Source organism: Pseudomonas sp. R2-37-08W (genome assembly GCF_003851705.1).
Classification (GTDB): Bacteria; Pseudomonadota; Gammaproteobacteria; order Pseudomonadales; family Pseudomonadaceae; genus Aquipseudomonas.
On record NZ_CP027728.1, the window covers coordinates 4,421,354 to 4,535,624 of the forward strand.

At 60.3% G+C, this 114,271-nt stretch carries 110 protein-coding genes, 1 tRNA gene and 3 pseudogenes (2 of these 114 cut by a window edge); 51 read left to right on the top strand and 63 right to left on the bottom strand.

The window, feature by feature from the left end; all coding sequences use genetic code 11:
- Positions 1–279: the 5' portion of a multidrug/biocide efflux PACE transporter gene (locus tag C4J93_RS20365; RefSeq protein WP_124410613.1), read on the bottom strand. Its footprint begins 159 nt before the window's first position; only the first 279 of its 438 coding nucleotides appear in the window; its start codon is at positions 277–279; its stop codon lies off the left edge, out of view.
- An 88-nt stretch (positions 280–367) separates the two neighbouring features.
- Between C4J93_RS20365 and C4J93_RS20370 the strand changes: the two genes are divergently transcribed.
- Positions 368–1,222, top strand: a complete 855-nt coding sequence (locus tag C4J93_RS20370; RefSeq protein ID WP_124430326.1) for a LysR family transcriptional regulator — start codon at positions 368–370, stop codon at positions 1,220–1,222.
- A 1-nt stretch (position 1,223) separates the two neighbouring features.
- Here the strand turns inward: C4J93_RS20370 and C4J93_RS20375 are convergent, their stop codons facing one another.
- Genes C4J93_RS20375 through C4J93_RS20385 form a run of 3 tightly spaced genes read right to left on the bottom strand, consistent with a single transcriptional unit; the run spans position 1,224 to position 3,262 of the window.
- Positions 1,224–2,453, bottom strand: a complete 1,230-nt coding sequence (locus C4J93_RS20375) for an RNA polymerase sigma factor (protein ID WP_124430327.1) — start codon at positions 2,451–2,453, stop codon at positions 1,224–1,226.
- Positions 2,450–2,800, bottom strand: coding sequence for a YciI family protein (locus C4J93_RS20380; protein WP_124430328.1), 351 nt, complete (start codon positions 2,798–2,800; stop codon positions 2,450–2,452). Before C4J93_RS20380 ends, C4J93_RS20375 begins: the two co-directional genes overlap by 4 nt.
- A gap of 42 nt (positions 2,801–2,842) precedes the next feature.
- Positions 2,843–3,262: a nuclear transport factor 2 family protein gene (locus C4J93_RS20385; RefSeq protein WP_124430329.1), complete on the bottom strand. Its 420-nt coding sequence runs from the start codon at positions 3,260–3,262 to the stop codon at positions 2,843–2,845.
- Between the two features lie 147 nt (positions 3,263–3,409).
- On the opposite strand from C4J93_RS20385, the gene C4J93_RS20390 reads away from it, so the two are divergent.
- From C4J93_RS20390 to C4J93_RS20400, 3 genes are read left to right on the top strand one after another with little or no spacing between them, the layout of a single operon-like run.
- Positions 3,410–3,928 (top strand): N-acetyltransferase, encoded by a 519-nt coding sequence (locus C4J93_RS20390; RefSeq protein ID WP_124430330.1) that lies wholly within the window; start codon positions 3,410–3,412, stop codon positions 3,926–3,928.
- Positions 3,929–3,970: 42 nt separating this feature from the next.
- Entirely contained in the window at positions 3,971–4,225 is a 255-nt protein-coding gene (locus C4J93_RS20395; protein ID WP_124430331.1) for a helix-turn-helix domain-containing protein, read from the top strand.
- The gene (locus C4J93_RS20400; protein ID WP_124430332.1) at positions 4,218–5,426 is read left to right on the top strand and encodes a type II toxin-antitoxin system HipA family toxin; all 1,209 of its coding nucleotides are present in this window, start codon (positions 4,218–4,220) and stop codon (positions 5,424–5,426) included. Before C4J93_RS20395 ends, C4J93_RS20400 begins: the two co-directional genes overlap by 8 nt.
- A gap of 20 nt (positions 5,427–5,446) precedes the next feature.
- On the opposite strand, the gene C4J93_RS20405 is transcribed toward C4J93_RS20400, so the two are convergent.
- Complete coding sequence (locus C4J93_RS20405; protein ID WP_124364090.1) at positions 5,447–5,929, bottom strand: GyrI-like domain-containing protein; 483 nt, start codon at positions 5,927–5,929, stop codon at positions 5,447–5,449.
- A gap of 194 nt (positions 5,930–6,123) precedes the next feature.
- Between C4J93_RS20405 and alaC the strand changes: the two genes are divergently transcribed.
- Positions 6,124–7,341, top strand: coding sequence for an alanine transaminase (gene alaC / locus C4J93_RS20410; RefSeq protein ID WP_124364091.1), 1,218 nt, complete (start codon positions 6,124–6,126; stop codon positions 7,339–7,341).
- A 114-nt stretch (positions 7,342–7,455) separates the two neighbouring features.
- Complete coding sequence (locus C4J93_RS20415; protein WP_124429758.1) at positions 7,456–8,604, top strand: DDE-type integrase/transposase/recombinase; 1,149 nt, start codon at positions 7,456–7,458, stop codon at positions 8,602–8,604.
- Positions 8,605–8,758: 154 nt separating this feature from the next.
- Here the strand turns inward: C4J93_RS20415 and C4J93_RS20420 are convergent, their stop codons facing one another.
- Complete coding sequence (locus tag C4J93_RS20420; protein WP_124430333.1) at positions 8,759–10,111, bottom strand: GntP family permease; 1,353 nt, start codon at positions 10,109–10,111, stop codon at positions 8,759–8,761.
- An 83-nt stretch (positions 10,112–10,194) separates the two neighbouring features.
- Positions 10,195–10,728, bottom strand: a complete 534-nt coding sequence (locus C4J93_RS20425; RefSeq protein WP_124371640.1) for a gluconokinase — start codon at positions 10,726–10,728, stop codon at positions 10,195–10,197.
- Between the two features lie 212 nt (positions 10,729–10,940).
- On the opposite strand from C4J93_RS20425, the gene C4J93_RS20430 reads away from it, so the two are divergent.
- The 6 genes from C4J93_RS20430 (at position 10,941) to C4J93_RS20450 (ending at position 16,132) form a co-directional block, all read left to right on the top strand.
- The gene (locus tag C4J93_RS20430; RefSeq protein ID WP_164485296.1) at positions 10,941–11,972 is read left to right on the top strand and encodes a LacI family DNA-binding transcriptional regulator; all 1,032 of its coding nucleotides are present in this window, start codon (positions 10,941–10,943) and stop codon (positions 11,970–11,972) included.
- Positions 11,973–12,212: 240 nt separating this feature from the next.
- A complete protein-coding gene (locus tag C4J93_RS27790) occupies positions 12,213–12,578 on the top strand; it encodes a DUF6252 family protein (RefSeq protein WP_372238185.1) in 366 nt (121 codons plus the stop codon).
- 141 nt (positions 12,579–12,719) lie between these two features.
- The gene (locus tag C4J93_RS20435; RefSeq protein ID WP_124430335.1) at positions 12,720–13,355 is read left to right on the top strand and encodes a glutathione S-transferase family protein; all 636 of its coding nucleotides are present in this window, start codon (positions 12,720–12,722) and stop codon (positions 13,353–13,355) included.
- 13 nt (positions 13,356–13,368) lie between these two features.
- A complete protein-coding gene (locus tag C4J93_RS20440) occupies positions 13,369–14,106 on the top strand; it encodes an NAD(P)-dependent oxidoreductase (protein WP_124371644.1) in 738 nt (245 codons plus the stop codon).
- Between the two features lie 12 nt (positions 14,107–14,118).
- Positions 14,119–15,528 carry an MFS transporter gene (locus C4J93_RS20445; RefSeq protein WP_124405085.1) on the top strand — a complete coding sequence of 470 codons (1,410 nt, stop codon included), beginning with the start codon at positions 14,119–14,121 and terminating at the stop codon, positions 15,526–15,528.
- A gap of 133 nt (positions 15,529–15,661) precedes the next feature.
- A complete protein-coding gene (locus tag C4J93_RS20450; protein ID WP_124405086.1) occupies positions 15,662–16,132 on the top strand; it encodes a hypothetical protein in 471 nt (156 codons plus the stop codon).
- A gap of 649 nt (positions 16,133–16,781) precedes the next feature.
- Here C4J93_RS20450 and C4J93_RS20455 read toward each other — a convergent pair.
- Entirely contained in the window at positions 16,782–17,645 is an 864-nt protein-coding gene (locus C4J93_RS20455; RefSeq protein ID WP_124430336.1) for a LysR family transcriptional regulator, read from the bottom strand.
- Between the two features lie 96 nt (positions 17,646–17,741).
- Between C4J93_RS20455 and gstA the strand changes: the two genes are divergently transcribed.
- Positions 17,742–18,344, top strand: coding sequence for a glutathione transferase GstA (gstA, locus tag C4J93_RS20460; RefSeq protein WP_124405088.1), 603 nt, complete (start codon positions 17,742–17,744; stop codon positions 18,342–18,344).
- Positions 18,345–18,395: 51 nt separating this feature from the next.
- On the opposite strand, the gene C4J93_RS20465 is transcribed toward gstA, so the two are convergent.
- Positions 18,396–19,322, bottom strand: a complete 927-nt coding sequence (locus C4J93_RS20465; RefSeq protein ID WP_124430337.1) for an aliphatic sulfonate ABC transporter substrate-binding protein — start codon at positions 19,320–19,322, stop codon at positions 18,396–18,398.
- 205 nt (positions 19,323–19,527) lie between these two features.
- Between C4J93_RS20465 and C4J93_RS20470 the strand changes: the two genes are divergently transcribed.
- The gene (locus C4J93_RS20470; protein ID WP_124430338.1) at positions 19,528–19,926 is read left to right on the top strand and encodes a GNAT family N-acetyltransferase; all 399 of its coding nucleotides are present in this window, start codon (positions 19,528–19,530) and stop codon (positions 19,924–19,926) included.
- Positions 19,927–20,001: 75 nt separating this feature from the next.
- Here the strand turns inward: C4J93_RS20470 and def are convergent, their stop codons facing one another.
- The 3 genes and pseudogenes from def to C4J93_RS20485 form a co-directional block, all read right to left on the bottom strand.
- A complete protein-coding gene (gene def / locus C4J93_RS20475) occupies positions 20,002–20,541 on the bottom strand; it encodes a peptide deformylase (RefSeq protein ID WP_124371649.1) in 540 nt (179 codons plus the stop codon).
- Positions 20,538–21,494: a YihY/virulence factor BrkB family protein gene (locus tag C4J93_RS20480; protein ID WP_124430339.1), complete on the bottom strand. Its 957-nt coding sequence runs from the start codon at positions 21,492–21,494 to the stop codon at positions 20,538–20,540. Before C4J93_RS20480 ends, def begins: the two co-directional genes overlap by 4 nt.
- Positions 21,495–21,685: 191 nt before the next feature.
- A pseudogene (locus C4J93_RS20485) lies at positions 21,686–21,859 on the bottom strand (CsbD family protein); the annotation flags it as partial.
- Between the two features lie 201 nt (positions 21,860–22,060).
- Here C4J93_RS20485 and C4J93_RS20490 point away from each other — a divergent pair.
- Positions 22,061–22,438 (top strand): hypothetical protein, encoded by a 378-nt coding sequence (locus C4J93_RS20490; protein ID WP_124368109.1) that lies wholly within the window; start codon positions 22,061–22,063, stop codon positions 22,436–22,438.
- Between the two features lie 115 nt (positions 22,439–22,553).
- On the opposite strand, the gene fadD1 is transcribed toward C4J93_RS20490, so the two are convergent.
- Positions 22,554–24,245 (bottom strand): long-chain-fatty-acid--CoA ligase FadD1, encoded by a 1,692-nt coding sequence (gene fadD1 / locus C4J93_RS20495; protein WP_124371653.1) that lies wholly within the window; start codon positions 24,243–24,245, stop codon positions 22,554–22,556.
- A 380-nt stretch (positions 24,246–24,625) separates the two neighbouring features.
- Entirely contained in the window at positions 24,626–26,314 is a 1,689-nt protein-coding gene (gene fadD2 / locus C4J93_RS20500) for a long-chain-fatty-acid--CoA ligase FadD2 (RefSeq protein WP_124430340.1), read from the bottom strand.
- A 212-nt stretch (positions 26,315–26,526) separates the two neighbouring features.
- Here fadD2 and C4J93_RS20505 point away from each other — a divergent pair, with 212 nt between their 5' ends.
- Both C4J93_RS20505 and C4J93_RS20510 read left to right on the top strand, forming a co-directional pair.
- A complete protein-coding gene (locus tag C4J93_RS20505) occupies positions 26,527–27,471 on the top strand; it encodes an alpha/beta hydrolase (protein WP_124430341.1) in 945 nt (314 codons plus the stop codon).
- A gap of 57 nt (positions 27,472–27,528) precedes the next feature.
- The gene (locus C4J93_RS20510) at positions 27,529–27,999 is read left to right on the top strand and encodes a MaoC family dehydratase (RefSeq protein WP_034115694.1); all 471 of its coding nucleotides are present in this window, start codon (positions 27,529–27,531) and stop codon (positions 27,997–27,999) included.
- A 134-nt stretch (positions 28,000–28,133) separates the two neighbouring features.
- Here the strand turns inward: C4J93_RS20510 and C4J93_RS20515 are convergent, their stop codons facing one another.
- Complete coding sequence (locus C4J93_RS20515; protein WP_124371656.1) at positions 28,134–28,601, bottom strand: PA2169 family four-helix-bundle protein; 468 nt, start codon at positions 28,599–28,601, stop codon at positions 28,134–28,136.
- 204 nt (positions 28,602–28,805) lie between these two features.
- On the opposite strand from C4J93_RS20515, the gene C4J93_RS20520 reads away from it, so the two are divergent.
- Together C4J93_RS20520 and C4J93_RS20525 are read left to right on the top strand one after the other, a co-directional pair.
- The gene (locus tag C4J93_RS20520) at positions 28,806–29,042 is read left to right on the top strand and encodes a DUF3820 family protein (protein ID WP_104505342.1); all 237 of its coding nucleotides are present in this window, start codon (positions 28,806–28,808) and stop codon (positions 29,040–29,042) included.
- A gap of 14 nt (positions 29,043–29,056) precedes the next feature.
- Positions 29,057–30,232, top strand: coding sequence for an aminotransferase class V-fold PLP-dependent enzyme (locus C4J93_RS20525; RefSeq protein WP_124430342.1), 1,176 nt, complete (start codon positions 29,057–29,059; stop codon positions 30,230–30,232).
- Positions 30,233–30,435: 203 nt separating this feature from the next.
- Here the strand turns inward: C4J93_RS20525 and C4J93_RS20530 are convergent, their stop codons facing one another.
- From C4J93_RS20530 to zwf, 3 genes and pseudogenes are all read right to left on the bottom strand, one after another.
- Positions 30,436–31,101 carry a bifunctional 4-hydroxy-2-oxoglutarate aldolase/2-dehydro-3-deoxy-phosphogluconate aldolase gene (locus C4J93_RS20530; protein WP_069076884.1) on the bottom strand — a complete coding sequence of 222 codons (666 nt, stop codon included), beginning with the start codon at positions 31,099–31,101 and terminating at the stop codon, positions 30,436–30,438.
- Positions 31,102–31,118: 17 nt separating this feature from the next.
- Entirely contained in the window at positions 31,119–31,832 is a 714-nt protein-coding gene (gene pgl, locus C4J93_RS20535; RefSeq protein WP_124368115.1) for a 6-phosphogluconolactonase, read from the bottom strand.
- Positions 31,819–33,284: pseudogene (gene zwf / locus C4J93_RS20540) on the bottom strand (glucose-6-phosphate dehydrogenase). The gene pgl and the pseudogene zwf overlap by 14 nt, the downstream one beginning before the upstream one ends.
- A gap of 220 nt (positions 33,285–33,504) precedes the next feature.
- Here zwf and C4J93_RS20545 point away from each other — a divergent pair.
- The gene (locus C4J93_RS20545; RefSeq protein WP_170039859.1) at positions 33,505–34,365 is read left to right on the top strand and encodes a MurR/RpiR family transcriptional regulator; all 861 of its coding nucleotides are present in this window, start codon (positions 33,505–33,507) and stop codon (positions 34,363–34,365) included.
- Between the two features lie 142 nt (positions 34,366–34,507).
- Here the strand turns inward: C4J93_RS20545 and C4J93_RS20550 are convergent, their stop codons facing one another.
- The 10 genes from C4J93_RS20550 to C4J93_RS20595 form a co-directional block, all read right to left on the bottom strand.
- Complete coding sequence (locus tag C4J93_RS20550; protein ID WP_124430343.1) at positions 34,508–35,353, bottom strand: D-hexose-6-phosphate mutarotase; 846 nt, start codon at positions 35,351–35,353, stop codon at positions 34,508–34,510.
- Positions 35,354–35,453: 100 nt separating this feature from the next.
- A complete protein-coding gene (locus C4J93_RS20555; protein WP_124368117.1) occupies positions 35,454–36,800 on the bottom strand; it encodes a carbohydrate porin in 1,347 nt (448 codons plus the stop codon).
- A gap of 85 nt (positions 36,801–36,885) precedes the next feature.
- Positions 36,886–38,046, bottom strand: coding sequence for an ABC transporter ATP-binding protein (locus C4J93_RS20560; RefSeq protein ID WP_124371660.1), 1,161 nt, complete (start codon positions 38,044–38,046; stop codon positions 36,886–36,888).
- A 2-nt stretch (positions 38,047–38,048) separates the two neighbouring features.
- Positions 38,049–38,894: a carbohydrate ABC transporter permease gene (locus tag C4J93_RS20565; RefSeq protein WP_034115702.1), complete on the bottom strand. Its 846-nt coding sequence runs from the start codon at positions 38,892–38,894 to the stop codon at positions 38,049–38,051.
- Positions 38,887–39,795, bottom strand: coding sequence for a carbohydrate ABC transporter permease (locus C4J93_RS20570; protein WP_124364123.1), 909 nt, complete (start codon positions 39,793–39,795; stop codon positions 38,887–38,889). The genes C4J93_RS20565 and C4J93_RS20570 overlap by 8 nt, the downstream gene beginning before the upstream one ends.
- 174 nt (positions 39,796–39,969) lie before the next feature.
- The gene (locus C4J93_RS20575) at positions 39,970–41,256 is read right to left on the bottom strand and encodes an ABC transporter substrate-binding protein (protein WP_124368119.1); all 1,287 of its coding nucleotides are present in this window, start codon (positions 41,254–41,256) and stop codon (positions 39,970–39,972) included.
- 104 nt (positions 41,257–41,360) lie between these two features.
- Positions 41,361–42,620 (bottom strand): AGE family epimerase/isomerase, encoded by a 1,260-nt coding sequence (locus C4J93_RS20580; protein ID WP_124430344.1) that lies wholly within the window; start codon positions 42,618–42,620, stop codon positions 41,361–41,363.
- Between the two features lie 263 nt (positions 42,621–42,883).
- Positions 42,884–43,708: an ATPase gene (locus C4J93_RS20585; RefSeq protein WP_124430345.1), complete on the bottom strand. Its 825-nt coding sequence runs from the start codon at positions 43,706–43,708 to the stop codon at positions 42,884–42,886.
- A gap of 123 nt (positions 43,709–43,831) precedes the next feature.
- The gene (locus C4J93_RS20590; protein WP_124368122.1) at positions 43,832–44,830 is read right to left on the bottom strand and encodes an NAD(P)-dependent oxidoreductase; all 999 of its coding nucleotides are present in this window, start codon (positions 44,828–44,830) and stop codon (positions 43,832–43,834) included.
- Positions 44,831–44,928: 98 nt separating this feature from the next.
- Complete coding sequence (locus C4J93_RS20595; protein ID WP_124430346.1) at positions 44,929–45,825, bottom strand: LysR family transcriptional regulator ArgP; 897 nt, start codon at positions 45,823–45,825, stop codon at positions 44,929–44,931.
- A 97-nt stretch (positions 45,826–45,922) separates the two neighbouring features.
- Here C4J93_RS20595 and C4J93_RS20600 point away from each other — a divergent pair, with 97 nt between their 5' ends.
- The 7 genes from C4J93_RS20600 to C4J93_RS20630 all read left to right on the top strand — a co-directional run bounded on the left by C4J93_RS20600 (position 45,923) and on the right by C4J93_RS20630 (position 53,470).
- Positions 45,923–46,324 carry an ACT domain-containing protein gene (locus tag C4J93_RS20600; RefSeq protein ID WP_124430347.1) on the top strand — a complete coding sequence of 134 codons (402 nt, stop codon included), beginning with the start codon at positions 45,923–45,925 and terminating at the stop codon, positions 46,322–46,324.
- Between the two features lie 4 nt (positions 46,325–46,328).
- Positions 46,329–46,931, top strand: a complete 603-nt coding sequence (locus tag C4J93_RS20605; protein ID WP_124430348.1) for a LysE/ArgO family amino acid transporter — start codon at positions 46,329–46,331, stop codon at positions 46,929–46,931.
- 177 nt (positions 46,932–47,108) lie between these two features.
- Positions 47,109–47,705, top strand: coding sequence for a superoxide dismutase (locus tag C4J93_RS20610; RefSeq protein ID WP_065949384.1), 597 nt, complete (start codon positions 47,109–47,111; stop codon positions 47,703–47,705).
- Positions 47,706–47,860: 155 nt separating this feature from the next.
- Positions 47,861–48,040 carry a hypothetical protein gene (locus C4J93_RS20615; protein ID WP_104504514.1) on the top strand — a complete coding sequence of 60 codons (180 nt, stop codon included), beginning with the start codon at positions 47,861–47,863 and terminating at the stop codon, positions 48,038–48,040.
- A gap of 210 nt (positions 48,041–48,250) precedes the next feature.
- On the top strand, positions 48,251–50,302 hold the full coding sequence (locus tag C4J93_RS20620) for a bifunctional diguanylate cyclase/phosphodiesterase (protein ID WP_124364131.1): 2,052 nt from the start codon (positions 48,251–48,253) through the stop codon (positions 50,300–50,302).
- A gap of 125 nt (positions 50,303–50,427) precedes the next feature.
- Positions 50,428–51,768 carry an imelysin family protein gene (locus C4J93_RS20625; protein WP_124364132.1) on the top strand — a complete coding sequence of 447 codons (1,341 nt, stop codon included), beginning with the start codon at positions 50,428–50,430 and terminating at the stop codon, positions 51,766–51,768.
- Between the two features lie 247 nt (positions 51,769–52,015).
- Entirely contained in the window at positions 52,016–53,470 is a 1,455-nt protein-coding gene (locus tag C4J93_RS20630) for a TrkH family potassium uptake protein (RefSeq protein WP_124364134.1), read from the top strand.
- On the opposite strand, the gene C4J93_RS20635 is transcribed toward C4J93_RS20630, so the two are convergent.
- On the bottom strand, positions 53,427–54,485 hold the full coding sequence (locus C4J93_RS20635) for an AraC family transcriptional regulator (RefSeq protein ID WP_124364135.1): 1,059 nt from the start codon (positions 54,483–54,485) through the stop codon (positions 53,427–53,429). The two genes, C4J93_RS20630 and C4J93_RS20635, sit on opposite strands and share 44 nt — an antisense overlap.
- A gap of 162 nt (positions 54,486–54,647) precedes the next feature.
- On the opposite strand from C4J93_RS20635, the gene C4J93_RS20640 reads away from it, so the two are divergent.
- From C4J93_RS20640 to C4J93_RS20650, 3 genes are all read left to right on the top strand, one after another.
- Entirely contained in the window at positions 54,648–54,959 is a 312-nt protein-coding gene (locus C4J93_RS20640) for a DUF962 domain-containing protein (RefSeq protein WP_124430349.1), read from the top strand.
- 312 nt (positions 54,960–55,271) lie between these two features.
- On the top strand, positions 55,272–55,454 hold the full coding sequence (locus tag C4J93_RS20645; protein ID WP_124371666.1) for a hypothetical protein: 183 nt from the start codon (positions 55,272–55,274) through the stop codon (positions 55,452–55,454).
- A gap of 104 nt (positions 55,455–55,558) precedes the next feature.
- A complete protein-coding gene (locus C4J93_RS20650; protein WP_124430350.1) occupies positions 55,559–56,755 on the top strand; it encodes an MFS transporter in 1,197 nt (398 codons plus the stop codon).
- Here the strand turns inward: C4J93_RS20650 and arfB are convergent.
- On the bottom strand, positions 56,752–57,165 hold the full coding sequence (gene arfB / locus C4J93_RS20655) for an alternative ribosome rescue aminoacyl-tRNA hydrolase ArfB (RefSeq protein WP_016975416.1): 414 nt from the start codon (positions 57,163–57,165) through the stop codon (positions 56,752–56,754). The two genes, C4J93_RS20650 and arfB, sit on opposite strands and share 4 nt — an antisense overlap.
- Before the next feature lie 102 nt (positions 57,166–57,267).
- A complete protein-coding gene (locus tag C4J93_RS20660) occupies positions 57,268–58,689 on the bottom strand; it encodes an amino acid permease (protein WP_124430351.1) in 1,422 nt (473 codons plus the stop codon).
- A gap of 646 nt (positions 58,690–59,335) precedes the next feature.
- Between C4J93_RS20660 and C4J93_RS27185 the strand changes: the two genes are divergently transcribed.
- Both C4J93_RS27185 and C4J93_RS20665 read left to right on the top strand, forming a co-directional pair.
- The gene (locus tag C4J93_RS27185) at positions 59,336–59,473 is read left to right on the top strand and encodes a hypothetical protein (protein WP_003237751.1); all 138 of its coding nucleotides are present in this window, start codon (positions 59,336–59,338) and stop codon (positions 59,471–59,473) included.
- Between the two features lie 73 nt (positions 59,474–59,546).
- Positions 59,547–60,506, top strand: a complete 960-nt coding sequence (locus C4J93_RS20665) for a leucyl aminopeptidase (RefSeq protein WP_124430352.1) — start codon at positions 59,547–59,549, stop codon at positions 60,504–60,506.
- Positions 60,507–60,702: 196 nt separating this feature from the next.
- On the opposite strand, the gene rluB is transcribed toward C4J93_RS20665, so the two are convergent.
- From rluB to C4J93_RS20695, 6 genes are all read right to left on the bottom strand, one after another.
- Positions 60,703–61,914, bottom strand: a complete 1,212-nt coding sequence (rluB, locus tag C4J93_RS20670; RefSeq protein ID WP_124368135.1) for a 23S rRNA pseudouridine(2605) synthase RluB — start codon at positions 61,912–61,914, stop codon at positions 60,703–60,705.
- Positions 61,915–62,058: 144 nt separating this feature from the next.
- Positions 62,059–62,250, bottom strand: a complete 192-nt coding sequence (locus C4J93_RS20675; protein ID WP_057723807.1) for a DUF1289 domain-containing protein — start codon at positions 62,248–62,250, stop codon at positions 62,059–62,061.
- Positions 62,251–62,369: 119 nt separating this feature from the next.
- Positions 62,370–63,284 carry an SMC-Scp complex subunit ScpB gene (scpB, locus tag C4J93_RS20680; protein ID WP_124430353.1) on the bottom strand — a complete coding sequence of 305 codons (915 nt, stop codon included), beginning with the start codon at positions 63,282–63,284 and terminating at the stop codon, positions 62,370–62,372.
- Positions 63,285–63,296: 12 nt separating this feature from the next.
- A complete protein-coding gene (locus tag C4J93_RS20685) occupies positions 63,297–63,995 on the bottom strand; it encodes a ScpA family protein (RefSeq protein ID WP_177412781.1) in 699 nt (232 codons plus the stop codon).
- Between the two features lie 120 nt (positions 63,996–64,115).
- Positions 64,116–64,745, bottom strand: a complete 630-nt coding sequence (locus C4J93_RS20690) for an L-threonylcarbamoyladenylate synthase (RefSeq protein ID WP_124364147.1) — start codon at positions 64,743–64,745, stop codon at positions 64,116–64,118.
- Positions 64,746–64,758: 13 nt separating this feature from the next.
- Complete coding sequence (locus C4J93_RS20695) at positions 64,759–65,622, bottom strand: PHP domain-containing protein (protein ID WP_124371672.1); 864 nt, start codon at positions 65,620–65,622, stop codon at positions 64,759–64,761.
- 87 nt (positions 65,623–65,709) lie between these two features.
- Between C4J93_RS20695 and C4J93_RS20700 the strand changes: the two genes are divergently transcribed.
- The 7 genes from C4J93_RS20700 to C4J93_RS20730 all read left to right on the top strand — a co-directional run bounded on the left by C4J93_RS20700 (position 65,710) and on the right by C4J93_RS20730 (position 71,175).
- Positions 65,710–66,306 (top strand): septation protein A, encoded by a 597-nt coding sequence (locus C4J93_RS20700; RefSeq protein ID WP_124405113.1) that lies wholly within the window; start codon positions 65,710–65,712, stop codon positions 66,304–66,306.
- Between the two features lies 1 nt (position 66,307).
- Positions 66,308–66,607 (top strand): YciI family protein, encoded by a 300-nt coding sequence (locus tag C4J93_RS20705; protein ID WP_124364150.1) that lies wholly within the window; start codon positions 66,308–66,310, stop codon positions 66,605–66,607.
- A gap of 106 nt (positions 66,608–66,713) precedes the next feature.
- Entirely contained in the window at positions 66,714–67,121 is a 408-nt protein-coding gene (locus C4J93_RS20710) for a translation initiation factor 2 (protein ID WP_124368139.1), read from the top strand.
- Between the two features lie 7 nt (positions 67,122–67,128).
- Positions 67,129–67,806, top strand: coding sequence for a response regulator transcription factor (locus C4J93_RS20715; protein ID WP_124405115.1), 678 nt, complete (start codon positions 67,129–67,131; stop codon positions 67,804–67,806).
- Positions 67,807–67,912: 106 nt separating this feature from the next.
- Positions 67,913–68,374: an LTXXQ domain protein gene (locus C4J93_RS20720; RefSeq protein WP_124371674.1), complete on the top strand. Its 462-nt coding sequence runs from the start codon at positions 67,913–67,915 to the stop codon at positions 68,372–68,374.
- 67 nt (positions 68,375–68,441) lie between these two features.
- Entirely contained in the window at positions 68,442–69,785 is a 1,344-nt protein-coding gene (locus tag C4J93_RS20725) for a HAMP domain-containing sensor histidine kinase (RefSeq protein WP_124415457.1), read from the top strand.
- Positions 69,786–69,825: 40 nt separating this feature from the next.
- Entirely contained in the window at positions 69,826–71,175 is a 1,350-nt protein-coding gene (locus C4J93_RS20730) for a CoA transferase (RefSeq protein ID WP_124430354.1), read from the top strand.
- Positions 71,176–71,280: 105 nt separating this feature from the next.
- Here C4J93_RS20730 and arcD (C4J93_RS20735) read toward each other — a convergent pair.
- Positions 71,281–72,707, bottom strand: a pseudogene (arcD, locus tag C4J93_RS20735) (arginine-ornithine antiporter).
- A 401-nt stretch (positions 72,708–73,108) separates the two neighbouring features.
- Between arcD (C4J93_RS20735) and arcD (C4J93_RS20740) the strand changes: the two are divergent.
- The 12 genes from arcD (C4J93_RS20740) (at position 73,109) to C4J93_RS20795 (ending at position 87,528) form a co-directional block, all read left to right on the top strand.
- Entirely contained in the window at positions 73,109–74,536 is a 1,428-nt protein-coding gene (gene arcD, locus C4J93_RS20740; RefSeq protein ID WP_124408018.1) for an arginine-ornithine antiporter, read from the top strand.
- A gap of 25 nt (positions 74,537–74,561) precedes the next feature.
- Positions 74,562–75,818: an arginine deiminase gene (gene arcA / locus C4J93_RS20745; protein WP_124430355.1), complete on the top strand. Its 1,257-nt coding sequence runs from the start codon at positions 74,562–74,564 to the stop codon at positions 75,816–75,818.
- A 12-nt stretch (positions 75,819–75,830) separates the two neighbouring features.
- Positions 75,831–76,841, top strand: coding sequence for an ornithine carbamoyltransferase (locus tag C4J93_RS20750; RefSeq protein WP_124371680.1), 1,011 nt, complete (start codon positions 75,831–75,833; stop codon positions 76,839–76,841).
- Positions 76,842–76,991: 150 nt separating this feature from the next.
- On the top strand, positions 76,992–77,921 hold the full coding sequence (arcC, locus tag C4J93_RS20755; protein ID WP_124371681.1) for a carbamate kinase: 930 nt from the start codon (positions 76,992–76,994) through the stop codon (positions 77,919–77,921).
- A gap of 18 nt (positions 77,922–77,939) precedes the next feature.
- On the top strand, positions 77,940–78,302 hold the full coding sequence (locus tag C4J93_RS20760; RefSeq protein WP_124364161.1) for a DUF5064 family protein: 363 nt from the start codon (positions 77,940–77,942) through the stop codon (positions 78,300–78,302).
- 186 nt (positions 78,303–78,488) lie between these two features.
- Positions 78,489–79,997 carry a sigma-54-dependent transcriptional regulator gene (locus tag C4J93_RS20765; protein ID WP_124430356.1) on the top strand — a complete coding sequence of 503 codons (1,509 nt, stop codon included), beginning with the start codon at positions 78,489–78,491 and terminating at the stop codon, positions 79,995–79,997.
- A 412-nt stretch (positions 79,998–80,409) separates the two neighbouring features.
- Positions 80,410–80,793, top strand: coding sequence for a glycine cleavage system protein GcvH (gcvH, locus tag C4J93_RS20770; RefSeq protein WP_124430357.1), 384 nt, complete (start codon positions 80,410–80,412; stop codon positions 80,791–80,793).
- Positions 80,794–80,803: 10 nt separating this feature from the next.
- Positions 80,804–83,641, top strand: a complete 2,838-nt coding sequence (gene gcvP / locus C4J93_RS20775; protein WP_124430358.1) for an aminomethyl-transferring glycine dehydrogenase — start codon at positions 80,804–80,806, stop codon at positions 83,639–83,641.
- Between the two features lie 159 nt (positions 83,642–83,800).
- A complete protein-coding gene (locus tag C4J93_RS20780; RefSeq protein ID WP_124430359.1) occupies positions 83,801–85,177 on the top strand; it encodes an L-serine ammonia-lyase in 1,377 nt (458 codons plus the stop codon).
- A 37-nt stretch (positions 85,178–85,214) separates the two neighbouring features.
- Entirely contained in the window at positions 85,215–86,339 is a 1,125-nt protein-coding gene (gene gcvT / locus C4J93_RS20785; RefSeq protein WP_124430360.1) for a glycine cleavage system aminomethyltransferase GcvT, read from the top strand.
- A gap of 394 nt (positions 86,340–86,733) precedes the next feature.
- Positions 86,734–86,946 (top strand): cold-shock protein, encoded by a 213-nt coding sequence (locus tag C4J93_RS20790; RefSeq protein ID WP_007253000.1) that lies wholly within the window; start codon positions 86,734–86,736, stop codon positions 86,944–86,946.
- A 93-nt stretch (positions 86,947–87,039) separates the two neighbouring features.
- Positions 87,040–87,528, top strand: coding sequence for an RDD family protein (locus tag C4J93_RS20795; protein WP_124405129.1), 489 nt, complete (start codon positions 87,040–87,042; stop codon positions 87,526–87,528).
- 135 nt (positions 87,529–87,663) lie between these two features.
- On the opposite strand, the gene nadA is transcribed toward C4J93_RS20795, so the two are convergent.
- From nadA to aspS, 25 genes are all read right to left on the bottom strand, one after another.
- Complete coding sequence (gene nadA, locus C4J93_RS20800; protein ID WP_124430361.1) at positions 87,664–88,722, bottom strand: quinolinate synthase NadA; 1,059 nt, start codon at positions 88,720–88,722, stop codon at positions 87,664–87,666.
- Positions 88,723–88,967: 245 nt separating this feature from the next.
- Positions 88,968–89,435 (bottom strand): SRPBCC family protein, encoded by a 468-nt coding sequence (locus tag C4J93_RS20805; RefSeq protein WP_124430362.1) that lies wholly within the window; start codon positions 89,433–89,435, stop codon positions 88,968–88,970.
- Between the two features lie 22 nt (positions 89,436–89,457).
- Entirely contained in the window at positions 89,458–92,934 is a 3,477-nt protein-coding gene (locus tag C4J93_RS20810) for an amino acid adenylation domain-containing protein (RefSeq protein ID WP_124430363.1), read from the bottom strand.
- A gap of 10 nt (positions 92,935–92,944) precedes the next feature.
- Positions 92,945–93,874, bottom strand: coding sequence for a diiron oxygenase (locus C4J93_RS20815; RefSeq protein ID WP_124364171.1), 930 nt, complete (start codon positions 93,872–93,874; stop codon positions 92,945–92,947).
- Between the two features lie 25 nt (positions 93,875–93,899).
- The gene (locus C4J93_RS20820) at positions 93,900–94,247 is read right to left on the bottom strand and encodes a DUF4437 domain-containing protein (protein ID WP_124405133.1); all 348 of its coding nucleotides are present in this window, start codon (positions 94,245–94,247) and stop codon (positions 93,900–93,902) included.
- The gene (locus C4J93_RS20825) at positions 94,244–95,020 is read right to left on the bottom strand and encodes a DUF3050 domain-containing protein (protein WP_124415469.1); all 777 of its coding nucleotides are present in this window, start codon (positions 95,018–95,020) and stop codon (positions 94,244–94,246) included. Before C4J93_RS20825 ends, C4J93_RS20820 begins: the two co-directional genes overlap by 4 nt.
- Before the next feature lie 459 nt (positions 95,021–95,479).
- Positions 95,480–97,024 carry a DHA2 family efflux MFS transporter permease subunit gene (locus tag C4J93_RS20830; protein ID WP_124371694.1) on the bottom strand — a complete coding sequence of 515 codons (1,545 nt, stop codon included), beginning with the start codon at positions 97,022–97,024 and terminating at the stop codon, positions 95,480–95,482.
- Positions 97,017–98,189 (bottom strand): HlyD family secretion protein, encoded by a 1,173-nt coding sequence (locus C4J93_RS20835; RefSeq protein ID WP_124405135.1) that lies wholly within the window; start codon positions 98,187–98,189, stop codon positions 97,017–97,019. The genes C4J93_RS20830 and C4J93_RS20835 overlap by 8 nt, the downstream gene beginning before the upstream one ends.
- Positions 98,186–99,688, bottom strand: a complete 1,503-nt coding sequence (locus C4J93_RS20840) for a TolC family protein (RefSeq protein ID WP_124430364.1) — start codon at positions 99,686–99,688, stop codon at positions 98,186–98,188. Before C4J93_RS20840 ends, C4J93_RS20835 begins: the two co-directional genes overlap by 4 nt.
- A gap of 203 nt (positions 99,689–99,891) precedes the next feature.
- Entirely contained in the window at positions 99,892–100,632 is a 741-nt protein-coding gene (locus C4J93_RS20845) for a helix-turn-helix domain-containing protein (RefSeq protein ID WP_124364177.1), read from the bottom strand.
- A gap of 1 nt (position 100,633) precedes the next feature.
- Positions 100,634–102,328 (bottom strand): 2-isopropylmalate synthase, encoded by a 1,695-nt coding sequence (leuA, locus tag C4J93_RS20850; protein WP_124430365.1) that lies wholly within the window; start codon positions 102,326–102,328, stop codon positions 100,634–100,636.
- 431 nt (positions 102,329–102,759) lie between these two features.
- Positions 102,760–102,835: transfer RNA gene (locus C4J93_RS20855), tRNA-Lys, on the bottom strand.
- A gap of 132 nt (positions 102,836–102,967) precedes the next feature.
- Positions 102,968–103,615: a 7-carboxy-7-deazaguanine synthase QueE gene (gene queE, locus C4J93_RS20860; RefSeq protein ID WP_124430366.1), complete on the bottom strand. Its 648-nt coding sequence runs from the start codon at positions 103,613–103,615 to the stop codon at positions 102,968–102,970.
- 164 nt (positions 103,616–103,779) lie between these two features.
- Complete coding sequence (gene ybgF, locus C4J93_RS20865) at positions 103,780–104,616, bottom strand: tol-pal system protein YbgF (RefSeq protein ID WP_124410655.1); 837 nt, start codon at positions 104,614–104,616, stop codon at positions 103,780–103,782.
- A 6-nt stretch (positions 104,617–104,622) separates the two neighbouring features.
- On the bottom strand, positions 104,623–105,123 hold the full coding sequence (pal, locus tag C4J93_RS20870) for a peptidoglycan-associated lipoprotein Pal (protein WP_003193861.1): 501 nt from the start codon (positions 105,121–105,123) through the stop codon (positions 104,623–104,625).
- A gap of 55 nt (positions 105,124–105,178) precedes the next feature.
- On the bottom strand, positions 105,179–106,459 hold the full coding sequence (gene tolB / locus C4J93_RS20875) for a Tol-Pal system beta propeller repeat protein TolB (RefSeq protein WP_177413539.1): 1,281 nt from the start codon (positions 106,457–106,459) through the stop codon (positions 105,179–105,181).
- A 17-nt stretch (positions 106,460–106,476) separates the two neighbouring features.
- Positions 106,477–107,550: a cell envelope integrity protein TolA gene (gene tolA, locus C4J93_RS20880; protein WP_124364182.1), complete on the bottom strand. Its 1,074-nt coding sequence runs from the start codon at positions 107,548–107,550 to the stop codon at positions 106,477–106,479.
- A complete protein-coding gene (tolR, locus tag C4J93_RS20885; RefSeq protein WP_161793227.1) occupies positions 107,550–108,002 on the bottom strand; it encodes a protein TolR in 453 nt (150 codons plus the stop codon). Before tolR ends, tolA begins: the two co-directional genes overlap by 1 nt.
- A 23-nt stretch (positions 108,003–108,025) precedes the next feature.
- Entirely contained in the window at positions 108,026–108,721 is a 696-nt protein-coding gene (gene tolQ, locus C4J93_RS20890) for a protein TolQ (RefSeq protein WP_053135845.1), read from the bottom strand.
- 1 nt (position 108,722) lies between these two features.
- The gene (gene ybgC / locus C4J93_RS20895) at positions 108,723–109,178 is read right to left on the bottom strand and encodes a tol-pal system-associated acyl-CoA thioesterase (protein ID WP_124364183.1); all 456 of its coding nucleotides are present in this window, start codon (positions 109,176–109,178) and stop codon (positions 108,723–108,725) included.
- A gap of 249 nt (positions 109,179–109,427) precedes the next feature.
- Complete coding sequence (ruvB, locus tag C4J93_RS20905; RefSeq protein ID WP_003175801.1) at positions 109,428–110,486, bottom strand: Holliday junction branch migration DNA helicase RuvB; 1,059 nt, start codon at positions 110,484–110,486, stop codon at positions 109,428–109,430.
- Positions 110,487–111,098 carry a Holliday junction branch migration protein RuvA gene (gene ruvA / locus C4J93_RS20910; RefSeq protein WP_124364184.1) on the bottom strand — a complete coding sequence of 204 codons (612 nt, stop codon included), beginning with the start codon at positions 111,096–111,098 and terminating at the stop codon, positions 110,487–110,489.
- A 66-nt stretch (positions 111,099–111,164) separates the two neighbouring features.
- A complete protein-coding gene (gene ruvC / locus C4J93_RS20915) occupies positions 111,165–111,689 on the bottom strand; it encodes a crossover junction endodeoxyribonuclease RuvC (RefSeq protein ID WP_057723842.1) in 525 nt (174 codons plus the stop codon).
- 674 nt (positions 111,690–112,363) lie between these two features.
- A complete protein-coding gene (locus tag C4J93_RS20925; RefSeq protein ID WP_124364185.1) occupies positions 112,364–113,110 on the bottom strand; it encodes a YebC/PmpR family DNA-binding transcriptional regulator in 747 nt (248 codons plus the stop codon).
- Positions 113,111–113,258: 148 nt separating this feature from the next.
- Positions 113,259–114,271 carry the 3' portion of an aspartate--tRNA ligase gene (aspS, locus tag C4J93_RS20930; protein WP_057013724.1) on the bottom strand. The gene runs 763 nt beyond the window's last position, so only the last 1,013 of its 1,776 coding nucleotides appear in the window; the start codon falls outside the window, past its right edge — the gene reads right to left on this strand; the stop codon is at positions 113,259–113,261.

Here is a 114,271-nt window from a genome sequence, read left to right on the forward strand (position 1 = left end):
CGCCAGCAGGATCAGGCCACCTTCGAACAGCAGCGCGTGCAGCACCCGCGTCCAGCCGCCGCCGGGCAGTTGCAGGCGCACTTTAAGGCGGTCGAAGACGCTGTTGAAAATGACGTTCCAGCTCAGCGCCAGCAAGCTGATGCCCAGGGTCACCGCGCCCATTTCCAGGGCCGGCCGGCCGGTCACCCAGACCAGCAAGGGCGTACAGATCAACAAAGCCAAACCCTCAAAACCCAGGGCTTGCAGAACGCGTTCAGTCATCGATTTGGTAGGGTTCATGACCCGGCTCCGTGAAGGACGATGGTTGCCATGATTACCCCTTGAGCCGATACTTCATAACTAATAACCATCGATCAAGGCGATACTCATGGCGTCCCATGAAGTGCTCCAGGCGTTTGTCCAGGCGGCGACCCAAGGCTCGTTTTCTGCGGCGGCACGCAAGCTGGGCAAGAGCCAGTCCACCATCAGCGCGGCGGTGGCCAGCCTGGAGATTGACCTGGACGTGATGCTGTTCGATCGCAGCAGCCGCAAACCGACGCTGACCCCGGCCGGCCAGGTGTTGTTGCAGCGCGCGGAGCAGGTGCTGGAGGCCAGCAGCCGGCTGGAGCTGGCGGCGAGCCAATTGGCCCAGGGCTTGGAGCCGAAGCTGAGTATCGCCATGTCCGATACTTACCAGTCCGACCACTTCGAGGTGGCACTCAGCGCCTTTGAACAACGCTACCCGGACCTTGAGTTGGAATGCCTGATCGCTGAATGCGAAGACTTGATCGCCTTGGTGCAAAGTGGCCGCACACACATCGCGTTTATCGAACAGCAGGAGGTTTACCCGCCGGACCTGACGTTTGCCCCCGTTGAAGAACGTACCGAAATCGCGCTGTTCGTCTCGCGTAAACACCCGTTGGCAAGCCTGGCCAAGGTTCACCCGCAGACGCTGCAGCTGCACCGGGAGTTGCGCCTGGCGAGCATCATCAATCCCAATGAAAATCGCGGCACCCAGCGCGTATGGTCGGCCCCCAGTTACCTGATGTTGATGGAGATGGCGCAACTGGGCTTCGGCTGGGCTCCGATCCCGCGCTGGCTGGTGGAGCGTTTTGGCGGTGGGCAATTGGTTGAACTCAAGGTGCGCAGCTGGCCCCGCTCGGTGGCGGTGGATGCGGTGTGGTCGCGACAGAACCCACCGGGGCCGGCGGGCAGTTGGTTGCTGGGCAAGATGCTCGAGTGAGTCACTGTTGATGGGCCTGGAGTTCGGCCAGGCGTTGCTCGAGGAAGCGCTGCTCAGGGGTTTGCCGGGTCAACGTCAGCGCCCGCGCATAGGCGGCGCGCGCTTCATCAACCCGCCCCAACTGTCGGCAGAATTCACCCCGCGCCGAATGCGCCAAGTGGTAATCCTGTAACTCACCGCGCTGCAGAATGCCGTCTACCAGCGCCAGGCCCGCTAACGGCCCCTGCCCCATCGCCACTGCCACCGCCCGGTTCAGCTCGATCACCGGCGACGGCACGGCCCGAAGCAAGACATCGTAGAGCCCGACTATCTGCGGCCAGTCGGTTGCCTTTGCATTCGGCGCCTCAGCATGTACGGCGGCAATCGCCGCCTGCAGGCAATACGGCCCGAAGCGCGGTGTCGTCAGCGCCTGTTCCACCAGTGCGCAGCCTTCAACAATCAAGGACGCGTCCCACAGCGAGCGGTCCTGTTCATTCAGCAACACCAGTTCACCGCTCGCCGAAGTGCGCGCCGGCCGACGCGATTCATGCAGCAGCATCAGCGCCAACAAGCCCATGACTTCGGGCTCCGGCAACAGCTCCATCAGCAAACGGCCGAGGCGAATGGCTTCGCGGGTCAAGTCTTCGCGCGTGAGGTCGGCGCCGGTGGAGGCCGAATAGCCCTCGTTGAACACCAGGTAAATCACGCGCAGCACGCTGTCGAGGCGCTCTGGCAACTCGGCCAGGGACGGCACTTGATAGGGAATTTTCGCGTCACGGATCTTGTGCTTTGCCCGCACGATGCGTTGCGCGATGGTGACCGGCGTGGCGAGAAACGCGCGGGCGATTTCTTCGGTGCTCAGGTCGCAGATTTCGCGCAAGGTCAGCGCCGCCTGGGCGTCGGCCGCCAGGGCCGGGTGGCAACAGGTGAAGATCAGGCGCAAGCGGTCGTCTTCCACGTCTTCAGCACTCCAGTCAGCCGCCTCCAGCGCATCCGCCTGCTCCTGCAACAACGGGGTAAACCGCGCCTGGCGACGCAAGCGGTCAATGGCCTTGAAGCGTCCGGTCGACACCAGCCAGGCCCGTGGATTATCCGGTATGCCGTCGTGGGGCCAGCGTTGCACGGCGACGAAAAATGCCTCGTGCAAGGCCTCCTCGGCCAGGTCGAAATCACCGAGCAGGCGAATCAGCGTCGCGAGTACGCGGCGTGATTCGCTGCGGTAAATACGCTCGACCTGCAGGTTATGCGTCATCGCGCCAGGTTCAACTCACGCACGGGACGCACTTCCACACTGCCGACCCGCGCTGCCGGAATGCCACCCGCCACCTGGATGGCTTCATTCAAATCCTTGGCCTCGATCAGGTAGAACCCGGCGAGCTGTTCCTTGGTTTCGGCGAAGGGTCCGTCGGTGATCGAAAGCTTGCCATTGCGCATGCGCACGGTGGTGGCGGTGCTGACCGACTCCAGCGGCTCGGCGGCGAGCATGCGGCCGCTTTTTTGTATCGCCTCGGCGTAAGCGAAACACTCGGTGTCAGCCGGGCTGTCGGGCGAGGTGTGCAACACCTGTTCGTTGCTGTAGATCAGGCACAGGTATTTCATGGCGTTCTCCGTGTTCGGATGACTGACTATAGTCCGCAACGCTCAAGGCTTGAGGTCGAACAGCGCAGTGCCGCTTTGCATATCGAAAGGCGCCGACCAGTGTTCATGCACCACTTTCCACTGACCATCGATACGCTGATAGCCGGCAGTGACGCGCATCCAGCATGCCTTCACCTCGCCATCCGGCCCGGCGCCGCCGCAGTGGGCGAGCCAATGGGCAAACGCGCTGTCTTGCGCCTCCACGATGTGCAACTCATGAAACTCGAAAATACCCGGGCCGGGGCAATGCTCCATGCACGCCTCCCAGTGCGCGCGATAGGCCGCCTTGCCCTTGAATTGCAGGGCGGTGACGGCGTCGAACGAGACGATATCGTCGGCGTAAAAGCTGACAATCTTATCGATATCACGGCTGACGACGGCGTGCTTCCATTGCTCGATCAGACTGTTGATTGCAGTGCTCATGGCGATGACTCCTTGGGTTGGAAAATCACGAAAGACACCCTTAGTCGAACGCACTGCAGGCAAATCGACAGTCCGCACAAAAATAATGTCGCCTCCGGCAAAAACGCTAGAATCCGCCCTCTTTGTAGGATTTCGGATATGCCGCACATGGAAACCCGCCTCGTCCCCTATCAGGCGCTGAATGCTGTACAAAAACAGCAGCTCGACGGCCTGGAAGTCAATCCAGAACAACTGGCATATTCGGGTGATATCTATTGCGCGCTGAACAGCCTACTGGTCAACCCCAACCCCGACGCTATCAAAGGCTTCGCCCTGCTCGCCGACGAGCGGCCGGTAGCCTTCCTGCTCCTCAAACGCCCACCTTGCCTGCCCCATTGGGCCGACGAACACAGCGCGACGCTGCATGCGTTGCAGGTCGATCGGCATCAGCAGGGTCGTGGGTTTGGCAAGGCGTGTTTGCAGGCACTGCCGGAGGTGGCGCTACAGGCGTGGCCGCAGATCAGGGCACTGGAATTGTCGGTGGATGCGGACAATGAAGCGGCGATGGGGTTGTATCTGGCAGCCGGTTGGGTGGATAGCGGTGAGGCTTACAGGGGAAGGATTGGGTATGAGCGCAGGTTGAGATGGGTGTTTAGTCAGTGTGGAATTGACAATGCCAAAATGTAACGTATATATAACTTAACGACAGCAAAGTAACGCATATGCGACATGGACACTTCTGTAATTACTCAACGACTCGGCGTCCAGCTGCGCACCATGCGCTTGAATCGCGGATATAAGCAGGTGGATCTGGCGAAGTTGGCCGGAATTACCCGGCAAAAACTGATCGAAATCGAAAAAGGCAGCCTCTCGGTCTCGATGAATGCCTATGCTCGGGTGGTTGCCTCCTTGGGCAGCGAATTCAAATTGGTGCCTGTGACCTTGCCGACCCTGGAGGAACTGGAGGACTTGTTCAATGAATAGCCCCACGCTACGCGTCCATACGCCTCAAGGGGACAGCGGCAGCGTGCTGGTCGGTGCTCAAGACTATTTGTTCCGGTATAGCGATAACGCAAAAGCCGACAGCGCAATCAGCCTGTCGATGCCCGTCCGCGCGGAAGAATACCGTCGCCGGGACCTGCACCCTATCTTTCAGATGAATTTGCCCGAAGGCTACGTGCTGGAGCAACTGCGCAATCGCCTTGCCAAAACGATGAAGGTCGACCCGATGTTGCTGTTGGCGCTCTCGGGAAGCAGCGCGCCAATCGGTCGGGTTTTCGTATCTTCTGAACAGGTGAACGAGCTGATCCATCGCAACAGCCCCCACACAACCGGAGAAAATCTCGACGAAATTCTTGCGTGGGACGGCGCGGAAGATCTGTTCGTCGAGCTGGTGGATCGCTACATCCTGCGAGCAGGTATATCCGGTGTGCAACCCAAAGTATTGGTGCCGGAAAAACCACAAACGCCCGAACAGAAATTCACCTCGAAAACCGACGATCTGATCATTAAAAGCGGGCGCGACGAGTTTCCGGGGTTGGCCATCAATGAATACCTGTGCATGTCCATTGCCCGAGACGCGGGCCTGCCCGTACCGCCGTTTTATCTGTCCCGCAACCATAAGCTGTTCATCATGCGGCGCTTCGATCGGGACGCACAGCTCAACCCACTGGGCTTCGAAGACATGACCGCGCTGATGGGCCTGTCCGCCGAGCAAAAGTACACCAAGAGTTACGCCGCCATAGCCAAGGCTGTACGCGTGTTCTGCGCCCCGGCGCATCAACGCAGTTCGCTGGACCAATTGTTCGATAGCGTAGCGCTGAGTTGCATCGTGGGTAATGGCGATGCCCATCTGAAGAATTTCGGCGTGCTCTATAGCAATCCGGTGAAATCAGATACGCGGTTGGCACCGGCCTACGACATCGTAAACACCACCGCTTACATCCCGGAAGACTCACTGGCATTGGACCTGAGCGGAAATAAATCGTTATTCGCCTCGCGCCTGGGCATCCTCGAATTTGCCAGAACCTGCGAAGTCGAACATCCCGAGGAGCGTATCCAGGCGCTGTTGCAGACCCTTGAAATAGTGCTCAAGCGCGAAGATGACTACTGCCGGTTGGCACCTGAGGTGGCGAGCGCCATACGTCAATCCGCTCAAGGTTATCAAAATAGCTTCGGGGGCTGAGTCGCCCCCGGTTCTGGCTCTCAGGCTTTCTGTCCAACCGGCAGCCAGATTTCCACCGTCCCGGTGCCCTTTTTCCCGTCAAAGTCCGCACTGTAGCGCTCGAAATCCGCGCCCATCACCTTGTAGCCCGAATGCGGCAGCCATTCGAACATGATGCGCTCGTACGTCTGTTCCAGCGCCCGCACAGGCCCGTAATGCGTGAACACGGCGTAATTGAGCGGCGCAATTTCGATGAACTGGAAATTGCTCGGCACATCGCCCTTGGTCGGGACTTCAACACCGGCCATGTAGTCGAATTCGCCGTGCTTGGGGTTATGGCAAACACCATACGTCACGCCGCCGACGCGCTTTTTGATGTCCTTGATGCACGTGTCGAACAACTCCCACAGATTGGGGATATCGCCCACGGTAGCCTTCGAATAGCGCCCCTGGACGCCGGCGATCACCATGGCCTTGCCGGCTTCCATGCGTGGTTCCAACGGTTGTTTTGTCTGCTGATCCATACGAACAGTCTCCTTCTTATGAGGGAACAAACCCGCATCGAGTATAGGGGCATATCCGCGTCGCGCTCCATGTGGAAATTTTTCCTACGCATCTGGACAACTGGCCATCATCGACCGTATTGTCTGCCCGCAGGCCACCGCAGTGGCCGACGTCGCTCGGACGGTTCCGGGCGCTTACGTACCTCGAGGCAACAATGGCAGACCAAGGTTCGCCGCGCCGCTTTGCGCGCATAGATCGACTCCCCCCCTACGTGTTCAATATCACTGCCGAGCTGAAGATGGCTGCGCGTCGGCGCGGCGAAGACATCATCGACTTGAGCATGGGTAACCCCGACGGCGCCACGCCCCCGCACATCGTGGAGAAAATGGTCACCGTCGCCCAGCGTGAAGACACCCACGGCTACTCCACGTCCAAAGGCATTCCGCGCCTGCGCCGGGCGATTTCGCGTTGGTACAAAGATCGTTATGAGGTGGACATCGACCCCGAGTCGGAAGCCATCGTCACCATCGGTTCCAAAGAAGGCCTGGCGCACTTGATGCTGGCCACCCTGGACCAGGGCGATACCGTGCTGGTGCCCAACCCCAGCTACCCGATTCACATTTACGGTGCGGTGATTGCCGGCGCCCAGGTGCGCTCGGTGCCGCTGGTGCCCGGCGTGGATTTCTTCGCCGAGCTTGAGCGGGCGATTCGCGGCTCGATCCCCAAGCCGAAAATGATGATCCTCGGCTTCCCGTCCAACCCCACCGCGCAGTGCGTGGAGCTGGATTTCTTCGAGCGCGTGATCGCCCTGGCCAAGCAGTACGACGTGCTGGTGGTGCATGATTTGGCCTACGCCGACATCGTCTACGACGGCTGGAAAGCCCCGTCGATCATGCAAGTGCCCGGCGCCAAGGACATTGCGGTGGAGTTTTTCACCCTGTCCAAGAGCTACAACATGGCCGGCTGGCGTATCGGCTTCATGGTGGGCAACCCGGAACTGGTCAACGCCCTGGCGCGGATCAAGAGCTACCACGACTACGGCACCTTCACTCCGCTGCAAGTGGCGGCGATTGCGGCGCTGGAAGGCGATCAGCAGTGTGTGAAAGACATTGCCGAGCAGTATCGTCAGCGCCGTAACGTGCTGGTAAAGGGTCTGCATGAGCTGGGCTGGATGGTGGAAAATCCGAAGGCGTCGATGTATGTCTGGGCCAAGATTCCCGAGCAGTATGCCGCCATGGGCTCGCTGGAGTTTGCCAAGAAACTGCTGCTGGAGGCGAAGGTGTGTGTATCGCCGGGGATTGGCTTTGGTGAGTATGGTGACGATCACGTGCGCTTCGCGCTGATCGAGAACCAGGACCGGATTCGCCAGGCGGTGCGGGGAATTCGCGGGATGTTCCGGGCGGATGGGCTGGTAGCAAAACCCGGCGTCTGACTCGGTCAAAAAGTGGGAGGGGGCTTGCCCCGGTACAAACCGGGGACATCGTTTACATTTCTAACCGGGGACATGGTTTACAGGTTAATACGCATGATCAGGAGGTAACTGATCATGCCCTGGAACCAAGAGTCTCCGATGAATCAACGAATCAGACTGGTCGCTGACTGGCTTTCTGGTAATTACACCAAAAGCCAGCTGGCGCGCCGCTTTAACGTAAGTCGGCCTACCGTCGACAAATGGATCGGCCGGCACAATGGCGATTTAAAGTCTTTAGCCGAACTGTCCCGACGCCCTCACAACAGCCCCAATAAAACCGACGATGAAATCCTGGCCCGTGTGGTGGCGATGAAGGAGGCGCACGATAAATGGGGTCCGAAGAAGCTTCTCGAGCTATTGCGACTTGAAGATCCCTCCATCGCCTGGCCTTCCCCAAGTACAGCAGGCCAATGGCTTGATCGACTTGGGCTCGTCCAAAAGCGGCGCTTCAAGCGCAGACACGGTACTTCCCCTGTAGCAATGCGCGAGGCCAACGAACCTAACCAGACATGGTGCGCCGACTACAAAGGGCAATTCAAAATGCATAACGCGCAGATGTGCTTCCCTTTGACCATCACAGACCACGCGTCCCGGATGATTTTGGCGTGCAGGGCTCATTCAAAGATCAAGACTGAACCTGTTAAACACGCCTTTGAGAGACTGTTTGAAGAGTACGGCATGCCCGAAGTTATTCGGTCGGACAACGGTGTTCCGTTTGCCTCTCCTGGCCTGGCAAGAATGTCCACGCTGGCAGTTTGGTGGATACGTCTGGGCATCTATCCGGAGCGCACCATGCCAGGAAGACCGGCCCAAAATGGTCGCCATGAGCGGATGCACCGTAGCTTGAAACTGGAGCTGCCCTTAGGAGAAAACTTAATCGAGCAGCAGCTTTTGCTGGAGCATTTCAGGCATGAGTTCAATTACGTGCGCCCTCATGAAGCGCTCGGCATGAAGCGTCCAGGGGACGTGTATGTGCCGTCTACCCGGATTTACCCAGGATGCTTGCCGGATGTGGAGTATCCGTCCGAAATGAAGGTTCGAAGCGTCAGACAGGACGGGTCGATCAAGTGGAACGGCAAGTTGGTATTTATCAGCGAGGCATTGTCTGGGGAACGGATAGGACTCAGAGAAGCTGAAGATGATGTTTGGGATCTGTACCTATGTGATTATCCCTTGGGGAGATTTGGACGCGGTATGACCCGCGTCCAGGCCTCAAATGTGTAAACGATGTCCCCGGTTTCAGTTGTAAACGATGTCTACGGTTCTACACCCCGATGGCGGTGGATCAGTCACCACATGCAGTGGCTGACACCCTGCTATCGGGGGCAAGCCCCCTCCCACACTTGATTGGGTTTCCAGCTTTGTTGGGTGGTGTGGCTTACACCACCAACGACAGCAGCATGATGAAGATCAGCGCCACCACGGACAGAATGGTTTCCATCGCCGTCCAGGTCTTGAATGTCTCGGCCACGGTCATGTTGAAGTACTGCTTCACCAACCAGAACCCCGCGTCGTTAACGTGCGACAGGATCAACGACCCCGCCCCCGTCGCCAACACCAGCAGCTCGCGGTTAACCCCTGGGATCATGCCCACCACCGGCACCACGATGCCCGCGCCGGTAATGGTTGCCACGGTTGCGGAGCCTGTGGCCACACGAATCACCGCCGCCACCAGCCACGCCAGCAGGATCGGGTTGATCTGCGCATTCACCGCCATGTGGCCGATCACGTCGCCCACGCCGCTGGTCACTAGCATCTGCTTGAAGCCGCCACCGGCACCGATGATCAGGATGATCGCGGCGGTCGGCGCAAGGCTGGCGTCGAGCAGTTTGAGGATCTGCTTGGAATGGATGCCCTGGCGATGGCCGAAGGTGTACAGCGACAGCAGCAACGCCAGCAACAGCGCGGTGATCGGGTGACCGATCATGTCCATCCAGTTGCGCACCACGTTGCCTTCGGCGAACGCGATATCGGCGAAGGTTTTGAGCAGCATCAAAAACACCGGCAGCAGCACGGTGACCAGGGTGATGCCGAAGCTTGGCAGCGATTTGTTATCGGTCTTGCGGGCCAGTTGATCCACCAGTTCCTGGGACGGATTGCCCGGAATGTACTTGGCGATGAACGTACCGAAGATCGGGCCGGCGATAATGGCGGTGGGCAGTGCGACGATCAGGCCATACAGGATGGTCTTGCCGATATCCGCGCCAAACACGCCGATGGCCAGCAGCGGGCCCGGGTGCGGCGGCACCAGGCCGTGCACTGCCGAGAGGCCGGCGAGCAGCGGAATACCGATCTTGATCAGCGACACACCGGTGCGGCGCGCAACGATAAACACCAGCGGGATCAGCAGCACAAAGCCGATCTCGAAGAACAGCGGGATGCCCACCAGGAACGCGGCGAACATCATGGCCCACTGGACCTTGTCCTTGCCGAAGGCGCGGATCAACGTCTGGGCGATCTGATCGGCGCCGCCGGACTCGGCCATCATCTTGCCGAGCATGGTACCCAGCGCGAGGATGATGCCGACAAAGCCGAGCACACCGCCGAAGCCGTCCTGGAACGCCTTGATGATCTTGTCCACGGGCATGCCCGAGGTCAGGCCGAGGAAACCGGCCGCGATGATCAGTGCAATGAACGGGTGCACCTTGAACTTGGTGATCAGAACGATCAACCCGATGATAGTGACTACTGCGTCTAGCAGCAGGTATGACTCGTGGGACATGCCAAACATGGGGGGTCTCTCCTGTTTGTTGTTGTTATTAAAGCGGGTGTTGAACTTCCTGCCGGGGATAGCGCTATCTTTCCGGCAAAAAATTAGTGATTAGGTTCAAAGCCGTGCTTGAGCCACCAAGTGTTGGTCTGCTCGGCCAGCTCCTCGACGCTGTCTTCGCTGGCGTTGAGAGCCAGGGTCAGCGGCTCGCCCTTGGGTGATTCAAGAGTGGCGAACTGGCTGTCGATCAGGCTGGCCGGCATGAAATGGCCCGGGCGATGGGACACGCGGTCGGCGGCCACTTCACGGGTCAGCTCCAGGAACACAAAGCCCAGGCCCGGCGCGGCTTCGCGCAGGTGATCGCGGTACTTCTTTTTCAGGGCCGAACAGGTGAGCACCGGATGCTCCCCGGCCTTGAGCGAACGGCGCAGTTCATCGCAGAGGATGTCGAGCCAGCCGGCGCGGTCGTCGTCGTTGAGGGGGTGGCCGGCGCTCATCTTTTCGATGTTCGCGGCGGGGTGAAAGCTGTCGCCTTCAATGGCGGTGGCGCCGTTCAGACGGCACAGGGCCTCGCTGACGCTGGTTTTGCCACAGCCGGCAACACCCATGATGACCAGGGCAGTAACAGGTTGACTCATAAACACCTCAGGACGCAGATAGCGCTACCTTTGCACAGCGTAAGGCTAGTGCAAAAACAGGCTTTTCCCGCGCCGTCTTGTCTTTTTTTATGGAGTGACGCGTGCATCCGCTCCAATCATTTGAACGGGATCAGGCAACCCAACGTTCAAGCATTTGCAGCCGTTTGGAGACAGCGCTACCTTAGTGCCTCGATTTTTGTTTGGCAAGCCGCCTGATGACCTCTAAGAACGATAAAAATACCCGTACCACCGGTCGCCCCACATTGAATGAAGTTGCCCGTCTGGCCGGCGTCAGCCCGATCACCGCCTCCCGCGCCCTGCGCGGTATCAGCACCGTCGCCGCCGAACTGGTGGAAAAAGTCCAGCAAGCCGCCGCCGCACTCAACTACGTGGTCAACCCCGCTGCCCGTGCGCTGGCGTCGGCCCAGAGCCATTCGGTAGTGGTGCTGGTGCCGTCTTTGTCCAACCTGCTGTTTATCGAAACATTGGAAGCCATTCATCAGGTGCTGCGGCCCAAGGGCTTTGAAGTGCTGATCGGCAATTTCCATTATTCGCGCGATGAAGAAGAAAACCTGCTGCGCAACTACATGGCCTACCAGCCTCGAGGTCTGCTGCTGACCGGGTTCGACCGCACCGAAAGCGCGCGACGGATGGTCGAGGCCAGCAACGTGCCCTGCGTATATATGATGGACCTGGACCCGAATGCCGGCGTGAACTGCGTAGGCTTCTCGCAGTTGGCCGCCGGGGAAACGGCAGCGGCGCATCTGCTCTCCCGTGGGTACAAACGCTTGGCTTACATCGGCGCGCAACTGGATCAACGCACGTTGCTGCGTGGCGAAGGTTTCCGCCGCGCCCTGCAAAACGCCGGCCTGTACGACCCGGCGCTGGAACTGCTGACCCCGCGCCCTTCGTCGGTCGGCCTGGGTGGCGAACTGTTTTTACAGCTGCTGGCGGCTCATCCCGATGTGGATGCGATCTTCTTCGGCAACGACGACCTGGCCCAGGGCGCCCTGCTCGAAGCCATGCGCCACGGCATCAACGTGCCGCAGCGCGTCGCGGTGCTGGGCTTTAACGACTTGCCCGCATCCTCCTTCATGGTGCCGCGCCTGAGCAGCATCAGCACGCCTCGCGAAGCCATCGGCCGGCGTTCGGCGGAGCATTTGCTGACGATCATGGCGGGTAACAAGATCGCCAAGCCGGTGGTGGATATGGGGTTTGAATTGCAGGTGCGGGAGAGTACCTGACCTGTAATACCGAACATCCTTCAATGTGGGAGCTTATTGCCTGCCCCCCCATGCTAAACATGGCTGTTTTTCCTCCCCCTACCTGTCAACTTTGACAGTAGGCAAGCGCCGGTGGGCGCCTTATAAGTACATCGTCAAGGATATCTCCTGACACTTGATTCTCACTGAAAAGGATCTTGCCATGTACTCGCTCACCTCCAATAAAACGCTGTTCGCCAAAGGTGTGATCGGCTGCAATATATCGATCCCCCCCACCCATTCACCTCAGAGTCAGTGACTCTTCAAAACGCGAGCGCTACCCGATTTTTAATCGTTGGCCACGACAGATCAAGGGGTCGAGCTGTATACATCTACCTAGATAAAGATATCTCCTGTGGAACTTTCAACATTGGGGAAGGCGAGAAAGTGTTTGCCTATTATTATCATAGTTACACGGAATTTGGATGGAGCTACTATGCGGAGAGTGGAACCTTCACGCTATCCAGTGTTGATTTCGCCAACTCGCTATTGGAGGGGACGTTTAGCTTCAACGCGCCAGGCATGAAAGGTGAACCGGAAATGAAGATAACGAACGGTGTTGTTAACCTGACTGGCCCTTCACGTTGAAGAAGTATTTTTTATTCATTTGACGCGCTAAGGGCCCTTCGCTTGCCAGAGAGCTCTTAACGCCAACGCCTGACAAGAACCTCGCCCCCCCACCCCATGCCTCTGCTAAATTGAACCCCTTGTCATCGCCAAGGAAGCACCATGGGACATTCACTGAAAATCTTGGGCCGCGCCTCCTCCATTAACGTTCGAAAAGTATTGTGGACCTGCCAGGAACTGGGTATCGACTACGTGCGTGAAGACTGGGGCATCGGCTTCAAGCCCACCCAATCCCCCGACTTTCTCGCCTTGAACCCCAATGCCCAGGTGCCGGTGCTGATCGACGACCATGGCGTGCTGTGGGAGTCCAACACCATCTGCCGCTACCTGGTCGGCCTCTATCAACGTACTGACCTGCTGCCCGTCGAGCCCGCGCCACGGGCCCGCGTCGAACAATGGATCGACTGGCAAGCGGTCGAACTCAACCGTGCCTGGGGCGATGCGTTCACCGCGCTGGTGCGTAACAATCCCGACGGCCTGGACGCAACACAGATTGCCGCCGCCGTGCAACGCTGGAACAGCGTGATGGGCATTCTGGAACAACAGTTGGCCAAGACTGGCGCTTACGTAGCCGGCGATGAATTCACCCTCGCCGATATCCTGATCGGCCTCTCGGTACACCGCTGGCAGGTGACGCCCATGGAGCGTCCGCCCTACCCCGCCATCGCGGCGTATTATCAACGACTCGGCGGGCAGCATGCAGGCTTCAAGACCTTCGCGCTCGACGGCCATAATTGAACAAGGACACACCATGAACGGACTCAACGTACTGCTGACCGGCGCCTGCGGCAAAATCGGCAAGACCTTTTTCGAGGCGTCGAAAGACCGCTACCGCTTCACCTTGACCGACCGTGTCGAGCCGGACTTCGCGCTCGGCGAACACCGCTTCGTGCACGCTGACCTGAGCGACAAATCCGTCCTCGCCAGCCTGCTCGAAAACATCGAGGTGGTTGTACACCTCTCGGGTATCCCGGACCCCGATGCGTCGTTCGAGGAGCTGCTACCCAATAATATCCTCGCCACCACCTACCTGTTCGAGGCCGCCGTGGCCGCCGGCGTGCAGCGCCTGGTATATGCCAGCAGCGCGCAAGCTGTCGAAGGTTATCCGGTAGACCGTGAGATCACCCCCGACATGCAAGTGATGCCCGCCAACCTGTATGGCGTGACCAAATGCTACGGTGAGGCGCTGTGTGGCTATTACGCGGCCAAAACTCCGCTCTCGACCATCGCCGTGCGCATTGGCGCGTTTGAGTTTCCCCAGCACGCCGACCTGAACAACGCCCGCGATCTCAGCGCGTGGCTCAGCCCGCGCGATGCGGTGCAACTGCTGCAGTGCGCGGTGGACACCCGCGATGTGAAACACCTGGTCGCCCATGGCATTTCCAATAATCGCTTCAAGCGCCTGGACCTGAGCGAAACCACACGTGTGTTGGGTTACCAACCGGTGGATGATGCGTTCCAGGTCTTTGAAATCCCCATCACTTACTGAGTGTTCTGACCCATGCCTGCACGCTCCACCACTGACGGCATCGACCCGACCCGCGCCGCCCACATCAGCGCACGTATCGACCGCCTGCCCGCCGTCGCCAGCATCTGGCGCCTGGTGGCATTGCTGTCGATCGGCGGTTTTTTCGAGCTGTATGACCTGTTCCAGACGGCCTATATCAGCCCAGGCCTGATCAGCGACGGGATTTTCCACACGGGCAGCCAGGGCGTATTTGGCTTTTCCGACCAGGCCGCGTTCGCCTCGGCCACCTTCCTCGGCCTGTTCCTTGGCGCCAGCCTGCTGAGCCCCATCGCCGATCGTTTCGGGCGCCGGGCGATCTTCACCTTTGCGCTGATCTGGTACACCGTCGCCACGGTGCTGATGGGCATCCAGACGTCCGCCCTGGGCATTATCTGCATGCGCTTTCTGGTGGGGATCGGACTGGGTATTGAACTGGTGACGATCGACGCCTATCTGTCGGAACTGGTGCCCAAGCGCATGCGCAGTTCGGCGTTTGCCTTTGCGTTTTTCATCCAGTTCCTGTCGGTGCCGGCGGTGGCGCTGATGTCATGGTGGCTGGTGCCTCAGGCGCCGTTCGGGATTTCCGGTTGGCGCTGGGTGGTGCTCAGCAGTGCAGTCTTTGCATTGTTTATTTGGCAACTGCGCAAGCGCCTGCCGGAATCACCGCGCTGGCTGGCGCAGAAAGGTCGTTTCGAGGAAGCCGGAACGATCATGGACACCCTTGAAGCGCGCTGCCTGAAGGATCACGGCAAGCCTCTGGATGCGCCGGAACCCGAGGCTGTCAGCGTGCAGGGCAGCGGCCGTTTCGCCGATATCTGGCAACCGCCCTACCGCCGTCGCGCCTTGATGCTGATCGTCTTCCATGTGTTCCAGGCCATCGGTTTCTTCGGCTTTGGCAACTGGTTGCCCGCCTTGCTGTCGGGCCAGGGCGTCAGCGTAACCCACAGTCTGCTCTACGCGTTTATCATCACGCTCGCCTATCCGCTGGGCCCGCTGCTGTTCGTGAAGGTCGCCAACCGTTTTGAGAACAAGTGGCAGATTGTCGGCTCGGCCTTGGGCGCGGTGATCTTCGGCAGCCTGTTCGCCGTGCAAACCACGGCGGTGGGGCTGATCTTCTGTGGGGTGATGATCACCTTCTGCAACGCCTGGCTGAGCTTCAGCTATCACTCGTATCAGAGCGAATTGTTTCCCACCAATATTCGTGCGCGGGCGGTAGGGTTCTGCTACTCGTTCAGCCGCTTGTCCACGGTGTTCAGCAGCCTGCTGATCGGTTTTATCCTCGAACACCTGGGCACACCGGGCGTGCTGGCGTTTATCGCGAGCAGCATGTTGATTGTGATGATCACCATCAGTTGGTTCGGGCCGCGAACGCGTAACCTGGCACTGGAGAATATCGCCCACTGACGGCAAGGGTTGGCCGTCGACAGGACAGTGTTTGCCGCGACGGCGGCTTGCCCCCCAATAAAAACGGGCACGTCGTGCCCGGCATGCTAATTGCTCCAGCTGTCACACCGAACATTCCCCCAGGTGACCGATCATGCTGGTTAACAACGACACCCAAGCCGCGTCGACCGTCCAACAGCTCAAGCGCTCCGACATGGACCCGGCCAACGCCGCTGCCAGCGCGCTGTACAGCGGCGCCCTGCAAACGGCGCAGCAAAGCGTGACGGTGCCGGCCGCCCAGAAGGACCTGGACAAGGCGAGCGATCGCATCGACGAGGCCTTCGCCAAGACCCGCGTGCAGTTGCAAGCCACAGCGACGACCTCCGGGGCGCGGGCTGAACTCAGTGAGTACATGAGCAAATCCCCGGCCGAGCGCATCCGCGAGCAGTTGCTAAAGGAGCAGGGGATGACAGAAGAGCAAGTGCAGGCCCTGCCGCAGCAACAACAGGACGCGATTGCCAGGCAAGTGGCGGAACGTTTAAAGGAGCAGCAACAGCAGCAGGTAGCGGCGAAGGCGGCTGCTCCACAGGCCCAGGCAGTGAAAGACACCCTGGCAGCAATCTAAGCCACACAGCTGAACAAAAAATGTGGGAGGGGGCTTGCCCCCGATAGCCATAGGTATCTACACAACTTTTGGCGTGGCCTGAACCTGTGACGGCTCGGGAGCCGAAGCCTCTCTAACTGATGCTCCGCGACCTAAATGTGGGAGGGGGCTTGCTCCCGATGGCGGCCTGACAGCCGACTAGGATGTTGGATCAAGGCGAGTACATATCCGTTGCTGCGGTAACGGCGGCTTAGGGTTCCGCCCTTACGGCGTCTCACTTTTGAAAAGCGCAAAAGTAAGCAAAACGCTCTTGCCCCACCACTCGGCACCTCGCCTAGGCTCGGTGTGCCCGTAATCCGACATTGATTTGGGGGGCCGCCGCCACGCGCCATCCATGGCGCGGGGCGGCTAAACCGGCATCCCTGCCGGTTTACCCCCCAAATCACTGTCGAATTCCGGCCAGCGTGGTTTAACGGGGCGCCTAAGATCAAAAGCAAGATCAAGAGCGGCTCGCTTCGCATCGTGGTTACTTAGGCTGCTACAGAGTTGTGTAGATACCTATGCCCCGATAGCAGCGTATCAGCCACCGATTCATTGACTGATCCACCGCCATCGGGAGCAAGCCCCCTCCCACATTTTGAATTTCTTTCACATCAGGTCAGCGGCGTTTTCAGTTATCAGCCAGCATTGCCAGCAACGCATCGGCGGCCGCAGAAGGTGAGCGGTTTGGCGAGCCGACCAGGGCGAACTCGCGGTGTATCGGCACGCTCAGGGGCAGCACGCGCAGGCCCTGGCACTGGGTCGGCAGGGTCGTTTCCGGCACCAGGGTCACGCCGACATCCTCGCGTACCAGGCTGAAAGCGCTGCTCCATTCACGCACTTCGGCACGCACATCGCGCAGCGTCAGTCCGGCGTCGGCACTCAGGCTGCGGGCGTTTACGCTGCAGCCGCCGGTGGCAAGCACGAAGGGCTGCTCCAGCAACTGCGCAAGGTTCACCGTGACCTGCTGCGCCAGCGCGTGCCGGGCTGGCACCACCGCCAGCCAAGTGTCCCGCCCCAATAGCGTGGGGTTGCGCTCGGGTTCTGGGTTGAGTACCACGCCCAGGTCGACCAAGTCGGCGTCGAGCAAGGCATGCACTTCGTCGTCGGTGACCTCAAGGGTGGTGACCTCAATGCCCGGATACAGCTGCGCAAAACGCTGCAACCTGGGGCTCAGAAACTTCGCCAGTACCTGAGGGAAACACGCGATGCGCAGGTTCCCACGCAGCATGGGTCGGGCTTCCTCCGCGCGGCAGCGTATCGCCTGCAAGGCACCGAGCATCACCCGCGCCTGTTCGATCACACTCACCCCCAAGGCAGTGGGCAAGGTCTTGCGCGGCTCGCGGGTGAACAGTTGCACCCCCAACGCGATCTCCATGGATGCCATGGCCTGGCTGGCGGCGGACTGAGTCATGCCCACCCGTTCGGCAGCGGCGGTGATGCTGCCGTGATCGGCCACGGCCACCAGCAGGCGCCAATGCATCAAGTTCATCATGGCAGTAGCTGTCCTTATGGGTGGGGTATGAAGCTTTAATTTTACCCACGGTGCCATGCCCGCGAGACTGGCGCAAACCCGACATAGAGGCCCTCCATGAAACTGTATTTTTCCCCGAATGCCTGCTCGCTCGCCCCCCATATCGTGCTGCGGGAATTGGCCTTGCCCTTCGACCTGGTGCGCGTGGATAACCAAGCCAAGACCACGGCCGACGGCAGGGATTTCCTGCAGATCAACCCCAAAGGTTACGTAGCGGCACTGCAACTGGACAACGGCCAGGTGTTGACCGAAGCCAGCGCGATCCTGCAATACCTCGCCGACCTGAAGCCCGATGCCCATCTGGCCCCGGCCAACGGCAGCTGGGAGCGCGTGCGCTTGCAGGAATGGTTGAATTTCATCGCCACCGAAGTGCATGGCGGGCTGGCGGTATTTTTCAACACGGCAATCCAGGGCGAGGTGCGGGCGATGTTCCTGGCGACGTTGTTCAAACGCCTTGCGGTGCTGGTGCAAACGTTGGAGCAACAGGATTATTTGCTGGGCGCGCAGTATTCGGTAGCGGATGCGTATCTGTTTGTGGTGCTGCGTTGGGCGGCGGTTCATGGGATTGAACTGAATGAATGGCCGGCGTTGGCGGCATTTCAACAACGGGTGGGCAAGCGGCCCACTGTGGTTGCGGCCCTGGCAGCGGAAAATCCATGAGCGGTCAGGCAATCAAGTAGTGGCGAGGGAGCCGCTCCCTCGCCCCAGGGCTTATGGACCTTTGAACACAACCTGCTGCACATCGACCTTCTTCGGGATCAAGCCATTGGCGAAAAACAAATCGGCGGTGCGTTGCTGATTGGCGATGTCGACCGCCTGCAGCGGCCGGATCGGCTCGGGCGAGCGGTGTTCGAAGTAGCGTTTGACCACCGCCGGTTGCAGGCCCAGGGTCTTGGCCATCAGCGCGATGCTGTCTTCGGGTTGGTCCAGGGACAGACGCTGCGCCTTGCCGAGGGTTTGCAGGATGGTGGCAATGGCCTGGGGATTTTGCCGGGCAAACGCGCTGCTGGTCACGAAGAAGCTGCCGGCCGGATTGAGGCCCTCGCCGGTGCCCAACACGCGGGCGGCACCGTCGACCACGGCGGCCGAGTAGTAAGGGTCCCACACCACCCAGGCGTCCACCTTGCCTTGCTCGAACGCGGCGCGTCCGTCGGAAGGCGACAGGTACACCACGTTCACATCCTTCCACTGCAAACCGGCGCGCAGCAGGCTCTTGAGGAACAGGTTGTGCGCACTGGAACCCTTGAGCAGCGCTACACGCTTGCCCTTGAGTTCGGCCACGCTATGAATGGGGCTGGCTTGAGGCACCAGCACGGCTTCGGTTTTGCCCTCATTGGGCTCGACGGCGATGTACTGCAACTCGATACCGGCGGCCTGGGCGAAAATGGGTGGGATGTCGCCGATATTGCCGATGTCCAGGCTGCCGGCGTTCAGCGCCTCGATCAGCGGCGGGCCACCGAGAAACTCGGTCCACTGCACCTGGGTGCCGGGCAGCGCGGCTTCGAACAGCTTGTGTTCACGGGCGAGGACCATGCTTACCGAGCTTTTCTGATAGCCAATGCGCAACGTGGATGGATCGGCGGCCAGTGCCTTGGCGGCGACCAGCGAAAGAGCAGCGACAGCAATTATTTTCAGCATAAGAGCGCTTCCTTGACCTTAACGGCGGGTGCGGTTGGGCCCGGTATGTCGGGTGCTTCGAAGCAGCGATCCTAGCAAGCTCTCTTATTCATTAATAATATTAAAAAATCATCTATTTATAACTTTATATGCGGACTCGCAGGCCGATGTTTGCGCCCTGCCGGCAACGGCTACAATGCCCGCTTGTCCTTTCATTGGTTTGAACATGCACATCGAACGCTTGGCAGCGCCGCTATGGCCGCTGCTGAACAAGTTTTACCGCAGCCACAACTCGTCGATGAAGGCGCTCAAGGACGGGCAGTTGTGGGTGGCGAGGGACACGCAGATCGTTGCCGGGTTATGCCTGACCCCCGTGGTCGGTGGGCAATGGCTGACCGGCGTGTTCGTTGACCCGGCTTATCGCGGCCAGGGGCTGGCGGCGCGGTTGATCCACCTGGCAGTGGCTGAAGTGGACGATAACGTATGGCTGTTTTGCCACCCGGACCTTGAAGGGATGTATCAGCGTATGGGTTTTTCCCAGGACACGGTTTTGCCGCAATCGCTCAGTGAGCGGTTGGTGCGCTACAAGCGCAACAAACCGATGATCGCGATGGGCCTTCGATAACCTGATGGCTTGCGCCCGATAGCGGTGGGTAGGAGCAAGCCCCCTCCCACATTTAGACCTGTTGCAGTTTGCCGGTCATTCGTCGGCGGTTGGGTCCATTTCCGGGAACAGCACTTCGATAAATCCAAACTTGCTGAAGTCAGTAATCCGCGACGGGTACAACCGCCCGATCAGGTGATCGCACTCATGCTGCACCACCCGTGCATGGAAGCCGTCGGCGAAGCGTACGATCGGCTCGCCCTTGGGGTCGAAGCCTTCGTAGCGGATCTGCTGATAGCGGTCCACGGCGCCGCGCAGGCCGGGCACGGACAGGCAGCCCTCATACCCCTCTTCCAGCACCGGGCTGAGCGGTGTGATCAACGGGTTGATCAGGATGGTCTGCGGTACCGGTGGGGCCTCCGGGTAGCGTTCGCTGGCCTCGAAACCAAAGATCACCAATTGCAGGTCCACACCGATCTGCGGCGCAGCCAGGCCGACGCCGCCCACGTGTTCCATGGTCTGGAACATGTCGTCGATCAGTTGCCACAGCTCAGGGCTGTCGAACATTTCCGGCGGCACTGGCGGGGCGATGCGCAGCAGACGTTCATCGCCCATTTTCAGGATTTCACGGATCATTGATCAGGCTCAACGGTAAGAGGCTTGGAATGGTCCCGGCCCAGGCCGGAGACATGTTGTTTTTCACCGGCATGGCCCGGTTCGTCGATTTCCTTTTGGCCGGGGTCCTTGCCTTCGGCGGACATGTGTTCGATCACGGCGTTCATTTCCGCGCCGAGCAACAGCACGGCAGCGGAAATATAGAAGTACAAGAGCAACACGATGATCGCGCCGATACTGCCGTACATGGCGTTGTAGTCGGCGAAGGTTTTAACGTAGTAGCCAAAGCCGAGGGAAGCGACGATCCACACCACCACCGCCAATACGGAACCGGGGGTGATAAAGCGAAACTCCTGTTCGACATCCGGCATCACGTAATACATGAGGGCCACGGCAAACATCAGCAGGATCACGATCAGCGGCCAGCGCACGAGGGTCCACAGCGTGACGACGAACTCCTGCATACCGATCTGCCCCGCCAGCCATTCCATCACCTGCGGGCCGAGCACCATCAGCGCGGCGGCGGCGAGCAGCATGCCGGCGATGCCGATGGTGTAGAAAATCGACAGCGGGAAACGCTTCCAGATCGGCCGCCCCTCCACCACGTCATAAGCCGCATTCATCGCGCTCATCATCAGGCGTACGCCAGCGGAGGCGGTCCACAGGGCGATCACGATACCCACCGAGAGCAGCCCGCCCTTGGATTGCTGCAACTGGTCGATCACCGGGTTGACCTGCTCCAGTGCCTGGGGCGGCAATACCAGCTCCGACTGCAGGCGCAGCCAGGTGAAGAAGTCCGGCAGGTGCAGGAAACCGATCAGGGCAATCAGGAACAACAGGAAGGGAAACAACGAGAACAGCATCTGGTAGGCCAGCGCCGAGGCATAGGTGGGCATCTCGTCATCGACGAATTCCGTTACGGTGCGCACCAGCACCTTGTGCAGCTTGAGACCATCGAGTACCGGAAAAATCATAGCGTCTCCTTTCGCCGCAAAGAGGGTGAGGTCGCGGGCGACTCAGGGGCCGTTTTCTACATCAAAGTAGCCCATTTGGCGACTTTGAAACAATTTCTAAACTTTAGTTGCAGCCTTGGATACAAAAACGGCCATCCGTAGATGGCCGTCGGGCTGCTGGGATGAGCCAGCCGGACCGTCTTACTCGGTCGCTTTTTCACTGCGTCCTTGGTCTTGCCCACTGCCTGCTGTGCTTCGCCTTTCTTTTCCTGGATCACGCCTTCAGCACGCATTTTGTCGTTGTCCGTCGCCTTGCCGACACCTTGCTTGATGTTACCGGCGGCTTCATTAGCTACGCCTTTTACCTTATCGGAAGTGCTGCCCATGGTATTACTCCTGATAACAATCAAATGGTTTTAGGTCACTACGTAGCGGTTGACTGGACGCCAGGCGCCAGAGTTTCAATTATTTTTCAGCGCGCATTTGATCGAAAGGGGCAGGTTTGCCTTTATGTTTTGCCGCCAACCCACGAGAATGCCCGGCAGATTCAGGCTCGAACGCTGAATAACAGATCCCGTAGGAAGGTTATGAAACTCAATAAAGCACAGGCCATCGCCCGCAGAAACCAGGAACTGGGCGGTGCCGTACTCGGCGTCAACAACTGCCATTTCACCGACCTGGACCCCAAACGCAATATCTGGTGGTTCGACTTGCCAGTGGCGCGGATTGGCGTGGGCCAGTACGAGTGGATCCACCTGTTGATGCACAACGCCGAGACTGACCAACTGCTGCACCTGAAAGTGCCAACGGCGTTCCTGCGTGAGAACCTCGAAGGGCTGGTGGTGCGCAATGCCGGCAAGCGCAAGCCGGAAATCACCCTGGAACTGAGCGCCGACAAGGACTCGTTCCTCAAGGATGTGCGCCCTGCCGGTGCGGGAATCAGCTTTGCGCAGTTCGCCCTGTAATAACGCAGTCATAAATGTGGGAGGGGGCTTGCTCCCGATAGCTAAGTGTCAGTCACGTTATCTGTGACTGGCCCACCGCTATCGGGAGCAAGCCCCCTCCCACATTTGAAGTGCGTTACTTTTTGAGACCGAGCTTCTTCAGTTCTTCATCGCGCAATTCACGCCGCAGAATCTTGCCCACATTGGTGGTCGGCAGCGCATCGCGGAACTCAACGGCCTTGGGCACCTTGTAGCCGGTGACGTTGGCGCGCATGTGTTCCATCACCTGTTCCTTGGTCAGGGTCGCCCCTGGCTTGACCACGATGAACAGCTTGATGTGCTCCCCGGACTTTTCATCCGGCACGCCGATGGCTGCGCACTGCAACACGCCCGGCAGGCCTGCCAGCACGTCTTCCAGTTCGTTGGGATACACGTTGAAACCCGAGACCAGGATCATGTCTTTCTTGCGATCGACAATACGCATGTAGCCGTCGGGCTGGATGATCGCGATGTCGCCGGTCTTCAGCCAGCCTTCGCTGTCGAGCATCTCGTCGGTTGCGTCCTGGCGCTGCCAGTAGCCCTTCATGACCTGGGGGCCCTTCACGCACAGCTCGCCGGTTTCGCCCAGCGGCAGCTCGGTGCCGTCGTCGGCGATCACTTTACACACGGTGGATGGCACCGGGATGCCAATGGTGCCGATCTGGATATGCTGGATCGGGTTCACCGTGGCCACTGGGCTGGTCTCGGTCATGCCGTAGCCTTCGCAGATGCCACAACCGGTTACGGCTTTCCAGCGTTCGGCGGCCGCCAGCTGCAGCGCCATGCCGCCTGAAAGGGTGACCTTCAGCGCGGAGAAATCCAGCTTGCGGAAGCCTTCGTTGTTGCACAGCGCGACGAACAGGGTATTGAGGCCGACAAAGCCGCTGAACTTCCACTTCGAGAGTTCCTTGACCATCGCCGGCAGGTCGCGCGGGTTGCTGATCAAGATGTTGTGGTTGCCGATCAGCATCATCGCCATGCAATGAAAGGTAAACGCATAGATGTGGTACAGCGGCAGCGGCGTGATCAGGATCTCGCACCCTTCATTGAGGTTCGAGCCCATCAGCGCCTTGCATTGCAGCATGTTGGCGACCAGGTTGCGATGGGTGAGCATTGCGCCCTTGGCCACGCCGGTGGTGCCGCCGGTGTATTGCAGCACCGCCACATCGCCGCTGGCCGGGTTGGCATCGCTGACCGCCTGGCCCTGCCCCTTGGCCAGCACGTCATTGAACTTGATCGCTTGCGGCAAATGATAGGCCGGGACCATTTTCTTCACGTACTTGATCACGCTGTTGATCAACAGGCGCTTGAACGGCGACAGCAGGTCGGCGACTTCGGTCACGATCACGTGTTTGACCGCAGTCTTGGGCACGACTTTTTCAGCCAGGTGCGCCATGTTGGCCAGGCAAACCAGGGCCTTGGCCCCGGAGTCATTGAATTGGTGTTCCATTTCCCGCGCGGTGTACAGCGGGTTGGTGTTGACTACGATCAGCCCGGCACGGATGGCGCCGAATACAGCGACTGGGTATTGCAGGACATTGGGCAGTTGCACGGCGATTCGGTCGCCAGGCTTCAAGTCGGTGTGCTGTTGCAGGTAGGCGGCGAATGCGCCGGACAATTCGTACAGTTCACCGTAGGTGATGGTCTTGCCCAGGTTGCTGAAAGCCGGTTTGTTGGCGAAGCGCTGGCAGGACTGCTTCAGTACCGCCTGAATATTCGGATACTCGTCTGGATTGATTTGTGCAGCAATCCCGGCGGGGTACTTATCCTTCCAAAAGTCTTCGTTCATGGAAGCCCACTCCTCAGCGACGCGAATTCATCATCGCATTTGATGCGATTATTATTGGTGTATGTTTTTTTAAGGTGAATCTGGCGCTTCAAGCAGGCCTAGACGTCACAAAGCGCGCCGAGAGTAGCAGCTTTGCCAAGGGCCGACTAGAGCCAAAAGAGGGCCCTACGGTCACTAACACGACTGTCCTACAATAATTGGTCACACTTTTAACGCAGACAAAATAACCCACTGAAAGGCTCTGGAATGGGGCTTAGCGGGCAATACAAAACAATGTGGGAGGGGGCTTGCTCCCGATAGCGGAGTGTCAGTCACTGCATCTGTGCCTGAAACACCGCAATCGGGAGCAAGCCCCCTCCCACATTTTGTAGCTATTCGGTTCAGGCGATGTCGCGCAGCTCCCGTCGCAGGATTTTCCCCACCGGCGTCATCGGCAACGAATCCCTGAGCACAATATGCTTGGGCACTTTGTACCCCGTGAAGTTGGTCTTGCAGTAGGCCTTCAACTCCTCAAGGCTCACACCTTCGGCACGCGCGACCACAAACAGCTTCACCGCTTCCCCCGTGCGCTCATCCGGCACGCCGATCACCGCACAGTTGGCAACCGCAGGGTGGGCCATCACCACGTCTTCGATCTCATTGGGGTAGACGTTGAAGCCCGAGACGATGATCAGGTCTTTCTTGCGGTCAACGATGCGTATAAAGCCGTCGGTATCGATCACGGCGATATCGCCGGTCTTGAGCCATCCCTCGGCATCCAGCGCCTCGGCCGTGGCCGCCGGTTGCTGCCAATAGCCCTTCATCACCTGCGGGCCCTTGATGCACAGTTCGCCGCGTTCGCCCAACGGCAACTCAGCGCCGTCGTCATCGACCACCTTCATGGCCGTGGCCGGCACCGGAATGCCTACCGTGCCCAGTCGCGATTGATTGCCATAGGGGTTGGTGCTGGCCACCGGTGAAGTTTCGGTCAGGCCGTAGCCCTCGCCGATTGCACACCCGGTGATCTGCTGCCAACGCTCGGCGGTGGCCTTGATCAGAGCCGTGCCGCCGGAATTGGTCAACTTGAGATGGGAAAAATCCAGGCTCTTGAAGTCCGGATGCTCCATCAGCGCCACAAACAGCGTGTTGAGCCCCAGCAGCCCGGTGAAGCGCCACTTTTTCAGTTCCTTGATGAACCCGCCGATGTCGCGCGGGTTGGTGATCAGCACGTTATGGTTGCCGGACACCATCATGCACATGCAGTTCGCGGTGAACGCATAGATGTGGTACAGCGGCAGCGGCGCAATCATCACCTCCTGCCCTTCCTTGATCAGCGGATGGCCGTCGTCCCCCAGTTGCGACATGCACGCCCGCGCCTGCTGCATATTCGCTACCAGATTGCCGTGGGTGAGCATCGCGCCCTTGGCCTGGCCGGTGGTGCCACCGGTGTATTGCAGCACGGCGATGTCCTCGAGGCTCACCGAATGTCGCGTCACGCCCAGGCCCGCGCCCATGTGCAAGGCGCGCTTGAACGACACCGCACGCGGCAGGTGGTAGGCCGGGACCATCTTCTTGACTTTGTCGACCAGGGTGTTGACCAGCCAGCCTTTGGCGGCGGGCATGAAATCGCCCATTTTGGCTTCGATCAGGTAGTCGATCTCGGTGTCGGTACACACCTCCTGTACCCGCGAACCGAACAGGTTGAGGTAGACCAGCGCACGCACGCCGGCGTCCTTGAACTGGTGGCGCATTTCACGTGGGGTGTACAACGGGTTGGTATTGACCACGATCAGCCCGGCGCGCAGTGCGCCAAAAACCGCAATCGGATAATGCAACACGTTGGGCATCTGGACTGCGATGCGCTCGCCGGGCTTGAGGTCGGTGTGCTGCTGCAGGTAACCGGCGAACGCCGCACTCTGGCGCTCAAGCTCGGCGTAGGTCAGGGTAATGCCCATGTTGCTGAACGCCGGACGGTCGGCAAAGGTCTTGCAGGAACGCTCGAAGACTTCGATCACTGATTGATAGGCAGTGAGGTCGATGGTGTTAGGCACACCCGCCGCGCGTTTGTCATTCCAAAAATCAGGTTGCATTATTCTTGTCCTCTTTACCTGAGTGTGTCCGGCCGCTTTTCTATGCAGCTACAAAGAGCGGAGCTTTGAGGACGTTAGCAGTAATGGCCAAACAGGCAATACACTGAACTGTGTCATTGATTGTATGAATCTTGTCGCTGAGGCGCAGGCAGATACCCCGCCCCCCACCCGATGAGCTATACACTGCAACGACCCTGCGCAAAGGAACCGCCATGAACCACAGCACTTTCTGGCTGACCGCGAACGACCACAGCCGCCTGTACGTCAATCAATGGATGCCCGCCGAGCCCCCCAGGGCCCTGATGATGCTGTCCCATGGCATGGCCGAGCACAGCGGCCGCTATGGGCGCCTGGCGCAGGCGTTGTGCGGCGCCGGCTATGGTGTGTATGCGCTGGACCAACGTGGGCATGGCCGTACCGCCGACGAAGGCACCTTGGGGCTGTACGCCGAAGAGGATGGCTGGAACAAAGTGGTGGGCGACCTGGCCAGCCTTAACCAGCACATCGGCCAGCAGCAACCGGGGCTGCCGATTATTTTGCTCGGCCACAGCATGGGCAGCTATATCGCCCAGGCCTATCTGCTGCATCACAGCGCCAGCCTAAATGGGGCGATACTCAGCGGTTCGAATTTCCAGCCGGTGGCGTTGTATCGCGCGGCACGGACGATTGCCCGTATCGAACGCGCGCGCCAGGGTTTGCGCGGGCGTAGTGCATTGATTGAGTTTCTGTCGTTCGGCTCCTTCAACAAAGCGTTCAAACCCAATCGCACCGCCTTCGACTGGCTCAGCCGCGACCCGGTTGAAGTCGACCAATACATTCATGACCCGCTTTGCGGTTTCCGCTGCACCAACCAGCTGTGGGTCGACCTGCTCGGCGGCTTGCAGCAAATCAGCAAAGCGTCCAATCTCGCGCAGATCGATCCGGGCCTGCCAATTCTGATAATCGGCGGCGAATGTGATCCGGTGAGTGAAGGCAAGCGTCTCAAAAGCCTGGCCCATGCCCTGCGCGACGCGGGCTGCCAGCACCTGCAATTGACGCTCTACCCGCAGGCGCGTCATGAAGTGTTCAATGAAACCAACCGCGACGACGTCACCGCGGATGTGCTGACGTGGCTCGAGCACGCCCTGACAGTGCGCAGGCCTACCCGCTGCGAATAATTTTTCGTTTAAAATCAGCCAATTAAATTATCGATTAGCCACAGGATGCACCTTTAGATGACCCAGGTAACCAACACCCCCTACGAGGCCCTTGAAGTCGGCCAGACCGCCAGCTTCAGCAAGACTGTCGAAGAGCGCGATATCCAGTTGTTCGCCGCCATGTCTGGCGATCACAACCCAGTGCACCTGGATGCCGAGTACGCCAAGGCGACCATGTTCAAGGAGCGTATCGCCCATGGCATGTTCAGCGGTGCGCTGATCAGCGCGGCGGTAGCCTGCGAACTGCCCGGCCCGGGCACGATTTATATCGGCCAGCAGATGAGCTTTCAAAAGCCGGTCAAGATCGGCGACACCCTCACCGTGCGCCTGGAAATCCTGGAGAAGCTGCCCAAGTTTCGTGTACGCATTGCCACGCGCGTGTTCAACCAGCGCGATGAGTTGGTAGTGGATGGCGAAGCGGAGATTCTTGCCCCGCGCAAGCAGCAAGTAGTGACCTTGACCGAATTGCCGCCAATCAGCATTGGCTGAAAATGACGCAATACAAATGTGGGAGGGGGCTTGCCCCCGATGGCGGTGATTCAGTCAATAAACCTATCGACTGATCCACCGCTATCGGGAGCAAGCCCCCTCCCACACTTTTTACAGCATTTACAACTCAGGGCTTACGACTGAGCGCGAGCCTGGTTACGCAGGGCTTTAACCTGATCGTGGTTGCGCTGCACGCCGTGGTACTGACGTTCAACCAGATCACGAATGCCCAGCAGGTTGTGCTTGTTGATCTTCTCGATCGCTTCCTTGTAAGCCTTCAGTGCGTGGTCTTCACCGCGCTCGGCTTCGTTCAGCACGGACTCTTCGTCCTTACCGGTCACCATCGACTTGACGTCAACCCAACCACGGTGCATAGCACCGGCCACGCTGCCGGATTCTTTCGGCTCGCCACCCAGGGCACGCACGGCGGTTTTCAGTTCGGTAGCGGCGGTGGCGCAATCGGCGGAGCGCTTGACGAACAGGGCTTTGAGCTCTGGGTGCTTGATGTCTTCAGCGCACTCCTGGAAACCCTTTTGGCCGTCGATGCTGGTTTCGATCAGGTCGTTCAGTACGGAGATGGATTCTTTATTGATATCAGTCATTTTTCAATTCCTTATGTGGGTTGAGAAAGTTGTCTTAATGATTGCAGCGCTCGTGCCAGGTTTTGAAAAATTACTTATTTGTTTTATTTCAATGACTTACGAATTATTGAACCATCTGTATCGACGTTATTTGCATGATCTGTCATTTGGCCTTCATGCAGAATGCCTGTATTTTCCCCGCTATCGAATCAAACGCTGAAGCCCATGAACCCCGAAAAACTCGAATTGCTGATCACCCGCGAAATGCCCTTCGGCAAATACAAAGGGCGGATCATCGCCGACTTGCCCGGCCCCTACCTGAACTGGTTCGCCCGTGAAGGTTTTCCCCACGGGGAACTGGGTGGCTTGCTGGCACTGATGCAGGAAATCGACCACAACGGTTTGGCCGAATTGCTTGAACCGCTGCGCGTTAAACACGGTAAACCCGCCCCTCGCCATTAATTAAGAGCCTCGCCATGCCAAGGAATGCAAACAACGAAAGTCACTGGCAGGCCATCGCCCAGCGCTATGAGCTGGAGCCGGGCCCGATCAATCTGGAAAACGGCTACTTCGGGCGCATGAGCCGTGCAGTCCAGGCCCAGTACCTGGAACACGTTGCCTTCATCAATCGCAGCAACTCGGTGTACGTGCGTCAGCGCTTCGAGCAAGGGGAAAATCTCGAGATTCGTCGCCAACTGGCCGCTTTGATCGATGCAGACCCGGACTCGGTGGCCTTCACCCGCAACGCCACTGAAGCCTTGCAGTCGCTGATCCGCAACTACAACCGCCTGCAACCCGGCGACCAGGTGCTGATCAGTGACCTGGAGTACGACACGGTCAAAGGCGCGATGCGCTGGCTGGCCGGCGTGCGCGGTGTCGAAGTGATCGAGATTTCCCACGCTCACCCGGCCAGTTTCGACAGCCTTGTGCAGGCATATCGCGATACTTTCAATCAGTACCCGCGCTTGAAGCTGATGGCGCTGACCCATGTCACGCACCGCACCGGCCTGGTGATGCCGGTGGCGGCGATTGCCAAGGCTGCGCGTGAACAGGATATTGATGTAATCCTCGACGGCGCCCACGCTCTGGGCCAGATCGATTTCAACCTGGCCGAGTTGGGCATTCAGTTCGCCGGCTTCAACTTGCACAAATGGATCGGCGCCCCGCTGACCCTGGGCTTTCTCTACATCGCCCCCGAGCGCCTGGCGGATATCGACCCGGACATGGGTGAATTCCACTACCCCGCCACGGATGTGCGTGCGCGTACGTCCTACAGCACGCCGAACTTTCCGGCACTGATGAGCCTGCCGTTGGTGTTTAAAGAGCATCGGCAACTGGGCGGCGCCGCGGCCAAGGGCGCACGGGTCAATTACCTGCGCAATCTTTGGGTGAATCAGGTGCGGGCCTTGCCGGGAATTGAGGTGCTGACGCCGGATGATCCGAGGCTGTATTGCGGGATTACCGCGTTCAAGTTCATTGGGCGCGATCAGCAGGTGATGGTCGACAGGTTGCTCAAGGAGTACGACTTGTTCACCACCACCCGCTCAGGCGCCGCATTTGGCACCTGTATTCGAGTGACACCGGGGTTGGTGACTACGGCTACGGACATCAATGTGTTGGTGCAGGCGATTACCCAGCTCAACACAGATTAAACTGTGGGAGGGGGCTTGCTCCCGATGGCGGTGCATCAGTCACTACATGTATTGAATGAACCACTGCTATCGGGAGCAAGCCCCCTCCCACATTGGTTTTGTGGAGTTCTTCAGGTTTTCTACAGGCAAAAAAAAGCGGTACACCGACCAAGTGCACCGCAAAAATGCCGTTAAGCACAGCAACAACGATTCGATAAATCAGATCAATCCAGCAGCGCCAGCGCCTCGGCGGTGACTTCCTGGATACGCGCCCAGTCGCCGTTCTTGACCCATTCAGGATCAAGCATCCAGCTACCGCCCACGCACATCACGTTTTTCAATGCCATGTAGCTTTTGATGTTGGCCGGGCCGACGCCGCCGGTCGGGCAGAATTTCACTTCGCCGAACGGGCCACCCAGGGCCTTGATCGCCGCCACGCCGCCGCTGACTTCCGCCGGGAACAGCTTGAAGCGGCGATAGCCCAGGCCATAGCCTTCCATGATGCCGGAGGCATTGCTGATGCCAGGCAGCAGCGGGATCGGGCTGTGCACCGAGGCTTCCAGCAGGTCGCGGGTGATGCCGGGGGTGACGATGAATTGCGAGCCGGCCACTTCTGCCGCTTCGAGCATATGACGGTCCAGCACAGTGCCGGCACCGGTGCACAGTTCAGGGCGCTGCTCGCGCAACACCTGGATGGCCTTGAGGCCGAACTCGGAACGCAGGGTCACTTCCAGGGCGGTCAGGCCACCGGCAGCCAGGGCATCGGCCAGGGGCAGGATGTCCTGCTCGCGGGCGATGGTAATCACCGGCAGGATCCGCGCCTTGGCGCAGAGGCTGTCGATCAGGGCAACTTTATCCGCCATGGACACGGTCGGTTGAGGGCTTTTCATAGCGGCTGATCCTTGGCTCATGGGCACCAGTAAATCTCTAAAGTAGGTTGCAAAAACGCGCGAATCGGCATGGCGGCGACATCGTCACCGGCCAGCGCGGCGCTCAAGGTAGTCAACTTCGAACTGCCGGAAATCGACAGCACGGTGTAGTGGGCCGTGGCCAGCAATGCACGACTCATGGTCAGGCGCTGGTGCGGCACGGTCGGCGCCAGCATTGGCCAGCAACGGCGGGTGCCGTCGGCCTGCAACGCCTGGGCGAGGTTCGGGCTGTTGGGAAACAGCGATGCGGTGTGGCCGTCATCGCCCATGCCCAGCACCAGCACATCGATCGCCGGCAGTTCGGCCAGCAGGCGATCAGCCTGCTCGGCCGCCTCTTCAAGGTTGGCGGCAGCGCTGTACAGGCTCAAGAATTTCGCCTTGGCCGCCGGGCCCTGCAGCAGGTGCTGCTTTAACAAGCCGGCATTGCTGTCGGCATGTTCCACCGGCACCCAACGCTCGTCGGCCAGGGTGACCGTGACCTTGGACCAGTCCAGGGCTTGCCTGGCCAGGTTCTGGAAGAACGCCACCGGGCTGCGGCCACCGGACACCACCAGGGTGGCCGCGCCACGGGCGCTGATGGCCACGCGCAATTGTTCGGCCACGTCATTGGCCAGGCCGTCCGCCAACAGCACGGGCGTACGGTACTCATGGGCAGTGACGCCCTGAGGCAGTTTCAATTCAGATATCGCCATACCACGACCTCCCATCCCGCGTGATCAGTGCAATCGAGCTCATCGGCCCCAGGATCCCGCCGCGTACGGCTTGGGCGCATCACCGGATTTTTTCCACCCAGCGATCAACTGGTCACACCACTTCCACGCGGCTTCAATTTCATCTTTGCGAACAAACAGGTTCTGATTGCCGCGCATCACTTCCAGCAACAACCGCTCGTAGGCATCGGGAATCCGTGCGCTGCGATAAGTGTCGGAAAAATTCAGTTGCAGCGGCCCGCTGCGCAGTTGCATGCCCTTGTCCAGGCCCTGCTCCTTGGTCATCACGCGCAAGGAAATACCTTCGTCCGGCTGCAGGCGGATGATCAACTTGTTGCTGATCTGCAAGCGCTGCTCGGGGGCGAAGATATAGTGGGACGGTTCCTTGAAGTGGATGACGATCTGCGACAGCTTTTGCGGCATGCGCTTGCCGGTACGCAGGTAGAACGGCACCCCGGCCCAACGCCAGTTGCGAATATCGGCCCGCAGAGCGACGAAGGTCTCGGTGTCGCTCTGGGTGTTGGAATTCTCTTCTTCCAGGTATCCCGGCACGGCTTTACCGGCGCTGTAGCCGGCAATGTACTGGCCGCGCACCACCTGGGTGGTCAGGCCTTCCGGGCTGATCGGCGCCAGGGCCTTGAGCACCTTGACCTTCTCGTCGCGAATGCTGTCGGCGGACAGATCGGCCGGCGGGTCCATGGCGATCAGGCACAGCAGCTGCAACAGGTGGTTCTGGATCATGTCGCGCAGTTGGCCAGCCTTGTCGAAGTAGCCCCAACGGCCCTCGATGCCAACCTGCTCGGCCACGGTGATTTCCACGTGGGAAATGTAGTTCTGGTTCCATTGGGTTTCGAACAGGCTGTTGGCGAAACGCAAGGCGATCAGGTTCTGGACGGTTTCTTTGCCCAGGTAGTGGTCGATGCGGTAGGTGCGGTTTTCCGGGAAAAACTGCGCGACGGCGTCGTTGACCTTGCGCGAGGATTCCAGGTCCGAACCAATCGGCTTTTCCAGCACGACGCGGGTATTTTCCGCCAGGCCGGCCTTGGACAGGTTTTCGCAGATCGCGCCATACACGGCGGCCGGGGTGGCGAAGTAAGCGATCAGGCGCTGTTCGCTACCGACCTTTTCGGCAAGGGCGACGTAGTCGTCGGCCTTCATGAAGTCGACATGCACATACGCCAGGCGCGCCAGGAAACGCTGGGCCACGGCTTCGTCCAGCTCCTTGCCGACGTATTTGCGCAGTTCTGTTTCGATATGGGCCAGGTGCTGCTGCTCGGAACCAGCTTCGCGGGCCAGGGCCAGGATGCGCGTGTCATCGTGCAGCAGGCCGGCGCCATCGAGTTGATAGAGGGCAGGAAATAACTTGCGCAGCGCCAGATCACCCAAGGCGCCAAACAGGGCAAAGGTGCAGGGTTCTACGGTTATCAAAGGCATGATGTTTGTTCTTTTATCAAGTTAAGCTACAAATACCTTTTTTCAAGGCATCACTCAAGGAAAAATGTAGTAATAACCACAACATTTTCCGCAAATACGCATTGCGAGTGGTGGTGTTCGGCTACCCTCAGTAGGATAGGCCACCGCGAAAAGCCACTCATCGATTGGTTACCGCCTCTTTATTTGCATCGTCGCCCGAAGGAAAGACTGAATGGACCGCGTGCGAAATCTTCTGGAACAGATCCGGAACCGCCTCGAAGAATTGAACAAGGCCGAGAAAAAAGTCGCCGAAGTCATCCTGCTCAACCCGCAGCAGGCCACCCGCTTCTCGATCGCTGCCCTCGCCCAAGCCGCTTCGGTCAGTGAGCCGACGGTCAACCGCTTCTGCCGTTCGTTCGGCGTCAGTGGTTACCCTGAACTTAAATTGCAATTGGCGCAAAGCCTGGCCAGTGGCGCGGCGTATGTCAGCCGCGCCGTGGAAGCCGATGATAACCCGGAGGCCTACACCCAGAAGATCTTCGGCAGCGCCATCGCGTCCCTGGACAGTGCCTGCCAGGCCCTCGACCCGGCCCTGATCAGCAAGGCCGTGGATCTGTTGATCCAGGCGCGGCAGATTCACTTCTTCGGCCTGGGCGCCTCGGCCCCGGTGGCCATGGACGCGCTGCACAAGTTCTTCCGTTTCAACCTGGCGGTAACCGCCCACGCCGACGTGCTGATGCAACGCATGATCGCCTCAGTGGCGCATACCGGTGAGTTGTTCGTGATCATTTCCTACACCGGGCGTACCCGTGAGCTGGTGGAAGTGGCGCGTATCGCCCGGGAAAACGGCGCGTCGGTGCTGGGCGTAACGGCCGAGAACTCACCGTTGGCCAAGGCCAGCACGGTGAGCCTGAACATTCCGCTGCCGGAAGACACCGATATCTACATGCCGATGACCTCGCGGATCATTCAGCTGACGGTGCTGGATGTGCTGGCGACCGGGATGACGTTGCGCCGCGGAGTGGATTTCCAGCCGCATTTGCGCAAGATCAAAGAGAGCTTGAATGACAGCCGGTATCCGGTGGGGGATGAGTTCAACTGAACCAGGATGTGTGTTGGATGTGCTGGCCTCATCGGGGGCAAGCCCCCTCCCACAGTTGATCTTCAGTGTTAACAGAATGTGAGTAATACAAAGAACCCATGTGGGAGGGGGCTTGCCCCCGATGAGGCCCTCAGCAGCACCACTAAACCCCAGCCCGAGCCTGCAAACTCAGATGCGCCCTCTCCCCCGGCGCCAGGCTGGCCCCGGCCATCGCCGACTCCACGCACACAAACCCCGACGCCTCGTTGAAGCTCACACCCAGCAACGGCCGACTGCCGGGATGCCACACCACGGTGTCGGCGCTGTCGCCGGTATCGATGCACAGTTCCCGCTGCCAGGCATGGTCCTTGAGGTGCAACTCACCCTCATGCTGGAACACTCGCTGGCAGCCGCCGTCCACCCGCAGTTCGCCTTCCTGCTGGCAAGCCTGGCGGTTGAGCTGGTCGTAACCTTGCGCCCCGTCGAGCCCAGACAGCGCTACCTCGTCAACGTGACCGATACGCCAGTAGGCGTGCAAAGCGTGGCTCAACTGGCACGGCAGCTCATCCTGATGCTCGGTGCTCAGGCGCAGTTCCAGGGTTTCACCCAAATGCGCGTGCAGGTCCACCTGCCAGTCGCACAGCTGCAGCTGCCAGTGCAGGCGCACGCCATCGTCTTCGGTGCTGCTGTCGAGCAGTTTCCAATCGATCAAGCGCGCCCAACCGTGGGAAGGCCACGCGTTTTCGCTGGGGTGGCGGCCATACCACGGCCAGCACACCGGCACGCCACCCCGGATCGCACCGACTTGCGGCCACTTGGCGGCGCACCACAGCCAGGGTTTCTGGCCGGTGGGCTGAAAGTGCAGCAATTGCGCGCCCTGGCGACTGAACACCGCCTGGCACAGCGGATGGTCGATCACCAATACGTCACGCATCTGGAAGCGCTCCCAGGCGAACACCGGACGCTCGCGCAAGGATTTGAAAAAACGTTGCAGCGGTTGCTCATGCATGTGCACAGGTTCCGAATATCACAGTGCAACCCAAAAAAAAGCGGATAGCCATGGCTACCCGCAAAATGCGCACAGAGAGAAGGAGCTTATCGCAACAGCGTTAGAACGTAGACTGGATTTTCAGGCCCGCTACCAACGCGTTGTCGACTTTGTCCACGCCACCAGGCTGGACAACGTATTGCAGGTTCGGACGCACGGTCAGCCAGTTGGTGACGTGGAAACCGTAGTTGAGTTCGACGTTGTACTCAGTCTCACGAATGGGCGTGTAGAACGGATTGTCATAGTCGCTCACACCATTGGCGGCGTTGAGCAGTTCAGAGTTCTTCTTCACGTCATCGTTGACATGCAGGCGAGCGACGCCAATGCCGACGTCATCTTTTGGACGCGCGTCGAAGGGGCCTTTGTACACCAGCATCAACGACTGGTAGTTGTCGACCAGGTTGGTTTCCTTGTCGTGGAAGGTCGCGTTGGCGGCGATGTTCAGGCCACGGGTAGCGTCGCCGTTATGCGTGGTGAGTTGCTGTTGCGCAACGAACCAGTAGCCTTTCTTGCTGCTGTGGGTACGGTAGGCGGCGCCAGTAGTGGCGGCGTCGTTGCCGTTGACGTCTTCGCGTACGTCAGACGCATCGGCAGCGCTTTTGTAGTAACCCACACGGTATTCGCCCGGCAGGTTGTTGACCTTCGGCGACCAGACCAACTCCACCGGAATCACGGTGCCTTTGGTACCGCTGCCGCTGAGTTTGAAGCCGTTGCCGTGCTCCAGTTGCGACGGGTTCTGGTTGTAGGCACCAATCTGCGCATACAGCTCAGGCGTGATGTTGTACTTCACGCGGATAGCGGCCTGGGCGACCGGCCAGTTGTACCAGGTGTTTACGTAGTTACCGACCTGGGAGCCGCAGAACGACAGGTTCTGGAAGTCGCACGGGAAGGTGTTGAAGTCTTCGCCTTCACCGAAGTAGCCGAGCTTCACGTCCAGCTTGTTGTCGAACATCTGGTGCTGAACCCAGAACTGGGTCAGACGCACCATGTGGCCACGGCCATACACTTCCTGAGACGAACTCAAGGTGCCGGCGCGCGGATCGCCAATACGGTCATTGGAAATGTTCTGGCCATTACGGTTGGTGAACTGGATCTTGGCCTGGGTGTTATCCCAGCCCCACAGTTTTTGCAGGTCCAGTGCCACGCCCAGACCGAACTGGTCGGAGTAACGGCCGGTCTTGTCGTCGTTGTAGCCACCGTGGGCGTTGTAGCCCATCTCCCCTACGTAGTCGGCCTTGATGTCGATACCTTGCTCGATCAGCTTGGTACGCTCGCCGCCCCAATCGCCGGTCATCCACTTGGAATCGGCGCTGAACGCATCGGCCGCCATCGCATTGGCGGACAATACAAGGGCTGCTGCTGCTGACAGTTGGCAGAACAGCCGAGTGTTGTTGTGTTGCTTTTTCATCCCTACATCCTCGTCTTTATTGTTATTAAACTGTTTTTATCTAACGCGGGTTACATTTTTTAATTAAAACAACCAGTTATCTCGATTAACGACCTTTGAACTGGGTCACATTGTCGGCATGCCCCTGTGCCGGCAATGCAGCAACGGTACCCAATCGCTCACCGGTCGCGGCATCGAACAGCAATACCTTGGCCGGGTCGAACTGCAGGGTCAGGGTCTCGCCCACCTGCGGTGCCACGTCCGGCGCCAGACGGCAGCAGACCTTGGTGTCATTGAGTTGCACGAACACCAGGGTGTCCGGGCCGGTGGGCTCGGTTACCTGGACTTCGGCACGAATGCTCGAAGAACCATTGCCCTCACCCGCCGCCAGCACGATCTGCTCCGGGCGCAGGCCCAGGATCACATCGCGGTCTTCCAACCCAGCGTCATTCATACTCAGCGGCAGCTCGCAACGGGCCTGGCCGCTGTCGAGCAGCGCCACCAGGCGACCGTCCTTGCGTTGCAGACGCAAAGGTACGAAGTTCATGGGAGGTGAACCGATAAAGCTTGCCACAAACAAGTTGGCCGGGTCGTTGTAAATTTCTTTCGGCGTACCAAATTGTTGGATGATGCCGTCCTTCATCACCGCCACTTTGTCGCCCAGGGTCATTGCTTCGATCTGGTCGTGGGTCACGTAGACGGTGGTGGTCTTCAGCCGCTGGTGCATCAGCTTCATTTCGGTGCGCATCTCGACGCGCAGCTTGGCGTCAAGGTTCGACAACGGTTCGTCGAACAGGTAGATCTTCGGCCGACGCGCCAAGGCCCGGCCCATCGCCACGCGCTGTTGCTGGCCACCGGACAGCTGGCCCGGCTTGCGGTTGAGCAAGTGTTCGATCTGCAGCAGCTTGGCCACGCGCGCGACTTCGGCGTCGATGTCGGCCTGGGGCATCTTGCGGATCTTCAGGCCGAATTCGATGTTCTCGCGCACGCTCATGGTCGGGTACAGCGCGTAGGACTGGAACACCATGGCGATGTCACGGTCCTTGGGGCTCATGCCGCTCACGTCCTGATCACCGATCATGATCGCGCCGCCGGAGATGGTCTCAAGGCCGGCGATGCAGTTCATCAACGTGGACTTACCGCACCCCGAAGGGCCGACCAGGATCAGGAACTCACCTTCCTTGATCGACAGTTCGATGTTCTTCAGGGTGTCGGGCAGGCCGGCGCCATAGGTCTTGTTTACATTGCGAAGTTCAAGCGTAGCCATGATTACCCCTTGACCGCGCCGGCCGTCAGGCCGCGCACGAAATACTTGCCTGCGATCACATAGACCAGCAGGGTCGGCAGCCCGGCGATCATCGCCGCCGCCATATCCACGTTATATTCCTTGGCCCCGGTGCTGGTGTTGACCAGATTGTTCAGCGCTACCGTGATGGGCTGCGAGTCGCCGCTGGAGAACACCACACCGAACAGGAAGTCGTTCCAGATCTGGGTGAACTGCCAGATCAGGCAGACCATGATGATCGGCGTCGACATCGGCAGAATGATCTGACGGAAGATGGTGAAGAAACCGGCACCGTCCAGGCGGGCCGCCTTGATCAGCGCATCCGGGATGCTCACGTAGTAGTTACGGAAGAACAGCGTGGTGAACGCCAGGCCGTAGACCACATGCACGAACACCAGGCCGGTGGTGGTGCTGGCCAGGCCCATCTTGCCGAGGGTGAACGACGCCGGCAGCAGCACGGTCTGGAACGGCAGGAAGCAGCCGAACAGCAACAGGCCGAAGAACAGCTGCGAACCGCGAAAGCGCCAGAACGACAGCACGTAGCCGTTCAACGCACCGATGGCCGTGGAGATCAGCACAGCGGGCACGGTGATCTTGATCGAGTTCCAGAAGTAGCCGTCCACGGTGGCCCAGGCCTTGACCCAGCCAATGCCGCTGACCACGGTCGGCCAGCTCAGCAGGTTGCCGGTGCTGATGTCTTCAGGCGTCTTGAAACTGGTGAGCAGCATCACCACCAGCGGCACCAGGTACAGCAGCACCGCAAGGATCAGCACCGCGTAGATCGCGATGCGACTCAGGCTGATGGCAGGTTTAGCGGCGAGACTAGTCATTGCGCTTGGTCCTCAGCTCGGAATACAGGTACGGCACGATGATCGCGAGGATCGCACCGAGCATCAGGATTGCACTGGCCGAGCCCATGCCCATCTGGCCGCGACTGAAGGTGAACGAGTACATGAACATGGCCGGCAGGTCGGAGGAATAGCCCGGGCCGCCAGCGGTCATCGCCGCCACCAGGTCGAAGCTCTTGATCGCAATGTGCGCCAGGATCATCACCGCACTGAAGAACACCGGACGCAGGCTTGGCAGCACCACGCTCCAGTAGATGCGTGGCAGGCTCGCGCCGTCGATCTGCGCGGCGCGGATGATCGACTGATCGACGCCCCGCAGGCCCGCCAGGAACATCGCCATGATAAAGCCCGAGGCTTGCCACACGGCGGCGATCACCAGGCAGTAGACCACGCGGTCGGGGTCGATCAGCCAGTCGAGACGGAAGCCTTCCCAGCCCCAATCGCGCAATAATTTGTCCAGGCCCATGCCCGGGTTGAGCAGCCATTTCCAGGCGGTACCGGTGACGATCATCGAGAGCGCCATCGGGTACAGGTAAATGGTGCGAATGAAACCTTCGCGACGGATTTTCTGGTCGAGGAAAATCGCCAGCAGCACGCCGATCACCAGGGTGATACCGATGAACATCCCGCCGAACACGGCGAGGTTTTTGCTCGCTACCCACCAACGATCGTTGTCGAACAACCGCTCGTATTGCGCCAGGCCAGCCCACTTGTAGCTGGGCAGGAAGGTGGAGGTGGTGAACGACAGCACGAACGTCCACAGGATGTAGCCATAAAAGCCCACCAGCACGATGAACATGCTCGGCGCCAGCACCAGTTTAGGGAGCCAGCGCTGCAGTGCATCGAACGGCGAGGCCTTGCTGAACACAGCAACAGAACTCATGGGAAAATCCAATACAAGGAAAAGGACTGACAGGTGAAACCATGGCGCTCCCCTGTAGGAGCGAGCTTGCTCGCGAAAGTCTTCAACGATGACGCGGGCATCAGGGATGAACGCGGTGACCTTGAGTTTTTCGCGAGCAAGCTCGCTCCTATAGAAAAGCGCTTTTAGAGCGCGTTACTTGGCTGACTTGATCGCAGCGCCCAATTTCTTGGCGGTGTCGGCCGGGTCGGCTTTCGGATCGTTGATGTAGTTGGTGACCACGTCAAAGAACGCACCTTGTACCGCCAGGGTGGTGGCCATGTTGTGCGCCATGCTTGGCTGCAGGCCACCGGTCTTGGCATCGGTCAGGAAGTCCTTGGCCGCCGTCTGGGCGCAGGAGTCGAAACCGTACGAATCCATTTTGTTCAGCATGTCGTTGCGCACAGGGATCGAACCCTTGTTGATGCTGAACACTTTCTGGAAGTTTTCACCCAGCACGACTTTGGCGATGTCCTGCTGGCCAGCGGCAGTGCCTTTGTCTTTCTGCTTGAACACCGCCAGGGAGTCGATGTTGTAGGTGAAGGCTTTGTCGGTGCCCGGGAACGCTACGCACTCGTAGTCTTTGCCGGCGACTTTCTTGGCGGCGGTCCATTCGGACTTGGCCCAGTCACCCATGATCTGCATGCCGGCCTTGCCGTTGATGACTTTACCGGCTTCGAGGTTCCAGTCCTGGCCTTTGCCGTCAACGTCCATATAGGTCGCGACTTTCTTCAGCTCGGTCAGCGACTTGACCATTTCCGGGCCGGTCAGTGCGCCGTTATCCAGGTCGACCAGGGCTTTCTTGTAGCCATCGGCACCCATCACCGAGAGCACCACCGCCTCGAACACGGTGCTGTCCTGCCAAGGCTGGCCGCCGTGAGCGAGCGCAATGAAGCCCGCCGCTTTCAGTTTGTCGCCGGCGGCATAGAATTCTTCGAGGGTGGTGGGGTTCTTGGTGATGCCGGCTTTCTTGAAGACTTCCGGGTTGATCCACAGCCAGTTCACGCGGTGGATGTTGACCGGTACGGCGACGTAGTCACCGTCGTACTTCACGGTATCGGAGACTTTCTTGTCGAGCAGGGAGTCCCATTTTTCTTCTTTGGCGACGTCTTTGAGCACGTCGGTGTCGAGCAGGCCGGTGGACGCCCATTCCTGGATGTCGGGGCCTTTGATCTGGGCGACGCCAGGTGGGTTGCCGGCGACCGCACGGCTTTTCAGCACGGTCATTGCAGTGGCACCGCCGCCACCTGCAACAGCGCCGTCTTTCCAGGTGAAGCCGTCTTTCTCGACTTGGGCCTTCAAGACATCGACAGCCGCTTTTTCACCGCCCGAGGTCCACCAATGCACCACTTCAACCGTCCCTTTCGAGTCGGCGGCAAATGCACTGAGGGGAAACAACGAGGCAACGGAAATAGCTACGGCGAGGCGATTAATCGCGTTCATCTGAATACCTTTTCTTGTTGTTATGCATGCAAGTCTAGAGCTTGCGCTGCACGGAGTTTAAACAGGGATTTTCCGGGCGCAGGTAACAAAGGGACGTACAAATGTCACCACTTGGTGACATAGCGTCCACTGCCCAATGCACTGGCCAGGCTGGGTGCCAAGGGTAGCGCCGGCAACACGACGGCTTGCCAGGCATGGTACAGGTCCGGTTTGCCCGCCCAGATTTTGCTGCTGGGCTGGTTGTGCGGGCTGAGTTCGTGGTGCCAGCTGCCATGGAGCCGGTCGATGAAATGGGTTTCGCAAAACTCCCAGAACCGCCGGTACCAGATTTCATAATGCAACTCACCGGTACGCTTGAGCAGCGCCTGGGCCGCGGCGCTGGCTTCGGCATGGGTCCAGTGCAGGCGTTCGCGAACGACCGGGCGGTTGTTCCAGTCCAGGGTGTAGACAATGCCCGGCGCACCATCCACGGCCCAGGCATAGTCGCAGGCGCTGGCAAACAGCCCTTGGGCATCGCTCACCAACCAGTCCGGCGTGGGCAGCCCGGCTTGCAGGCGCGCGGCTTCCAGATGCAGTACCAGCCGCGCCCATTCGAAGCCATGGCCGGGGGTGATGCCATAGGGACGGAAACCGTCGGCGGGGTTGTCTTCGTTGTAAGCGGGCAAAGGCTTCCACTGGGCGTCGAAGTGCTCGATCACCATAAAGTGGCTACCGGCGGCATGGGTATGGATGACGCGCTCGACGATACGTAATGCGCGGTCCAGCCAGCGCGTGTCACCGGTGACATCGGCCAGGGCGAGGAATGCTTCGGTGGCGTGCATGTTGCTGTTGGCGCCGCGATAGGCTTCGACGCCGCTCCAATCGCGGGCGAAGGATTCGAGCATAACGCCCTCCTCTTCGCTCCAGAAGAACTGGTCGATGATATGGACCGCATCGTTCAACAGGGTGTGTGCACCGGGTGCACCGGCCACCACCGCAGAGCTGGCGGCCAGGGCGACGAAGGCATGCAGGTAAGCGGCCTTGCCGGTATTGCCATCGATGGCCTCGGGCGCGGCGAACCAGCCACCGTGTTCGCTATCGTGCAACGGGCCACTGAGGGCCGCGACGCCGTGGGCTACCAGCTCGGCGTAACCGGGCAGCCCCATGGCGTGGGCCATGGCGAAGCTGTGGGTCATACGGGCAGTGTTCATGGTTTCAGCATGGGCATCGGCCGGCAACTGGCCTCTATCGTCGAGGTTGCCAAAGCCGTGCGGCAGGCGCGAAGCCTTGGCAAATGACAGCAAACGCTGGCCTTCTGCCGCGAGCCAGGCGTGATGGGCAGGTGCGTTCAGCCAACTGCTGGCAGGCAGTGGTTGCATGGTCATGGGTAGCCCTTGTTATTTTTTATGGGTGACCGGAGTCTAAACAAGGGCATGAAAGCGGCAAGTAACGAAGGCGAAGATAAATGTCACCGAACGGTGACAAACCTGAGCACGACAGAGATTTACTTAACTAATACAGATTCAAATGTGGGAGGGGGCTTGCTCCCGATAGCGGTGAGTCAGTCACCAAAATATTGACTGACTCACCGTTATCGGGAGCAAGCCCCCTCCCACATTTTGATTTCATTCACAGCTCACAGACCAAGTCATTGACCCAGTGGCGTCGCCGCCGCCGGCGCATTGAGACGTTGATTCAGGTTCTGCACCTGGCTTTGCAAGGTCGTGATATTGCGCGTGGTCTGGATGCGGAACACGTCGAACTCTTTATTGGTCGGTGCATCCGTGGTGGCGGGCTGGTTTTCCTGCGCGCTCTTGAGGACCAGCACGTCCTGCTCAAGACGGGCGATGGCCGCCGTCGGATTGCCTTGCTTCTTCAAGGCCGCCACGTCGTTAGCCAGGTCCTTGGTCTCAACCTGTGCCGCCTTGAGGCTGGCGACCGCATCGGTCAGGGCCTGCACCTGGCCCTGCAATTTGGCATTCGCATTCGCAAGCTCAGTGGTGCTGGCGCTCATCTGTGCCAGGCGCTGGTCCAGCGCGGTGGCTTGGCCGGCCACGCCCACTTGTTGCTTGCCCTGCTCGATCAACTGGGCTTCCAGCTGTTTGATCTGCAATTTCAGGGCTTCGCTGCCGTTGTTCACATTGGCTTCGCTGGCCACGACCTTGCCGGAAATATCCTGCAGGCGCCCCGCCGCTTCTTCGCTGATACGCGCAAAGCTTTCCTGGGTGGCGACCAGTTGCTGGCCCATCAGGGAAATCTGCTGGAAGCTCCACCAGGCAAGGCCGGCAAAGGCGATCAGCAATGCGCCGACCAACGCCCACAACGGGCCGGTGTTGGCCCGTTTAACCTTGACCACAGGCGTCGTGCGCGAGCGCACCGAGGTGGCGGCAGTCGGCACGAAATCATCATCGTCCCCGGTATCGGCCCGCAGGCTGGGAACGTTGTCGAAGTCGTCTTTAGCATCGTTACGCATGAATCTACCCTGAATCAATGAGATGGCCGGCTGGAAAGCCGAGCGGCGCGAGTATAAACCCTGCGCTCGGCGCATGGGTCGACACGCAACCGGCAATACGGTTCCCGATGTGTTGTTGTGAGCTTAAGCGTGGCCCGGGGCCTGGGCCTTCCACCAGGTACAGAACTCGTCGAGGGCGCTCCACAGGCTGACCTTGGGCTCATAGTCGAGATAATGCCGCGCCCGGCTGATGTCGAGGGTGAAATCTTTGTTCATGACCTGCATGCCCAGGCGCGACAACGACGGCTCCGGCCGCCCCGGCCACATCGCGCAGAACGCTTCATTCAAAGCCGCCATGCTGTAGGACAAACCATAGGAGCGATAGCGGGTGACCTGCGGCAGGTCCATTTGTCGCATCACGTAGTTGACCACGTCCCACACCGGCACCGGCGTGCCATTGCTGATGTTGTAGGCCTTGCCCAACGCCGAACCAGGCGCCAGCAAACTGCTGAGCAGCGCCTCGTTAAGGTTGTGCACGCTGGTGAAATCGACCTTGTTGAGGCCGTCACCGACGATGGCCAGGCGGTTCTTGCGCTGCATCTTCAACAGACGCGGGAACAGGCTCATGTCACCGGCACCGGTGACGAAACGCGGGCGCAGGGCCAGCACTTCCAGACCGAATTCCTGGGCCCCGAAGACCTTCTGCTCCGCCAGGTATTTGGTCGCCGCATAAGGATGCTTGAAGCGCTTGGGCACTTGCTCTTCGGTCAGCCCCAAGTGGTCGCGCCCATCGAAATAGATGGAGGGCGAGGACAGATGCACCAACCGCCCGACCCGCTGCTTGAGGCACGCTTCGACGACGTTCTCGGTGACCAGCACATTGCCCTGATGGAAATCCTGATACTTGCCCCACAGCCCGACGGCACCGGCGCAATGCACCACGGCCTCGACATCACGGCACAGCGCGCGCACCAGGTCGGCATCGTTCAGATCACCCTGGATAAACTCGGCCCCGCGCCGCACCAGATGTTCCACACCCTCGGCACGTCGCCCGTTGACCCGCACGTCCAAGCCCTGCTCCAGGGCGAAACGCGCAAAGCGCCCGCCGATGAAGCCGCTTGCGCCGGTGACCAGAATCTTCATGGTGTCTCCTACGGATACAGCTGCAAGCCTCAAGCTGTCAGCTGTAAGTTAAATACGGTCCGCAAGCTCTTCTCTTGCCGCTTGCAGCTTGACGCTCGTCACTGCTGATAGGGCACCAACCATTGCCCACAGACCTGTGTCAGATGCTCGGTCAACAGGCCCAACAGTTGCCCGCCGCTGCGCCAATGATGCCAGTACAGCGGCACGTCGATGGGCTTATCTGGCAGCAATTCGACCAACAGGCCGTTTTGCAGTTGGTCGCGTACCTGCAGTTCGGGTACCAGGCCCCAGCCCAGGCCGGCTTCCGTCAGGCGGATAAAGCCTTCGGACGACGGGCATAAATGGTGCTCGAAACCACCGTTCACCCCGAGCGAAGCCAGGTAACGGTGTTGCAGGAAATCATCCGGCCCGAACACCAGGGCCGGGGTGCTGGCCAACTGGTCGGCCTGCACGCCAGCTGGGAAGTGCCGCGCGATAAACGCGGGGCTGGCCAATGCGCGATAACGCATGGCGCCAAGCGCCAGGCTGCGGGCGCCGGCCACCGGGCGCTCGCTGGCGCAGATGCAGGCCGCCACTTCACCGGCGCGCATGCGTTTGAGGCCGACAGTCTGGTCCTCTACCACCAGGTCCAGCAGCAAGTGCTGTTCGGCGCAGAAATCACTCACCGCCAGCGCCCACCAGGTGGCGAGGCTGTCGGCGTTCAGCGCGATGCGCAAGCGCTCGGGCATGCCTTCTTCGTCCAACGCGGGCACCTGGCTTTGCAGATCGCGCTCCAGCAGCCGCACCTGTTGCACATGGTTGAGCAAGCGCCGACCGATATCGGTGGGGGTCGGCGGCGTTGCCCGTACCAGTACCGGTTGGCCGACGCGCGCTTCCAGCAGCTTGATGCGCTGGGACACGGCCGACTGCGACAGCCCCAGCACCTGCGCGGCGCGCTCAAAGCCCGCCTGTTCCACCACGGCCGCCAACGCGGAAAGCAATTTATAGTCGAACATCAGTTTCTCTAATGAGCGATCAGCAATATTGATTTTTCTTATACAGCCTGTACCCAGAGAATAGCCAGCATCGCTTCTCTCTTTATAAGGAACTCCCATGGTTGGCGAAACTGCCCTGGCAACCCTGTTGCGCAGCATGAGCCCTCAGCTCAATGACGGTGACTACGTATTCTGCACCCTGCCCGATCACCGCATCCCGGCCGGTTGCGAGGTGATCGGCAGCTTTCGCGAGCAGGAAGGCCTGACGCTGATCCTGGAGCGCCGGCACGCCGAGCAGGCCGGCCTGGCCTTCGACTATGTGGCGGCATGGATCACCTTGAATGTGCATTCGGCCCTCGAAGCGGTAGGCCTGACCGCCGCGTTCGCCAGCGCGCTGGGCAAGGCCGGTATCAGCTGCAACGTGATCGCCGGTTATTACCATGACCACCTGTTTGTCGGTCGCGCGGATGCCGAGCGCGCCATGCATGTGTTGCACCAATTGGCGGCGGACGCGGAGTAACCTTATGTGGCAAAGCTATCTGAATGGGCTGTTGGTGTCCCTCGGCCTGATCATGGCGATCGGCAGCCAAAACGCCTTTGTCTTGGCGCAAAGCCTGCGCCGTGAACATCACCTGCCGGTGGCCGCGTTGTGCGTGGTGTGCGATGCATTGCTGGTGGCAGCCGGCGTATTCGGCCTGGCGACGGTTCTGGCGCAAAGCCCTCTGCTGCTGGGCATTGCCCGTTGGGGCGGCGCGGCGTTCCTGCTGTGGTACGGCACCCTGGCGTTGCGTCGAGCGTTTTCGAAACAGAGCCTGGAGCAAGGCGCACACCTCAAGGTGCGCTCATTGCGCGCGGTGTTGCTCAGTGCCCTGGCGGTAACCCTGCTCAACCCCCACGTGTACCTGGACACCGTGCTGTTGATCGGCTCACTGGGCGCGCAGCAAACCGAACCGGGCGCGTATGTAGCAGGCGCCGCCAGCGCTTCGTTGCTGTGGTTCACAACGCTGGCCCTCGGCGCGGCATGGTTGGCGCCCTGGCTGGCACGCCCGGCCACCTGGCGCCTGCTGGACCTGCTGGTGGCCGTGATGATGTTCAGCGTGGCCTACCAATTAATCAGTGCGCCATGAACTTATTCCAAAAGGCTCTGGAACCTCTATCCCACACAGTTGTTGCGTGGTTTTGCCGCACCCCCGGTGCTATGATCCCGAACTTGCGCCGCAAAGAGTACAGACTCGCCGGCGCTTGTTTGGCCGCCCGTGATCGGCCTTGCGCTCACCGCAACTGACCTGATTAGGAGAATCATCATGGCTTTCGAATTGCCGCCGCTGCCCTACGCACACGATGCCCTGCAGCCGCACATCTCCAAGGAAACCCTGGAGTATCACCACGACAAGCACCACAACACCTATGTCGTGAACCTGAACAACCTGGTGCCAGGCACCGAGTTCGAAGGCAAGACCCTGGAAGAAATCGTCAAGTCTTCCTCGGGCGGTATCTTCAACAACGCCGCTCAGGTCTGGAACCACACGTTCTACTGGAACTGCCTGGCGCCAAACGCCGGCGGCCAACCTACCGGTGCACTGGCTGAAGCCATCAACGCTGCGTTCGGTTCGTTCGACAAGTTCAAGGAAGAGTTCAGCAAGACGTCCATCGGCACCTTCGGTTCCGGTTGGGGCTGGCTGGTGAAGAAGGCTGACGGTTCCCTGGCCCTGGCCAGCACCATCGGCGCAGGCAACCCGCTGACCAACGGCGACACCCCGCTGCTGACCTGCGATGTCTGGGAACATGCCTACTACATCGACTACCGCAACGTGCGTCCGAAGTATGTAGAAGCGTTCTGGAACCTGGTCAACTGGAAGTTCGTGGCCGAGCAGTTCGAAGGCAAGACCTTCACTGCCTAAGCAACGCTTGCAGTAGAAAGAGCCCGGCGATTGCCGGGCTTTTTCATGGGCGCTGGAAAGTAGCGAGTTGGTTGGAATCGTGGAACTCGCCGAAGGGAATTTGCCACGCACTGAGTGAGAGGAATAACCCTCTCGCGCTCTTCTGGAGAAAAAAGATGGAAGAAATCGGAAAAGCAGGCGGGCAGATGGCGATGCAACTCATCAGCGGCCTGATGAAAGGTCTTGCTGGTGGTGCAGGTGGCGGCGGCGATGAAGGTGGCGCGAAAGCACCTGAGCGCCCCGGTGAGGACAACATGCCACCGCCACCGCCGAAGATTGATTTTTCAGTCAGTTAATCAATGCGTTTGAAATGCCAAGCTACCGTTGGCATGCAGCGCGTTAGTCAAACAGTCAGACGGCGGAACGAATCCGCCGTTTTTCTGGTTTTTTCCTTTCTGTCAGGTGTGAAGTCGCCTTGCGCGCCAATGTTCCTTTGACTGCCATCGCCCGATTGCCAATACTCATGGCATATTGAAGGCCACCCGCATGAGACAAGGAATGCCCCTTTGAAGCTGGAACTCAAAAACAGCTTGTCGGTGAAGTTGCTACGGGTTGTCTTGCTCTCGGCATTGATCGTGGGCGTAGCGCTGAGCGTGGCGCAGATCGTGTTCGATGCCTACAAGACGCGCCAGGCCGTGGCCGGTGATGCCCAACGTATTCTCGACATGTTTCGCGACCCCTCGACCCAGGCCGTGTATAGCCTGGACCGCGAAATGGGCATGCAGGTGATCGAAGGGTTGTTTCAGGATGACGCCGTGCGCGTCGCGTCCATCGGTCATCCCAACGAAACCATGCTCGCGGAAAAAAGCCGCGCCTTGCAGCATTCTTCCAGCCGCTGGTTGACCGACCTGATTCTCGGGCAGGAGCGCACTTTCACCACCGCACTGGTCGGCAAGGGCCCCTACAGCGAGTACTACGGCGACCTGAGCATTACCCTCGACACCGCCACCTACGGCGAAGGCTTTATTGTCAGCTCAGTGATCATCTTTATTTCCGGCGTGCTGCGTGCCCTGGCCATGGGCCTGGTGCTGTACCTGGTGTATCACTGGCTGCTGACCAAACCGCTGTCGCGGATTATCGAACACCTGACGTCGATCAACCCGGACCGGCCCAGCGAGCACAAGATCCCGCAGCTCAAGGGGCATGAACGTAATGAGCTGGGCCTGTGGATAAACACCGCCAACCAGTTGCTCGAATCCATCGAACGCAACACCCACCTGCGCCACGCGGCCGAGTCCAGCCTGTTGCGCATGGCCCAGTATGACTTTCTCACCGGCCTGCCGAACCGCCAGAAGCTGCAGGAGCAACTGGACAGGATCCTGACCGACGCCGGCCGTCGTCAGCGCCGGGTGGCGGTGTTGTGCGTGGGGTTGGATGACTTCAAGAGCGTCAACGAACAATTCACCTACCAGAACGGCGACAAACTGCTGCTGGCGCTGGCCGATCGTTTGCGCGCCCATAGCGGTCGCCTCGGCGCGCTCGCGCGCCTGGGGGGCGACCAGTTCGCCCTGGTGCAAGCCGATATCGACCAGCCCTACGAAGCCGCCGAACTGGCGCAAAGCATCCTGGATGACCTGGAAGCGGAATTCGCCCTCGACCAGGACCAGATTCGTTTGCGCGCCACCATCGGCATCACCTTGTTCCCGGAAGACGGCGACAGCACGGAGAAATTGCTGCAGAAAGCCGAACAGACCATGACCCTGGCCAAAAGCCGCTCGCGCAACCGTTATCAGTTCTATATCGCCAGCGTCGACAGCGAAATGCGTCGGCGCCGTGAGCTGGAAAAAGACCTGCGCGATGCCTTGAGCCGCGACCAGTTCCACCTGGTGTACCAACCGCAAATCAGCTATCGCGACCTGCGCGTGGTCGGTGTAGAGGCGTTGATTCGCTGGCAGCACCCGGAACACGGCCTGGTTCCGCCAGACCTGTTCATCCCGCTGGCGGAGCAGAATGGCACCATCATTCCCATCGGCGAATGGGTGCTTGACCAGGCGTGCCGCCAACTGCGCGAATGGCATGACCAGGGTTTCACCGAGCTGCGCATGGCGGTCAACCTGTCCACCGTGCAGTTGCACCACACCGAGTTGCCGCGGGTGGTCAACAACCTGATGCAGATTTACCGCCTGCCGCCGCGCAGCCTGGAGCTGGAAGTCACCGAAACGGGCCTGATGGAAGACATCAGCACCGCCGCCCAACACCTGTTGAGCCTGCGTCGTTCGGGGGCGTTGATCGCCATCGATGACTTCGGCACCGGTTATTCATCCCTCAGTTACCTCAAAAGCCTGCCGCTGGACAAGATCAAGATCGACAAGAGCTTCGTCCAGGACCTGCTGGACGTAGACGACGATGCGACCATCGTGCGGGCGATTATCCAACTGGGCAAAAGCCTGGGCATGCAGGTGATTGCCGAAGGTGTGGAGACCGCCGAACAGGAGGCCTACATCATTTCCGAGGGCTGCCATGAAGGCCAGGGTTACTACTACAGCAAACCGCTGCCGGCCCGGGAGTTGGCGGCTTACTTGAAGCAATCGGAACGCAATAACGCGGCGATTCTTTGAGCGGGGCGAACGATTCCAAATATTTCACGTGTATAAGCCTTTACACAAAATGCAAATCTTTCGCATTATGTCGCAGCTTTTGCGCCCGCGCGCGCCCTATCAACAACCGAAGCAGGATGTTCGCCATGATTCGTATGCCCCTGGCCACCGCCAGTCTGCTGGCTATCGCTATTTCTCTCGCCGGTTGCGGCGAAGGTAAAGACAAGGCCGCTGCGCCTCAGGCGCCTGCCGCTGCCAGCACTACCGCCCCAGCGCCAGCCGCGCCTGCGGGCCAGGTCGACGAGGCTGCCGCCAAGGCCGTGGTCGCGCATTACGCAGACATGGTGTTTGCGGTGTACAGCGACGCCGAGTCCACCGCGAAAACCCTGCAGACCGCCATCGACACCTTCCTGGCCAACCCGAACGACGACACGCTCAAAGCGGCCCGTACCGCCTGGATCGCTGCGCGCGTACCTTACCTGCAGAGTGAAGTGTTCCGCTTCGGCAACACCATCATCGACGACTGGGAAGGCCAGGTGAACGCCTGGCCCCTGGACGAGGGGCTGATCGACTATGTCGACAAATCCTACGAACACGCACTGGGCAACCCGGGCGCCAACGCCAACATCATCGCCAACACCGAGGTCCAGGTCGGCGAAGACAAGGTCGACGTCAAGGAGATCACCCCGGAAAAACTCGCCAGCCTCAATGAGCTGGGCGGTTCCGAAGCCAACGTCGCCACCGGCTATCACGCCATCGAATTCCTGCTCTGGGGCCAGGACCTCAACGGTACCGGTCCAGGCGCGGGTAACCGCCCGGCCTCGGATTACATGACCGGTGACGGTGCCACCGGCGGCCACAACGAGCGTCGTCGTACCTACCTGCGCGCCGTGACCCAACTGCTGGTCAGCGACCTGCAGGAAATGGTCGGCAACTGGAAGCCCAACGTCGAAGACAACTACCGGGCCACCCTGGAGTCGGAACCGGCTACCGACGGCCTGCGCAAAATGTTGTTCGGCATGGGCAGCCTGTCCCTCGGCGAGCTGGCTGGCGAACGCATGAAGGTGTCCCTGGAGGCCAACTCGCCGGAAGACGAGCAGGACTGCTTCAGCGACAACACGCATAACTCGCACTTCTATGACGCCAAGGGCATCCGCAACGTCTACCTGGGCGAGTACACCCGCGTCGACGGCAACAAGCTGACCGGCCCGAGCCTGTCGTCCCTGGTCGCGAAAGCCGACCCGGCGGCCGATGCAGCCCTCAAGGCTGACCTGGCGGCGACCGAAGCGAAAATCCAGGTGATGGTTGACCACGCCGCCAAGGGCGAGCACTACGACCAGTTGATCGCAGCCGGTAACGATGCGGGTAACCAGATCGTGCGTGACGCAATCGCTGCGCTGGTCAAGCAGACCGGTTCAATCGAAGCCGCTGCGGGAAAACTGGGCATCAGCGACCTGAACCCGGACAGCGCTGATCACGAGTTCTGATCGAGGCGCAGTTGAATGAGGCGACCTTTGGGTCGCCTTTTTTATTCAATCTGTCCAGCACAGTGAATCCATGTGGGAGGGGGCTTGCTCCCGATAGCGGTGTGTCAGTGACAAATGTATTTGCTGACCCGGCGCCATCGGGAGCAAGCCCCCTCCCACAATTTGCTCTATGTCGCGTCCAACCCCTCGGTTTACAAGACCGGCACCGCAGGTAGAATGGCGCCACCCCCACACCTGAGCGAACTTCATGGCGTTGCCGACCCTGCGCATCATCGGTTTCATCATCGGCATCTTCCTGATCACGCTGGCGATCGCCATGGTCGTGCCCATGGCCACCCTGGTGATCTTCGAACGCACCGGCGACCTGCCGTCTTTCCTGTGGGCCAGCATGATCACCTTTATCGCCGGCCTGGCCCTGGTCATTCCCGGTCGCCCCGAGCATGTGCACCTGCGCCCACGGGACATGTACCTGCTGACGGTGACAAGCTGGGTGGTGGTATGCGTGTTCGCGGCGCTGCCGTTTTTGCTGACTCAGCACATCAGCTACACCGACTCGTTTTTTGAAAGCATGTCCGGCATCACGGCCACCGGGTCCACGGTATTGAGTGGGCTGGACAGCATGTCGCCGGGCATCCTGATGTGGCGCTCGCTATTGCACTGGCTCGGCGGCATCGGCTTTATCGGCATGGCGGTGGCGATCCTGCCCCTGCTGCGCATCGGCGGCATGCGCCTGTTCCAGACCGAATCTTCGGACCGTTCGGAAAAGGTCATGCCGCGCTCCCATATGGTGGCGCGGCTGATCGTTGCGGCGTATGTGGGCATCACCATCCTTGGCAGCCTGGCGTTCTGGTGGGCCGGGATGGGGCTGTTCGATGCGATCAACCACGCCATGTCGGCGATTTCCACCGGTGGGTTTTCCACCTCCGATGAATCCCTGGCGCACTGGAAGCAACCGGCGGTGCACTGGGTGGCGGTAGTAGTGATGATCCTCGGCAGCTTGCCGTTCACCCTGTATGTGGCCACGTTGCGCGGCAACCGCCAGGCGCTGATCAAGGACCAGCAGGTGCAGGGTTTGCTCGGCCTGCTGCTGGTGACCTGGCTGGTGCTCGGCACCTGGTATTGGTGGACCACCAACCTGCACTGGCTGGACGCCCTGCGCCATGTGGCGTTGAACGTCACCTCGGTGGTGACCACCACCGGCTTCGCGCTGGGGGACTACAGCCTCTGGGGCAATTTCTCACTGATGCTGTTCTTTTACCTGGGCTTTATCGGCGGCTGTTCGGGCTCGACCGCCGGCGGGATCAAGATCTTCCGCTTCCAGGTTGCCTATATCCTGCTCAAGGCCAACCTTAACCAGCTGATTCACCCACGCGCGGTGATCAAACAGAAGTACAACGGCCATCGTCTCGATGAAGAAATCGTACGGTCGATCCTGACCTTTTCGTTTTTCTTCGCCATCACCATCTGCGCCATCGCGCTGGCCCTGTCACTGCTGGGGCTGGACTGGATGACTGCGTTGACCGGCGCAGCCAGCACCGTATCCGGCGTCGGCCCCGGCCTGGGTGAAACCATCGGCCCGGCCGGTAACTTCGCCAGCCTGCCGGATGCGGCCAAGTGGATTCTGTCGCTGGGCATGCTGCTGGGGCGGCTGGAAATTATTACGGTGTTTGTGCTTTGTATTCCGGCGTTCTGGCGTCACTGACGCTCGACGCTTGCAGCAGCCGCGCCCGGTATTCGCCGGGCGTGGCGTCGAACCAGCGGCGAAACGCGCGAAAGAAGTTGCTCGGGTCGGCGAACCCCAACAGGTAGGCAATTTCCAGCAAGGTCATGCTCGGCTGCGCCAGGTATTGCTCGGCCAGCTCGCGGCGGGTGTCATCGAGCAGGGTCTGGAAGCTGGTGCCCTCCTCCTGTAACCGCCGCTGCAAGGTACGCTGGGACAGGTGCAACGTCTGCGCCACCACTTCGCGCTTGGGTTCGCCCTGGGGCAGCAGGCGGCACAGCACTTGCCGTGCCTTGTGGGTCACGCGGCTTTCGGAAAAGCGCGCCAGGTATTCTCCGGCAAACCGATCATGCAGCAGCGCCATGGCCTCGTTGGCCGTGGGCAGCGGGGCATCCATGTCAGCCTGTTCGAAAATCAGCGCGTCATAGGGCGCATTGAATTCCAGCGGCGCGTGGAACACCTGTTTATAGGGCGCCAGGTCGACCGGCTGAGCACCTTGCAACAGTACTTTACGCGGTTGCAGGGTTCGCCCGGTGAGCCAGCCGCACAGCGCCAACGCGCTGGCCAGCGAGGCTTCGGCGCTTTGCCGGGTGGGCGGCAGATGGTCGCCGTGCACTGTCAGAATCAGCGCATACCCCTCGGGTAACAAGCGGAAGCTCAAGTCGGCGCTTTCGGCGATGATGCGCTGGTAACGCACCAGGCGCCCGAAGCCTTCGGCCAGGGTGTTGCTGGACATCAAGGCATAACCGGCCACATGAAACGATGCCGGGCGCACCACTTTCCCCATGTTCAGGCCAATTGCCGGGTTGCCCGACACCTCCACCGCGCGCTGCCACAAACGGGTCATGGCGTCTTGCGCAAACCGTGCGTCGGGATCACTGAGGGCGGCGTAGTCCAGCCCCAGTTGTTGGAACAGGGCCCGGCAATCCAGGCCGTCCATTTCCAAGGCCTTGACTATCCCCATCGCCCAGCTTGCAGAAGTTGTTCGTTCGCTCATGGCGTCTTCTTGAATAAAGCGGGCCTGAATGGCAGGCCAGGAAGGCAAGGATACTAAAGTGGCATCTATTGTCACTGGCTGTAACCATCGATCACTCTAGACTCCAATAAGCTCCCCGCCGAACATCTGTTGGGCGGCATAACAATCAAAGGGCCGGCCACAGTGGAAAATCTCAAGCGATTCAACAGCTTCGCCGAGTTTTACCCGTATTACCTGGCAGAGCATGGCAACAGCACCTGCCGGCGCCTGCACTTTATCGGCACCACCCTCGTGATCGGCATTCTGGCGTACGCCATGGGTCGCGGCTCGCTGGGCCTGCTACTGGCCGTGCCGATTGCCGGCTACAGCTTTGCCTGGATCGGCCACTTCTTTTTTGAAAAAAACCGCCCGGCGACCTTTCAGCACCCGTTTTACAGCCTGCTGGGTGATTTTGTGATGTACCGCGACATGATCCTGGGCAAGGTGCCGTTCTAGTTTTCGTGGATATAAAAGTCTATTTGTCATTTACGGTGCTGTATCCTGCCAAGGCTTTTTGAGAGCGCGCAATCACCCGCGATTTAAAACAGACCTTGCGAGGAGCGACGACGATGCACGAGATACCTAATCTCCCCTTCCCAAGCCTGCACCCAACAGAGCAGCCAACACCGCAGCAGGCCAGCCCAAAGCAACCTGAAGCCAAACAAGCCAAACCAGTCGACAGCAAACGCCAGGACTGACGCCGTACCAGACCGTGTGGAAAGCGCCACTTCAAGCGTTTTCCACACTGCCTGAACTGGGATACCCGCCATGACCGACACCCTTCCCGATTCCCCGGACACCGCCGTCCTCGACGCCGCCTTGCAAATGGTCGAGGTGTGGAACCGCCTCAGCGCGGACAAACAAGCCACCTTGCTCAAGCGCTTCGGTACCCAGGAAAATGCTCTGGCCGCCCTGGTCACCACCCAACTGCTGGCCCCTGCGCAAACCTGAGGTCTTCCCGATCTGAGGTTTTTGCGCTTTAGCGCCCTACGCGAGCCAAACCACCGGTATCATTAGCAGCCTATCTTTACCTGCTGCGACAGTGGACCTCTCCCATGCCAGATACCCAGCGCCCCATGGCGGTCACGCTGCAAGTCGTTTCCATCGTGCTGTTCACCTTTATCGGTTACCTGAATATCGGCATCCCCCTGGCCGTTTTGCCGGGCTATGTGCATAGCGAACTGGGCTATGGCGCGGTGATTGCCGGCCTGGTGATCAGCGTGCAGTACCTGGCCACCCTGCTGAGCCGCCCGTACGCGGGCAAAATCATCGACAACCTGGGCAGCAAGCGCGCGGTGCTGATCGGCCTGGCGGGGTGTGGCTTGAGCGGTGTGTTCATGCTGCTCGCGGCGTGGTGTTCAAGCCTGCCGGCCTTGAGCCTCGCCAGCCTGCTGATCGGTCGCCTGGTGTTGGGCAGTGCTGAAAGCCTGGTGGGCTCGGGCGCCATCGGGTGGGGCATCGGCCGGGTCGGTGCGGCGAACACCGCCAAGGTCATCTCCTGGAATGGCATCGCCAGTTATGGCGCCTTGGCGGTCGGTGCGCCGTTGGGCGTATTACTGGTAAGAAATTTCGGACTGTGGAGCATGGGCGTGAGCATCCTCCTGCTGGCGGCTGTCGGCCTGTTGCTGGCCTGGAACAAGGTTGCCGCGCCCATCGTGACCGGCGTGCGCCTGCCGTTCATGAACGTGCTGGGCCGCGTATTGCCGCACGGCTGCGCGCTGGCGTTGGGCTCCATCGGCTTTGGCACCATCGCAACCTTTATCACCTTGTATTACACCACCCAGCATTGGGATAACGCGGTGTGGGCCTTGAGCTTGTTTGGCGCCAGCTTTATCGGTGCGCGCCTGCTGTTCGGCAACCTGATCAACCGTATCGGCGGGTTTCGCGTGGCGATTGCCTGCCTGTCGGTGGAGATCCTTGGGCTGTTATTGCTGTGGCTGGCGCCGGACGCCAACCTGGCCCTGGCGGGCGCGGCGTTGAGCGGGTTTGGCTTTTCCCTGGTATTTCCGGCGCTGGGGGTGGAAGCGGTCAACCTGGTGCCCGCCTCAAGTCGCGGTTCGGCGGTGGGGGCTTATTCGTTGTTCATCGACTTATCGCTGGGTATCACCGGACCATTGGCCGGGGCTGTGGCGGCAGGCTTCGGCTTTGCGTCGATCTTCCTGTTCGCCGCCCTCGCCGCCCTGGGTGGCTTGCTGCTGAGTGTGTACCTGTACCGCCAGGCGCCCAAGGCCCGCGAAGCACGCGAGGCCTAGAAGTCGACCTTGCCGCGCCCGGCCTTGATGCTGCCGCGCTTGGTCTTGGATTCGAGGCGACGCTTTTTCGAGCCCAGGGTCGGCTTGGTCGGGCGACGTTTCTTCTCGACCTTGGTGGCGCTGAGGATCAACTCCACCAGGCGCTCCAGCGCATCGGCGCGGTTCTGTTCCTGGGTGCGATATTGCTGGGCCTTGAGCACCAGCACGCCTTCACTGGTGATACGGCTGTCGCGTAATGCCAACAGCCGCTCCTTGTAAAACTCTGGCAGCGACGAGGCCGGAATATCAAAACGCAGGTGCACCGCGCTGGAAACCTTGTTGACGTTCTGCCCCCCGGCGCCCTGGGCGCGAATGGCGGTCAGCTCGATTTCGGCGTCGGGCAGGTGCACGTTGTTGGAAATTACCAGCATTGGAACAGGTCCGTGATTCAGGCTGACCAGCATACGCCACGCGTCCCGCCAGTCCAAAAAAACCCGGCGATACGCCGGGTTCTTTATTCAGGGTTAACGAGGTTACTCAAGCACCGTCTGTGGCGTGACCAGGACGGTTTGTGCCTTACGCTTGTTTTTCAACCAATAGCACAGAGCCATAAACGCCACCCACACCGGAATCGCATACACCGACACCTGGATACCCGGAATCATCAGCATGATCACCAGGATAAACACCACGAACGCCAGGCAGACGCAGTTGCCATATGGGTACCACAGCGCCTTGAACAGCGGCACCTGGCCGGTGCGGTCCATGTGCTGACGGAATTTGAAGTGGGAGAAGCTGATCATCGCCCAGTTGATCACCAACGTGGCCACTACCAGCGACATCAGCAACTCCAGCGCGTGTTGCGGGATGAAGTAGTTCATCAACACCGCTACCAGCGTAACGGCCGCCGACGCCAGGATCGAACGCACCGGCACCCCACGCTTGTCGATCTTGGCCAGCGCTTTCGGCGCGTCACCCTGCTCGGCCATGCCCAACAGCATGCGGCTGTTGCAGTAGGTGCCGCTGTTGTAAACCGACAGCGCCGCCGTCAATACCACGAAGTTGAGAATATGCGCGGCGGTGTTGCTGCCCAGCATCGAGAACACTTGCACGAAAGGGCTGCCGCTGTAGGCATCGCCCGACGCATTAAGGGTGGCCAGCAGGCTGTCCCACGGCGTCAGCGACAACAGCACCACCAACGCGCCGATGTAGAAAATCAGGATGCGGTAGATCACCTGATTGATCGCCTTGGGGATCACGGTGCGTGGCTGGTCCGCTTCGGCGGCGGTAAACCCGAGCATTTCCAGGCCACCGAAGGAAAACATGATGATCGCCATGGCCATCACCAATCCGCCCACGCCATGGGGGAAGAAGCCGCCGTGGTCCCACAGGTTGCTCACCGAAGCTTGCGGACCACCGCTGCCGCTGACCAGCAGGTAGCTGCCCAGGGCAATCATGCCGACGATGGCCACTACCTTAATGATCGCGAACCAGAACTCGGCTTCACCGAAGACTTTGACGTTGGCCAGGTTGATCAGGTTGATCAGCACGAAGAACGCCGCCGCCGAGACCCAGGTCGGAATCTCCGGCCACCAGTAGTGCACGTATTTGCCGACTGCGGTCAGCTCCGACATCCCCACCAGGATGTACAGGATCCAGCAGTTCCAGCCCGACAGGAAGCCGGCGAAACCGCCCCAATACTTGTGGGCAAAATGGCTGAAGGAACCGGCGACCGGCTCTTCGACGATCATTTCGCCGAGCTGGCGCATGATCATGAAGGCGATAAAGCCGCAGATGGCATAGCCCAGGATCATCGATGGGCCGGCAGACTTGAGTACCCCGGCCGAGCCGAGGAACAGGCCGGTGCCGATGGCGCCACCGAGGGCGATCAACTGGATATGCCGATTTTTCAGGCCGCGTTTCAGCTCGCCTGAAGAGGAATGGGGTCCACTCATGAAAAAGGTCTCACGCAAGGTTTGAAGAGGTTGAATGCAGGTTGCTGCCTTGAATTACCGACTCAAGCAGCGCCGCTCAAACCCCAGCGCAGGCACCAGGAGTACAGCGTCTTTCTAGCGGTCATGCGTCACCTGTTTGTTTTTATCTGTGACGAAATCGAACCCGTCTGGCTCGTGGCCGGACGGAGTGATCAGGGCGGATACACCCTGGGTCTTGGCCTTTGCGTGGATACGCAAGAGGGGGTCACAGTAAAACGCGGCGCATTGTACACCGCTCGACAGCTTCGGCACGCACCACGAACGTGCACCCGACAATCTGTCAGGTATTCCTTACAGGGGATTTCCACCCAAAGCGGGCAGGCCGACAACGTAAACTTAACGTTACGCATCGGAAAATTGGCTTTACGGTCAGGCTCAAATGACGATTTACGGAAAATTGTCAGTCAGACTCATCTGAAGAATCGGTTCAGCCAATCCGCTGTTTTACCTGGATAAAAAATAACGTCAAAAAAACCGAAGAAAAAATCCAAATGAAACCGTGTCAATAAATATTTTGCATTTTGAAACACTCTCTCCTAGGTTCTCTTCACTTGCCTGCGAGCCGCTGGCAAGCCGTTCTCAAACAACGTCCTCTAGGAGATACACCATGCAAGCACTGGAAAAAGACCTGGAAACTGAACTGCAACTTGACGATTGGTTTGAAGCGCCGACCCATGAGGCCGCCGTTGAAATGATGCAAGCTGATGCCGTTGTGCCATTTGGCACCGCGATGTGGCCTTTCTAATACCCGGCAAGCATCCGGCAGGTGTCGTGCACGGCACCTGCCCCCTTACCCAAGGCACAGAAGGACACTCGTCATGGACAAGGCCCGCGCTGTCGAACATTTTCTCTACTATCTCGCTCACCACCCGGCCCTTCAGGGCCTGAGCCGCCCTACCGTGCTGCTGGGCCATACCGAACGCTACGACGCCATCGCCCAGGCAATCACCCAGGGCAGCGCCGCCCGTTTCAATTTCCAGGTGCAGCGCCTGGACCTGAGCGCCAGCGAATCCCTGGCCCAGGCCATCGACGCCTGCGACCTGTACCTGTTTCTCTACGATTCCTCGACCCTGCCCAACCCGCGTGCCGAAGGCCCGGATTTTATCCGCGCGTTGCACGGCGTCATGGCCGAACATTGGAAAAAGTCGCTGCTGTTCAAGGACTACGGCGACTATTTCTACGACACCTTCAGCGTCGAACCGCAACGCATCGCCGACCTCAACGCCACGTTGATCCGGCGCATGTCCGAGGCCAGCGTGCTGAGCTTCACCGACAAGCACGGCTCACGCCTTGAAGCACCGATGAGCAGCATCAAGAAGTGGACCAATATCAACGGCGTCGGCAACCACGACCTGGCCCCTGGCGAGATCGCCACCCACAGCGAAGCCATCAACGGGCAAGTGCGGTTTGTCGGCACCTTTCTCAGCACCATCCCCTTTGCGCGCAAATACGGCGTGCTGGAGTCACCCCTGGAACTGTGGATCGAGAACTCCACCATCTGCGGCGTGGCCAGCGACGTGCCGGGGCTGGCGGATGACTTCAACAAGTACTTGAATGCCAACCCGTCCAACCGCCGTGTGGAGGAATTGGGGATTGGCACCAATGAAGGCGTGAAGGATTTGTATGCGCGCAACGCAGGCTTTGAAGAGCGCCATTGCGGCTTGCACCTGGGGTTGGGTGGCGGGCAGAAAGGCAGCCATCACCTGGACTTGATCTTTGCCAGCGGGGTGTTGGCGCTGGATGACAAGCCGGTGTTTGATGGGACGTTTGCCTTTTGAGCAAAGGACTCGAAAACACTGGAGACCCAAATGTGGGAGGGGGCTTGCTCCCGATTGCAGTGTGTCAGCCTCAGTATCTGTCACTGATTCACCGCTATCGGGAGCAAGCCCCCTCCCACAATTGAGCGCATTTCAAATTTGAATCAAAAAAACGCCAACCCGAAGGTTGGCGTTTTTTTGTGCAGCGCTTAAAACATCACTGCGGCTTCTTGCGACCAAACCCAGGACGCTGACCGGAACCGGCCGGCGCGCCACGGCGCTTGCCCGACGGCTCGTCCGCTACCAGTTTCGGGCCAGGGCGCTTGTTAGCCGCAGGCTTGGCTGGACGCTTGGTGCTGGCGTTGTCAGCGGGACGCTCCGCTTCACCACGGTTGCTGCGGCCACCGGTCGGCGCTGGGCGCGGCGTACGTGGCGCGCGGTCACCTTCCTGACGCGATGGCGCGGTTGGACGACGCTCACCTTCGATCTGCGGCTCACGCGAGATGCGACCACCAGTGGCCGGGGCGTTCAACGCCGGGCGCACGGTGCGCGCAACACGTTCGGTACGGGCCACCGGGCGCGACGACTTACGCTGCATACGCTCAAGCTTGTCTTTGCTCTTGGCGTTCATCTGCGGCATGGCCACCGGCGTCAGGCCAACTTCGGCACTGAGAATGTCGACTTCGTACTGGCTCATTTCGCGCCAGCGGCCCATCGGCAGGTCGGAGTTCAGGAACACCGGGCCGAAACGCACGCGCTTCAGGCGGCTGACCACCAGGCCCTGGGATTCCCACAGGCGACGCACTTCGCGGTTACGGCCTTCCATTACCACGCAGTGGTACCAGTGGTTGAACCCTTCGCCACCCGGCGCCTGCTTGATGTCGGTGAACTTGGCCGGGCCGTCTTCAAGGACCACACCGGCTTTCAAGCGCTCGATCATCTCGTCATCGACTTCACCGCGTACACGCACGGCGTATTCACGGTCCATCTCGTAGGACGGGTGCATCAGGCGGTTGGCCAACTCACCGTCGGTGGTGAACATCAGCAGGCCCGTGGTGTTGATGTCGAGGCGACCGATGTTGATCCAGCGGCCCTCTTTGGGCTTGGGCATCTTGTCGAACACGGTCGGACGGCCTTCCGGGTCGTCACGGGTGCAGATCTCGCCATCGGGCTTGTTGTACATGATCACGCGGCGTACCGATTCGGCCGCCTCTTCACGCTTGATGACCTTGCCATCGATGGTGATTGCGTCGTGCAGGTCGACGCGCTGGCCAAGGGTAGCCTCGACGCCGTTGACCTTGATGCGCTTCTGGGTGATCCAGGCTTCGACGTCGCGGCGCGAGCCCACGCCGATACGCGCCAGCACCTTTTGCAGTTTTTCGCCTGCTGGGCCGATTTCCTGGCTGTCGTTCTGGTCTTTGTCGTTCATCTTAAGCACCTCCCGGTGGGTCGATTCAGGCGTGGCCTGAAGAGTGTTGAAAGCGGGGCTTTGGCCGAATAGCTCGGCAAAGGGTCGCGAATCATACGCGCATGCCGCGCGTTGCGCATCAGAGACTAGCCGATCCAGGCACAATCATTTGCTTTTCCGCCGACCGGTGGCGCCCAGGGCCAGCAGGCGCAGCTCGGCTTCGGCCAGCACCGTGCGCTTGTCGACTTTGTCGAGTTTCTTCCAGGCACGGATTTCGCGCTTGCTGCGGCCACAGCCGACGCAGATGTCGTCGTTAAACTTGCAGATGCTGATGCAGGGGTCTTTGGTGGAAGTCATCGCTAAGGCTCTCGTTCCCACGCTTCGCGTGGTAATGCATCCCGTGACGCTCCGCGTCACAGCGGACGCGGAGCGTCCAAGGCGACATTCCCACGCGGAGCGCGGGAACGATCATTGCGTCAGTCTTCGAATTGGCGGCGTTCGTTTTCGATGGCTTCAGCCAGCGCTCGAGCTTCATCTTCCTCATCGCCCAAAGGCGGCTGTTCGAGGGCGGCGACGGCGGCCAGCAGTTTTTCCCGGGCATCGGCAACACCGAGGATGTCTGCTTCGACGTCAGGCTCGGGCTCAACGTTCACCTGGGTTTCAGGCTCGACGGCGCCATCGCGCAGCACATCATCAAAATCGGTCTTGATGCCCTGCTCCATGTCGTCCAGTTCCAACAGCAACGTATGGAAACTGGTTTCGTCTTTCGGCTCTTCCGGCTCGGCGCTGGCGTCGGCCAGTTCCTGCAAGCTGGCCGGTACCGGCGCGTCGTCGAAGTCGAGTACCGGTTCGGCTTCCATCTCGCGCAGTTCGGCCAGCGGTGGCAGGTCGTCGAGGTTCTTCAGGTTGAAGTGGTCGAGGAACACCTTGGTGGTGGCGAACATCGCCGGTTTGCCGGGCACGTCACGGTAGCCGACGATGCGGATCCACTCGCGTTCCAGCAAAGTCTTGACGATATGGCTGTTGACCGCCACGCCCCGCACATCTTCGATCTCGCCCCGAGTGATCGGCTGGCGATAGGCGATCAACGCCATGGTCTCCAGCATCGCCCGTGAATAACGCTGCGGGCGTTCTTCCCACAAGCGCCCCACCCAAGGGGAAAACTTCTCACGGATCTGCAGGCGATAACCCGACGCCACTTCACGCAATTCAAAGGCGCGACCGTCACAGGACTTGCGCAGGATCTCCAACGCCTTCTTGAACACCGGCGGTTCGGGACGTTCTCCCTCTTCAAAGAGTTCGAACAGGCGCTCCAAAGATTGCGGCTTGCCCGAGGCCAGGAGAAAAGCTTCCAGCAAGGGTGCCAGTTCGCGGGGTTCAGTCAGATTCATCGATTCAGCTCGTTATTCGGCTCGCGCCCGCACATGGATAGCCGCAAACGGCTCATTCTGGACCAGCTCGACCAAGGACTCCTTGACCAGCTCCAGGATCGCCATGAAAGTCACCACCACGCCCAGGCGCCCTTCCTCTGCGGTGAACAGCTCGACAAACGGCACAAACCCGCCGCCCTTGAGACGCTCCAGCACATCGCTCATGCGCTCGCGGGTGGACAGGGCTTCGCGGCTGACCTGGTGGCTTTCGAACATATCGCCACGGCGCAGCACCTCGGCCATGGACATCAGCAATTCTTCCAGGCTCACGTCGGGCAACAGTTTGCGCGCGCGAGCTTCCGGGGCGTCAAGCTTGGGCACCACCACATCGCGGCCTACGCGGCTCAAACCGTCGATCCCTTCGGCGGCCGCCTTGAAGCGCTCGTATTCCTGCAAGCGGCGGATCAGTTCGGCGCGCGGGTCGTCTTCTTCGGCCTCGACGGTCTCTGCGCGCGGCAGCAGCATGCGCGACTTGATCTCGGCGAGCATGGCGGCCATCACCAGGTATTCGGCGGCCAGCTCAAGGCGCACCGACTGCATCAATTCGACATAGCCCATGTACTGCCGGGTGATTTCCGCCACGGGAATATCGAGGATGTTGATGTTCTGTTTGCGGATCAGGTACAGCAGCAGGTCCAGCGGGCCTTCGAAGGCTTCAAGGAAGACTTCCAGGGCGTCCGGCGGGATGTACAGGTCCAGGGGCATTTCCAGGACCGCCTGGCCATAGACCATCGCGAAGGGCAGTTCCTGCTGGGCCCCCGCCTGGGAGTCGACGGTTTCCACGACCGACATTCAGGCCTCGACCATGAACGGCGTCGGGTCGCCGCACCCTACACGCACCACTTGCGGCTCGCCATCGGCCAGGTTGATCACGGTGGAGGCCTTGTTGCCGCCGTAGCCACCGTCGATGATCAAGTCGACATGTTTCTCCAACAGGCGGCGCATTTCGTAAGGGTCATACAGCGGCTCGGTTTCGCCAGGCAGGATCAGCGACACGCTCATCAGCGGCTCACCTAACTCAGCCAGCAGCGCCAGGGCGATCGGGTGCTCCGGCACGCGCAGGCCGATGGTGCGTTTTTTCGGGTGCAACAACAGGCGCGGCACTTCGCGGGTGGCGTTGAGAATGAAGGTGTACGGCCCTGGCGTATGCGCCTTGAGCAAGCGGAAGGTGCCGGTGTCGACCTTGGCGAACAGCCCAAGCTGGGACAAGTCGCTGCAGATCAGCGCAAAGTTGTGCTTGTCATCCAGCTGGCGCAGGCGTCTTACGCGCTCGACCGCACCCTTGTCGCCGATCTGGCAACCAATGGCGTAGGACGAATCAGTTGGATAGATCACCACGCCGCCGGCGCGAATGATTTCCACGGCCTGTTTGATCAGGCGCGCCTGGGGGTTTTCCGGATGAATCTGGAAGAATTGACTCACGAGCTCTACCTGTTCAGACGGTGGCAATAATGGGGTCATGCTTGAATCGCCCCCACAACAGCGGCAGGTCTTGCGGAACCTGGCGATACTCGCCGATCTCGGACCAGCCACCTGGGCCATGAAAATCACTGCCGGCACTGACCAGCAGACCAAATTCGCGGGCAAGGATCGCCAGGCTGCCGACCTGCTCGGCGGGTTGATGCCCGTTGACCACTTCGATCGCGTGGCCGCCCGCTCCAATATAGTCACTGATCAGCTTGCGGCGCTTGCTGCGGGTGAAATCGTAATGCCAGGGATGCGCCAGGCTGACCCAGGCCCCGGCGGCCCGCAGGGTCTGCACGGTGTCCTCCAGGGTCGGCCAATGTTGCTTCACATCGCCCAACTTGCCCGCGCCCAACCATTTACGGAAGGCTTCGGCGCGGTCCTTGACGAAACCTGCCTGCACCATCCAGTCGGCGAAGTGCGGACGGGCCGGTGCATTACCGCTGTCGCCCAACGCCTGCTGGATAGCCCGGGCGCCGTCGAGGGCGCCAGGCATGCCTTTGAGGCTGAGCTTGCGGCTTATTTCTTCGGACCGCAGCCAGCGGCCATCGTGCAATCGGGCGATGGCCGCCACCAGGGCCGGGGCGTTTTGCTCGAAACCGTAGCCGAGCACATGAATGGTGGCGCCGCCCCAGGTGCAGGACAATTCCACGCCGTTGACCAGCTGCATGCCCAAGGCCTGGGCCGCCGCGCGGGCCTCATCAAGGCCTTCGAGGGTGTCGTGGTCGGTCAACGCGAGGACTCGCACGCCTTTTTCAAACGCACGCGCAACCAGTACCGCAGGCGCCAGGGCGCCGTCGGAGGCCGTGCTGTGGCAGTGCAAATCAACATTCACGGGAGTGTGTAACCTCAAGTCAGCTGGCGCTATCGCAACCAAGGATGTTTGTTATTATGCCGCCACATCCAGCTTCTGGCTCTTACTGTGAAACAATTCATCGACTTCATCCCGCTGTTGCTGTTTTTCATCGTTACCAAACTCGACCCCAGGGTCATCGACATCGCCGGTCACCAACTCTCGTTCGGCGGCATCTACAGCGCCACCGCCGTGCTGATCATCAGCTCCATCGTGGTGTACGGCGCCATCTTCATCTCCCAGCGCAAGCTGGAAAAAAGCCAATGGCTGACCCTCATCGCCTGCCTGGTGTTCGGCGGCCTGACCCTGGCCTTCCACAGCGAAACCTTCCTCAAATGGAAAGCCCCGGTGGTCAACTGGCTGTTCGCCCTGGTGTTCATCGGCAGCCACTTCATTGGTGATCGCCTGCTGATCAAGCGGATCATGGGCCACGCGCTGACCCTGCCGGACCCGATCTGGGTGCGCCTGAACGTGGCCTGGATCGTGTTTTTCATCTTCTGCGGTGCCGCCAACCTGTTCGTGGCCTTCACCTTTCAGGAATACTGGGTCGACTTCAAGGTGTTCGGCAGCCTGGCCATGACCCTGCTGTTCCTGGTCGGCCAAGGTATCTACCTGTCGCGTCACCTGCATGACTCTGCCGCCACCACGCCGAAAACCGAGGACTGACATGCTCTACGCCATCATTGCCACCGATGTTGCCAACTCGCTGGAAAAACGCCTGAGCGTGCGCCCGGCCCACGTCGAGCGCCTCAAGCAGCTGCAAACCGAAGGCCGCATCGTACTGGCCGGCCCGCACCCGGCCACCGACAGCAACGAGCCGGGCGAAGCGGGTTTCACCGGCAGCCTGATCGTTGCCGAGTTCGCCTCCCTGGCCGATGCCCAGGCGTGGGCCAAGGCTGATCCTTATGTGGCGGCGGGCGTCTACGCCGATGTCGTGATCAAGCCGTTCAAGCAAGTCCTGCCTTGAGCCCGGTGGCGCCGGGCCAAAACGCTTCGGCGCCATCCCAATGGCTCATCATTCCCGGCAACCTGCCGACAACGTTCTGAATATCCGTGTGGAATCAGGAGTTCCGATGCGCTTACGTCAGTTGTGTCTGTTGGCAGTGTTTACGATCGGGGCGACGGCCCACGCTGAAGAGTCCTCGAGCAGCGGCAGCTCCACGCCGCTGTCCTTGAGTGCCGGCAGCCAGATCACCGAATTGCAGCAACGCTTGAAAGAAAGCGAAGGGCTACGCGAAGCGCTGAGCAAGCAACTGCAAAGCACGCAGGCTACCCGAGAAAGCGCGCAACTGAGTCGTTTGCGCCAGGAGAACCAACGCCTGGCCCAGCAACTCAAAGAGACACAAGGCGGTGCCTTGACCCGCTGGCTGACCGAGCAGCAGCAATGGTTTGTCACCGGCGCGGGCGTCGCCCTGATCGCCTTGCTGTGCGGCATCTTTGCCAGCGGTGGGCACCGTCGTCGTCGACAATGGCTAAATTGAGTGAGTCATGAGCGAGCTGTTACTGATAGATGATGACCAGGAGCTCTGTGAGCTGCTGACCAGTTGGCTGAGCCAGGAAGGTTTCCAGGTACGCGCCTGCCACGACGGCTCCAGTGCCCGCAGGGCCTTGGCCGAAACCGCCCCGGCGGCGGTGGTGCTCGACGTGATGCTGCCCGACGGCAGCGGCCTGGAGTTGCTCAAGCAACTGCGCAACGACCACCCGGAATTGCCGGTGCTGATGCTCTCGGCCCGGGGCGAACCCCTGGACCGCATCCTCGGCCTGGAACTGGGCGCCGACGATTACCTGGCCAAGCCTTGCGATCCGCGCGAACTCACCGCTCGCCTGCGTGCCGTGCTGCGCCGCAGTCATCCGGCAGCCGTTTCGACCCAACTGGAACTAGGCGACTTGTGCTTCAGCCCGGTGCGCGGCGTGGTCAGCATCGACGCACAGGAATTTACCCTGACCGTCTCCGAAAGCCGCCTGCTCGAAGCCTTGCTGCGCCAGCCCGGCGAACCGCTGGATAAACAGGAGCTGGCGCAAATCGCCCTGGGCCGAAAGTTGACCCTGTACGATCGCAGCCTGGACATGCACGTCAGCAACCTGCGCAAGAAAATCGGCCCACACCCGGACGGCCGTCCGCGGATCGTGGCGCTGCGCAGCCGTGGTTACTATTACGCCCCTTGAGCAATCGGGCCTTACCAAACCTTTACGCTCCGCTGACGGCCGCTGACCTTGTCCTGGGTAATCTACTCACATCCGGACTCACCGGAATAGAGACAGGAGAATCCCCATGCGCAAGACCCTTATCGCTTTGATGTTCGCCGCCGCACTGCCTACCGTCGCCATGGCCGCCATGCCCGAAGGTCCAGGCCCGATGGGCGGCCCGGAAGGCCATATGATGGGTGGCCCAGGCCACGGTGAACATGGCCCGCGGGGTAAAGGTGGCCCGTTCAGCCAGTTGGATTTGAGCAAGGAACAACGCGAGCAGATCCGCAAGCTGATGGGTGACCAATGGCACGCTCGCAAAGACCTGACCCAAAAGTACCTGGCCAAACTGCCGGCAGCTGACCAGAAAGCCATGCAGGACGAGATCGCCGCCGGCAAGCAGAAAACCCAGGCCGACATCCGCGCCGTGCTCAAACCCGACCAGCAGAAGAAGTTCGACGAGATCGTCAAGCAGCAAGAGCAGCGTCGTGCCGAATGGAAAGAATTCCAGGCCTGGAAAGCGCAACAACCGCAAAAAGCGCAATAATGCCCTCGCGCTAATGCTCCCAGCCCAGTGGCCCCGCCACTGGGCTTTTCCTATTTGAGGGTTTCCCGTGCGTTCATTGTTCTGGCGCATCCTGGCGAGTTTCTGGCTGGCCATCGCCCTGGTTGCCGGATTGTCGATCCTGCTTGGGCATATGCTGAACCAGGACGCCTGGATTCTCAGCCGTCACCCCGGTCTCAACAACCTGGCGCAAGAGTGGACGCAACTCTACGAAGCCCAAGGCGAAGACGCTGCCCAGGAGTTGCTGCAGCAACGCAAGCGCCAGTATCACATTGACGTGCAAGTGCTGAACGAAGGCGGCGAACCGGTGGTACGCGGCACCTTCCCGCGCCGCGCCGCGGCCTTCGAAGCCCGGCAGAATGACAGCCAGGACGGCCACCTGCCCTGGCGGCGCCTGACCGCCGAGTACACCAGCGAAAAAACCGGCGACACCTACCTGCTGATTTACCGCATTCCGCACCCGGAACTCGATGCCTGGCACCGCAGCAGCCTGCTGTGGCCGTTCAGCGCCCTGGCCATTGCCCTGGTGGTGCTGACCCTGTTCAGCCTGTTGGTGACATTGTCCATCACCCGCCCGCTGAGCCGACTGCGCGGCGCGGTGCATGACCTGGGCCAAGCCACGTACCAGCAGAACAGCCTGGCGCAATTGGCCAACCGCCGCGATGAATTCGGCGTGCTGGCCACCGATTTCAACCGCATGGGCGCACGCCTGCAAAGCCTGATCGCCAGCCAGCGCCAACTGCTGCGCGACGTTTCCCACGAACTGCGTTCGCCCCTGGCCCGCTTGCGTATCGCCCTGGCCCTGGCCGAGCGCGCCAGCCCCGAAGAACGGGAAAAACTGTGGCCGCGCCTGACCCGCGAATGCGACCGTCTGGAAGCCCTGATCAGTGAGATCCTGGTACTGGCCCGGGTGGATGCCGACAACGCCAGCGCCGAAGAGGTCGACCTCAACCTGTTGCTCCAGACGCTGCAAAAGGACGCCCAACTCAGCGCGCCCGAGCAAGCCGTGCAACTGAGCACTGAACCCGACCTGCGCCTCAAAGGCTGGCCGACCATGATCGAACGCGCTGTGGATAACCTGCTGCGCAATGCCCAGCGTTTCAACCCGGCCGGCCAACCCATCGAGCTGCAGGCACAGCAGCGCGGCGAGCGCATTTTGATCAGCGTGCGCGACCATGGCCCCGGCGTTGAAGCCGAGCACCTGAGCCAACTGGGCGAGCCGTTCTACCGCGCCCCCGGCCAGACAGCGCAAGGTCACGGCCTGGGCCTGGCGATCGCCCGTCGCGCCGCCGAACGCCATGGCGGCAACCTGATCCTGGCCAATCATGCCGACGGCGGCTTTGTCGCCAGTATCGAGTTGCCGTTGGTGCCGGGGGTTGTCACACCGGCCTGACGATCTTCTATAGTGGCCCTTCTCTTACGGAGGGCCTTAGATGACTGACCTGCTGACCCCCATCCAAGCCGCACTCGGTCTACCGCACACCCCGCTGCCCCTGAGCGAGCCCGGCGCCCTGCCCTCGGCTTTCGCCGTGACCGACCTGGCCGCCGCCAGCATCGGCGCCGCCGGCCAGGCCGTCGCCGAACTTATTCGGCAACAGACCGCGCGCTTGCCAAGCGTCAGCGTGGACCGTCGCCTCGCCTCATTCTGGTTTGCCTCATCGATTCGCCCGCTGGATTGGCAGGTGCCCCCGCTGTGGGACCCGATAGCCGGTGACTACGCCAGCGCCGACGGCTGGATTCGCTTGCACACCAACGCGCCCCATCACCGCGCGGCGGCCGAACGGGTGCTGGGCAAGGTCACTGAGCGTGCGCAAATGGCGCGTCACGTTGCCAAACGGAACGCGGCTGAACTGGAACAGGCGATTGTCGACGCGGGCGGTTGCGCGGCGCAGATGCGTTCGTGGCACGCTTGGCAGAGCCACCCTCAAGGCTTGGCGGTGAATGCCGAGCGACTGATACAGCGTCAGGCCGGCAAAACCACCCGTGACACACCTTGGCTCGGCACAGCGGCCCGCCCGTTGGCCGGCATCAAGGTGCTGGACTTGACCCGCGTATTGGCCGGCCCCGTCGCCAGTCGTTTTCTCGCGGGTTTGGGTGCCGATGTACTGCGCATCGACTCGCCGACCTGGGACGAGCCCGGCGTGGTGCCGGAAATGACCCTGGGCAAGCGCTGCGCGCGGCTGGATCTGAAAAGCCCCGAAGGCCGCCAGGTATTCGAAGCGTTGCTCAAGGACGCCGATATGTTGCTCCACGGTTACCGCGCCGATGCGTTAGAGCAGTTGGGCTATTCGGTCGACGCCCTGCAACGCATCGCGCCGGGCCTTATCGACGTCAGCCTCAACGCCTATGGCTGGAGTGGCCCGTGGCGTAACCGTCGCGGCTTCGACAGCCTGGTGCAGATGAGCAGCGGCATTGCCGATGCGGGCATGGCCTGGAAGCACGCGGATAAACCGCTGCCGTTGCCGGTGCAGGCGCTGGATCACGCCACCGGGTACCTGATGGCCGCCAGCGCAATCCGGGCCTTGACCGAGCGCCTGGCCTGCGGCCGGGGTGGGTCGGCGCGCCTGTCGTTGGCACGCACGGCGAAATTGCTGGTAGAGGCAGGGCAAGTGCCGGAGCAACCGCCGCTGCGGGCCGAAGATACGCGTGATCAAGGCCTGGTGGTTGAGCAGACTGCCTGGGGCCAGGCCCACCGGTTGTTGGCGCCGCTGAGCATCAGCGGCGCACCACTGCAGTGGGATTTGCCCGCTGGCGAACTGGGGGCGCATCGGCCTCAGTGGTGACGGGAAGAGCGCCATCGGGGGCAAGCCCCCTCCCACATTTGACGGTATTCACAATTCAAAGTGTGGGAGGGGGCTTGCCCCCGATTAGGCCCGCACAGACTGCCCTCACAACGACAACACCCCGCTATACAGCCCATAGGCCGCCAAGCCGGCCCCTGCAACTACGCAGCCGAAAATGCCTTTTTCCACAACGGTGAACAACGGCTGGCCCTGTTCGCGCTTGGCCTGGGCGAACAGGATCACCCCGGGCGCATACAACAGCGCCGAGAGCAGCAGGTATTTCAGGCCGCCCGCATACAGCAGCCATACGGCGTAAACCAGGGCAATCAGGCCCACCAGCAAGTCCTTCATTCGCCGACGCTGGGCGCCTTCGTAGGTTTCGCCGCGCCCGCTCAACAGCACCGCATAGGCCGCCGACCACAGGTAGGGCACCAGAATCATCGACGAGGCGAGGTAAATCAGCGTGGTGTAGGTGCTGGCGGAAAACAGCGTGATCACCAGGAACGCCTGGATCATCAGGTTGGTCAGCCACAGGGCGTTGACCGGCACCTGATTGGCGTTTTCCTTCTTCAGGAATGCCGGCATGGTCTTGTCCTGGGCGGTGGCGTAGAGGATTTCCGCACACAGCAACGCCCAGGACAACAGCGCGCCCAGCAGCGACACCGCCAGGCCGAGGCTGATCAATATCGCCCCCCAGCGCCCGACGATATGCTCCAGCACCCCGGCCAGGGACGGGTTTTGCAATTGCGCCAGTTCCGGCTGGCTCATGATCCCAGGGACAGCACATTCACCAGCACCAGCAGCGCGAGTACGCCGAGAAAACCGATCACGGTGGCCCGGCCCACGTCCGCGCGCTTCTCGGCCCGCGCCGAGTAAACGCTGGCACCCTCGATGCCGATAAACACAAACACTGTGACCAGCATCATGTGGCGCACCTGGTCCGTCACACTGCCCATTTGCGGGTTGCCCAGGCCCCAGATATCGCGGCTGAAGATATCCGCCTTGAACGCCACGGCGGCAATCACGATAAACATCAGCAGCGGCACGATCTTCGCCACGGTGGTCACCAGGTTGATGAACGCCGCTTCCTTGATCCCGCGCATCACCAGAAAATGCACAGCCCATAGCAACAGCGACGCACAGCCGATGGCCAGCGGCGTATTGCCCTCGCCAAAAGCCGGAAAAAAGTAGCCGAGGGTGCTGAACAGCAGCACGAAGTAACCGACGTTGCCCATCCACGCACTGATCCAGTAACCCCAGGCCGAGGAGAACCCCATGTAGTCGCCAAACCCGGCCTTGGCGTAGGCATACACGCCAGAGTCCAGCTCGGGCTTGCGGTTGGCCAAAGTCTGGAACACGAAGGCCAGGGTCAGCATGCCGACCGCCGTGATTCCCCAGCCGATCAACACCGCGCCCGCGCCAGCGCGTGCAGCCATGTTCTGCGGCAGTGAGAAGATCCCGCCGCCAATCATCGAACCCACCACCAGGGCGATCAGGGCACTGAGCCGAAGTTTCTGTGCAGGGTGGGACATGAAGATTCCTTGAATTAAATTTTTCAGCTGACAGCTACGCACTCAACTAATTCAGTTTAATGAACATAGCCTTCATAACATAAGGGCATGTAATAACAGGAAGTTTAGGCGTATTTAGAATTTAAATAAGTGCAGCATAAACCACTCGTCAAACCTTACTCAAAAAGTTTGCACATTGGTAAATACCAACTAGCGTCATACATCCATGCACCACCAAATGATTAATCAGGAGGGAGGAAGCGCTCTGCAAAGCGCCTCTTCGGGCTTCTCATCGCCTGCGGACCTTCACCCCCAAGTCATTAATTCATAATGAAATGTGCCGATGATGTGATCTAAGTCAGCTGTTTGATTAGCCCACGGAATTATTCTGTGATCTCTCTCTCCTGCATTGGAGTCACACAATGTCTGATTCACCCGGAAAACTTAGGCTTGGCGCGTTGGTGGCGCTGGTCGTAGGCTCAATGATTGGCGGTGGCATCTTCTCCCTGCCACAAAACATGGCCGCCAGTGCCGATGTGGGCGCGGTGTTGATTGGCTGGGTGATTACCGCTGTCGGCATGCTGACCCTCGCGTTCGTGTTCCAGACCCTCGCCAACCGCAAGCCGGACCTCGACGGCGGTGTCTACGCCTACGCCAAGGCCGGTTTCGGCGACTACATGGGTTTCTCGTCCGCCTGGGGTTACTGGATCAGTGCCTGGCTGGGCAACGTCGGTTACTTCGTGCTGCTGTTCAGCACCCTCGGCTATTTTTTCCCCATCTTTGGCGAGGGCAACACTCCGGCCGCCGTGATTGGCGCCTCGCTGTTGCTGTGGGCCGTGCATTTTCTGGTGCTGCGCGGGATCAAGGAAGCGGCGTTCATCAACCTGGTGACCACCGTCGCCAAAGTGGTGCCACTGGTGCTGTTCGTATTGATCGCGCTGTTCGCGTTCAAGCTGGACATCTTCACCGCTGACATCTGGGGCGTGAAAAACCCGGACCTGGGCAGCGTGATGAACCAGGTGCGCAACATGATGCTGGTCACGGTGTGGGTGTTCATCGGTATCGAAGGCGCGAGCATCTTTTCGTCCCGGGCGGAGAAACGCTCCGATGTGGGCAAGGCCACGGTGATTGGCTTTATTACCGTGCTGCTGTTTTTGATGCTGGTGAACGTGCTGTCCCTGGGGATCATGACTCAGCCGGAACTGGCCAAGCTGCAGAACCCGTCGATGGCCGCCGTGCTGGAGCACGTGGTGGGCCACTGGGGGGCGGTGCTGATCAGTGTCGGCTTGATCATTTCGCTGCTGGGGGCACTGCTGTCGTGGGTGTTGCTGTGCGCGGAGATCATGTTCGCCGCCGCCAAGGACCACACCATGCCGGCTTTCCTGCGCAAGGAAAACGCCAACCATGTGCCGGTCAACGCCCTGTGGCTGACCAACGCAATGGTGCAAGTGTTCCTGGTGATCACGCTGTTTTCCGCCAGCACCTACCTGTCGCTGATCTACCTTGCCACCTCGATGATCCTGGTGCCGTACCTGTGGTCGGCGGCGTATGCGCTGTTGCTGGCGGTGCGCGGCGAGACTTACGAAAACGCCCTCAAAGAGCGCAAGAAAGACCTGTTCATCGGCGCCGTCGCCCTGATCTACGCGATCTGGCTGCTCTACGCCGGCGGCACCAAATACCTGTTGCTGTCCGCCCTGCTCTACGCCCCCGGCGCGATCCTGTTCGCCAAGGCCAAGCGTGAACTGGGCAAACCGATATTCACCAACGTCGAGAAGCTGATTTTCGCCGCAGTGATCGTTGGCGCCCTGGTGGCTGCCTATGGCCTCTACGACGGCTTCCTGACGCTGTAATTGCATGTCCACTGGAGGATCTGAAATGACCACGGAAAAAGTGAAGTACGGCGTTCATTCCGAAGCCGGCAAACTGCGCAAAGTCATGGTGTGCTCCCCAGGCTTGGCCCACCAGCGGCTGACCCCCAACAACTGCGACGAACTGCTGTTCGATGACGTGCTGTGGGTCGCCCAGGCCAAGCGCGACCATTTCGACTTCGTGACCAAGATGCGCGAGCGGGACATTGATGTGCTGGAAATGCACAACCTGCTGACCGACATTGTCGCTATCCCCGAAGCGCTGGATTGGATTCTGCAGCGCAAGATCACCGCCAATACCGTCGGCCTGGGCCTGGTTGACGAAGTCGGTTCCTGGCTGCGCAGCCTGGAGCCGCGCAAGATTACCGAGTTCCTGATCGGCGGCGTGTCGGCCGATGACTTGCCGAGCAGCTTCGGCGGCCGGACCATCGAGATCTTTCGCGACTTCCTCGGCCACGCCAGTTTCATCCTGCCGCCGTTGCCCAATACCCAGTTCACCCGCGACACCACCTGCTGGATCTACGGCGGCGTGACGCTCAACCCGATGTACTGGCCGGCGCGACGCCAGGAAACCCTGCTGACCAGCGCCATCTATAAATTCCACCCCGAATTCACCAACGCCGACTTCCAGATCTGGTACGGCGACCCCGACCAGGAGCACGGCGCCGCCACGCTGGAAGGCGGCGACGTGATGCCGATCGGCAACGGCGTGGTCCTGATCGGCATGGGCGAGCGCTCGTCGCACCAGGCCATCGGCCAACTGGCGCGCAACCTGTTCAAGAACAACGCCGTGGAACGCGTGATCGTGGCCGGCCTGCCCAAGTCCCGCGCGGCGATGCACCTGGACACGGTGTTCAGTTTCTGCGACCGCGACTTGGTCACCATCTTCCCTGAAGTGGTCAACCAGATCGTGCCCTTCACCCTGCGCCCTGACGACAGCAAACCCCACGGTATCGATATCCAACGGGAGACCACCAACTTCCTCGACACCGTCGCCGCAGCGCTCAACCTCAAGGCGCTGCGCGTGGTCGAGACCGGCGGCAACAGCTTCGCCGCCGAGCGCGAGCAATGGGATGACGGCAACAACGTGGTGGCCGTGGAGCCGGGCGTGGTGATCGGCTACGACCGCAACACCTACACCAACACCCTGCTGCGCAAGGCCGGGGTGGAAGTCATCACCATCAGCGCCGGTGAACTCGGCCGAGGCCGTGGCGGCGGCCACTGCATGACCTGCCCGATCATCCGCGACCCTATCGACTATTAAGGAGACTCCATCATGGCTTTCAATATGCGCAACCGCAGCCTGCTGTCGCTGATGCACCACACCACCCGCGAGCTGCATTACCTGCTGGACCTGTCCCGCGACCTCAAGCGCGCCAAATACACCGGCACCGAGCGTCCGCACCTCAAAGGCAAGAACATTGCGCTGATCTTCGAAAAGACCTCGACCCGCACCCGCTGCGCGTTCGAAGTGGCGGCCCACGACCAGGGCGCGCACGTCACCTACATCGACCCGGTGTCGTCGCAGATCGGCCACAAGGAAAGCATGAAAGACACCGCCCGCGTGCTTGGGCGCATGTTCGACGCCATCGAGTACCGGGGCTTTGAGCAGGAAATCGTCGAAGAGCTGGCCAAGTTCGCCGGCGTGCCGGTGTTCAACGGCCTCACCGCCGAATTTCACCCCACGCAAATGATCGCCGACACCCTGACCATGCGCGAACACAGCGACAAGCCGCTGCATGACATCAGCTACGCCTACCTGGGCGATGCGCGCTACAACATGGGCAACTCGCTGCTGATGATCGGCGCCAAGCTCGGCATGGACGTGCGCATCGGCGCGCCGAAAGCCCTGTGGCCCCACGACGATTTCATCAAGCAGTGCCAGGCTTTTGCCGAAGAAAGCGGCGCACGCATCACCATCACCGAAGACCCAGCCGAGGCGGTCAAGGGCGTGGACTTCATCCACACCGATATCTGGGTGTCCATGGGCGAACCGGTAGAAGCGTGGGACGAGCGCATCGAGCAACTGCTGCCGTACCAGGTCAACAGCAAGATGATGAAAGCCTCGGGCAACCCGCGCGTGAAGTTCATGCACTGCCTGCCGGCGTTCCACAATAGCGAAACCAAGGTCGGCAAAGACATCGCCGCGCGCTACCCGCACCTGGCCGGTGGCGTGGAAGTCACCGAGGAAGTCTTTGAATCGCCGGCCAACATTGCCTTCGAGCAGGCGGAGAACCGCATGCATACCATCAAGGCGATCCTGGTGTCGGCGTTGGCGGATATCTAACTTTTTACGGCTGGAACACAGTCAATGTGGGAGGGGGCTTGCTCCCGATAGCGGTGGCTCAGTTACAGATCAGTTGACTGACACACTGCCATCGGGAGCAAGCCCCCTCCCACATTGGGCCGGTGTTCACACATCCAGAGGATTTGCATTATGCGCATCGTCGTAGCCCTGGGCGGCAACGCCCTCCTGCGCCGTGGTGAACCCATGACCGCAGACAACCAACGCGCCAATATCCGTATCGCCACCGAACAGATTGCCAAGATCCACCCCGGCAACGAGCTGGTGATCGCCCACGGCAACGGCCCGCAGGTCGGCCTGCTGTCGTTGCAGGCCGCGGCCTACACCAGCGTTTCGCCGTACCCGCTGGACGTACTCGGGGCCGAGACCGAAGGCATGATCGGCTACATCATCGAACAGGAACTGGGCAATCTGCTGGACTTCGAAGTGCCCTTCGCCACCCTGCTCACGCAAGTGGAAGTCGACGCCAACGACCCCGCGTTCCAGAACCCGACCAAGCCAATCGGCCCGGTGTACGCCAAGGCCGAAGCGGAAAAACTTGCCGCCGAAAAAGGCTGGGCCATCGCCCCCGACGGCGACAAATACCGCCGCGTGGTCGCCAGTCCGCGCCCGAAACGCATCTTCGAAATCCGCCCGATCAAATGGCTGCTGGAGAAGAAAGCCATTGTGATCTGCGCCGGCGGCGGTGGTATTCCCACGATGTATGGCGAAGACGGCAAGCTCAAAGGCATTGAAGCGGTGATCGACAAAGACCTCTGCTCATCGCTGCTGGCCGCGCAACTGGACGCCGATTTGCTGGTGATTGCCACCGACGTCAACGCGGCGTTCATTGACTTCGGCAAGCCCACCCAGAAGGCCATCGGCCAGGCTCACCCCGACGCCATGGAACAACTCGGCTTCGCCGCCGGTTCCATGGGCCCCAAGGTGCAAGCGGCCTGCGAGTTCGCCCGCCAGACTGGCAAAACCGCGGTGATCGGTTCACTCTCGGACATCGAAGCCATCGTCCAGGGCAGCGCCGGCACCCGCATCAGCACGGCAACCCCTGGCATCAGCTATCTGTGAAGTAGAGGAGATTTGCCTATGGCTACCTTTGAACCGGGACACTTGCACGTCGAACGTCACGCGCTGAACAAAGACGACTACAGCTACAACCTGTGCATCGACTATGAAGTCAGCCAGGACCCCAAGGAAGGCAAGGGCATGCTGTTCAAACTGCACGGTTCGGTGCAGGGCAAGGACCTCAAGGAGGAGTTTTTCCTGCCCAAGGACCAGGCCTTCGACTTTGCGCGGCATGCGATGAATATCGCGCAGAAATACGGCATGCCGAAAGTGGCCGTGTTGAATGGCTCGATGCACAAGCAGTACGACTTGATGTTCGAAGATGTGCGGCACCAACTGGATGTGAAATCGGGCGACCCGATCAAGCCTGAACACTTGGCATGAACCGGTTGAGCTGACACAACACTGTTCAAAATGTGGGAGGGGGCTTGCTCCCGATGGCGGTGGATCAGCTGATAAATCTTTGGCTGACACACCGCTATCGGGAGCAAGCCCCCTCCCACATTTTGATCTGCATCTGCTCCAAGGCATACTTGCCGTCTCTCGCACGCCAGAACCCAACACCATTCCATGCGTATCCACGTCAGCTTCATCGACCGCGTCGGCATCACCCAGGAAGTCCTGGCCTTGCTCGGTGGGCGCAATCTCAACCTGGATGCGGTGGAGATGGTGCCGCCCAACGTCTATATCGACGCGCCGACCTTGAGCGCCGAGGTGCTCGAGGAACTGCGCGATGCGTTGTTCAGCGTGCAGGGCGTGCAGGCGGTGACCGTGGTCGACATCCTCCCCGGCCAACGCCGCCACCTGCAACTCGACGCGCTGTTGGCGGCCATGACCGACCCGGTGCTGGCCCTGGACAGCGCGGGCAAGATTCTGCTGGCCAACCCGGCGCTGATCGCGCTTTACGGGCGCGAACCGGCCGGGGAAAGCATCGCCGAGCTGTTCAACGACCCCGGGCTGCTCGACACCTTGCTGGAGCATGGCTTTCGCCTGCCATTGCGCGAGATCAGCGTGAACGGCCAGACCCTGTTGCTGGACGCTACGCCGATCACCGATGCCGGCGCCCTGCTCACGCTTTACCAGCCGAACCGCATCGGTGAACAACTCTCGGCGCTGCACCACGACCATGCCGAAGGTTTTGATGCGCTGTTGGGCGAATCACCGGCGATCCGCACCCTCAAGGCGCGTGCGCAACGCGTGGCCGCACTGGATGCGCCGCTGTTGATCCAGGGTGAAACGGGCACCGGCAAAGAGTTGGTGGCACGCGCCTGCCATGCCATCAGTGCGCGCCACAGTGCGCCATTTCTGGCGTTGAACTGCGCCGCGCTGCCGGAAAATCTCGCCGAAAGTGAATTGTTCGGCTACGCCCCCGGTGCCTTTACCGGCGCTCAACGCGGGGGCAAGCCGGGGCTGATGGAGCTGGCCAACCAAGGCACAGTGTTTCTCGACGAGATCGGCGAAATGTCGCCGTACCTGCAGGCCAAGTTGCTGCGCTTTTTGAATGACGGCAGCTTTCGCCGGGTGGGTGGCGACCGCGAAGTGAAGGTCAATGTGCGCATCCTCAGCGCCACCCACCGCGACCTGGAAAAGATGGTCAGCGAAGGCACCTTTCGCGAAGACCTGTTCTACCGCCTCAACGTACTCAACGTTGAAGTGCCGCCGTTGCGCGAGCGCGGCCAGGACATCCTGCTGCTAGCCCGCTATTTCATGCAGCAAGCGTGCGCACAGATCCAGCGCCCGGTGTGCCGCCTGGCGCCGGGGACCTACCCAGCCCTGTTGGGCAACCGCTGGCCAGGCAACGTGCGCCAATTGCAGAACGTGATCTTCCGCGCCGCCGCCATCTGCGAAAGCAGCCTGGTGGATATCGGCGACCTGGATATCGCCGGCACCTCCGTCGCCCGCCAGAACGACGGCGAAGTCGACAGCCTGGAACAGGCGGTGGAAGACTTCGAGCGCGGCCTGTTGGAAACGCTCTACACCAGCTACCCCTCGACCCGCCAACTGGCCAACCGTTTGCAAACCTCGCACACGGCTATCGCACACCGATTGCGCAAGTACGGCATCCCCAACAAACCCTGATTCAAGTTGGAATACAAAACCCCTGTGGGAGGGGGCTTGCTCCCGATAGCGGTGGTTCAGTTACAAATCAATTGACTGACACACTGCCATCGGGAGCAAGCCCCCTCCCACATTTGGAATGCATTTCAGATTTTGGTCTGGGAACGACATCCAGTGTACTGAAAGCGCTACAGTGGAACGATATCGCTACAACCCTGCTTTTTGCGCGCCATGCAAGGCTTTGATCCACATAGGCTTTTTTTCACGCGCGCGACTGTAGCGAAATCGCTACAGTCAAACACACCACCCGCCTGACAAAATTTATTAAGTTCTTGATTTATAAGAATTTAATAACATTGGCCGCAATATTGCTAAGCAACTCCCCATTATTCCAATCCCGTCCACCAGACGAATCTGGCCCTGAGGAGTTTCCATGAGCGAGTTGCGTTTCACTGAAGATCACGAATGGCTGCGCGCCGAAGCCGATGGCAGCGTCACCGTGGGTATCACCGCTTTCGCGCAGAACGCGCTGGGTGATGTGGTTTTCGTGCAACTGCCGGAGTTGCAGGCCTACGACAAGGGCGCTGAAGCCTCCACCGTGGAGTCGGTAAAAGCCGCCAGCGGTGTGTACATGCCGTTGGACGGTGAAGTCCTCGAAGTGAACGAGAAACTCGATGGCAGCCCGGAGCTGGTCAACGAAGACCCGATGGGCGAAGGTTGGTTCTTCCGCTTTAAACCGGCCGATGCCGCAGCGGTCGCTAAACTGCTGGATCAGGATGCGTACGACCGCCTGATCAAAGCCAACGCCGAAGCCTGAGGAGCGCGCCATGACGATCAACTTGAGCACCGCCAACGAATTCATCGCCCGTCACATCGGCCCGCGCCAGGAAGATGAGCAGCAGATGCTCGCGAGCCTGGGCTTCGATTCCCTGGAAGCCCTGAGCGCCAGCGTGATCCCGGAAAGCATCAAGGGCACCAGCGTGCTCGGCCTGGAAGACGGCCTGAGCGAAGCCGAGGCCCTGGCCAAAATCAAAGCCATCGCCAGCCAGAACCAACTGTTCAAGACCTACATCGGCCAGGGCTACTACAACTGCCATACGCCGTCGCCGATCCTGCGCAACCTGCTGGAAAACCCGGCCTGGTACACCGCCTACACCCCGTACCAGCCAGAGATTTCCCAGGGCCGCCTGGAAGCGCTGTTGAATTTCCAGACCCTGATCAGCGACCTCACCGGCCTGCCGATCGCCAACGCCTCCCTGCTCGACGAAGCCACCGCCGCCGCCGAAGCCATGACCTTCTGCAAGCGCCTGAGCAAGAACAAGGGCAGCAACGCCTTCTTCGCTTCGGTGCACAGCCACCCGCAAACCCTCGACGTGCTGCGCACCCGTGCCGAGCCGTTGGGCATCGACGTAGTAGTGGGCGATGAGCGCGAACTGAGCGACGTCAGCCCGTTCTTCGGTGCCCTGCTGCAATACCCGGCCAGCAATGGTGACGTGTTTGATTACCGCGAACTGACCGAGCGTTTCCACGCCGCCAATGCGCTGGTCGCCGTGGCCGCCGACTTGCTGGCCCTGACCCTGCTGACCCCGCCGGGCGAGTTCGGCGCCGATGTGGCCATCGGCAGCGCGCAACGCTTCGGTGTGCCGCTGGGCTTTGGCGGCCCGCATGCGGCGTACTTCTCCACCAAGGACGCGTTCAAGCGCGACATGCCGGGCCGTCTGGTCGGTGTCTCGGTAGACCGCTTCGGCAAGCCGGCCCTGCGCCTGGCCATGCAGACCCGCGAACAACACATCCGTCGCGAGAAAGCCACCAGCAACATCTGCACCGCCCAAGTGCTGCTGGCCAACATCGCCAGCATGTACGCCGTGTACCACGGCCCCAAGGGCCTGACCCAGATCGCCCAGCGCATTCACCAGCTGACCGCGATCCTGGCCAAGGGCCTGACCGCCCTGGGCTTGAAGGTCGAGCAGCAACACTTCTTCGACACGCTCACCCTCAATACCGGCGCCAACACCGCCGCCCTGCACGACAAGGCCCGTGCCCAGCGCATCAATCTGCGCGTGGTGGACACCGAGCGTGTCGGCCTGTCGGTCGACGAAACCACGACCCAGGCGGATATCCAAGCCTTGTGGGCGATCTTCGCCGACGGCAAGGCGCTGCCTGCCTTCGCCGCCACTGAAAGCACCTTGCCAAGCGCCTTGCTGCGCCAGTCGCCGATCCTCAGCCACCCGGTGTTCAACCGCTACCACTCGGAAACCGAGCTGATGCGCTACCTGCGCAAGCTGGCCGACAAGGACCTGGCGCTGGACCGCACCATGATCCCGCTGGGCTCGTGCACCATGAAGCTCAACGCCGCCAGCGAAATGATCCCGGTGACCTGGGCCGAATTCGGCGCCCTGCACCCGTTCGCCCCGGCCGAACAAAGCGCCGGCTACCTGCAACTGACTTCGGACCTGGAAGCCATGCTCTGCGCGGCCACCGGTTACGACGCGATTTCCCTGCAGCCGAACGCCGGCTCCCAGGGTGAATACGCCGGCCTGCTGGCCATCCGTGCCTATCACCAGAGCCGTGGCGAAGCGCGTCGCGACATCTGCCTGATCCCCTCGTCGGCCCACGGCACAAACCCTGCGACTGCCAACATGGCCGGCATGCGCGTGGTGGTCACCGCCTGCGACGCGCGTGGCAACGTGGACATTGAAGACCTGCGCGCCAAGGCCATCGAACACCGCGAGCACCTCGCCGCGCTGATGATCACCTACCCGTCCACCCACGGCGTGTTCGAAGAAGGCATCCGCGACATCTGCGCGATCATTCACGACAACGGCGGCCAGGTGTATATCGACGGCGCCAACATGAACGCGATGGTCGGCCTCTGCGCGCCGGGCAAGTTCGGCGGCGATGTGTCCCACCTGAACCTGCACAAAACCTTCTGCATCCCCCACGGCGGTGGCGGCCCGGGCGTTGGCCCGATTGGCGTCAAGTCGCACCTCACGCCGTTCCTGCCTGGCCACGCGGCCATGGAACGCAAGGAAGGCGCCGTGTGCGCAGCGCCTTTCGGCAGTGCAAGCATCCTGCCGATCACCTGGATGTACATCAGCATGATGGGCGGCGCCGGCCTCAAGCGCGCCTCGCAGTTGGCGATCCTGAATGCCAACTACATTTCCCGTCGTCTGGAAGAGCACTATCCCGTGCTGTACACCGGCAGCAATGGCCTGGTGGCGCATGAATGCATCCTCGACCTGCGCCCATTGAAAGACAGCAGCGGCATCAGCGTGGATGACGTGGCCAAGCGCCTGATCGACTTCGGCTTCCATGCGCCGACCATGTCGTTCCCGGTGGCCGGCACCTTGATGATCGAGCCGACCGAAAGTGAATCCAAGGAAGAACTGGACCGCTTCTGCGATGCCATGATTGCCATCCGCGAAGAAATCCGCGCGGTGGAAAACGGCACGCTGGACAAGGACGACAACCCACTCAAGAACGCTCCGCACACTGCGGCGGAACTGGTGGGCGAGTGGAGCCACCCGTACAGCCGCGAGCAGGCGGTGTACCCGGTTGCGTCGCTGATCGAAGGCAAGTACTGGCCGCCGGTTGGCCGGGTCGACAACGTGTTTGGTGATCGCAACCTGGTGTGTGCGTGCCCGTCGATCGAAAGCTACGCGTAACTTCGGGGGTGTACTCGCTTAAAAGGTGGGAGGGGGCTTGCTCCCGATGACGAGTGTCAGTCAACAGATAGGTTGAATGTACAACCGCCATCGGGAGCAAGCCCCCTCCCACACTGACCGAGTACACCCGATACATAATAAGAAACCGGAGAACAACTCATGTCTTTAAGCGTGTTCGACCTGTTCAAGATTGGCATCGGCCCTTCCAGTTCCCACACCGTCGGCCCGATGCGCGCCGCCGCTCGTTTCGTCGAAGGGCTCAAACGTGACAACCTGCTCAGCGCCACCCACAGCATCAAGGTGGAACTCTATGGCTCGCTCGGCGCCACCGGCAAAGGCCACGGCAGCGACAAGGCCGTGCTGCTCGGCCTGGAAGGCGAACACCCGGACACCGTGAATACCGAAACCGTGGCCGCACGCCTGGCGCAGATGCGCAGTGACGGGCGCCTCAACCTGCTCGGCGAACACAGCATTGCGTTCAACGAGAAAGCCCACCTGGCGATGATTCGCAAACCCCTCGCCTACCATCCCAACGGCATGATTTTTCGCGCCTTCGATGCCGCCGGCATCCAGGTGCGCAGCCGCGAGTATTACTCGGTCGGCGGCGGTTTCGTGGTGGATGAAGACGCGGCCGGCGCCGACCGGATTGTCGAGGATGCCACCCCACTGACCTTCCCTTTCAAACATGCCAAGGACTTGCTCGGCCATTGCGCCACCTACGGGCTGTCCATCAGCCAGGTGATGCTGACTAATGAAAGCGCCTGGCGCCCGGAAGCGGAAACTCGCAGTGGTCTGTTGAAGATCTGGCAGGTCATGCAGGATTGCGTAGACGCAGGCTGTCGCAATGAAGGCATCCTGCCCGGTGGGCTGAAGGTCAAGCGCCGAGCCGCCGCGCTGCACCGGCAATTGTGCAAGAACCCCGAGTCGGCCCTGCGCGACCCGTTGTCGGTGCTCGACTGGGTCAACCTCTATGCGCTGGCGGTCAACGAAGAAAACGCCAACGGCGGGCGCGTCGTTACCGCGCCCACCAACGGTGCGGCCGGGATCATCCCCGCCGTGCTGCATTACTACATGCGCTTTATCCCCGGCGCGAACGAAGACGGCGTGGTGCGCTTTCTGCTCACCGCCGCCGCCATCGGCATTCTGTACAAGGAAAACGCCTCGATCTCCGGCGCCGAAGTCGGTTGCCAGGGCGAAGTCGGCGTGGCCTGTTCCATGGCCGCCGGGGCACTCTGCGAAGTGCTGGGCGGCAGCGTGTCACAGGTGGAAAACGCCGCCGAGATCGGCATGGAACACAACCTCGGCCTGACCTGCGACCCGATTGGCGGGCTGGTGCAGGTGCCCTGCATCGAGCGCAATGCCATGGGCTCGGTCAAGGCGATCAACGCCGTGCGCATGGCCTTGCGCGGCGATGGGCAACATTTTGTGTCCCTCGACAAAGTGATCCGCACCATGCGCCAGACCGGCGCCGATATGAAGAGTAAATACAAGGAAACCGCCCGTGGCGGTTTGGCGGTCAACATTATCGAGTGCTGACGCCTGACCGCGCCGGCACGTTTTTCAGGAGCTGAACATGTCCACCGAAACCCTGTTGAAAACCCCATTGCACGCCCTGCACATCGAGCTGGGCGCGCGCATGGTGCCCTTCGCCGGCTACGACATGCCGGTGCAATACCCGTTGGGCGTAATGAAGGAACACTTGCACACCCGTGAACAGGCCGGGTTGTTCGATGTATCGCACATGGGCCAGATCCGCCTGACCGGCGCCAACGCCGCCAAGGCCCTGGAAACCCTGGTACCGGTCGACATCATCGACCTGCCGGTGGGCATGCAGCGCTACGCGATGTTCACTAATGACCAGGGCGGCATTCTCGACGACCTGATGGTGGCCAACCTGGGCAACGACGAACTGTTCCTGGTGGTCAACGCTGCCTGCAAGGATCAGGACCTGGCACACCTGCGCGCGCACATCGGCGACCAGTGCAGCATCGAACCGCTGTTCGAAGAGCGCGCGCTGCTGGCCCTGCAAGGCCCGGCGGCGGTGAAAGTGCTGGCGCGCCTGGCACCGCAAGTCACCAAGATGACGTTCATGCAGTTTGCCTCCCTGCGGCTGTTGGGCGTGGACTGCTACGTCAGCCGCTCCGGCTACACCGGGGAAGACGGTTTTGAAATCTCCGTACCAGCTGAAAACGCCGAAAGCCTGGCTCGCAGCCTGCTGGCCGAGGCCGAAGTACACGCGATCGGCCTGGGCGCTCGTGACTCCCTGCGCCTGGAAGCGGGCTTGTGCCTGTACGGCCATGATATGAACACCGACACCACCCCGATTGAAGCCAGCCTGTTGTGGGCCATCTCCAAGGCCCGCCGTGCCGATGGCGCGCGTGCCGGCGGCTTCCCGGGCGCAGACCGGATCTTCACCCAGCAGCAAACGGGCGTAGGCCGCAAACGCGTAGGCTTGCTGCCCCAGGAGCGCACCCCGGTGCGTGAAGGGGCGCAAATCGTTGATGAACAGGGCACGGTGATCGGCAGCGTGTGCAGCGGAGGCTTTGGCCCAACCTTGGGCGGCCCTCTAGCGATGGGGTATCTGGACAGCGCATTTGTCACACTGGATACCGAAGTCTCTGCGTTGGTGCGTGGGAAAAAGGTGCCGCTGCGTGTAAGTAAAATGCCATTTGTGCCGCAGCGTTACTTCCGTGGCTGAGTGCTTGTTTCAATAAGTAACGCGCTTGCGTGCCGTGCACTAAACTGTAACGCAAGCGCCATATAACAGTGCACGCGTGATAGTAATTGTTAGGGGTTCTTCCCTATAACAAGTGATCGAATCTATCGAATAAGACAGCTGTGCAACTTCAACAAAACTGTCATCAGCCCGAGCAATCCCGGGCTGTTTGGCAGGGCTTGTTTTTTTCATATTAGTTGGCGTAGAGTTTCTCCACTGTGTTTGCATGGGTCGCTTGGAACCTGGACCTGGGCAGTAGCTGAAGTGGTAATGCTACAACCCGTTCGACGTCTCTTACTTTCCTGCAACCCAGCCCAGTACTCTTTCATGTGAAAGGGGCTGTCATTAATTTTTTAGCGTCAAAGGAAAGAAGAAAATGGCTGAACGTCAGAGCGGTACCGTCAAGTGGTTCAACGACGAGAAAGGGTTTGGTTTTATCACGCCAGAAAGCGGTCCGGATCTGTTCGTGCATTTCCGCGCTATCCAGGGCAATGGCTTCAAGAGCCTGAAGGAAGGCCAGAAGGTCACCTTCGTTTCAGTTCAAGGCCAAAAAGGTCTGCAGGCTGACGAAGTACAAGCAGAAGGCTGATCCTTCCTGCGACAAAAAGCCCCTGATATGACATCAGGGGCTTTTTTATGGGCGCCATTGCGTAAACTGCAGTTTTCCCCAGAGAGCCCTGCCATGCCCAAAGCCCTGTTGAGCCCCCAAGGCGAGTTTCCCGCAGTTGGCCTGGGTCGTCGCCTGGCAGCGATGTTCTATGATTTTCTTTTATGCACCGCGCTGCTGATCGTCACCGCGTTTATCTACAAGCTGGTATGGATCGCCTTCGTCGGCGAAGCGAAGATGCGCAGCCTTACCGAATCCGGCGCCCTGGACGGTGACCCGCTGCTATCGACCCTTCTGTTGTTTGTGTTGTTCGGTTTCTTCGCCAAATTCTGGACCCATTCGGGGCAGACCCTGGGCATGCAGGTGTGGGGCGTGCGCGTGCAGAACGCCGATGGCTCGCGCATCAGTCTGTGGCAGGCGCTGTTGCGCTTTGTGGTGTCGATCGCCTCGTGGCTGTGCGTAGGGCTGGGATTTATCTGGTCGCTCTTCGATAAGCACAAGCGCAGTTGGCATGACATCTATTCGGACACGCAGCTGGTGCGTATCCCGAAGCAGAAAAAATAGCCCCTGCCAGGTGGAGATTTAAATGTGGGAGGGGGCTTGCTCCCGATGGCGGTGGATCAGTCAATATATCGGGTAACTGTCACACCGCTATCGGGAGCAAGCCCCCTCCCACATTTTTATCCAGTCAGCCTTGAGTCACGCGTTGCCGACCAGTTTGAGGCGCGCCGCCTGGGTGAAGTCCAGCATCCGTTTGAGCGGGCGTACCGCCTGCGGGATCACTGACGGCTCGACGAATATCTCGTTACTGCCCTCGCGCAGACATTGCAGCGTGCGTTCCAGGGTGTTCATCGCCATCCACGGGCAGTGCGCGCAACTGCGGCACGCGGCGCCGTTACCGGCGGTAGGCGCTTCGATGAAGACCTTGTCCGGGCACAGCTGCTGCATCTTGTAGAAGATGCCGCGGTCAGTGGCGACGATGAACGTCTTGTTCGGCAACCGTTGTGCCGCGGCAATCAGCTGGCTGGTGGAACCGACGGCGTCCGCCAATTCGATAACCGCTGTCGGCGACTCCGGGTGCACCAGGATCGCGGCATCCGGGTACAGCGCCTTCATGTCTTCCAGCTGCTTGGACTTGAACTCTTCGTGGACGATGCACGCACCGTCCCACAGCAGCATGTCGGCACCGGTCTGGCGCTGGATGTAGGTGCCCAGGTGTTTGTCCGGGCCCCAGATAATCGTCTCGCCGTTATCCATCAGGCTTTCGACGATCTCCAGCGCGCAACTGGAGGTCACCACCCAATCGGCGCGGGCTTTGACCGCCGCCGAGGTGTTGGCGTAGACCACCACCGTGCGCTCGGGGTGTTGATCGCAGAAGGCGGAAAACTCATCCACCGGGCACCCAAGGTCCAGGGAGCAGGTGGCTTCCAGGGTCGGCATCAGGATACGTTTTTCAGGGGTCAGAATTTTCGCGGTTTCGCCCATGAACCGCACCCCCGCCACCAGCACGGTCTTGGCCGGGTGAGCAGCGCCGAAGCGCGCCATTTCCAGGGAGTCGGAAACGCAGCCACCGGTTTGTTCGGCCAAGGCCTGAATCACCGGGTCACAGTAGAAGTGGGCGACCAGCACCGCGTCCTGCGCTTTAAGCTCGGCGGCGATGGCGGCCCGCAGGCTCGCCTCTTCATCGGCGCTGAGGGCCTTGGGCTGCTTGGCGTCGAGGTGGGCTTGAACCAGTAGGCGTTCGGAAATGTGCGTCATGTTCGCAAGACCTGCAGGCGCAGTAGCGCGAAAGTCGAGTGTACCACCGGCTCAGGAGCCCTTCGGGCGCCGCCGGACGAAGTGTGTAGTCATCAAGCACGGGTAAAGCTGAAGCTGCGCAAGGCTACAGAATATCGAATGGATTCAAAAGCCTAATCTGGCCTTGCACGGGGCATTTTGCGGGGGGATGACGGCGGGATTGGTGCCCCGCGAATACACAGGTATTCGCGGGGTGGTACAAGTGGTCAGGCAAACAGCTTCTGGACATTGCTCATCGCATCATCGGCGAACCCTTGCAGGAACGCCTCGAACGCCGGCACGTCCTCCGGGCCACCGGTGTAGGGCTCACCGATGATGGTCCAGGTCGCCAGGCTTTGATTCGGGCCTTGGGGCACCACTTCCATGACGGCCCACAGGTTGCCGATATTCAGTGAGGTGTAAATCAGCGACCAGGTCATGGTCATGCCGTCGTCGTCATGACTGTTGAGTTGCTCGATCACCACGTTGCCGTCCTTGAACAGCTTCTTGCGTACCGAGCGCACGCCCTCCCCGGTCATTTCAATGTGGGACAGCGCCGGAATGAATTTCGCGAAACCGGAAAAGTCACCGACGATATTCCACACGCTGCGCGCGTCGCCATTGACGCTGACGCTGGCGGCCACAGGGTTGCCCACGGGGTTGCGCACCAGGGTATCGGGTTCAAAATGTTGCATGAGACAGCTCCTTGTTTTTGCTTTAGATGAAATCGATTTGCTTGAGGTAGTCGCAGCCTTTTTGCAGCAGCGCACTGTTCTTGGCCGGGTAGTCTTCACCCATGCTACGGATGCCTGAGAGCGCATTGCGGTATTCGATCATCGAGATATCGCCGATGTCTTCCTCAAACCCATTGAGGTAAAAGCCGACTACACCGAATAACGCGTTGTCACTGTCGATCGCCGACAGGCGCTGCTGCCATTGTGTCACCGGGACCATCTGGAAATCGTGACCAGCGGCGCGAAACGCCTCCAGGTAGTGCGCCCAGCTCAGGGGCAACGGGTTGTGCAAGTTGAAGACCGCCTTGGAGCGGTTATGCCGGCTGGCATGAAACGCAATGAACCGAGCGAGAAAGTCCACTGGCATCAGGTCGAAGTTCAGCGCCAGCTCAGGCACTTCCTTAAGCTGCAATGAGCCTTTGAGCATCAGCATCAACCGGTTCTGATGGGGCTGGCACACACCGGTCCGCGTATTGAAGGCAATGTTGCCGGGACGATAGAGGTTGACCCACACCCCCGACTCACTGGCGTTCCACAAGATGCGCTCAGCCACCCACTTGGAAAGGTTGTAGCCATTGCGAATGTAGATCGGCGGCGTGAACGCCGGGGGTTCTTCCAACACGCGCCCCTGCGCATCCACCGTGCTGGAAGCCGACAAGGTAGAAATAAAATTGAACACCTTCTTGCTGCGCCCTTCACACAGCTGCAGGCATTCCAGCACGGGGGTGACGTTGTCCTTGACCAGCGACTCATAGTCGAGCACATGGTTGACGTTGGCCGCGTTATAGATCAACACGCCGTATTCACGGTCCAGCCACTCATAATCAGCCTGCGACAGCCCCAGTCGAGGCTGGCTGATATCCGCCGCCAGCACCCTTACGCGGCTCAAGTCCAGGTGCTCCAGACGGTTCTGAATCAAGGCCTGCTCGAAACGCTGCTGGGCGCTCATCCCTGCTGATTCACGCACCAGGCACGCCACTTCGGTGCTGCCCAGCTCCAGCAACGCTTCGACGATATGCACCCCCAGAAACCCATTGGAACCGGTGACGATGACCTTGTGCAGGTTGCCCAGGCGGCTGATCGGCAACACGTCCAGCTCAGGTCGCAGCATCGCGTCACGCAAGGCCTGAGGGCTGACCGTGGCCGTGGCCTCCACGTCCTGGTCGATGAGCTTGGCGAGGTTGATCAGGGTCGGCTGTTCGATAAAACGGTTGATCGAAACGCCCTTGCCGAACGTCTCGCGAATGCCCATGAGCATTTGCGACAACAGGATCGAGTGGCCGCCGAGGTTGAAGAAGCTGTCATCCACCGAGATGTCGGCACCGGGCATGTCGAGCAGTGTGGCCCACAACCCGAGCAACGTTTCCTGGGTAAGGTTCTGCGGCGCTTGGCGTGGCCCCTGGGTTTTGTAATTGACGGGAAGATTCTTCAAGGCCTTGCGGTCGACTTTGCCGTTGGCCGTGGCCGGCAGGCGGTCCAGCAGGCAGTAGGCGCTGGGACGCATGTAATCGGGCAAGTGCTTGAGTGCGTAAGCCTGCAACTGTTCGCTGGCCGCGTGTCCGTCACCGCCGTGGGGCTGGGAGAAAAACGCCAGGATGCGCCGCTGCTGATCGATCACCACCGCCAATTGGCGAAACAACTGGCTCGATTGCAGCAAGTGTTCGATTTCTTCCGGCTCGACGCGAAAACCGCGAATCTTCACCTGGTTATCCAGGCGCCCGATGATCTGGATGCCGTCTGACGTCCAGCGCGCCAGGTCGCCAGTGCGGTACAAACGCAACAGCTGACCATCGGGCAATTCGTGCAGGCGGTAACGCTCGGCAGTCATTTGCACGGCGTCCAGATAACCCAGGCCCACCCCTGGCCCGGCGATGTGGATCTCGCCGCTGCCACTTTGCCCTACCGGCTGCCCCTGCTCATCGAGCAGGTAAATCGCGGTATTGGCGATCGGCACGCCTAGGTTACGATTGTTGTCGCCGGGCAGGAAAGTGCGGCATGTGGCAAGCACGGTCGTCTCGGTGGGCCCGTAGATGTTATGCAATTGGCACTGCCCCGCCAGTTGCTCGATGACATGGGGCTCGCACACATCGCCGCCCGTCACCAAATGCTGCATGCCGTACAGCGATTCGAGCGCAAGGATGCTGAGCAAGGCCGGTGGCAGGAAGGCATGCGTCACGTGCTCCTGCTGAATCAATGCGGCCAGCGCCACAGGATCACGGCGCTGATCCTCGGTGGGTACGATCAACTCCGCGCCCTGGATCAGCGTGGGGAAAATGTCCAGCAACGAGGCATCGAAATTGATCGTGGAAAACTGCAAGGCGCGGCTGTGGCGATCCAGTTCCACATAACGGGCATACCATGCGCAAAAGTGGCTCAGGTTGTCGACCGTCAGTAATACGCCCTTGGGTTGCCCGGTGGTGCCTGAGGTGTAGATCGCCACACAAGGCACCGCCCCTGCCAGCGGCACGCGCAGCAGGCTTTGATGCGGAGCCAGGGCCACGCGGCTGTAACCTTTGGCGCCATGGTGGAAGAAATCCAGGTGGCTGATGTCCAGGATCGCCAGACCCGGGAGCGGGTTGCCAGCGTCGGTGTCCTGGATCAGCAAGCTGGCTTTGGCATGCTTGAGGATCGCCCCACGGCGCTCTTCGGGATGGTTCGGGTCCAGCGGCAGGTACACGGCCCCACAGCCAATCACTGCGAGAATTGCGGCATACAGCGCCGTTCCTTTGGGCAAGGAGATGCCGATCACGGTCAACTCCCCGGCCCGGGATTGAAGCAAAGGCTGCAGGCGCTCCTGGATGGCCACGCTGTAGGCGTGCAGTTGCGCATACGACATGCCTTGCCCATCGACTTTCAAGGCAGTGCGCTCGGCATTGGCCAGCAGACTGTCGGCCAAGCGCTGTACGAAGGGTTGCCGGGCTTCCTGCAGCACCCCGATGGCGGCAGTGGCATTGTGGCGATGCTGCCAGGCCAATTGATCAAGCCGGGTCAGGCTCAGCAGGCGGTCGAGCGCCTTCACTGGTTCGCGCGGCGCCTCGAGGTAGTCGGCACTGCGCGAGTAGCGGCCAATGTGCACGCTGGCCATTTCCACCATCTGCACGATGGCTTCGTGCGCCTGGTCCGCACCATTGCCGGCCGTATCGGCGCCAACTTCACGGCGCCCCAGCGTCATCCAATCGCCCTCCCCCGCACGCCACAGGCATTCGAGGTGCAACGGTGCGGACACATCGCCGGCATCGTCGGACTGCATCCGTAACGATAGATGGTGACACGCCGGATAGTGAGGGACCCCTGTCGTGCTGGCATCATCGATCAGCAAGTCCGGCGACGGTAACCGGCAGTGCTCATTAGCATTATCAGTGGGCAGCAGATGCGTCGTGTGGCCCATCTGCTCCAGCTCTTGCGTAAGGCGGGCGAGCGCATGGCTGCGCCCGCACAGAACGATATCAAGGTGTCTCATGGCAGTTCTCCTAGCGCAGATAATCGGCGAGCGCTTCCTGCATGCAGGGAGCGTCGAGCATGGCGCTGTGTTTGAAGAATCGGACGATGTTGCCCACCAGCGGATGCGTCGGGGTGATCGGAAAACTCATGCCTTCGACCTCCTCACGCAACGCCGCCTTGACCGTAGGGCTCACCGGCAACTGCTCGATCAAGGCGAAATCGAACCCCTGCTGGATGTCGTTGGTCAGGTACTCGGCGAGGAACACCGGCATGATCGCGGCCAGCGCGCGCTTGTCCTCCTCGCTCGCCGTGCTCCAGTAAATGCGCGTCAACTTGGCCCAGAAGCCGGAGTGCCGCCCCTCGTCCGCCAGATGGTCTGCCATCAGCCCCTTGACCGATGCCTTGACCGAATCGTCCCGGGCAAATGCCGCGACATCATTGGTCAGGGTATTTTCGGCAACCGCAACGCAGATCAGCTCAACCGCTGCCTTGAGGTGCTCGGGCGCCATTGCCAGGGCCTTGGGAATCGACCGGCTGAGTTCGATTTCCGCAGGCAAGGTGATGGGCTCGATCCCGGTCAGTTCGATGGTCTGTTGCATGTAGTCCATCGCCACCAATGCGTGGTAGTCCTCATCGACTACCACCGTCATCGCGTCATACCGACACGCAAACGGAAAGCGGATGGCGAAGTTATCTTTCGCAATGCTTCTGGCCGTTCTGTCGACAATTTCCGTTTCGAAGATCACTACATCGTTAATGAACTTGTACAAGCTTTGAACGAGCACGAAGTGCTGCAAGTGAGCACACTCGCGAATAAACGTTGCCCCCATTACCAGCGGTTGGCGACTGATCGGGAATATTAACTTTTCATCATCTTCCAAACGGCGCCTCGGTCGCGTGCGAATCGTCGCCCGCTCCTCCCACGCCTCGGAAAATGATTGATATTCTTCAGCTCTCATGAAGCGTTCCCTTTGTTCATGATGATCAGTAGTAGTGCACTTCAAACAACAAACAGCCGTCTTCGGAATGAAACGGCCCGTGTTCGGTGTGCGCCGCCCTGAAGAAGTAACCGCCATCGCGATAGGTTTTCTCGGGGCGATCTTTACTGGCTGACTCTGTCTGGTCGCCTTCAATCAAATACACTTCTTCGTGATAATCGTGCGTGTAAATCTCACGGGTGCCACCGCCCGGATGAAAGCGCACCAATCGCGTGCGAATACCGGTTTTATTGATAGGGTCCAAGGTGTCCTTGAATACCGTCAGGGTAATACCGCGCTCAGACGTCACCTCGACCCACTGGGCCTGGTCAGCTTCGATAACTGCTACGTTCATGCCACGCACTCACTGACATTTTCACGCATGGCGACACGCAAGTTGTCCCACAAGGCCAGACGACTTTGCACGGCAGCGATGGCCGACTCATACACTTCTTCCTGGCGTTGCGCATCACCGTTGACCAGGCGCGCGAGCAGGCTTTCCGCCGCCGGGCCGTGATCTTCGGAGTCGACTTCAATATGGCGTTGCAGGTAGTAGCGGAACGTCGGGGCATCGTCGGCAGTGATGTCCCAGTCATCGAGAATGCGCTGGAACATCTCGGGAATCACGCTCTCGCGACCATGCAGGAACGCAGCGGCGACACTGTGCGTCGACGCATTGATTGCGGTTTCGATGGTATCGGTCACGAACGCGGAAGCCGCCAGGCCTGCTCCACAACGGTCCAACGCTGTCTGCAGATCGACGCCTTCACGCATCAGCTTGACGAAGAATTCGATCTTGTCGGTGCTGGCGCCAACTTCACGCATGGCATGCAGGTAGAGTTCGAAGTGACTGTAGTGACCGCCCTGCAGGTTCTGGTCGGACTCTTCGCCGAGGATGATTTCGTTGATCAGGTGAGCTGCCGCCGGGTCCAGTGGTGGGAGCCAAGGCAGGCGAGTACACGTCAGGTCCTGTTGCAGGCGCTTGGCCAGGGACATGAAATCCCACACGGCAAAGACATGGGTTTCCATAAAGGCGCGCAGGACAGGCAATGAATTGATTTCAGCAAAAATCCGATGATTGCCCAGTTCCGTTTTCTTTGCGTTCAATAGCGACTTTTTATCTTCCATGGTGCTTTCCTTATCAGGCTTAGTTGCGTTCAGGCCACGCGACATATACCGACCTGCCTTTTTTCAGGCATGAGCAGGCTTATCTCGCCATTACCGGCCAGCACGGTATATATGTTAATTAAGTTACACGGTGAATCTTCGGCAGACCGAGCGGTCACCCGCCGAAGCAAGACGAAACTTAGAGGAAGTTCATAACGATCGGCAAGTGTTTTCTGGAAAAATAATACTAAATATTTCCAAACTACAAAACATACAACAACAGAAGCCCGATCAAAGTTTTAAATATCAACTTTGTCGGGCGATAGTTTACCTACTCGCTTTACGCGAGCATTAGCAAACTGCATGTCATTGCTAAGTTAGCAATCCACTAAACCGTCAACAGGCCTGTCGCCTTTTTTCCATTCAAGTTCCCTCTTGTTTGCTGAGAAGCGCCGCGCATCATTTGCCGGCCATGTGCATTCAATTCTTCGCTTGCTGACGTAATGCCAATGCCGCCACACCACACAGGATCAAGGCGATACAGGACACGTAGAACGCATCGCTGTAGGCCATCAGGTAGGCCTCGCGGCGCACGGTACGCATCAAGCCCTCGAGGACTTGCTGCTGGGCGGGCAGCAGTTGGTTGAAGACGAAGGCTTCGCTGTCTGCCATGCCGGCGCGCAGGCGCTCCTGGAATGACGGGGAAAACAGGGTGATCGACTCGCCGACGCGCTCTGAATGAAAGCGCTCGCGCATGGCGACGATCTGCGTCAGCCCGGCAGTGCCCACGGCGCCGCCCAGGTTGCGCAGCATGGAAAATAGAGCGGAGGCAGAACCGGCTTCATCCTTGGCCAACCCGGACACGGCCAGCACCGAAAGCGCCACCATGATCAACGGTTGCCCGATGCCCCGTACCACTGTGGACGGGATGATCACGTTGGCGGCGCTGTCCATGTCCAGATGCGCGCCGAGATAGCAGCCCAGGGCCATGATGAAAAAGCCGCTGGCAACCATCAGTTTCGGGTTGAGCCACTTCATCAGGCGCGGCATGAACGGCGCCAGTACCAGTTGCACCATGCCGTAGGCAATCAGGCTGATCCCGATTTCCCGGGCGTTGTAGCCCTGCAGTTGGGACAGGTAATTGGGCACCAGAAAGACCAGGCCGAACGTGGCCCCGCCAAAAATGAACATCGCTGCGCTCGCCACGCCGAAGTTGTAGCTCTTGAGCAGGCGCAGGTTGATGAATGAGCGGCTGCCGTAGAGCTGTGACAGCACGAAATACACCAGGGCGACGCCGGCGGTGAGCGACATCCATACGATGAAATCGGAGCCGAACCAGTCCTTGCGCCCGCCTTCTTCAAGCACGATCTGCAACCCGCCGAGGCCGACAATCATGGCCAGGATGCCGCCCCAGTCGCCGCGCTTGAGCAAGCTCAACTGCATGGGTTTGGCATCGATGGACCACGCCACCGCCAGCAGCAGGAGAATGCCGGGGGCCAGTTGCAGGTAGAAAATCCAGCGCCAGGAATACGCGTCGGTCAGCCAGCCGCCGATGGACGGCCCGGCGGCCTGGGCCACGCTGTTGGACAGGGCGAACAGGGCCATGCCCATGGCGATCTTGCTGGGCGGCAGTTCCGTGATGATCAGTTGGAACGACAACGGGATCAGCACCGCGCCGGCGGCGCCCTGGATCACCCGAATGATGATCATCACTTCCAGGTTGGGTGCCCAGGAGCAGGCAATGGAAGCCACTAGAAATACAAACGAGCCCACCAGCATCACCCGGCGCAGGGAGAACACCTGCACCAGCCAGGCGGTCAGCGGGATCATGACGATTTCCGCAACCAGATACGCCGTGGAAATCCACGAGCCTTCTTCAAAGGTCGCCCCCAGCGAGCCTTCGATTTCCGGCAGCGCGGCGCTGGTCACGTGCACGTTCATGCCGGCCATGAAACAGCCGAACAGCCCGCCGATCACGGCCACCCAGGCGCGAAAGGAGACGGTTTTCTCGCCAATCTCAGTCATGCGCGGCGCCCTGGGCAGTAGGACGGGTATCCACCGTCGTGATCACCGACATGCCCGGCAGGATGGGGCCGCCGTCATCATGCTGATCGATCACAATCTTCACCGGAAAGCGCTGCACGATCTTGGTGAAGTTGCCGGTGGCGTTGTCCGACGGCAGCAGCGCAAATACCGCACCCGAACCGGGCGAAAAACTCACCACATGGCCCTGGAGCTTGCGCCCTGAATAGCTGTCGACGCTGATATCCACCGTTTGCCCGGCGCGCATGTCACGCAATTGGGTTTCCTTGTAGTTGGCCACCACGTAGGCCTGCTGCAAGGGCACCACGGCCAGCAGCGGCAGGCCCGGCGCGACATATTGGCGGGTGCGCACCTTGCGCTGCCCCACTACCCCGTCGATCGGCGAGCGGATCAGGGTGTCTTCGAGCGCATGGGTCGCCAGTTTCAACTGGGCCTCGGCCTGGTCGCGCCGGGCTATCTGCTGCTGCAGCGAGGCATCGGCCAATTGGCGGCGGGTAGTGGCGACATTCAGCCGGGTTTCCTGCTGGCGCTGCATCGCCCGGGCAATGTCCACCGCGGCGCTGGCCTGGGTATAACTGGCCGCGGCGCTTTCCAGGCGCTGGGCGCTGGCGGCATGCTCGCGGACCAGGCCTTCATAGCGATGTTGATCCAGACTGGCGCGGCGCAACTCCGCCCCCACGCTGCGGGTATGCGCCTCGGCCTGGGCGACGCCGGCCTTTTGCTGTGCGATCAGGCTGTCGGTAACGTGCAGGTTGGCCTGCTCGGCGGCAATCGAGGCTTGTGCTTGCGCCAACTCCGCACGGGCTTGGGCCAAGCGCGCCTGGTAGTCACGGTCCTCGATGCGCACCAGCACATCCCCGGCCTTGACGGGCTGGTCATCCTCCACCAACACCTGGGCTACGTACCCGGACACCCTTGGGCTGATGGGAATCCAGTCGGCACGCACGTAGGCGTCGTCAGTCTGTTCCAGGTAACGCCCCACGGTCATCCAATACACGCCGAACGCCACCGCTGCGATCAACAACGCAGCCCCACCGAGCAGGATCAGGTTGCGTTTGCGGCGTTGCTTGCGGGCGTGCATGAGCTGCTCGAGCACATGCTCCTGCTCATCCTGCACAGCGGTTTTTTCATCAACAGCGATATTCATGGCTGGGTACCGGAAAAATGGGCGGAAGCGTGGGTGAGTGCAGCGGCCGGAGCCTGGGCGGAAGCGGATTGCCAACCGCCCCCCAGGGCGCGAAACAGGCTGATCTGGCGCTGCAGCAACTGGCCATCGGCATCGGCGCGTGTGGCTTGCAGGCGGATCAGCTCACGCTCGCTGTCGAGCACATCGAGAAAGTCGATGGAGCCGGCGTTGTAGTTGAACTGCGCCAGCTTGTAGGCATGCCGACTGCTATCCAGTGCCTGACTCAAGGCGGCGTGGCGCTGGCGCTCGCCGTCGTACAGCGCCAGGGCCTGGCGTACGTCCTTGAGCGCCCTGAGCACGCTGTTTTCGAATTGCGCGACTTCCACCTGCTCGAGCGCGCGCGCCTGGTTGACCCGCGCACGGTTGGCACGCCAGTTGGGGAACTGCCAGGTAATCAGCGGACCGATGCCAAACATCACCGCGCTGCTGTCCCCCAGTTCATGGGGTTTGCTGGCCGAGGAAGACACGGAGGCGCCAAAAGTCACCTTCGGATACAGGTCGGCCTGGACGATATCCACTTGCAAGGTGGCGGCTCGCAATGCTCGCTCGGCCTGACGGATATCAGGGCGGCGCGCCAGTAATTGCCAGCCATCGCCCACCGGCAGCGCGGCACTGAGTTGCGGTACCACTTCGCACGTCGCCGCGCCTGAACCCTGCTCCAGGTCAGCCACGCCGGTCAGCATCGCCAGTTCATACAACGCCGACTCGCGGCGCGCCTCCAGCATCGGCAACAGGGCCAGGGTTTCGCCCTGCAGGGCCTGCATGCGGCTGTATTCAAGGTCTGTCACCACGCCGGCCTGACGCTGGCGATCGGTCAGCGCCAGGCTGCGCCCGACCACTTCCAGTGAATGGCGCTGCACTTTGGCGCGCGCGCCCAGGGCGCAGGCATTCACGTAGGCGCGGGTGGTTTGCGCGGCGACGGTGATGCGCAGCAAGTCTTCGGCGTCCTGAGCCGCCGCCGCTTGCACCTGCGCCCGCTCGATGCTGCGCTGGACCTGGCCCCACACATCCACTTGGTAAGCCAATTCGAAACCAGGGTTGAAGGCCCACTGCGACGGTGCGTGGCTGTCGGTGGCCTTGGCCAGGGTCTGATCGTCGGCAGTCTTGCCGTAGACGGCGCCCAGTGACGCCTGGGTGGACGGCCAACGCTCGGCGTCGGCCTGCATGATCCCGGCCAGCATCGACTGCACATGGGCCTGTGCCGCCGCCAGGTCGCGGTTGTGTTCCAGCGCTTGCTGCACCAGCGCGTCGAGCTTGGGATCGTTGTACAACTGCCACCAACGGTCGGGCAGGGCCTGGGCCGACACACCCTGCGGCAGGCGGCTCAAGGCATCGATGCGCGGCGGGTGCGGTTGCGCCGGTACATGGGTGACCCAGGAAGAACATCCTGCCAACCAGACGACAGCCACGCCCAGGAGCGAAAGGCGGCAGTGCCGCGTGGAAAATGAAGGCGAACCCATCGCAGAAATCCAGAGTGCTGAGTAGAGACGCAGGTTAAGAGAGCACCGTGCTGCGCATCTCCCGAGTTCCAGACAACCATCGTTTCGATTGGGACAACTTGGCTGCGCAGCCGGATCCAGAGCGCCCGCCGTCCAGGCGCACGCACGCATGGCCCTGCGCAGAGGCGGGCCATGTCCAGTAGGTGGGGGTAGCGCGGGGTCGATCAGACCAAACGGCAGTTGCTGGGTGTGTAGCCCATGGTGCGTTTGAACATTGCCGTGAAAGCGCTGGGGCTTTGGTAGCCATGCTCAAGCGCCACTTCCAGAATGGACACGCCGCAGGCCAGGCGCTGCATGCTCAGCAGCAGTCGCGTGCGCTTGCGCCACTCGCCATAACTCATGCCCAACTCTTTCTGGAACAGCCGAGCCAGGGTGCGCGAACTCATATTGAGTTGCACTGCCCAGCTCTCCAGTTTCGATTCCTGGGACGGGTTGTCGATAAAGTCGGCACACAGCGACTTGAGCCGCGGCTCGTCTGGAATCGGCACATGCGCCAATACTTTCTGTGCCCTGTCGAGTTCAGAGAAGATCAGGTCGACAATCTGCCTGTGACGCACCACCGCCGGCTCGCTGTCAGGTGTTTCGGCGGCGGCGATGATCAACTCACGCAGCAGTGGCGACACACGGATGACATGGCACTCCTCCGTCAAGGCGCGGTGGGCGCCGGGGCTGATCAGCAACGTGCGCATGCGCACCTCGCCCGTCATGCGGATCTGGTGCTCCTGCCCGGAGGGGACCCACAGCGCATGCCCGGACGGCACCACCCAAGTGGTGCCGACGACCGATACCAGCATGACGCCGTTGATGGCGTAGACCAACTGGCCTTCGTCGTGTCGATGCGAGGCAACGATATCGCCGTGACCATAGTTACCGGTAAGCGCCGCCAATGCGGTATGGGCATTCATCTCAGGAAGGCACCGCAGCACTCGCCACGCTGAGCAGGCCCAGACGCGATGCGCGATTGACGGCACTCGTCACCGCCTTGAGGGACGCCAGCAAGATGCTGCCATCGCGGGCGGCACCGAACAGCAACTGGTTGTTCACGCGGATCTCCACATAAGCCAGTGCTTCAGCCTGGGCACCGTCACGGGTGGCATGTTCGTGGTAATCGGCGATGTCGAAGTGGATGCCACGTTGCGCGAATGCGTCGACCAGCGCCGCCAGCGGGCCGTTACCTTCACCGCTCAGTTCAAGGGGGCTCGCGCCGCCGATCAGCGTGCCTTCCAGATAAGTCACGTTGCCCTCGCTGACCAGTTTGGGCTGCAACAAGGTGTAAGGCTTGCCTTGGTCAAGGTAGTGCCGGGTAAAGCAGGCCAGGATCATCTCGCCACTGACTTCCTGACCGGAGGCATCGGCTTCCTGCTGCACCAGGCTGCTGAATTCCATCTGCAGGCGCCGCGGCATCACGATGCCATGTTGTTCCAGCAGATACGCCACGCCACCTTTGCCCGACTGGCTGTTGACGCGAATCACCGCTTCATAGCTGCGTCCCATGTCGGCGGGGTCGATCGGCAGGTAGGGCACTTCCCACAGCCCATCGGGATTGGCCTGGCGGGCCGCGAAGCCTTTTTTGATCGCATCCTGGTGCGAGCCCGAAAACGCCGTGAACACCAGCTCCCCGGCGTAGGGATGGCGCGGGTGCGTGGGCAGTTGGTTGCAGAACTCGACTTCACGCTGCACGTGGATGATGTCCGAGAAATCCAGTTGCGGGTCGATACCGCTGGTGTAGAGGTTCATTGCCAGCGTCAGGATATCCACATTGCCGGTTCGCTCACCGTTGCCGAACAACGTGCCCTCGACCCGCTCGGCTCCGGCCAGGCAAGCCTGTTCGGCGGTAGCGACCCCGGTACCGCGATCATTATGCGGGTGGACACTGATGACTACGCTGTCACGCCGGCTGAAATGGCGGCAGAACCACTCGATCTGATCGGCGAAGACATTGGCCGTGGAGACCTCCACAGTGGTGGGCAGATTCAGGATCATTTTGTTCGACGGGGTCGGGCCGAAAGCATCGGTCACCGCTTCGCAGACCTCCAACGCAAAGTCCAGTTCGGTGAAGCAGAAGGTTTCAGGGGAATACTGGAACGTCCACTGCGTATCTGGATTGTTGTCCATGTGGCGCTTGATCTCACGCGTTGCCTGGGTGGCAATGTCGATGCAACCGGCCCGGTCCACGCCGAACACCACCTCCCGGAACACCGGCGCGGTGGCGTTGTACACATGCACGATCGCGCGCGGGGCGCCTTTCAAGGCTTCAAACGTGCGCGCGATCAAATGGCTGCGCGCCTGCGTCATCACTTGGATAGTCACATCGTCGGGAATCGCGCCACTGTCGATCAATTCACGCACGTAATCGAAATCGGTCTGGGAAGCGGCAGGAAAGCCTACCTCGATCTCCTTGAACCCCACCTTGACCAGCAGCTCGAAGAAACGGCGCTTGCGCTCGGCATTCATGGGTTCGATCAATGCCTGGTTGCCGTCACGCATGTCGACACTGCACCAGGTTGGCGCTGCAGCCTGCACGACACTTGGCCATTGGCGGTCCGGCAGGTCCACGGTAGTGAAATGGCGGTATTTGCTGGAAGGGTCCTTGAGCATCATGTCGCTTCTCCTTTTTAGAACTGATCGTCGGTAGCGCAGACAGCCTTGCTGTACGCATTCGACATTGGATCCAATACTAAACATAGAGAGCTTGACATGAATTGCGTATTTGGCGCGACAACATGAAAGAAATTACATAAAAAATCATAAATTGAAAAAATAGTGGTGATTTCTATCAATATACGAATTTGTAGAGCAATAAACCCTTTAGGAGCAGGATTTAGACGATGATCGAAATTGAGCGCGACGGGGCGCGGAAAATGGCAAAAAGGCTACTTAAGGGGGATAGGTGATGGCGGTCGAGCCGCTCGCTAAAGAGGCGCGACTGATGTTCCCAGCGCATAGAGCGTCTGTTCAGCAAATTTCAGGCAAAAAAAAACCCGGAAATCCTCACTTGCGTGGGCCTTCCGGATTTTCTAAACCGCCAAAAATGGTGGGTCGTGTGGGATTCGAACCTACGACCAATTGGTTAAAAGCCAACTGCTCTACCAACTGAGCTAACGACCCGCTGTGTGGTGGCGCGTATAATACTGATTTCTAAGGATTATTCAACACCTTATTTGAAAATAATTCAAAATTATACGCAGGGGCCATAATTCGGCCGGCTGAACGTCTCGCATCTGCGCCCGATCAGGCGTATCAACGCCCCGGTTCGTCGTTCCACAGGTATTTGTGCAACTGCAATTGCAGGCGCACCGGCAGGTTGTCCGCGACCACCCAATCCGCCAGCTCACGGGCGTTCAGGTCGTGATGGCTTGGGGAGAACAGCACCTCGCCTGCACGACGCTCAAGGCCATACTGGATCAGCTTGGACGTCGCCCAGTCATAATCGCCTCGAGAACAGATGACGAACTTGACCTGATCGTTGGCCGTCAGCAAGTCGATGTTCTCGTAGCGGTTGCGGTGAGCTTCTTTGGAATCGGGGGTCTTGAGGTCGACCACTCGGCTCACACGCGGGTCTACCGCAGAGATGTCCAAGGCGCCGCTGGTTTCCAGCGAAACCTCGTATCCGGCGTCACACAGCTGCTTGAGCAAGGGGATGGCATTGGGTTGCGCCAATGGCTCGCCGCCTGTTACACAGACGTAGCGCGGTCGGTAGCCGGCAACCTGCTCCATGATGTCGTCCAGGGTGCGCACGGTGCCGCCGCTGAAGGCATAAGCGCTGTCGCAATATTGGCAACGCAAGGGGCAACCGGTGAGCCGTACGAATACGGTAGGCAGCCCTGCAGTGCGCGTTTCACCCTGTAATGAGTAAAAAACTTCGGTAATACGTAATGTGTCTTGCATAGTCGCCACGGGCGTAACAGCTAAACAGGCTGTCCGCCTCCGTCAGGCACTTCAAGGGATCGCGCCAACGCGTCAACCCCAGGAAGCGTGTGTCATAAAAGGGCGTGGATTCTAACGAAAAAACCCGCGCCAGGCGCGGGTTTCTTCTAAACGGACTGCATTGCTTACAAGCGCTGCAGATCCCGTTGAGCCAACTGCGCAGCGGAAGTACCCGGATACTGGGCGACGACCTGCTGCAGAATGCCTTTGACCTTGTCGGCATGGCCAAGGCGGCGCTCCACGTCAGCGAGTTTGTACAGCGAGTCCGGCACCTTGGCGTGCTTGGGGTACAGCTGGCTGACCTTGGCAAACGCCTGGCCTGCCCCCTGCAAATCACCCTTTGCCAGGTTGACCTCACCCAGCCAGTACTGGGCATTGCCCGCGTATTGGCTGTTGGGGTACTTGCGCAGGAATGCGGTAAACGCCTGGCTGGCCTTATCGAAGTCCTTGGCCTTGATCAGGTCGAAGGCTGCATCGTAATACAGTTTTTCCTTCGCCGGATCACCCGGTTCACTGCTGGCGGCCGGGGCCTGGCTGGCTGCCGCGGCCCCCGCTGCTGCGCCACCGGCGGCAGCACTGGGCGTGCCACCGGTAGAAGAATTATCAGGAGTAGCGGCAGGTGCAACACCGGCTCCAATACGTCGATCAAGATCCTGGTAACGCTCCAGGCCTTCTTGCTTAAGCTGGTTCACTTGATTCTGCAGAACTTCAATGGCGCCTTGTTGCTGGGCCAATTGATCCTGCATGCGTTGCAGCTGGTTGAACAGTTCGCCCTGTGCCGAAGGCGCGGCCGTAGCCGCCCCCCCAGCATAGGCGCCGTTCGTGCCATAACCCGCTGGCGGATAACTGCTGCCGCTATTGTTATAGCCAGAGTTGCTATCCGTTACAGGAACCGCAGCCCACACCGCAAGCGGTGCGAGGCTGAAAGCCAATACAGTTAGAGCACGACGGCACGTTCGCATGACGAATTACTTACGCAGTTCGACGCGACGGTTCTGAGCCCACGACTGTTCGTCGTTGCCAGTTGCAACTGGACGCTCTTTACCGTAGGAAACCAGTTCCAGTTGGCCTGGAGCAACACCTTGCAGTACCAGGTAGCGTTGAACGGCTTTCGCACGACGCTCGCCCAGTGCCATGTTGTACTCACGAGTACCACGGGCGTCAGTGTTACCTTCCAGAACAACGCGAGCGCCGTTAGCTTTCAGGTCCTTGGCGTGAACGTCCAGAGCGCGCATGGCTTCTGGCTTCAGGTCCGAACTGTCGTATTCGAAGTAGAAAGTGGTGATCGCGCGCAGAGCAGCTTCTTCGCTCAGGGAGCCGTCGACTGCACCAGTGTTAGCGCCGTAACCAGCGTTTGGATCAACAGCTGCGCCTTCACCGGCATTGTCGCCGCCTTTAGAGGAGCAACCAACGGCTACGGACAGAGCCAGAGCCAGAGCAGCAAACTTACCAAACTTCAGCATTTCCATCGTGAAACTCCTAATGAACCCCAGTGTGTTAAGTACTTCTTTTTGTAGCGCCGCGTCAGTTCAGGTAAGGGGACCAGGATGGTTCTCTGACTTCGCCTTGTGCGGTAGGAAGCGGGAGCCTTACGCGTCCATTAATGGACACGAGCATCAAGACTCCCCGGCCCTGCTGGCGGGTGGCGTAGATTACCATGGTGCCGTTGGGCGCAACAGTGGCTGACTCATCAAGGTTGGTATCTGTAAGGATTTTTACGGTTCCGCGCTGCAAATCCTGGGCCGCAACCCGGAAATTAGTGAAACCATCCTGACGGTGAATCATTACCAACGTCTTTTCATCGGCCGAAAGCTTGGGGTTGGCGTTGTAGTTACCAATAAAGGTCACGCGTTCCGCGCCACCACCACCCACGCTGGCTTTATAGATTTGAGGCTTGCCGCCACGGTCGGAGGTGAAGTAGATGGTCGAGCCATCCTTACCCCAGAACGGTTCGGTATTGATGCCAGGGCCGCTGGTCACGCGAGTGAGCTGGCGCGAAGCCATGCTCATCACGTAGATGTCCGGGTTACCGTCCTTGGACAGCACGAATGCCAGGCGCGAACCATCCGGCGACCAGGCTGGCGCACCGTTGAGGCCTTCGAAGTTGGTGATTTGCTCACGACGGCCAGTGTCGATGTGCTGGACGAAGATACGCGGACGCTTCTGTTCGAACGACACATAGGCAATACGCTTGCCGTCCGGCGCAAAACGCGGCGACAGGATTGGCTCGCGCGATTGCAGCAGGGTCACGGCGCGTGCACCGTCATAGTCGGAGCGCTGCAGGGTGTAACGCGTGTTGTCTACGGAGAAACGCTCAGCGGTGACGTACAGCATGCGTGTGGAGAACGCACCCTTGATACCGGTGAGCTTTTCAAACGACTGGTCCGAAATGTAGTGGGCCATGTCACGCAGTTGCTCGGCGGTGCCCGAAACGTTGCCGGTCAGGACCTGCTGTTCGGTGGCCACGTTGAACAACGTGTACTGGATCTGCAGGCGACCGCCGGCCGGTGTGATGCTACCGACCATCAGGTACTGCGCGCCCACGGCCTTCCAGTCGCGGAAGATGACTTCGCTGGCCTGGGTCGGCTGGCTGATCATGTTGCCTTTCGGAATCGGTGCGTAGTAGCCGGAGTTGCGCAGGTCGTCGCTGACGATCTGGGCCATGTCGTCCGGCAGCACGCTGCCGCCCTGCCAGCCGAACGGCACTACCGCGATCGGGGTGGCCCGGTCGCTGCCGCTGGTAACCAGGATGTTCTTTTCATCCGCCGCCGCTATCCCTGCCATGCAGCAAATAACGACAAGCATTCCTCGAAGAAGGTTTCTCACAAGGCTAGATCCTCAGGTGTGAATGTCATCTTGAATGAACGATAGGGAGCGAAGTCGCTTGGTTTCATTCCCTGCATCTCGGTCAACCGGCCAATATTCTTGACTGCGGCAACCGCCGAACTGTCGAACGAACCGTCACCACTGGACTTGGCCACGCTGACCGAAGTCACCGTGCCGTCCGGCAACATGCCGATCTGCAGCACTACTGTCATGCCTTTACGTGCCGAAGGTGGACGTGTCCAGCCTTCCGCTGCCCGGGCCCGGATCAGGTCGTCGAAACTGCCCGCGACTTCATCGCCACGCTCATCGGCCAAGGCTTGCTGACGCTGCGGCGTGTCGGAAAGCAAATCTGCCAGGGCCTGGGCCTTTTTCTCTTCGGCGGATTTACGGGCTGCTTCCTGGGCCTTTTTCTTGGAGGCGTCGGCGGCAGCTTTCTTCTTCGCTTCGTCGGCGACTTTCTTTTTCGCCTCGTCTGCTTCAGCTTTTTTCTTGGCGTCTTCGGCGGCTTTCTTCTTCGCGTCTTCGACGATCTTTTTCTTGGCTTCTTCAGCGGCCTTTTTCTTGGCCTCTTCCTCGGCAGCTTTCTTGGCTTCTTCTTCGGATTTCTTCTTGGCTATATCAGCCAATTGTTTCTCTTCGGCCTTTTTGGCTTCGGCAGCTTTCTCGGACTTCTTGGCTTCATCAGCCTTTTTCGCCTCGTCAGCTTTCTTGGCTTCGTCAGCCTTTTTCGATTCCTCGGCCTTTTGAGCCGCCTCTTCTTTCTTTTGTTCCGCAGCAGCCTTCACCGCTTCCTGCTCGACCTTCTTCTGTTCCATCTGCTCGACTTCGGTCTGGCGCGCAGCCGACTTCTGGGCCTCACCCGCAATCTTCTGATTGGTCTGGGTGGTGGCCTGACTTTTCGATTTCAGCTGATACAGGGTCGCCTGCACGATCGGCTTGGCTGGCGGCAGGTCCGGGGTCATCGCAAAGCTGACGAACAGCATGCCGAACACCAGGATGTGCAGGGCAATTGCCCACACGCCAGGCCAGAAGTAGCTTTCCGAGGCGGACGGCTCTCGCTGTTGCTGCATCAGGGCGCCTCGGTAATCAAGCCAACGTTACCGACGCCGGCCTTCTGCAGCCCGCCCATGGCGCCCATGACGGAGCCATAGTCGACCGACTTGTCACCGCGAATGAACACCTGGGTGTGCTTGCCGCCTTCGTTGCCGGAGCGAATGATCTTGGTCACGGCGTCAGTCATTGCCGGCAAGGTCAGGGCCTTGTCCTGCTGCTTCTGCGTGTCGACTTCGCTGCCAAGGTTCCAGTAGTAGGTCTTGTCAGCCTTGATCGAAATGGTCAGGACCTGAGTGTTGTTGTCTTGCGGCAGGGCTTCACTGGAAACCTTGGGCAGATCAACCTTCACGCCCTGGTTGAGCATCGGCGCGGTCACCATGAAGATCACCAGCAGCACCAGCATCACGTCGATGTAGGGCACTACGTTCATCTCGGCGACCGGCTTGCGCTTTTTGCGAGCTCGAGCGATTAAAGCCATTGGGAATTACCTGCTTATTCTTCGCTGGTGTGCACTTTACGGTGCAGGATCGCCTGGAATTCATCGGCGAAGGTGTAGTAACGGCTGATCAACGTTTCGCTGGTGGCGGCAAAACGGTTGTAGGCGATTACTGCGGGGATAGCGGCGAACAGGCCGATCGCGGTGGCGATCAGGGCTTCGGCGATGCCTGGGGCCACGGTGGCCAGGGTCGCTTGCTGGGCCTGGGCCAGGCCACGGAAGGAGTTCATGATGCCCCATACGGTACCGAACAGGCCGATGTACGGGCTGACGGAACCCACTGTCGCCAGGAACGGCAGGCTCTGCTCCAGTTTCTCTTCTTCGCGGGAGATGGCGACGCGCATGGCCCGGGCCACACCTTCCATCACCGCTTCCGGGTCAACGCCCGGTTGCTGGCGCAGGCGCGAGAACTCCTTGAAGCCGGCGCGGAAGATTTGCTCGACGCCCGAATCCGGGTCCGGATTGCTGCCGGCCTGGCGATACAGCTTGGACAGGTCGATACCCGACCAGAAGCGCTCTTCAAAGCTCTCCAGGGCACGTCGACCGGCACGCAGCAAGTTGCTGCGTTGAAAAATCATGACCCAAGAGGTAACCGATGCGGCTACCAGGGTCAGCATGACCAGTTGCACCACGACACTGGCATTGCTGACCAGGCTCCACATGGAGGAATGGTCGACGACGGTAGGTTCCACGCTAAATCTCCTGCTTTGATTGTTTACCCGCGCCGCTCACGGCGGCAAAGGCCGCACGTAGAGTTTCGGGAATGGCCCGAGGTTTCAAACTGTTGGTGCGTACACACGCCACCAGGAACTGCCCCTCACAGAGCAGCGTTGCATCCGTAGCCCGCCTGACCTGCTGTTTGAAGCGCAGGCTGGCACGGTTCAATTCGATGACTTCAGCGCTGACCAGCAGTTCATCGTCCAGTCGCGCCGGTGCGTGGTAACGCGCCTCGCTGGAATGCACGACGAATAACAGGTCCTCCCCTGCCAGCAAGGATTGGGCAAAGCCCAGCTCCCGTAGCCGCTCGGTTCGAGCCCGCTCCATGAATTTCAGGTAATTGACGTAATAAACGATGCCGCCGGCATCAGTGTCCTCGTAATAAACGCGACAGCGATGTGCGAACGACTGATCCCCGTTTTGCGCGCGCATACTCTAGTGCTTACTCCTCAGGTTGCCAATCCGGCTGGACAACTGTTTTTTCAATACCTGAACACATTTCCATAGCCTGAATGACGACGCCAGACACTGGGACAGCACAAACTTCAGATAAATCACCCCACATGACAAATACCCTGCAGGAGCAAGCTTGCTTGCAAAGCCCCTGAGCGCGCCGCGTACAACCAGACACACTGCGTCATCGCCGAGGTTTTTCGCGAGCAAGCTCGCTCCTGCAATTTTTTAATCGTCCACTGCATCGAGAAATTCGTCTACCACGGGCATCTCTCCCAATCGTGACGGAATGTTTAGCCCAAAGTGCAGATAGGCGTGGCGCGTCACCACCCTGCCCCGTGGCGTGCGCATGATGTAGCCCTGCTGGATCAGGTAGGGTTCCAGCACATCCTCAATGGTATGCCGCTCTTCACTGATGGCGGCGGCCAGGCTGTCCACGCCCACCGGGCCACCGTCGAATTTCTCGATCATGGTCAGCAGCAAGCGCCGATCCTGGTGATCGAAGCCATGTTCATCCACATCCAGCAGGTTCAACGCCAGGTCCGCGACCGCCTTGGTGATATGCCCCTTGGCCCGCACCTCGGCAAAATCGCGTACGCGGCGCAGCAAACGGTTGGCGATCCGTGGCGTACCGCGCGCGCGTCGGGCGATTTCGAATGCGCCTTCAGGGTCCAGCGGCAAGCCGAGGATACTCGCCGAACGGCTGACGATAGTCGCAAGGTCGGCGGTGCTATAGAACTCAAGACGTTGAACGATACCGAAACGGTCTCGCAGCGGGTTGGTCAGCATGCCGGCACGGGTGGTCGCGCCGACCAGGGTGAACGGTGGCAGGTCGAGTTTGATCGAACGGGCCGCCGGGCCTTCGCCGATCATGATGTCGAGCTGGAAGTCCTCCATCGCCGGGTACAGCACTTCCTCGACGATGGGCGACAGCCGGTGGATCTCGTCGATAAACAGCACGTCGTGAGGCTCGAGATTGGTCAGCAGCGCGGCCAGGTCGCCGGGGCGCTCCAGCACCGGGCCGGACGTGGACTTGATCGACACGCCCATTTCCTGGGCGATGATATTGGCCAGGGTGGTTTTACCCAGGCCCGGCGGGCCGAAGATCAGTGTGTGATCCAGCGACTCGCTGCGCCCGCGCGCGGCCTGGATGAACAGTTCCATCTGCTCGCGCACGGTGGGCTGGCCGATGTAGTCGGCCAGGCTCAAGGGGCGGATGGCGCGGTCCTGGACTTCTTCACGGTCGCGCGGGCCGGTGGCCGCGATCAGACGATCAGCTTCAATCACTTAAATCATTCCCTTCAGGGCTCGGCGGATCATGTCTTCGCTGCTCAGGTTCTTGTCCTTGATGGCCGACACCGCTTTGCTGGCCTCCTGCGGCTTGTAGCCCAGGGAGATCAACGCACTGACAGCATCGCTTTCGGCACTGGCAACCTGAGTCGCCGGCATATCCGGTTGATTGGGCACCAGGGCGAACATGCTCGGCACCACTTCCCAGGCCTTGAAGCGGTCCTTGAGTTCCACCAGCAGGCGCTCGGCGGTTTTCTTGCCGACACCGGGCACCTTGGTCAGCGCCGAGGTGTCCTGGGCCGAAACGGCACGCACCAGCTCATCCACTTCCAGGCTCGACATCAACGCCAGGGCCAGCTTGGGCCCTACGCCGTTGAGGCGAATCAGCTCGCGAAAGAAGTCACGGTCGCGCTTGCCAATGAAACCATAGAGCAGTTGCGCGTCCTCTCGCACGACTAAATGCGTGTGCAAAGTTATCGGCTCGCCGACCGACGGCAAGCGGTACAAGGTGGTCATGGGCACTTCAAGCTCATACCCCAATCCATTCACATCCAGAATCAGGTGCGGCGGCTGTTTCTCAGCCAGGGTGCCGCGCAAGCGTCCAATCACGGTTCAGATCCTTAAAGCTTGGGGTCAGAACAGGCCTGACCGGAAATAACGATTGCGCTGATGCTATCAGAGACGCAGGCGTCCGCCACGACTGCGTGCCGCGCCCAGGCCATGAGGCAGCAGGCTGGAGCGGGTGTGGGCGTGGCAAATGGCAATGGCCAGGGCGTCGGAGGCGTCGATCTGGGGTTTAGAGGTGAGCTTGAGCATGTGCATGACCATCATTTGCACCTGTTCCTTATTCGCCCCACCCGTGCCGACGACGGCCTGCTTGACCTGGGTCGCGGTGTATTCGGCAATCTCCATGCCCTCCTCGGCCCCCGCCACAATGGCCGCACCACGGGCCTGACCGAGCTTCAACGCCGAGTCGGCATTCTTGGCCATGAAGACTTTTTCGATACCCATGGTCACCGGGCCGTAGGTCTGGATGACTTCACGCACGCCGCGATAGACGATCTGCAGGCGCTCGGCCAACTCCCCCGCGCCGGTGCGAATACAGCCCGAGGCCACATAAACGCAGCCACGCGGAGTGTGTTGCACCACGCCAAAACCGGTGATGCGCGAACCGGGGTCGATACCTAGGATTAAAGTCATAACGCCTGCAGGTTGGATAAACACATTTTGTGATACGCCGAAGTTCAAATGTGGAAGGGGGCTTGCCCCCGATGGCCATGGATATCTACACAACTTTGTAGCAGCCAACGGTAACCACGATGCGAAGCGAGCCGCTCTTGCTCTTGCTTTTGATCTTGATCTCAGTCGCCCCGTTAACCACGCTGGCCGAACGCAGGTTTGAATCCGTGGGTAACCCGGCAGGACGCCGGGTTAGCCGCCCTGCGCCATGGATGGCGCATGGCGGCGGCCCACGAATTCAAACCTGCGTTCGGGCACACCGAGCCTAAGCGAGGTGCCGAGTGGTGGGGCGAGGACCTTTTGGTTACTTTTGGCTGGGCCGGCATTCCGGTCCTTCCAAAAGTGACCCGCTGTAAGAGCGGAACCGCCAGCCGCCGTCACCGCAGCAACGGATATGTACTCGCTCTGACCCAACATCCTGGTCGGCTGTCAGGCCGCCATCGGGGGCAAGCCCCCTCCCACATTTTGGTCGCGGGGCATCAGTTAGAGAGGCTTCGGCTCCTGAGCCGCCACAGGTTCAGGGCCGTGCCAAAGCTGTGTATACCCCCGATGGCAGTGGATCAGTCAGAATATTTTTGGCTGACCCACCGCTATCGGGGGCAAGCCCCCTCCCACATTTGGATCTATGTAGTCCTTCAGCTTAGCTGCTCGGCCACGGATTCCGGGATGTCGGCGTTCGAATACACGTTTTGCACATCATCCAGGTCTTCAAGCATATCCAGCAGCTTCAACACCTTCTGCGCACCGTCCAGGTCCAGTTCGGCACTGGTGGTCGGCAACATCACGATTTCCGCGTCAGTGCCTTTGAAACCAGCGGCCTCCAAGGCATTGCGCACCGCGTAGAAGCTGGCGAACGAGGTGAACACGTCGATGGAGCCATCTTCGTTTGTGACCACGTCGTCGGCATCTGCCTCCATCGCGGCTTCCATCAGCGCGTCTTCATCCGTGCCCGCTGCAAAGGTAATCTGCCCCTTGCGCTCGAACAGGTAGGCCACCGAACCGTCGGTACCCAGGTTGCCGCCGCACTTGCTGAACGCATGACGCACCGCAGCTGCAGTACGGTTGCGGTTATCGGTCATGCATTCGACCATCACCGCCACGCCGCCTGGCCCATAGCCTTCGTAGGTCAGCTCGACCATGTCATCGGTGTCGGCGGCGCCGGCGCCACGGGCCACGGCGCGGTCGATGATGTCACGGCTCATGTTGGCGCCGAGCGCCTTGTCCAGTGCCAGGCGCAGACGCGGGTTGGAGCCCGGGTCACCGCCACCCTGGCGGGCGGCGACGGTCAGCTCGCGGATCCACTTGGTGAAGATCTTGCCTTTCTTGGCATCCTGACGCTCTTTGCGGTGCTTGATGTTCGCCCACTTGGAATGGCCAGCCATAACACAACTCCGAAATTCTCTAAAAACCTTTATCTATCCCGCTCCGGGCGGACTTCCCTTTTTAAGTGCGGCCTTTGTAACGCAAAGGCGCATCCGAAGATGCGCCTTTAAGACTGCGTAAACCTCAGTGCGCTTTCACGCAGCAGCCTTACTCAGCCTTCGGCGTCTCGCGCAGACGGATGTGCAATTCGCGCAGTGCCTTGGCATCCACGACGCCCGGCGCCTGGGTCATGACGTCCGCAGCACTCTGGGTTTTCGGGAAGGCAATCACTTCACGGATCGACTGGGCGCCGGTCATCAGCATCACCAGACGGTCCAGGCCGAAGGCCAGGCCACCGTGCGGCGGCGCACCGTACTTGAGCGCGTCGAGCAGGAAGCCGAACTTCTCTTCCTGTTCCGCTTCGTTGATGCCCAGCAGGCGGAACACCGCTTGCTGCATCTCTTTGCGGTGAATACGGATCGAACCGCCACCCAACTCAGTGCCGTTGAGCACCATGTCGTAGGCACGGGATAGCGCGCCGGCCGGGTTGGCTTCCAGCTCGGCCGGGGAGCACTTCGGCGCGGTGAACGGGTGGTGCAAGGCGCTGAAGCTGCCGTCGTCGTTCTCTTCGAACATCGGGAAGTCGACCACCCACATCGGGGCCCATTCGCAGGTCAGCAGGTTCAGGTCGTGACCCAGCTTGATACGCAGTGCGCCCAGGGCTTCGCTGACGATCTTGGCCTTGTCGGCACCGAAGAACACGATATCGCCATCGACCGCTCCGACGCGATCAAGGATCGTGTTCAGGTTGGCTTCGGGGATGTTCTTCACGATCGGCGACTGCAGGCCGTCAACGCCATTGGCGCGCTCGTTGACCTTGATGTACGCCAGGCCCTTGGCACCGTAGATGCCGACAAACTTGGTGTAGTCGTCGATCTGCTTGCGCGGCATGCTCGCGCCGCCTGGTACACGCAGGGCGGCGATGCGGCATTTAGGGTCATTGGCCGGGCCGCTGAACACCTTGAAGTCAACGTCCTTGAGCTGGTCGGCCACGTCCACCAGTTCCAGCGGGTTACGCAGGTCTGGCTTGTCGGAACCGTAGCGACGCATGGCCTCTTCAAAGGTCATGTGCGGGAATTCGCCGAACTCCAGGTCCAGCACTTCCTTGAACAGGTTGCGGA

Bases quoted from the DNA above. Each gene is read 5' to 3' on its own strand.
- C4J93_RS20520 (WP_104505342.1), top strand. From the start codon at position 28,806: ATGAACCCCGAAAAACTCGAATTGCTGATCACCCGCGAAATGCCCTTC.
- C4J93_RS20630 (WP_124364134.1), top strand. From the start codon at position 52,016: ATGGCGTTGCCGACCCTGCGCATCATCGGTTTCATCATCGGCATCTTC.
- C4J93_RS20825 (WP_124415469.1), bottom strand. From the start codon at position 95,020: ATGGAAGATAAAAAGTCGCTATTGAACGCAAAGAAAACGGAACTGGGC.
- gcvT (WP_124430360.1), top strand. From the start codon at position 85,215: ATGTCCACCGAAACCCTGTTGAAAACCCCATTGCACGCCCTGCACATC.
- ybgF (WP_124410655.1), bottom strand. From the start codon at position 104,616: ATGCGAACGTGCCGTCGTGCTCTAACTGTATTGGCTTTCAGCCTCGCA.
- C4J93_RS20805 (WP_124430362.1), bottom strand. From the start codon at position 89,435: ATGCAACATTTTGAACCCGATACCCTGGTGCGCAACCCCGTGGGCAAC.
- tolB (WP_177413539.1), bottom strand. From the start codon at position 106,459: ATGCTTGTCGTTATTTGCTGCATGGCAGGGATAGCGGCGGCGGATGAA.
- C4J93_RS20845 (WP_124364177.1), bottom strand. From the start codon at position 100,632: ATGAATGCCCATACCGCATTGGCGGCGCTTACCGGTAACTATGGTCAC.
- C4J93_RS20530 (WP_069076884.1), bottom strand. From the start codon at position 31,101: ATGAAAAGCCCTCAACCGACCGTGTCCATGGCGGATAAAGTTGCCCTG.
- C4J93_RS20795 (WP_124405129.1), top strand. From the start codon at position 87,040: ATGCCCAAAGCCCTGTTGAGCCCCCAAGGCGAGTTTCCCGCAGTTGGC.
- C4J93_RS20605 (WP_124430348.1), top strand. From the start codon at position 46,329: ATGTGGCAAAGCTATCTGAATGGGCTGTTGGTGTCCCTCGGCCTGATC.
- C4J93_RS20580 (WP_124430344.1), bottom strand. From the start codon at position 42,620: ATGACCATGCAACCACTGCCTGCCAGCAGTTGGCTGAACGCACCTGCC.
- C4J93_RS20390 (WP_124430330.1), top strand. From the start codon at position 3,410: ATGGAAACCCGCCTCGTCCCCTATCAGGCGCTGAATGCTGTACAAAAA.
- ruvC (WP_057723842.1), bottom strand. From the start codon at position 111,689: ATGACTTTAATCCTAGGTATCGACCCCGGTTCGCGCATCACCGGTTTT.
- C4J93_RS20440 (WP_124371644.1), top strand. From the start codon at position 13,369: ATGAACGGACTCAACGTACTGCTGACCGGCGCCTGCGGCAAAATCGGC.
- gstA (WP_124405088.1), top strand. From the start codon at position 17,742: ATGAAACTGTATTTTTCCCCGAATGCCTGCTCGCTCGCCCCCCATATC.
- C4J93_RS20370 (WP_124430326.1), top strand. From the start codon at position 368: ATGGCGTCCCATGAAGTGCTCCAGGCGTTTGTCCAGGCGGCGACCCAA.
- C4J93_RS20420 (WP_124430333.1), bottom strand. From the start codon at position 10,111: ATGTTTGGCATGTCCCACGAGTCATACCTGCTGCTAGACGCAGTAGTC.
- C4J93_RS20400 (WP_124430332.1), top strand. From the start codon at position 4,218: ATGAATAGCCCCACGCTACGCGTCCATACGCCTCAAGGGGACAGCGGC.
- C4J93_RS20635 (WP_124364135.1), bottom strand. From the start codon at position 54,485: ATGAGCGAACGAACAACTTCTGCAAGCTGGGCGATGGGGATAGTCAAG.
- C4J93_RS20525 (WP_124430342.1), top strand. From the start codon at position 29,057: ATGCCAAGGAATGCAAACAACGAAAGTCACTGGCAGGCCATCGCCCAG.
- C4J93_RS20585 (WP_124430345.1), bottom strand. From the start codon at position 43,708: ATGCGTAACGATGCTAAAGACGACTTCGACAACGTTCCCAGCCTGCGG.
- C4J93_RS20715 (WP_124405115.1), top strand. From the start codon at position 67,129: ATGAGCGAGCTGTTACTGATAGATGATGACCAGGAGCTCTGTGAGCTG.
- C4J93_RS20510 (WP_034115694.1), top strand. From the start codon at position 27,529: ATGACCCAGGTAACCAACACCCCCTACGAGGCCCTTGAAGTCGGCCAG.
- C4J93_RS20395 (WP_124430331.1), top strand. From the start codon at position 3,971: ATGGACACTTCTGTAATTACTCAACGACTCGGCGTCCAGCTGCGCACC.
- C4J93_RS20490 (WP_124368109.1), top strand. From the start codon at position 22,061: ATGAAACTCAATAAAGCACAGGCCATCGCCCGCAGAAACCAGGAACTG.
- leuA (WP_124430365.1), bottom strand. From the start codon at position 102,328: ATGATGCTCAAGGACCCTTCCAGCAAATACCGCCATTTCACTACCGTG.
- C4J93_RS20425 (WP_124371640.1), bottom strand. From the start codon at position 10,728: ATGAGTCAACCTGTTACTGCCCTGGTCATCATGGGTGTTGCCGGCTGT.
- C4J93_RS20675 (WP_057723807.1), bottom strand. From the start codon at position 62,250: ATGACTTCCACCAAAGACCCCTGCATCAGCATCTGCAAGTTTAACGAC.
- tolA (WP_124364182.1), bottom strand. From the start codon at position 107,550: ATGCAGCAACAGCGAGAGCCGTCCGCCTCGGAAAGCTACTTCTGGCCT.
- C4J93_RS20450 (WP_124405086.1), top strand. From the start codon at position 15,662: ATGCTGGTTAACAACGACACCCAAGCCGCGTCGACCGTCCAACAGCTC.
- C4J93_RS20650 (WP_124430350.1), top strand. From the start codon at position 55,559: ATGCCAGATACCCAGCGCCCCATGGCGGTCACGCTGCAAGTCGTTTCC.
- C4J93_RS20925 (WP_124364185.1), bottom strand. From the start codon at position 113,110: ATGGCTGGCCATTCCAAGTGGGCGAACATCAAGCACCGCAAAGAGCGT.
- C4J93_RS20645 (WP_124371666.1), top strand. From the start codon at position 55,272: ATGACCGACACCCTTCCCGATTCCCCGGACACCGCCGTCCTCGACGCC.
- C4J93_RS20665 (WP_124430352.1), top strand. From the start codon at position 59,547: ATGGACAAGGCCCGCGCTGTCGAACATTTTCTCTACTATCTCGCTCAC.
- C4J93_RS20480 (WP_124430339.1), bottom strand. From the start codon at position 21,494: ATGATTTTTCCGGTACTCGATGGTCTCAAGCTGCACAAGGTGCTGGTG.
- C4J93_RS20505 (WP_124430341.1), top strand. From the start codon at position 26,527: ATGAACCACAGCACTTTCTGGCTGACCGCGAACGACCACAGCCGCCTG.
- arcA (WP_124430355.1), top strand. From the start codon at position 74,562: ATGACCACGGAAAAAGTGAAGTACGGCGTTCATTCCGAAGCCGGCAAA.
- C4J93_RS20435 (WP_124430335.1), top strand. From the start codon at position 12,720: ATGGGACATTCACTGAAAATCTTGGGCCGCGCCTCCTCCATTAACGTT.
- C4J93_RS20565 (WP_034115702.1), bottom strand. From the start codon at position 38,894: ATGACTAGTCTCGCCGCTAAACCTGCCATCAGCCTGAGTCGCATCGCG.
- C4J93_RS20515 (WP_124371656.1), bottom strand. From the start codon at position 28,601: ATGACTGATATCAATAAAGAATCCATCTCCGTACTGAACGACCTGATC.
- C4J93_RS20595 (WP_124430346.1), bottom strand. From the start codon at position 45,825: ATGTTCGACTATAAATTGCTTTCCGCGTTGGCGGCCGTGGTGGAACAG.
- nadA (WP_124430361.1), bottom strand. From the start codon at position 88,722: ATGACGCACATTTCCGAACGCCTACTGGTTCAAGCCCACCTCGACGCC.
- C4J93_RS20780 (WP_124430359.1), top strand. From the start codon at position 83,801: ATGTCTTTAAGCGTGTTCGACCTGTTCAAGATTGGCATCGGCCCTTCC.
- C4J93_RS20455 (WP_124430336.1), bottom strand. From the start codon at position 17,645: ATGATGAACTTGATGCATTGGCGCCTGCTGGTGGCCGTGGCCGATCAC.
- C4J93_RS20555 (WP_124368117.1), bottom strand. From the start codon at position 36,800: ATGAAAAAGCAACACAACAACACTCGGCTGTTCTGCCAACTGTCAGCA.
- C4J93_RS20550 (WP_124430343.1), bottom strand. From the start codon at position 35,353: ATGCATGAGCAACCGCTGCAACGTTTTTTCAAATCCTTGCGCGAGCGT.
- C4J93_RS20610 (WP_065949384.1), top strand. From the start codon at position 47,109: ATGGCTTTCGAATTGCCGCCGCTGCCCTACGCACACGATGCCCTGCAG.
- C4J93_RS20660 (WP_124430351.1), bottom strand. From the start codon at position 58,689: ATGAGTGGACCCCATTCCTCTTCAGGCGAGCTGAAACGCGGCCTGAAA.
- gcvP (WP_124430358.1), top strand. From the start codon at position 80,804: ATGACGATCAACTTGAGCACCGCCAACGAATTCATCGCCCGTCACATC.
- C4J93_RS20625 (WP_124364132.1), top strand. From the start codon at position 50,428: ATGATTCGTATGCCCCTGGCCACCGCCAGTCTGCTGGCTATCGCTATT.
- C4J93_RS20405 (WP_124364090.1), bottom strand. From the start codon at position 5,929: ATGGATCAGCAGACAAAACAACCGTTGGAACCACGCATGGAAGCCGGC.
- C4J93_RS20615 (WP_104504514.1), top strand. From the start codon at position 47,861: ATGGAAGAAATCGGAAAAGCAGGCGGGCAGATGGCGATGCAACTCATC.
- C4J93_RS20815 (WP_124364171.1), bottom strand. From the start codon at position 93,874: ATGAGAGCTGAAGAATATCAATCATTTTCCGAGGCGTGGGAGGAGCGG.
- C4J93_RS20710 (WP_124368139.1), top strand. From the start codon at position 66,714: ATGCGCTTACGTCAGTTGTGTCTGTTGGCAGTGTTTACGATCGGGGCG.
- alaC (WP_124364091.1), top strand. From the start codon at position 6,124: ATGGCAGACCAAGGTTCGCCGCGCCGCTTTGCGCGCATAGATCGACTC.
- pal (WP_003193861.1), bottom strand. From the start codon at position 105,123: ATGGAAATGCTGAAGTTTGGTAAGTTTGCTGCTCTGGCTCTGGCTCTG.
- C4J93_RS20445 (WP_124405085.1), top strand. From the start codon at position 14,119: ATGCCTGCACGCTCCACCACTGACGGCATCGACCCGACCCGCGCCGCC.
- ybgC (WP_124364183.1), bottom strand. From the start codon at position 109,178: ATGCGCGCGCAAAACGGGGATCAGTCGTTCGCACATCGCTGTCGCGTT.
- C4J93_RS20730 (WP_124430354.1), top strand. From the start codon at position 69,826: ATGACTGACCTGCTGACCCCCATCCAAGCCGCACTCGGTCTACCGCAC.
- C4J93_RS20840 (WP_124430364.1), bottom strand. From the start codon at position 99,688: ATGGGTTCGCCTTCATTTTCCACGCGGCACTGCCGCCTTTCGCTCCTG.
- arfB (WP_016975416.1), bottom strand. From the start codon at position 57,165: ATGCTGGTAATTTCCAACAACGTGCACCTGCCCGACGCCGAAATCGAG.
- C4J93_RS27185 (WP_003237751.1), top strand. From the start codon at position 59,336: ATGCAAGCACTGGAAAAAGACCTGGAAACTGAACTGCAACTTGACGAT.
- def (WP_124371649.1), bottom strand. From the start codon at position 20,541: ATGATCCGTGAAATCCTGAAAATGGGCGATGAACGTCTGCTGCGCATC.
- gcvH (WP_124430357.1), top strand. From the start codon at position 80,410: ATGAGCGAGTTGCGTTTCACTGAAGATCACGAATGGCTGCGCGCCGAA.
- C4J93_RS20375 (WP_124430327.1), bottom strand. From the start codon at position 2,453: ATGACGCATAACCTGCAGGTCGAGCGTATTTACCGCAGCGAATCACGC.
- C4J93_RS20415 (WP_124429758.1), top strand. From the start codon at position 7,456: ATGCCCTGGAACCAAGAGTCTCCGATGAATCAACGAATCAGACTGGTC.
- C4J93_RS20380 (WP_124430328.1), bottom strand. From the start codon at position 2,800: ATGAAATACCTGTGCCTGATCTACAGCAACGAACAGGTGTTGCACACC.
- C4J93_RS20830 (WP_124371694.1), bottom strand. From the start codon at position 97,024: ATGACTGAGATTGGCGAGAAAACCGTCTCCTTTCGCGCCTGGGTGGCC.
- C4J93_RS20760 (WP_124364161.1), top strand. From the start codon at position 77,940: ATGGCTACCTTTGAACCGGGACACTTGCACGTCGAACGTCACGCGCTG.
- C4J93_RS20600 (WP_124430347.1), top strand. From the start codon at position 45,923: ATGGTTGGCGAAACTGCCCTGGCAACCCTGTTGCGCAGCATGAGCCCT.
- arcD (WP_124408018.1), top strand. From the start codon at position 73,109: ATGTCTGATTCACCCGGAAAACTTAGGCTTGGCGCGTTGGTGGCGCTG.
- C4J93_RS20465 (WP_124430337.1), bottom strand. From the start codon at position 19,322: ATGCTGAAAATAATTGCTGTCGCTGCTCTTTCGCTGGTCGCCGCCAAG.
- fadD1 (WP_124371653.1), bottom strand. From the start codon at position 24,245: ATGAACGAAGACTTTTGGAAGGATAAGTACCCCGCCGGGATTGCTGCA.
- C4J93_RS20835 (WP_124405135.1), bottom strand. From the start codon at position 98,189: ATGAATATCGCTGTTGATGAAAAAACCGCTGTGCAGGATGAGCAGGAG.
- C4J93_RS20720 (WP_124371674.1), top strand. From the start codon at position 67,913: ATGCGCAAGACCCTTATCGCTTTGATGTTCGCCGCCGCACTGCCTACC.
- rluB (WP_124368135.1), bottom strand. From the start codon at position 61,914: ATGAACGACAAAGACCAGAACGACAGCCAGGAAATCGGCCCAGCAGGC.
- C4J93_RS20560 (WP_124371660.1), bottom strand. From the start codon at position 38,046: ATGGCTACGCTTGAACTTCGCAATGTAAACAAGACCTATGGCGCCGGC.
- C4J93_RS20705 (WP_124364150.1), top strand. From the start codon at position 66,308: ATGCTCTACGCCATCATTGCCACCGATGTTGCCAACTCGCTGGAAAAA.
- C4J93_RS20790 (WP_007253000.1), top strand. From the start codon at position 86,734: ATGGCTGAACGTCAGAGCGGTACCGTCAAGTGGTTCAACGACGAGAAA.
- C4J93_RS20575 (WP_124368119.1), bottom strand. From the start codon at position 41,256: ATGAACGCGATTAATCGCCTCGCCGTAGCTATTTCCGTTGCCTCGTTG.
- C4J93_RS20385 (WP_124430329.1), bottom strand. From the start codon at position 3,262: ATGAGCACTGCAATCAACAGTCTGATCGAGCAATGGAAGCACGCCGTC.
- fadD2 (WP_124430340.1), bottom strand. From the start codon at position 26,314: ATGCAACCTGATTTTTGGAATGACAAACGCGCGGCGGGTGTGCCTAAC.
- pgl (WP_124368115.1), bottom strand. From the start codon at position 31,832: ATGGCGATATCTGAATTGAAACTGCCTCAGGGCGTCACTGCCCATGAG.
- C4J93_RS20820 (WP_124405133.1), bottom strand. From the start codon at position 94,247: ATGAACGTAGCAGTTATCGAAGCTGACCAGGCCCAGTGGGTCGAGGTG.
- C4J93_RS20810 (WP_124430363.1), bottom strand. From the start codon at position 92,934: ATGAGACACCTTGATATCGTTCTGTGCGGGCGCAGCCATGCGCTCGCC.
- C4J93_RS20570 (WP_124364123.1), bottom strand. From the start codon at position 39,795: ATGAGTTCTGTTGCTGTGTTCAGCAAGGCCTCGCCGTTCGATGCACTG.
- C4J93_RS20750 (WP_124371680.1), top strand. From the start codon at position 75,831: ATGGCTTTCAATATGCGCAACCGCAGCCTGCTGTCGCTGATGCACCAC.
- C4J93_RS20470 (WP_124430338.1), top strand. From the start codon at position 19,528: ATGCACATCGAACGCTTGGCAGCGCCGCTATGGCCGCTGCTGAACAAG.
- arcC (WP_124371681.1), top strand. From the start codon at position 76,992: ATGCGCATCGTCGTAGCCCTGGGCGGCAACGCCCTCCTGCGCCGTGGT.
- scpB (WP_124430353.1), bottom strand. From the start codon at position 63,284: ATGAATCTGACTGAACCCCGCGAACTGGCACCCTTGCTGGAAGCTTTT.
- queE (WP_124430366.1), bottom strand. From the start codon at position 103,615: ATGCAAGACACATTACGTATTACCGAAGTTTTTTACTCATTACAGGGT.
- C4J93_RS20765 (WP_124430356.1), top strand. From the start codon at position 78,489: ATGCGTATCCACGTCAGCTTCATCGACCGCGTCGGCATCACCCAGGAA.
- C4J93_RS20590 (WP_124368122.1), bottom strand. From the start codon at position 44,830: ATGAAGATTCTGGTCACCGGCGCAAGCGGCTTCATCGGCGGGCGCTTT.